The 115,343-nt window shown below is 51.1% G+C and carries 101 protein-coding genes and 1 pseudogene (1 of these 102 running past the window's edge); 20 read left to right on the plus strand and 82 right to left on the minus strand.

Annotated features, from left to right (window positions below; translation table 11 throughout):
• Positions 1 to 248: 248 nt before the first annotated feature.
• A complete protein-coding gene (locus CLFS41_RS16650; protein WP_045092925.1) occupies positions 249 to 2,540 on the minus strand; it encodes an ATP-dependent RecD-like DNA helicase in 2,292 nt (763 codons plus the stop codon).
• 211 nt (positions 2,541 to 2,751) lie between these two features.
• Positions 2,752 to 3,783: a rod shape-determining protein MreB gene (gene mreB, locus CLFS41_RS16655; protein ID WP_347468612.1), complete on the minus strand. Its 1,032-nt coding sequence runs from the start codon at positions 3,781 to 3,783 to the stop codon at positions 2,752 to 2,754.
• A gap of 760 nt (positions 3,784 to 4,543) precedes the next feature.
• On the opposite strand from mreB, the gene CLFS41_RS16660 reads away from it, so the two are divergent.
• The 7 genes from CLFS41_RS16660 (at position 4,544) to CLFS41_RS16690 (ending at position 12,981) form a co-directional block, all read left to right on the plus strand.
• Positions 4,544 to 5,380, plus strand: coding sequence for a tyrosine-type recombinase/integrase (locus CLFS41_RS16660; protein WP_007869578.1), 837 nt, complete (start codon positions 4,544 to 4,546; stop codon positions 5,378 to 5,380).
• A gap of 18 nt (positions 5,381 to 5,398) precedes the next feature.
• On the plus strand, positions 5,399 to 6,331 hold the full coding sequence (locus CLFS41_RS16665) for a tyrosine-type recombinase/integrase (protein ID WP_007869588.1): 933 nt from the start codon (positions 5,399 to 5,401) through the stop codon (positions 6,329 to 6,331).
• Positions 6,332 to 6,416: 85 nt separating this feature from the next.
• A complete protein-coding gene (locus tag CLFS41_RS16670) occupies positions 6,417 to 7,658 on the plus strand; it encodes a membrane protein (RefSeq protein WP_045092926.1) in 1,242 nt (413 codons plus the stop codon).
• A 184-nt stretch (positions 7,659 to 7,842) separates the two neighbouring features.
• Positions 7,843 to 9,702 carry an argininosuccinate lyase gene (locus tag CLFS41_RS16675; protein WP_045092927.1) on the plus strand — a complete coding sequence of 620 codons (1,860 nt, stop codon included), beginning with the start codon at positions 7,843 to 7,845 and terminating at the stop codon, positions 9,700 to 9,702.
• A gap of 147 nt (positions 9,703 to 9,849) precedes the next feature.
• Positions 9,850 to 10,812 carry a choline-binding protein gene (locus tag CLFS41_RS16680; RefSeq protein ID WP_045092928.1) on the plus strand — a complete coding sequence of 321 codons (963 nt, stop codon included), beginning with the start codon at positions 9,850 to 9,852 and terminating at the stop codon, positions 10,810 to 10,812.
• A gap of 341 nt (positions 10,813 to 11,153) precedes the next feature.
• Positions 11,154 to 12,014, plus strand: coding sequence for a tyrosine-type recombinase/integrase (locus tag CLFS41_RS16685; protein WP_007869600.1), 861 nt, complete (start codon positions 11,154 to 11,156; stop codon positions 12,012 to 12,014).
• 43 nt (positions 12,015 to 12,057) lie between these two features.
• Positions 12,058 to 12,981 (plus strand): tyrosine-type recombinase/integrase, encoded by a 924-nt coding sequence (locus CLFS41_RS16690; protein WP_007869614.1) that lies wholly within the window; start codon positions 12,058 to 12,060, stop codon positions 12,979 to 12,981.
• A gap of 88 nt (positions 12,982 to 13,069) precedes the next feature.
• On the opposite strand, the gene CLFS41_RS16695 is transcribed toward CLFS41_RS16690, so the two are convergent.
• The 25 genes from CLFS41_RS16695 to CLFS41_RS16815 all read right to left on the minus strand — a co-directional run bounded on the left by CLFS41_RS16695 (position 13,070) and on the right by CLFS41_RS16815 (position 40,499).
• Positions 13,070 to 14,806 carry a phospho-sugar mutase gene (locus CLFS41_RS16695; RefSeq protein WP_045092929.1) on the minus strand — a complete coding sequence of 579 codons (1,737 nt, stop codon included), beginning with the start codon at positions 14,804 to 14,806 and terminating at the stop codon, positions 13,070 to 13,072.
• 115 nt (positions 14,807 to 14,921) lie between these two features.
• Positions 14,922 to 16,013: a spore coat protein CotS gene (locus CLFS41_RS16700; RefSeq protein WP_045092930.1), complete on the minus strand. Its 1,092-nt coding sequence runs from the start codon at positions 16,011 to 16,013 to the stop codon at positions 14,922 to 14,924.
• Positions 16,014 to 16,185: 172 nt separating this feature from the next.
• Positions 16,186 to 17,475: a TRAP transporter large permease gene (locus CLFS41_RS16705; protein WP_045092931.1), complete on the minus strand. Its 1,290-nt coding sequence runs from the start codon at positions 17,473 to 17,475 to the stop codon at positions 16,186 to 16,188.
• Entirely contained in the window at positions 17,475 to 17,966 is a 492-nt protein-coding gene (locus CLFS41_RS16710; protein WP_242856887.1) for a TRAP transporter small permease, read from the minus strand. The genes CLFS41_RS16705 and CLFS41_RS16710 overlap by 1 nt, the downstream gene beginning before the upstream one ends.
• Before the next feature lie 19 nt (positions 17,967 to 17,985).
• Positions 17,986 to 19,086 carry a C4-dicarboxylate TRAP transporter substrate-binding protein gene (locus tag CLFS41_RS16715; protein ID WP_045092932.1) on the minus strand — a complete coding sequence of 367 codons (1,101 nt, stop codon included), beginning with the start codon at positions 19,084 to 19,086 and terminating at the stop codon, positions 17,986 to 17,988.
• A gap of 40 nt (positions 19,087 to 19,126) precedes the next feature.
• Positions 19,127 to 20,785 carry an FAD-binding protein gene (locus CLFS41_RS16720; protein WP_052665792.1) on the minus strand — a complete coding sequence of 553 codons (1,659 nt, stop codon included), beginning with the start codon at positions 20,783 to 20,785 and terminating at the stop codon, positions 19,127 to 19,129.
• A gap of 14 nt (positions 20,786 to 20,799) precedes the next feature.
• A complete protein-coding gene (locus CLFS41_RS16725; protein WP_045092934.1) occupies positions 20,800 to 21,582 on the minus strand; it encodes an enoyl-CoA hydratase-related protein in 783 nt (260 codons plus the stop codon).
• A 5-nt stretch (positions 21,583 to 21,587) separates the two neighbouring features.
• Positions 21,588 to 22,769: a CoA transferase gene (locus CLFS41_RS16730; protein WP_007869633.1), complete on the minus strand. Its 1,182-nt coding sequence runs from the start codon at positions 22,767 to 22,769 to the stop codon at positions 21,588 to 21,590.
• A gap of 184 nt (positions 22,770 to 22,953) precedes the next feature.
• Positions 22,954 to 24,498, minus strand: a complete 1,545-nt coding sequence (locus tag CLFS41_RS16735) for a CoA-transferase (RefSeq protein ID WP_045092935.1) — start codon at positions 24,496 to 24,498, stop codon at positions 22,954 to 22,956.
• A gap of 48 nt (positions 24,499 to 24,546) precedes the next feature.
• Entirely contained in the window at positions 24,547 to 25,542 is a 996-nt protein-coding gene (locus CLFS41_RS16740; RefSeq protein ID WP_007869637.1) for a LacI family DNA-binding transcriptional regulator, read from the minus strand.
• Between the two features lie 211 nt (positions 25,543 to 25,753).
• Complete coding sequence (locus CLFS41_RS16745) at positions 25,754 to 26,254, minus strand: tRNA (cytidine(34)-2'-O)-methyltransferase (protein WP_330412820.1); 501 nt, start codon at positions 26,252 to 26,254, stop codon at positions 25,754 to 25,756.
• Between the two features lie 10 nt (positions 26,255 to 26,264).
• A complete protein-coding gene (locus CLFS41_RS16750; RefSeq protein WP_007869641.1) occupies positions 26,265 to 27,437 on the minus strand; it encodes an aminotransferase class I/II-fold pyridoxal phosphate-dependent enzyme in 1,173 nt (390 codons plus the stop codon).
• Positions 27,434 to 27,916 (minus strand): Lrp/AsnC family transcriptional regulator, encoded by a 483-nt coding sequence (locus CLFS41_RS16755; protein WP_007869644.1) that lies wholly within the window; start codon positions 27,914 to 27,916, stop codon positions 27,434 to 27,436. The genes CLFS41_RS16750 and CLFS41_RS16755 overlap by 4 nt, the downstream gene beginning before the upstream one ends.
• 63 nt (positions 27,917 to 27,979) lie before the next feature.
• Positions 27,980 to 28,594, minus strand: a complete 615-nt coding sequence (locus CLFS41_RS16760; RefSeq protein ID WP_045092936.1) for an AIR synthase — start codon at positions 28,592 to 28,594, stop codon at positions 27,980 to 27,982.
• Entirely contained in the window at positions 28,591 to 30,165 is a 1,575-nt protein-coding gene (locus tag CLFS41_RS16765) for a VanW family protein (RefSeq protein ID WP_007869648.1), read from the minus strand. The genes CLFS41_RS16760 and CLFS41_RS16765 overlap by 4 nt, the downstream gene beginning before the upstream one ends.
• Positions 30,166 to 30,410: 245 nt before the next feature.
• Positions 30,411 to 31,133 (minus strand): 3'-5' exonuclease, encoded by a 723-nt coding sequence (locus CLFS41_RS16770; protein WP_045092937.1) that lies wholly within the window; start codon positions 31,131 to 31,133, stop codon positions 30,411 to 30,413.
• A 73-nt stretch (positions 31,134 to 31,206) separates the two neighbouring features.
• Complete coding sequence (nth, locus tag CLFS41_RS16775; RefSeq protein WP_007869654.1) at positions 31,207 to 31,878, minus strand: endonuclease III; 672 nt, start codon at positions 31,876 to 31,878, stop codon at positions 31,207 to 31,209.
• Positions 31,879 to 31,898: 20 nt separating this feature from the next.
• On the minus strand, positions 31,899 to 33,674 hold the full coding sequence (locus CLFS41_RS16780; RefSeq protein ID WP_045092938.1) for a B12-binding domain-containing radical SAM protein: 1,776 nt from the start codon (positions 33,672 to 33,674) through the stop codon (positions 31,899 to 31,901).
• Positions 33,675 to 33,678: 4 nt separating this feature from the next.
• On the minus strand, positions 33,679 to 34,173 hold the full coding sequence (locus CLFS41_RS16785) for a dCMP deaminase family protein (protein WP_045092939.1): 495 nt from the start codon (positions 34,171 to 34,173) through the stop codon (positions 33,679 to 33,681).
• A gap of 556 nt (positions 34,174 to 34,729) precedes the next feature.
• Positions 34,730 to 35,749, minus strand: coding sequence for a zinc-binding alcohol dehydrogenase family protein (locus CLFS41_RS16790; protein ID WP_045092940.1), 1,020 nt, complete (start codon positions 35,747 to 35,749; stop codon positions 34,730 to 34,732).
• A gap of 48 nt (positions 35,750 to 35,797) precedes the next feature.
• A complete protein-coding gene (locus CLFS41_RS16795) occupies positions 35,798 to 36,508 on the minus strand; it encodes an ABC transporter ATP-binding protein (RefSeq protein ID WP_007869744.1) in 711 nt (236 codons plus the stop codon).
• Positions 36,501 to 37,316 (minus strand): ABC transporter ATP-binding protein, encoded by an 816-nt coding sequence (locus CLFS41_RS16800; RefSeq protein WP_007869746.1) that lies wholly within the window; start codon positions 37,314 to 37,316, stop codon positions 36,501 to 36,503. Before CLFS41_RS16800 ends, CLFS41_RS16795 begins: the two co-directional genes overlap by 8 nt.
• On the minus strand, positions 37,309 to 38,277 hold the full coding sequence (locus CLFS41_RS16805) for a branched-chain amino acid ABC transporter permease (protein WP_045092941.1): 969 nt from the start codon (positions 38,275 to 38,277) through the stop codon (positions 37,309 to 37,311). Before CLFS41_RS16805 ends, CLFS41_RS16800 begins: the two co-directional genes overlap by 8 nt.
• An 11-nt stretch (positions 38,278 to 38,288) precedes the next feature.
• Positions 38,289 to 39,155, minus strand: coding sequence for a branched-chain amino acid ABC transporter permease (locus tag CLFS41_RS16810; protein WP_007869751.1), 867 nt, complete (start codon positions 39,153 to 39,155; stop codon positions 38,289 to 38,291).
• A gap of 120 nt (positions 39,156 to 39,275) precedes the next feature.
• Positions 39,276 to 40,499, minus strand: coding sequence for an ABC transporter substrate-binding protein (locus CLFS41_RS16815; RefSeq protein WP_045092942.1), 1,224 nt, complete (start codon positions 40,497 to 40,499; stop codon positions 39,276 to 39,278).
• A 384-nt stretch (positions 40,500 to 40,883) separates the two neighbouring features.
• Between CLFS41_RS16815 and CLFS41_RS16820 the strand changes: the two genes are divergently transcribed.
• Positions 40,884 to 41,567 carry a GntR family transcriptional regulator gene (locus CLFS41_RS16820; protein ID WP_007869756.1) on the plus strand — a complete coding sequence of 228 codons (684 nt, stop codon included), beginning with the start codon at positions 40,884 to 40,886 and terminating at the stop codon, positions 41,565 to 41,567.
• A gap of 163 nt (positions 41,568 to 41,730) precedes the next feature.
• Here CLFS41_RS16820 and CLFS41_RS16825 read toward each other — a convergent pair whose 3' ends face one another.
• The 8 genes from CLFS41_RS16825 to CLFS41_RS16860 all read right to left on the minus strand — a co-directional run bounded on the left by CLFS41_RS16825 (position 41,731) and on the right by CLFS41_RS16860 (position 51,018).
• A complete protein-coding gene (locus CLFS41_RS16825; protein ID WP_045092943.1) occupies positions 41,731 to 42,117 on the minus strand; it encodes a DUF1667 domain-containing protein in 387 nt (128 codons plus the stop codon).
• The gene (locus tag CLFS41_RS16830; protein ID WP_045093056.1) at positions 42,111 to 43,385 is read right to left on the minus strand and encodes an FAD-dependent oxidoreductase; all 1,275 of its coding nucleotides are present in this window, start codon (positions 43,383 to 43,385) and stop codon (positions 42,111 to 42,113) included. Before CLFS41_RS16830 ends, CLFS41_RS16825 begins: the two co-directional genes overlap by 7 nt.
• Before the next feature lie 15 nt (positions 43,386 to 43,400).
• A complete protein-coding gene (locus CLFS41_RS16835) occupies positions 43,401 to 44,861 on the minus strand; it encodes an NAD(P)/FAD-dependent oxidoreductase (protein ID WP_045092944.1) in 1,461 nt (486 codons plus the stop codon).
• A 203-nt stretch (positions 44,862 to 45,064) separates the two neighbouring features.
• Positions 45,065 to 46,468 (minus strand): M24 family metallopeptidase, encoded by a 1,404-nt coding sequence (locus CLFS41_RS16840; protein WP_082082626.1) that lies wholly within the window; start codon positions 46,466 to 46,468, stop codon positions 45,065 to 45,067.
• Between the two features lie 47 nt (positions 46,469 to 46,515).
• Positions 46,516 to 47,853, minus strand: coding sequence for an amidohydrolase (locus CLFS41_RS16845; protein WP_045092945.1), 1,338 nt, complete (start codon positions 47,851 to 47,853; stop codon positions 46,516 to 46,518).
• Between the two features lie 16 nt (positions 47,854 to 47,869).
• On the minus strand, positions 47,870 to 48,700 hold the full coding sequence (locus CLFS41_RS16850) for a carbohydrate ABC transporter permease (protein WP_007869770.1): 831 nt from the start codon (positions 48,698 to 48,700) through the stop codon (positions 47,870 to 47,872).
• A gap of 15 nt (positions 48,701 to 48,715) precedes the next feature.
• Positions 48,716 to 49,597, minus strand: coding sequence for a sugar ABC transporter permease (locus CLFS41_RS16855; RefSeq protein WP_007869773.1), 882 nt, complete (start codon positions 49,595 to 49,597; stop codon positions 48,716 to 48,718).
• Between the two features lie 38 nt (positions 49,598 to 49,635).
• The gene (locus CLFS41_RS16860; protein WP_007869778.1) at positions 49,636 to 51,018 is read right to left on the minus strand and encodes an extracellular solute-binding protein; all 1,383 of its coding nucleotides are present in this window, start codon (positions 51,016 to 51,018) and stop codon (positions 49,636 to 49,638) included.
• Between the two features lie 262 nt (positions 51,019 to 51,280).
• Between CLFS41_RS16860 and CLFS41_RS16865 the strand changes: the two genes are divergently transcribed.
• The 6 genes and pseudogenes from CLFS41_RS16865 to CLFS41_RS16890 all read left to right on the plus strand — a co-directional run bounded on the left by CLFS41_RS16865 (position 51,281) and on the right by CLFS41_RS16890 (position 59,722).
• Positions 51,281 to 53,035, plus strand: coding sequence for a sensor histidine kinase (locus tag CLFS41_RS16865; RefSeq protein ID WP_045092946.1), 1,755 nt, complete (start codon positions 51,281 to 51,283; stop codon positions 53,033 to 53,035).
• Complete coding sequence (locus CLFS41_RS16870; RefSeq protein WP_045092947.1) at positions 53,010 to 54,629, plus strand: response regulator; 1,620 nt, start codon at positions 53,010 to 53,012, stop codon at positions 54,627 to 54,629. The genes CLFS41_RS16865 and CLFS41_RS16870 overlap by 26 nt, the downstream gene beginning before the upstream one ends.
• A 1-nt stretch (position 54,630) precedes the next feature.
• Positions 54,631 to 55,578 carry a nucleoside hydrolase gene (locus CLFS41_RS16875; protein WP_045092948.1) on the plus strand — a complete coding sequence of 316 codons (948 nt, stop codon included), beginning with the start codon at positions 54,631 to 54,633 and terminating at the stop codon, positions 55,576 to 55,578.
• A 123-nt stretch (positions 55,579 to 55,701) separates the two neighbouring features.
• Positions 55,702 to 56,691, plus strand: a complete 990-nt coding sequence (locus CLFS41_RS16880; protein ID WP_045092949.1) for a LacI family DNA-binding transcriptional regulator — start codon at positions 55,702 to 55,704, stop codon at positions 56,689 to 56,691.
• A 181-nt stretch (positions 56,692 to 56,872) separates the two neighbouring features.
• Positions 56,873 to 58,272, plus strand: a pseudogene (locus tag CLFS41_RS31195) (PTS transporter subunit EIIC).
• Positions 58,273 to 58,303: 31 nt separating this feature from the next.
• Positions 58,304 to 59,722 (plus strand): glycoside hydrolase family 32 protein, encoded by a 1,419-nt coding sequence (locus CLFS41_RS16890; protein WP_045092950.1) that lies wholly within the window; start codon positions 58,304 to 58,306, stop codon positions 59,720 to 59,722.
• Here CLFS41_RS16890 and CLFS41_RS16895 read toward each other — a convergent pair.
• The 7 genes from CLFS41_RS16895 to CLFS41_RS16925 form a co-directional block, all read right to left on the minus strand.
• On the minus strand, positions 59,715 to 60,389 hold the full coding sequence (locus CLFS41_RS16895) for a FadR/GntR family transcriptional regulator (RefSeq protein WP_045093058.1): 675 nt from the start codon (positions 60,387 to 60,389) through the stop codon (positions 59,715 to 59,717). The genes CLFS41_RS16890 and CLFS41_RS16895 overlap by 8 nt on opposite strands.
• A gap of 102 nt (positions 60,390 to 60,491) precedes the next feature.
• Positions 60,492 to 61,571: an L-threonylcarbamoyladenylate synthase gene (locus CLFS41_RS16900; protein WP_007861584.1), complete on the minus strand. Its 1,080-nt coding sequence runs from the start codon at positions 61,569 to 61,571 to the stop codon at positions 60,492 to 60,494.
• Between the two features lie 90 nt (positions 61,572 to 61,661).
• The gene (locus tag CLFS41_RS16905) at positions 61,662 to 62,291 is read right to left on the minus strand and encodes a bifunctional 4-hydroxy-2-oxoglutarate aldolase/2-dehydro-3-deoxy-phosphogluconate aldolase (protein ID WP_007861585.1); all 630 of its coding nucleotides are present in this window, start codon (positions 62,289 to 62,291) and stop codon (positions 61,662 to 61,664) included.
• 126 nt (positions 62,292 to 62,417) lie between these two features.
• The gene (locus CLFS41_RS16910; RefSeq protein ID WP_045092951.1) at positions 62,418 to 63,389 is read right to left on the minus strand and encodes a sugar kinase; all 972 of its coding nucleotides are present in this window, start codon (positions 63,387 to 63,389) and stop codon (positions 62,418 to 62,420) included.
• Positions 63,390 to 63,437: 48 nt separating this feature from the next.
• Positions 63,438 to 65,051, minus strand: coding sequence for an amidohydrolase family protein (locus CLFS41_RS16915; RefSeq protein ID WP_045092952.1), 1,614 nt, complete (start codon positions 65,049 to 65,051; stop codon positions 63,438 to 63,440).
• A gap of 34 nt (positions 65,052 to 65,085) precedes the next feature.
• Positions 65,086 to 65,718, minus strand: a complete 633-nt coding sequence (locus CLFS41_RS16920; protein WP_007861589.1) for a helix-turn-helix transcriptional regulator — start codon at positions 65,716 to 65,718, stop codon at positions 65,086 to 65,088.
• Between the two features lie 22 nt (positions 65,719 to 65,740).
• Entirely contained in the window at positions 65,741 to 67,246 is a 1,506-nt protein-coding gene (locus CLFS41_RS16925; protein ID WP_007861591.1) for a sodium:solute symporter family protein, read from the minus strand.
• Between the two features lie 373 nt (positions 67,247 to 67,619).
• Between CLFS41_RS16925 and CLFS41_RS16935 the strand changes: the two genes are divergently transcribed.
• A complete protein-coding gene (locus CLFS41_RS16935) occupies positions 67,620 to 68,744 on the plus strand; it encodes a D-TA family PLP-dependent enzyme (RefSeq protein ID WP_045092954.1) in 1,125 nt (374 codons plus the stop codon).
• 43 nt (positions 68,745 to 68,787) lie between these two features.
• Positions 68,788 to 69,255 (plus strand): RidA family protein, encoded by a 468-nt coding sequence (locus CLFS41_RS16940; protein WP_007861595.1) that lies wholly within the window; start codon positions 68,788 to 68,790, stop codon positions 69,253 to 69,255.
• Between the two features lie 125 nt (positions 69,256 to 69,380).
• Here the strand turns inward: CLFS41_RS16940 and CLFS41_RS16945 are convergent, their stop codons facing one another.
• The 23 genes from CLFS41_RS16945 to CLFS41_RS17050 form a co-directional block, all read right to left on the minus strand.
• The gene (locus tag CLFS41_RS16945) at positions 69,381 to 70,202 is read right to left on the minus strand and encodes a 4Fe-4S binding protein (RefSeq protein ID WP_007861596.1); all 822 of its coding nucleotides are present in this window, start codon (positions 70,200 to 70,202) and stop codon (positions 69,381 to 69,383) included.
• A gap of 135 nt (positions 70,203 to 70,337) precedes the next feature.
• Positions 70,338 to 70,478 (minus strand): CD1871A family CXXC motif-containing protein, encoded by a 141-nt coding sequence (locus CLFS41_RS30440; RefSeq protein WP_007861597.1) that lies wholly within the window; start codon positions 70,476 to 70,478, stop codon positions 70,338 to 70,340.
• A complete protein-coding gene (locus tag CLFS41_RS16950; protein ID WP_007861598.1) occupies positions 70,475 to 71,212 on the minus strand; it encodes a TlpA disulfide reductase family protein in 738 nt (245 codons plus the stop codon). Before CLFS41_RS16950 ends, CLFS41_RS30440 begins: the two co-directional genes overlap by 4 nt.
• Before the next feature lie 281 nt (positions 71,213 to 71,493).
• Positions 71,494 to 72,177, minus strand: a complete 684-nt coding sequence (locus tag CLFS41_RS16955) for a V-type ATP synthase subunit D (RefSeq protein ID WP_007861605.1) — start codon at positions 72,175 to 72,177, stop codon at positions 71,494 to 71,496.
• 29 nt (positions 72,178 to 72,206) lie between these two features.
• Positions 72,207 to 73,580, minus strand: coding sequence for a V-type ATP synthase subunit B (locus CLFS41_RS16960; protein ID WP_007861607.1), 1,374 nt, complete (start codon positions 73,578 to 73,580; stop codon positions 72,207 to 72,209).
• Positions 73,580 to 75,355, minus strand: a complete 1,776-nt coding sequence (locus tag CLFS41_RS16965; RefSeq protein WP_007861609.1) for a V-type ATP synthase subunit A — start codon at positions 75,353 to 75,355, stop codon at positions 73,580 to 73,582. The genes CLFS41_RS16960 and CLFS41_RS16965 overlap by 1 nt, the downstream gene beginning before the upstream one ends.
• A 24-nt stretch (positions 75,356 to 75,379) precedes the next feature.
• The gene (locus CLFS41_RS16970) at positions 75,380 to 75,700 is read right to left on the minus strand and encodes a V-type ATP synthase subunit F (protein WP_007861611.1); all 321 of its coding nucleotides are present in this window, start codon (positions 75,698 to 75,700) and stop codon (positions 75,380 to 75,382) included.
• Entirely contained in the window at positions 75,693 to 76,661 is a 969-nt protein-coding gene (locus CLFS41_RS16975; RefSeq protein WP_007861613.1) for a V-type ATPase subunit, read from the minus strand. Before CLFS41_RS16975 ends, CLFS41_RS16970 begins: the two co-directional genes overlap by 8 nt.
• Before the next feature lie 17 nt (positions 76,662 to 76,678).
• Positions 76,679 to 77,272, minus strand: a complete 594-nt coding sequence (locus tag CLFS41_RS16980) for a V-type ATP synthase subunit E (protein WP_007861615.1) — start codon at positions 77,270 to 77,272, stop codon at positions 76,679 to 76,681.
• A 45-nt stretch (positions 77,273 to 77,317) separates the two neighbouring features.
• Entirely contained in the window at positions 77,318 to 77,800 is a 483-nt protein-coding gene (locus CLFS41_RS16985; RefSeq protein WP_007861617.1) for a V-type ATP synthase subunit K, read from the minus strand.
• A 2-nt stretch (positions 77,801 to 77,802) separates the two neighbouring features.
• The gene (locus CLFS41_RS16990) at positions 77,803 to 79,809 is read right to left on the minus strand and encodes a V-type ATP synthase subunit I (RefSeq protein WP_242856889.1); all 2,007 of its coding nucleotides are present in this window, start codon (positions 79,807 to 79,809) and stop codon (positions 77,803 to 77,805) included.
• 63 nt (positions 79,810 to 79,872) lie between these two features.
• Positions 79,873 to 80,181 (minus strand): hypothetical protein, encoded by a 309-nt coding sequence (locus tag CLFS41_RS16995; protein WP_045092956.1) that lies wholly within the window; start codon positions 80,179 to 80,181, stop codon positions 79,873 to 79,875.
• 675 nt (positions 80,182 to 80,856) lie between these two features.
• Complete coding sequence (locus CLFS41_RS17000; RefSeq protein WP_007861624.1) at positions 80,857 to 83,904, minus strand: efflux RND transporter permease subunit; 3,048 nt, start codon at positions 83,902 to 83,904, stop codon at positions 80,857 to 80,859.
• A 14-nt stretch (positions 83,905 to 83,918) separates the two neighbouring features.
• Entirely contained in the window at positions 83,919 to 85,046 is a 1,128-nt protein-coding gene (locus CLFS41_RS17005) for an efflux RND transporter periplasmic adaptor subunit (RefSeq protein ID WP_045093059.1), read from the minus strand.
• Positions 85,047 to 85,248: 202 nt separating this feature from the next.
• Positions 85,249 to 86,142 (minus strand): LysR family transcriptional regulator, encoded by an 894-nt coding sequence (locus tag CLFS41_RS17010; protein WP_045092957.1) that lies wholly within the window; start codon positions 86,140 to 86,142, stop codon positions 85,249 to 85,251.
• Positions 86,139 to 87,092 carry an acetamidase/formamidase family protein gene (locus CLFS41_RS17015; protein ID WP_045092958.1) on the minus strand — a complete coding sequence of 318 codons (954 nt, stop codon included), beginning with the start codon at positions 87,090 to 87,092 and terminating at the stop codon, positions 86,139 to 86,141. Before CLFS41_RS17015 ends, CLFS41_RS17010 begins: the two co-directional genes overlap by 4 nt.
• A complete protein-coding gene (locus CLFS41_RS17020) occupies positions 87,089 to 88,057 on the minus strand; it encodes an ABC transporter permease (protein WP_007861634.1) in 969 nt (322 codons plus the stop codon). The genes CLFS41_RS17015 and CLFS41_RS17020 overlap by 4 nt, the downstream gene beginning before the upstream one ends.
• A gap of 26 nt (positions 88,058 to 88,083) precedes the next feature.
• A complete protein-coding gene (locus tag CLFS41_RS17025; RefSeq protein WP_045092959.1) occupies positions 88,084 to 89,031 on the minus strand; it encodes an ABC transporter permease in 948 nt (315 codons plus the stop codon).
• Between the two features lies 1 nt (position 89,032).
• Positions 89,033 to 90,061 carry an oligopeptide/dipeptide ABC transporter ATP-binding protein gene (locus CLFS41_RS17030; RefSeq protein WP_007861639.1) on the minus strand — a complete coding sequence of 343 codons (1,029 nt, stop codon included), beginning with the start codon at positions 90,059 to 90,061 and terminating at the stop codon, positions 89,033 to 89,035.
• Positions 90,045 to 91,034 carry an ABC transporter ATP-binding protein gene (locus CLFS41_RS17035; RefSeq protein ID WP_007861641.1) on the minus strand — a complete coding sequence of 330 codons (990 nt, stop codon included), beginning with the start codon at positions 91,032 to 91,034 and terminating at the stop codon, positions 90,045 to 90,047. Before CLFS41_RS17035 ends, CLFS41_RS17030 begins: the two co-directional genes overlap by 17 nt.
• A gap of 179 nt (positions 91,035 to 91,213) precedes the next feature.
• Entirely contained in the window at positions 91,214 to 92,869 is a 1,656-nt protein-coding gene (locus CLFS41_RS17040; protein ID WP_045092960.1) for an ABC transporter substrate-binding protein, read from the minus strand.
• 305 nt (positions 92,870 to 93,174) lie between these two features.
• A complete protein-coding gene (locus CLFS41_RS17045) occupies positions 93,175 to 94,338 on the minus strand; it encodes an amidohydrolase family protein (protein ID WP_007861643.1) in 1,164 nt (387 codons plus the stop codon).
• Positions 94,339 to 94,351: 13 nt separating this feature from the next.
• Positions 94,352 to 95,665: a GntP family permease gene (locus CLFS41_RS17050; protein ID WP_045092961.1), complete on the minus strand. Its 1,314-nt coding sequence runs from the start codon at positions 95,663 to 95,665 to the stop codon at positions 94,352 to 94,354.
• A 143-nt stretch (positions 95,666 to 95,808) separates the two neighbouring features.
• Here CLFS41_RS17050 and CLFS41_RS17055 point away from each other — a divergent pair, with 143 nt between their 5' ends.
• Complete coding sequence (locus CLFS41_RS17055; RefSeq protein WP_007861645.1) at positions 95,809 to 96,783, plus strand: LysR family transcriptional regulator; 975 nt, start codon at positions 95,809 to 95,811, stop codon at positions 96,781 to 96,783.
• A gap of 71 nt (positions 96,784 to 96,854) precedes the next feature.
• Here CLFS41_RS17055 and CLFS41_RS17060 read toward each other — a convergent pair whose 3' ends face one another.
• From CLFS41_RS17060 to CLFS41_RS17090, 7 genes are all read right to left on the minus strand, one after another.
• On the minus strand, positions 96,855 to 97,505 hold the full coding sequence (locus CLFS41_RS17060; protein WP_227162028.1) for a GntR family transcriptional regulator: 651 nt from the start codon (positions 97,503 to 97,505) through the stop codon (positions 96,855 to 96,857).
• A 69-nt stretch (positions 97,506 to 97,574) separates the two neighbouring features.
• A complete protein-coding gene (locus tag CLFS41_RS17065) occupies positions 97,575 to 98,993 on the minus strand; it encodes a Sapep family Mn(2+)-dependent dipeptidase (RefSeq protein WP_045092962.1) in 1,419 nt (472 codons plus the stop codon).
• Between the two features lie 15 nt (positions 98,994 to 99,008).
• Positions 99,009 to 99,986, minus strand: a complete 978-nt coding sequence (locus CLFS41_RS17070) for a dipeptide ABC transporter ATP-binding protein (protein ID WP_007861649.1) — start codon at positions 99,984 to 99,986, stop codon at positions 99,009 to 99,011.
• Entirely contained in the window at positions 99,973 to 100,971 is a 999-nt protein-coding gene (locus tag CLFS41_RS17075; RefSeq protein ID WP_045092963.1) for an ABC transporter ATP-binding protein, read from the minus strand. The genes CLFS41_RS17070 and CLFS41_RS17075 overlap by 14 nt, the downstream gene beginning before the upstream one ends.
• 40 nt (positions 100,972 to 101,011) lie before the next feature.
• Entirely contained in the window at positions 101,012 to 102,673 is a 1,662-nt protein-coding gene (locus CLFS41_RS17080) for a peptide ABC transporter substrate-binding protein (protein WP_007861651.1), read from the minus strand.
• Between the two features lie 33 nt (positions 102,674 to 102,706).
• Positions 102,707 to 103,588 carry an ABC transporter permease gene (locus CLFS41_RS17085; RefSeq protein ID WP_007861659.1) on the minus strand — a complete coding sequence of 294 codons (882 nt, stop codon included), beginning with the start codon at positions 103,586 to 103,588 and terminating at the stop codon, positions 102,707 to 102,709.
• Positions 103,589 to 103,681: 93 nt separating this feature from the next.
• Positions 103,682 to 104,635, minus strand: a complete 954-nt coding sequence (locus CLFS41_RS17090) for an ABC transporter permease (RefSeq protein WP_007861661.1) — start codon at positions 104,633 to 104,635, stop codon at positions 103,682 to 103,684.
• Between the two features lie 318 nt (positions 104,636 to 104,953).
• On the opposite strand from CLFS41_RS17090, the gene CLFS41_RS17095 reads away from it, so the two are divergent.
• The 3 genes from CLFS41_RS17095 (at position 104,954) to allE (ending at position 107,724) form a co-directional block, all read left to right on the plus strand.
• Positions 104,954 to 105,451 (plus strand): L-2-amino-thiazoline-4-carboxylic acid hydrolase, encoded by a 498-nt coding sequence (locus CLFS41_RS17095; RefSeq protein WP_007861662.1) that lies wholly within the window; start codon positions 104,954 to 104,956, stop codon positions 105,449 to 105,451.
• A 195-nt stretch (positions 105,452 to 105,646) separates the two neighbouring features.
• Positions 105,647 to 106,879 (plus strand): peptidase T, encoded by a 1,233-nt coding sequence (gene pepT, locus CLFS41_RS17100; protein ID WP_045092964.1) that lies wholly within the window; start codon positions 105,647 to 105,649, stop codon positions 106,877 to 106,879.
• Positions 106,880 to 106,935: 56 nt separating this feature from the next.
• Positions 106,936 to 107,724 carry a (S)-ureidoglycine aminohydrolase gene (gene allE, locus CLFS41_RS17105; protein WP_045092965.1) on the plus strand — a complete coding sequence of 263 codons (789 nt, stop codon included), beginning with the start codon at positions 106,936 to 106,938 and terminating at the stop codon, positions 107,722 to 107,724.
• A gap of 59 nt (positions 107,725 to 107,783) precedes the next feature.
• Here allE and CLFS41_RS17110 read toward each other — a convergent pair whose 3' ends face one another.
• The 10 genes from CLFS41_RS17110 to CLFS41_RS17160 form a co-directional block, all read right to left on the minus strand.
• Entirely contained in the window at positions 107,784 to 108,416 is a 633-nt protein-coding gene (locus CLFS41_RS17110) for a GntR family transcriptional regulator (protein WP_045092966.1), read from the minus strand.
• Between the two features lie 27 nt (positions 108,417 to 108,443).
• Complete coding sequence (locus CLFS41_RS17115; protein ID WP_227162031.1) at positions 108,444 to 109,115, minus strand: carbohydrate ABC transporter permease; 672 nt, start codon at positions 109,113 to 109,115, stop codon at positions 108,444 to 108,446.
• A 179-nt stretch (positions 109,116 to 109,294) separates the two neighbouring features.
• On the minus strand, positions 109,295 to 110,164 hold the full coding sequence (locus CLFS41_RS17120) for a sugar ABC transporter permease (RefSeq protein WP_045092968.1): 870 nt from the start codon (positions 110,162 to 110,164) through the stop codon (positions 109,295 to 109,297).
• A gap of 64 nt (positions 110,165 to 110,228) precedes the next feature.
• Positions 110,229 to 111,653, minus strand: a complete 1,425-nt coding sequence (locus CLFS41_RS17125) for an extracellular solute-binding protein (RefSeq protein ID WP_045092969.1) — start codon at positions 111,651 to 111,653, stop codon at positions 110,229 to 110,231.
• 17 nt (positions 111,654 to 111,670) lie between these two features.
• Positions 111,671 to 112,627, minus strand: coding sequence for a uroporphyrinogen decarboxylase family protein (locus CLFS41_RS17130; RefSeq protein ID WP_045092970.1), 957 nt, complete (start codon positions 112,625 to 112,627; stop codon positions 111,671 to 111,673).
• A 402-nt stretch (positions 112,628 to 113,029) separates the two neighbouring features.
• On the minus strand, positions 113,030 to 113,299 hold the full coding sequence (gene rpsR / locus CLFS41_RS17140; RefSeq protein ID WP_002568382.1) for a 30S ribosomal protein S18: 270 nt from the start codon (positions 113,297 to 113,299) through the stop codon (positions 113,030 to 113,032).
• Between the two features lie 38 nt (positions 113,300 to 113,337).
• Positions 113,338 to 113,796, minus strand: a complete 459-nt coding sequence (locus CLFS41_RS17145; RefSeq protein WP_040415992.1) for a single-stranded DNA-binding protein — start codon at positions 113,794 to 113,796, stop codon at positions 113,338 to 113,340.
• Between the two features lie 48 nt (positions 113,797 to 113,844).
• On the minus strand, positions 113,845 to 114,132 hold the full coding sequence (gene rpsF, locus CLFS41_RS17150; RefSeq protein ID WP_007861681.1) for a 30S ribosomal protein S6: 288 nt from the start codon (positions 114,130 to 114,132) through the stop codon (positions 113,845 to 113,847).
• Positions 114,133 to 114,266: 134 nt separating this feature from the next.
• Positions 114,267 to 114,479 carry a DUF951 domain-containing protein gene (locus CLFS41_RS17155; protein ID WP_040416091.1) on the minus strand — a complete coding sequence of 71 codons (213 nt, stop codon included), beginning with the start codon at positions 114,477 to 114,479 and terminating at the stop codon, positions 114,267 to 114,269.
• Between the two features lie 39 nt (positions 114,480 to 114,518).
• Positions 114,519 to 115,343: the 3' portion of an aldo/keto reductase gene (locus tag CLFS41_RS17160; protein WP_045092972.1), read on the minus strand. 168 nt of this gene lie beyond the right edge of the window; 825 of the gene's 993 nt are visible here — the last part of the coding sequence; the start codon falls outside the window, past its right edge; its stop codon occupies positions 114,519 to 114,521.

Consider the following 115,343-nt stretch of genomic DNA (forward strand, 5'->3'; position numbering starts at 1 on the left):
GGACGGGGGAGATGGGGGGTAAATGTGGGTTATGAATGTGGGTTATAAATGTGGGTTATGAATAGGGGATATGAATGGGAGATATGAATGGGGGATATGAATAGGGGATATGAATAGGGGATATGAATGGGGGATATTTACAATACGGCAGGACCGATCCGGAAGAAAGGGGCAGGATGAATCCGGTTGTGGCTATGAGATTCTTCCAGGCACTCCCGGGGGCCCTGGTTAAGACCATGAGATTTTCCTCAACGCTGCTGCGCTCCCAGGTCCCCCTCCTCGTCCTGGTCATAGATTTCCTGTACCCGCGCCTTCAGCCCTGAGTACCGTTTCTGTTCCACGCAATTGGCCGCCATGGTATAGAAGGCATCGGGCTGGCCCACCAGGCAGACGCAGGAGCGTGCCCGGGTTACGGCAGTGTAGATCAGGTTGCGGGTCATGAGCATCCTGGGACCGTTGTACATGGGGATGATCACAGCCGGATACTCGCTTCCCTGGGACTTGTGAATGGTGATCGCATAGGCCAGCTCCAGCTCCTCCAGCTGTTTGAAGCTGTACTCTATCATCTTCCCTTCGTCAAATTCCACGGTGAGAAGTTCGGCGAATTCATTGATCTCCCGGATAATACCCACATCCCCGTTAAAAATGCCGGCGCCTTTGTCCGTGGGGATCCCATATTTGTTGCGGATTTCCCACTCCATCTGGTAGTTGTTCTTGATCTGCATCACCTTGTCGCCTGCCCGGTAAATGATGCCGCCTGCTTCCTTTTCCTTCTTGTTCTTGTCAGGGGGATTCAGGTGGTTTTGAAGGATCTGGTTCAGGCGCTCCACCCCCAGGGCTCCTTTTCTCATGGGCGTCATGACCTGGATGTCAAAGGGCTGGGCATGGACATAGCCCGGCAGCTTCTGCCGGATCAGGGTAATGGCGGCCCCTATAACCGAATCCGGGTTATCCCGCTTGATAAACAGGAAATCATTGCTGCGTTTACCCAGGTCCACGCGCTCTCCGGAATTAATTTTATGGGCATTGACCACAATGTCACTCTGGGCTGCCTGGCGGAAAATGTTAGTCAGCTTTACCACATTAAAGCAGCCGGAATCTATGATGTCCCTGAGCACATTGCCCGGCCCCACACTGGGCAGCTGGTCCACATCGCCTACAAGGATCAGGCGTGTGCCCACATTGACGGCTCTGAGCAGGGAATGCATCAGGCTGATGTCCACCATGGACATCTCATCAATGATGATCACATCTGCGTCCAGGGGATTTTCTTCATTGCGGTCAAAATGCATGCCGGCCATTGTGGTCTTTCCTGAATCCCCGTTCCCTCCCGGCACGCCTGATGGCACCAGCTCCAGCATGCGGTGGATGGTCCTGGCTTCATACCCGGTGGCCTCCGTCATACGCTTGGCCGCGCGGCCTGTGGGCGCTGCCAGAAGTATTTCCATGCCCTCCAGTTCAAAATAGCGGATGATGGTGTTGATAGTGGTGGTCTTACCTGTTCCCGGACCGCCTGTGATGACCAGCAGACCGCTGTTCACGGCCTCATGGACTGCCTTTTCCTGAAGGGAGTCCAGGCTGATGGATTCCTGCTGAAGGGCCTGGACCTTTTTCAGGTTGGCCTTGATCTCATCCTCCGGGGTATCCCCGTGGATGTTCAGGTCGTGAAGCATCCTGGCGGTATTCAGTTCCAGATAATAGTACTGTGAAGAATAAATGACCGGTCCCTGGGCCGTGTTTTTGACCACCACTTTGCGGTCGATCTGCATATCCATGAGATGTTTTCCCATGGCTGAAGGCTCCACCTTCAGGATATCGGATGCCAGGCCAAACAGCTCCTCCTGGGGCAGGTATGTATGGCCATTGGCCGTGGCCTGGAGAAGCGTGTACAGGATACCGGCCTTGATGCGGTAATCGGAATCCGTGAAAATGCCCACCCGTTCCGCTATCTCGTCCGCCATCTTAAACCCAACCCCCGGGATATCATCCGCCAGCCGGTAGGGGTTCTCCTTGATGATGCCGTAAAGGGCGGGGCCGTACTGCTGATATATCTTGGCAGCCAGATTCATGGTAATGCCGTAATTTTGAAGGAACATCATGGCCTGGCGCATGTCCTTTTTGTCCTCCACCTGTTCTGCGATGGCCATGGCCATCTTCTCACTGATCCCTTTTACCTCGGACAACCGCTCCGGTTCTTCCTCCATCACACGGAATGTGTCTGCTTTAAAATGGCGCACGATCCTTGCAGCCAAAGCGGCCCCGATGCCTTTAATGGCACCGGAGCCCAGATAACGCTCCATGGACAGCTCGTCCTGGGGCGTCTTCATTTCATATTTCTCAATCTGCAGCTGTTCGCCGTACACGGCGTGTTCCGTCATGCGGCCGCTGGCCTGGATCATGTCGCCTTCCGACACATATGCCAGATTGCCCACCATGATGACTTCCCCGCCGTCACTCTGGTCCGTCACGCTTAAAACCGTGTAACCGTTGTCTTCGTTGCGGAACTTGATCCGCTCTATAAATCCCGTGATTGTCGCCATATTTCCAACCGAAAGAACCCGGGACTCCCAGCCTGTGCCTGATCATTGCCTTGTGCCAGCTGTGTGCCGCACCTTGGGGAAAGCTTGTCCCAATGGGCAGGCGCAGCGGACTGCGTCAAATCCATTGGGTCAAATATACCGCAACGTGGGACCTGCAGATGGCGGGAAAAGGTGTTCAGACACGCTCTGGAATGGGTCCGGGTTCTGTAATTTAGTAATCTTCTCTGCTGCTTCCGCCCATGGATGCTTCCATGGCCATGTTCATACCGTGGGCAAACTCAATGAACTTGCCGGTTCCGATCGCCACTGCTGTCAGCGGGTCTTCCGCGATCATGGTGGTAATGCCTGTCTTCTCCTCGATCAGGGCATCCAGCCCGCTGAGCAGGGAGCCGCCGCCTGTCATGACAATGCCTCTGTCAAAAATATCTGCTGCCAATTCCGGAGGGGTGCGCTCCAGCACGTTGTGCACCGCATCCACGATCTGAAGGGCCGGCTCGCGCAATGCCTCCAGGGTCTCGTCCGAGGTGACTACAATGGTCTTTGGAAGGCCGGTCACCAGATTACGTCCCCTTACCTCCATGGTAAGAACTTCCGGTCTGCGGTATGCCGCTCCGATATTGATCTTGATCTCCTCGGCTGTACGTTCGCCAATGAGCAGATTGTGCTTTTTCCTCATGTAGCGCACCAGGGCCTCGTCAAAGTCATCACCTGCGATCTTGATGGATGTACTTACCACCGGACCTCCCAGGGAAATGACGGCAATATCAGCAGTTCCGCCTCCGATGTCAACGATCATATTACCGCAGGCCTTGCCAATATCAATACCTGCGCCAATGGCTGCTGCCACCGGCTCCTCGATAATGGCCACTTCACGTGCGCCTGCCTGGTAGGTGGCGTCCTCCACAGCCTTTTTCTCCACCTCGGTGGCGCCGCTGGGGATACATACACTGATCCTGGGCTTGCGCAGGGTCTTCTTACCCACTGCCTTGCTGATGAAATACTTTAACATCTTCTCTGTTATGGTGTAATCTGAAATAACGCCCTGGCGCAGGGGGCGGACCGCAACAATATTGCCGGGGGTTCGTCCGATCATAAGACGCGCTTCCTCGCCGATGGCCATGATCTTGTTGGTATCACGATCAATAGCCACTACGGACGGTTCTTTTAATACAACGCCTTTACCCTTGATATAAACAAGGATGCTGGCTGTTCCTAAGTCAATTCCAATATCATTGGACATCATCGAAAACATATAGATAATTCCTCCTCGCTATCCGCACCCATGCAGGCTTATGGAACCTGTATGGCCGGAACGGCTGCTTCTATTACTCCTAAAATGGGGTTTTTGTGCTGTTCTACTTATAGCATTGCTTCTATTATATACAATATTGTAAAGTTTTCAAAGGGTTTTTTTCTTTTTTATTTTCTTTAGGTTTTTTTTATGCTATAGACATATTTCTGTCACAATTATTGCTTATGATAATAACAAGTTCACCGAGAGGTGGACGAGGCCTTTGTTTCAAGTGATTACTTGAAATCACAAAGCTTTTTCATACTCATACCGGACGAAGCAATTCGTCCGGCCCCCCTATTAATTATACCCGCTTTGGCTTTTTCAAAGCGGTTTTTTATATGCCGGCGCTGCCTGCATCGGACTGTTTTTATTGTTTCCTAATAATTTTTATTGTTTTTTCATGAAACGTCCATACTTTTCTCACATTTACCTGAGATAATAAAACCTGTAAAGCACAAAAAGCTTTTTCATACTCATACCGGGTAAGTAAAATTATCCGGTCCCCCTATAACATTTTCTTTTTTTATATACCTACCATTCCCTCGCATGGCCGCTGACCATGCGAACCAACAAAAAGGGACGTTCACTGTGGAGGACACAGGGAGACGTTCTTTTTTGTTCTCCCTGTGCCCCCACCTCTTACATTTTCCGAAGATATAAATTACTATTAAAACTGGAAAATTTAACCACATAAGAGGAGGTATCAGCAATGACAGCAACACCTAAATTACAGCCAAACCATACCCTGGACCAGTTTCAAAAGTACCTGGTCACAAGGAACAAGTCCCCTAACACGATCTGTGTTTACCGCTATGCAGTGGAACAGTTCTACCATCTCTATCCGCAGCTCACCCCCAGAAACCTGCAGCTCTACAAGGTGTATCTCCTGGAACATTATAAGCCCCAGACCGTCAACCTGCGGATCCGGGCCCTGAACTGTTTTATGGAATACCGGCAGACATCCATCACCCCTGTTTCCATGATCAAGATACAGCAGAAAACCTACCTGGACAAGATCATCAGCCAAGGTGATTATGAATACCTGAAGCGGAAGCTGATGGAAAACGAGGAGTACACCTATTATTTCATTGTGCGGCTCATCACTGCCACCGGGGTCAGGGTCAGTGAACTGATCACATTCCAGATAGAAGACATCCACAGAGGGCACAAGGATATTTACTCTAAAGGAAATAAAATGCGGCGTATCTATATTCCCACTATTCTGAAAGGCGAATTCCAGCAATGGTTTTCGGCTGCCTGCCGCACGGTTGGCCCTCTGTTTCTCAACCGTTTCGGCTCTCCCATCTCTCCCTCCGGCATCAGATCCCAATTCAAGGTTTTCGCCATACGCTACGGCCTGGACCCGGAGGTCATGTATCCCCACAGCTTCCGGCACCGGTTTGCAAAAAATTTCATAGAGAAATGCGGGGACATTTCCCTGCTCTCCGATCTTTTGGGCCACGAGAGCATTGAGACCACCAGGATCTATCTCCGGCGCAGCAGCAGTGAACAGTACCGGATCGTCAACAAGGTTGTGGACTGGTAAGATTGGGGGTGATATGATATGAATTCCATTACAGATAAAAATGTGCATAATCCGGACATGTTCCAGGCAAACTTAGAGTATTTCCGCGACTTTCTCCAAAAGCGCGGTTCCGCTGAAAATACCATTGACTCTTATCTCACATCGGTCCGGCATTATCACTCCCTGTTCTGCGATATCACGGTGGAGCATCTTCAGGAGTATAAGGCCTGGCTGATGGAGCACTATAAACCTTGTACGGTCAACACACGCATATACGGCATCAACCAGTACGTGATCGCACTCCAGGCAGCATTTACCGAGGAGAATATGGGGCCCGCTCATGAGGAGAATCCATTTTTTGTCCTGCCTGAGACCCTTTCCCTTCTGACTCCTTATAAACTTCCGTCAGTAAGGCACCAGCAGAAGCCATTTCTCAACAATGTGATCTCCAAACGTGATTATGAGCGCTTAAAGCGCTGTCTGAAACGGGACAACAATATGTTCTGGTATTTTGTAGTGCGCTTTCTGGGGGCCACGGGAGCCAGGGTCAGCGAGCTGATACAGATCAAAGCCGAGCATGTACAGATCGGATGTATGGACCTGTACTCCAAAGGGGGGAAGGTTCGCCGTATATATTTTCCGGAAAAGCTTTGCGGGGAAATGCTGGCCTGGCTGGCCCTGCGCGGTGTGCAGACCGGCTTTATCTTTACCAACCGGCGGGGCCGCCAGATCACTCCCCGTGGGATCAGCAGCCAGCTTAAGGTGCTGGCAAAACATTACCGGATCCGTCCGGACACGGTGTATCCCCATTCCTTCAGACACAGGTTTGCCAAGAATTTTCTCACAAAGTTCAACGATATCTCATTGCTGGCAGACCTTATGGGACATGAAAGCATTGAGACCACCCGCATTTACCTGACCCGTTCCTCCGATGAGCAGAGAGTGCTGATCGACAAAATTGTTACCTGGTAGATTGGTGAATGGCCACATGCAGATTGCATTTTTCACAGAAACCCAGTATGATTAAAGCATAAAACAGAGCAAAGGATGACCTTATATGTACGAATACGCGTGGTATCAGTGGCTTACTTTTTTCTTTATATATTGTTTTTTCGGGTGGATCTTTGAATCCTCCTATGTGTCGCTGAAAAAGAAACATTTTGTGAACCGCGGGTTCCTGCGGCTTCCCATGCTCCCCCTGTACGGGACCGGGGCTGTTATGATGCTGTGGGTCTCCCTGCCGGTGAAGGACAACCTGTTCCTTGTGTACCTCTCCGGCGTGGTGGCTGCCACGATCCTGGAATATGTTACTGGCTGGGGAATGGAAAAGCTGTTTAAGATGAAATACTGGGATTACAGCAACCAGCGTCTGAACCTTAAGGGATATATCTGCCTCAGTTCCTCCATTGCCTGGGGTTTTCTCACCATTTTCCTCACCGAGGTGATCCACCGTCCCATTGAGCGGTATGTGCTGGGTCTGCCTTTGATGGTGAATATTGTCTGTGTTGTTGTGGTATCCCTGCTGTTTGCAGCCGATGCAGCCGAGTCGGTCAAGGCTGCCCTGGACCTGGCCAAGGTGCTGGATGCCATGACCAATATGCGGGCGGAGCTGGATGATATCCAGGTGCAGATGGCGCTGCTGAAGGCTGAGACGGCCCAAAAGGTGGAGGAAGTAAAGGAAGAGGCTTCCCAGAAGTTTGTAATGGTCAGATCAGAAGCAGCCCTGCGTGCAGCGTCCCTGAAGGAAGATGCGGCAGAGCGCCTGGGTGACATGATGGAAAACACCATGGAACGCATGGGCGAATTTGTGGAGGATACGGCTGAGAAGGTGGGCGGACTGGTTGGCGGGACCGCAGACAAGGTGTCCGGGACCGCAAGGAAGCTGTCTGAGTTCACCGAGGATGCGGCTGCCAGGGTGAGCGCCACTTTGAGCCAGCGTGACGGGACCAGGGCCGGGGAAATTGGATCCGGAGAAATCGTGGCTGGGGAGACCGGGGCCAGAGCCGGGAAAACCGCATCCGGGGAGACCGGAACCAAGCATGGATCTGTCGAAGTACCGGCCGGACACAGGGATCTCACCGGTGAACTTAGGGCAGCGGTCAGGGAACGCAGGGAAAAGCTGGCTGCTCTGTCCGGGAGGCTCAGCGTGCTCACGGAAAAGAGGCACCGCATATCCAGCCCCATGGGATTTTACAGGCGGAGCCTTTTAAAGGGCAATCCTTCCGCATCCTCCTCCAGGTTTGGGGAGGCCTTAAAGGAGCTGAGGGAGATCGCGGACAGAAAGAAAGAGGAACAATAAAAAGGAATATGATGCAATGGGCAGAACTGTTTGGCGGTTCTGCCCTTTTTTTGTCTTCATCTCATTTAGGAATGGAGGGGGCGTGACTATCTATACTTTTCCTTATCCGAAGTATAATCAACTCGTAATGCAATAAAGGAATTTCAAAAAGTATTTCAAAAAGAAAAAGGAGAGTGCATTAATTATGAGAAAGCAGACAAAATTAGTTGCTGTATTATCAACAGCAGCACTGCTCGCTATTGGTGCATCCATGACTTCTTTTGCAGCTACAGGATGGGCTGAGGAAGATGGTACTTGGGTATACTACAACAGAGACGGCGAGCGCGCAACCGATCAGTGGAAGAAATCCGGGAACAACTGGTATTACCTGGACAGCGATGGCGAGATGGCCATTGATACCCTGATTGAGGATGGCGATAACTACTACTATGTGGACATCAACGGTGTGATGGCTGCAAACCAGTGGGTTGCCATTGAGAACGAGGACGCAGGTGAGGATGACGAGCCGGAGCATTACTGGTACTACTTCCAGGCAAACGGCAAGGCCTTAACCAATGGCGACAATGACAAGGTTTCCTTAAAGACCATCAACGGTAAGAAATATGCGTTTGACGAAGATGGCAAGATGCTCTTTGGATGGGTTGATGATGACAGCGCAGAGCGCGTTGACGACTCAGACGGGGACGGCTTCAAGGAAGGCGTTTATTACTTCGGCGGCGAGGATGACGGTGCAATGACAGTTGGCTGGATCCAGCTGGATATCACCTATGATGAAGCAACCGAGGACGATTACAAATATACTGCTGCTGCATTTAATGATGACGAGGATCAGAGCCGCTGGTTCTACTTCAAATCCAACGGTAAGAAAGTATATGCAGAAAACGGAGACCGCACAAAAGACAAGACCATCAACGGCAGAAAGTACGCATTTGACGAGTATGGCGCAATGGTTGCAGAGTGGTCCCTGGATGAGGATGACCTTAAGAAAGAAAGCAATTACAGTGCAGGCACTACTGCTTCCGGTTCCGTGGTACAAAAAGGCACCAGCGGCGCAGGCGGCGTAGGAACACAGTCTTACGCAATTGGCGGTACGGACGGCAATGGAGACGGCATCCTTACCGGCAGCGGAAAAGACTCCCATTATACACAGGCATGGAAATACTTCAGCAGTGTGGATGACGGTGCCCGCGTAAGCAAGGGATGGTTCAAGGTAGTATCCGCTGAATATCTCAACGATGAAAAATATGATGATGATGAAGAGGCATGGTACTATGCAGACGGCAGCGGCAACCTGTATGCCGGTGAGTTCAAGACCATCAAGGGCAAAAAGTATGCATTCAGGAATGATGGACGTATGATCAACGGCCTGAAGTTCATCTATGAGGATAAGGATAACCAGAACCTGATCGTAAAAGCGGATGATGATGATTACTATCCATTTGACGATGAGGATAACTTCCTTGACAATGCAGCTGATTACTATGAGACCAACGGCTTCAAGTGCTACTACTTCGGCGGCGGCGATGACGGCTCCATGAGAACCGGCAAGACCACTGTTTCTGTTGACGGCGAGAACCACAACTTCTACTTTGAGAAGTCCGGCGGAAACAAGGGCGCTGGCGTAACAGGCGAGAAGGACGATAAGCTGTACCAGTCCGGTATGCTTCTGAGAGCAGACTCCGATGACAAGTACGTTGTAGTTAAAAAGACAACCACTACAGATTCCACCACAAATAAGAAGACTGTAACTTACAAGAAGCTGGATGACGCTGCTGACTTTATTGATGATGCAGGACTGGTAGACGCAATCGGCGACAAGACTGAAAACGAGTCTATTGATATCGGTCATGTTTCCAAGAAAGCCAAGGATCTGAAGGAAGCTTATGTACTCAGTACCGATGCGGCTGAGGAGGGTGTTGAGTACATCCTGGTTAATACTTCCGGTAAGGTAATTGACAGCAACAGCAAGAACAAGGATGGAAACGACTACTACTATGTAGTTAAGAAGGGCGGAACCATCGAAGGCGTTTATGTTGAGGACTAATTCCTGATATTGCCTTAAACCGCACTGACATGATTTAAGGGGGAGGCGTTATGGCTGATATAGCAATATGTTGGTCATAACGCCTTTTTGGCGTCAGCTGATAAATACTCTTCCTTTTGCGGAGAACAGAAATGACAGGAGGTCCATATGTTAAAGAAAAATTTGTTAGGGCTGGGTATGGCATTGATCCTGGCCATGTCATCTGCTGCATCTGTATATGCAGACCAGACTGATGCCGCCGCCACGGCCATGGAAAACTGCGGCGCCTATCTTTTTGAGTGGAGACCCATTGACTGCGGAAACGGTTATTATTTTGCGATCCTGGTGGGCGGGAATACCATTCAGGAAAGTGATGTGATCCTGAACAGGGGTTATGATTACGCGTATACCTTTGATTATACGGCGGGGAGGCCCTGGGGCCAGGCGCCGGACCTTGTAAATGCAAACGGAGTCTGGGCAATTCCGGAAAACCAGCCCTCCCTCCCGGAAGGCACACAACCTGCCCTGCGCATCACACTGGTGACAAACAATAAGGTCCTGCCCTCCAGGGAACGCTACATTGATGTGGTCAGTCTGCCGGGAGGAGTTAATCCCGGCGATCTTCCCCCGGAAGTGCGGAAATACCTGATCAATGTGGACGGGTCCGATGCCGGGGCCTATGTGGGGACCGTCACCCCCGGATGGCAGCAGGATGAGGACGGCAAATACCGTTACCTGAAGCCGGACGGCACCTATGTAAGCAATGGATGGCTGAAAGTCAGCGACCAGCAGTATTATATGGATGAAAATGGCATCATGCTGGCCGACACCATTACGCCGGACGGATATTATGTCAATTCCAGCGGTGAAAAAACCAGCTATCACCCGGGGTGGGTCCAGGATGATAAGGGATGGCGGTATGTTGGAAAGAACGGATACTATGCTGCATCCACCTGGGTCCAGGATACGGATGGGAAATGGTACTATTTTAACATCGCCGCCTATATGGAAACAGACAGCATAACGCCTGACGGCTACTATGTGGATGCAAGCGGTGTCTGGGACGGCAATCCATCCGCCAAGACGGAGCAGGATAACAAGAGCCTGGGACCGGGCGTTGTCAATCAATGACATATTGCACCCATTTTCACATCCGATGGACATCCGATGCTTCTTGGACGGCATGACCGGTCAAGAAGATACGCCGTCCTGAACAGTTACAACATATTATGATAAGTGGTATGGGGGTATTTTTATACCCCTTCACATACCACTTATATTTTTACCTGCAGGGTGACAGTTTTCCTCATATTGTCTATTTTTCCCAGCACTGTCCCGCCAGGGGGGCGAGTATCCTGGAATTTTTTTATGGAAATTTGGCAAATTGGACAGGTTTTTAACAACTGTACATTTATTTTGTTAAATATTTATGCTACTATATTCGATAAATTACAGAAGGGTCGTGTATCAGCATGCAAACGTCAGAAACCTCCGCCCATGCAGCCGCTGAAAACCAGGAGCTGAGCAAAGCCTTAGACGCATTCCAGGACTATCTGCTGCGGCAAAATATGGCTTCCAATACCATAACCGCATATGTATATGGGGTGAAACATTTTTACTCCTGTTATGACCGGTTGTCACCGGACAACATCAGCCTTTATAAGGTCTCCCTCATGGATCATTACCAACCGCAGACCGTCAACATACGCATCCGGGCATTGAATTGTTTCCTGAAATTCCTGGGGATCAGGGATTATAAGATCCGTGCCGTCCGCGTCCAGCAAAAAAGCTATCTGGACCATGTCATCAGCCAGGCTGATTATGAATACTTAAAGCGCAGGCTTTGGGAAGATGAACAGTACACATTTTACTTTATTGTCAGATTCATCACCGCCACCGGTGTCCGGGTCAGCGAACTGGTGATGTTCCAGGTAGCGGACGTGCACAGGGGATACAAGGATCTTTATTCAAAGGGAAATAAAATGAGGCGCATCTATATCCCATCTTCCCTGCAAAAGGACGCCATGGACTGGCTTAAGGCAGAGGGCAGACGCACCGGGCCCCTGTTTCTGAGCCACCTGGGAAGCTGTATATCCATCTCGGGCATACGGGCGCAGTTAAAGACCTATGCCTGCCGGTATAATTTGGACCCCAAGGTAGTTTACCCACACTCGTTCCGCCACCGCTTTGCAAAGAACTTTATTGAAAATGGCGGTGATATTGCTTTTCTCTCCAATTTACTGGGGCATGACAGCATTGAGACCACCCGCATTTACCTGAGAAGAACCAGCACCGAACAGGCGCAGATTTTTAATCAGGTGGTGAATTGGTGATCCGTAAGCCATCAGTCACTTGTTATAAAAGGTTGTGATTTTTATGTGCGCATCAAGACAGATGCCTGAAGAAGCAGAATTAAATTTTATCCATTATCTGAAAAGGCGGGACGCCTCCCCTAATACCATTAAAAGCTGTCTGGCCTCATGCCGGCTCTACTACTCCCTGTTTGATGAACTGAATACGACCAATCTGATGCTGTATAAGGATTATCTGGTGCAGCACTATACGGCTGCCACGGTCAACAACCGGATCTATGGGATCAACAGGTACCTGGACTGCATTGGAATGGCTTTGGACAACAAAGGGCCGGATTCCGATGGCAGCAGGGCTGCTTCGGACAACACTGGATTTCCCTCGGACTGCCATAGGGACAGCCGTGACGCCTTCCGTCTCCCTGTGGTGCAGACGCAGCAGGTTTCTTTTTTGGACCGCGTGATCTCCCAGGAAGATTATATGAGATTCAAAGATTCCCTGAAATCCGATGGCAACATGTACTGGTATTTTGTGGTCCGGTTCCTGGCCTGCACCGGAGCCAGGGTCAGTGAATTGATACAAATCAAGGCGGAACACCTGGAGATGGGGTATATGGACCTATGCTCAAAAGGCGGAAAGGTGCGCAGGATCTACTTTCCCGATGCCCTCTGCCAGGAAGCCCTGGACTGGGTCCATGAAAAAGGCGTTGTATCCGGCTTTCTCTTTACCAACTCCCACGGGGATCCCATCACCCCAAGAGGCATCAGCAGCCAGTTAAAGGTGCTGGCCCGCCGCTACGGCATACCTGAGGATACCGTGTATCCCCACGCCTTCCGGCACCGGTTTGCCAAAAATTTTCTTGCAAATTTTAATGACATCTCATTGCTGGCAGATCTGATGGGACATGACAGCATTGAAACCACGCGCATTTACCTTAACAAATCCACGGATGAACAGAGAGAGCTGATTGATAAAATCGTCACCTGGTAAACGCTCATGCACGGGGCGCCCTGCGCCAAAAAGGGATGCCGGACAGCTTACGCCGCCGGGCATCCCCTATAATATTCATGATATTCACTTACATCATCTGATCCACCATGGCCATCACGGCTGCTCCCAGGGCCTCTGCCTTTGCCTCCGCATCCTCCATGGAGCTTCCCTTGATCCCGTAGTAGAACTTGATCTTGGGCTCTGTTCCTGAAGGCCTTACGCAGATCCAGGCGCCGTCATTCAGGTCATAATACAGTACATTGGAGGACGGAAGTCCGGTGGGCTTCACTTCTCCGGTAGTCATGTCCTTGACGGTGTCTAACTTGTAATCCCTTGCTGAGATAACCTTGTAGCTTCCCACCGCTTCCGGCGTATTGGCCCGCAGTGTCTCCATAATGGACTGGATTTTGGCCAGTCCTTCAATGCCGGACAGGCCGATGGACTTGACCGCATCCTTATAGTAGCCGTACTTATCGTACATAGCCACCATGGCATCCCACAGGGTCATGCCTTTCTGCTTGTAGTAGGCTGCTGCCTCACACAGCGCTGCCGTGGCCGAGATCGCGTCCTTGTCCCTGGCATAGGTGCCGATGAGACAGCCATAGCTCTCTTCCATTCCAAAGAGATAGGTTCCCTGGCCTGTCTTCTCGTTCTTAAGCACCTGCTGTCCAATCCACTTAAAGCCCGTGAGCACCTCAATGAGCCGGCATCCGTATTCCTTTGCAACCGCATCGATCAGGTTGGTGGAAACTATGGACTTGATCACCTGGCCATCGGCTGGTATCTTACCTGCCGCCTGCTTCTGGCTGAGCACATACTCGCATAGCAGGGAACCGGACATGTTGCCTGTGAGAGGAATATAATTGCCGGAACGGGCATCCTTTACATATACGCCCAGACGGTCGGCATCCGGATCTGTTGCCAGAACCAGGTCCGCATCCTTTTCCCTGGCCAGCTTAAGGCCCAGGGCAAATGCTTCCTCGGCTTCCGGGTTGGGATAACTTACAGTTGGGAAATCACCGTCCGGCAGTTCCTGCTCAGGCACCACATAGACATGGGTAAAGCCGATCTCCTCCATCACTCTTCTGGCCGGGATATTACCGGTTCCGTGGAGAGGTGTATACACAATGGTGATCTGGTCCTGCATCTCGTCAATGGCCTTCTGGTTCACAACCTGGGCCTTTACCTGGGCAATATACTTGTCATCAATCTCCTTGCCGATCACCTGGTACTTGCCCGCTGCCGCTGCGGATGCCTCGTCCGTGGTCTTTACCGTGGACAGATCCTCAATGGCCAGCACCTCATCAGTAACGCCCTTGTCATGAGGCGGTGTAAACTGGGCGCCGTCCTCCCAATATACCTTATAGCCGTTGTATTCAGGCGGGTTGTGGCTGGCTGTGATGTTGATGCCGGCAATACAGCCCAGCTCCCGGACTGCAAAGGACAGCTCCGGCGTGGGGCGCAGCGACTCAAACTTGTATGCCTTAATACCGTTGGCTGCCAGGGTCATGGCCGCCTCCATGGCAAACTCCGGTGACATGTGGCGGGAATCATAGGCAATGGCAACACCCTTGTCTGCGCCGCCCTGTTTGATAATATAGTTGGCAAGGCCCTGGGTTGCACGCCTTACCACATAAATATTCATACGGTTAATGCCTGCACCGATTACGCCGCGCAGTCCGGCTGTACCGAACTCCAGATCCATATAGAAACGCTCTTTAATCTCATTCTCATCGCCCTCAATGGCGCGGAGCTCTTCTTTTGTGGCCTCATCAAAATAGGGGTTTGATAACCATTCCTGGTATATCTTCATGTAATCTTTCATAAATATACTCCCTCCTGAATGCAGTATTAGGCATAATCTGCCTGCATATTATGCTTAAGATTATACTATATCAGGCAAAAAAAAGGAAGTACAAGCCTTGATTAATTTACACTAATCAAACCCCGCAGTCAGCCTGAAGGCGTTTCAGAAAGTGATTCCTCTGCTGCTGCTGTTCCTCCAGACCATGGAGTTTATCAATGTTCCGGCCCGGTATCCATGCCTTATTGGCATTGTAATAAAAGTTCAGCTGTTTCCAGTATTTCTCAGGATACAGGAACAGATAATACAGGCAGGTCAATTCCTGACGGTCCATGGGCAGGATCCGCTCATAGGAGTCCAGCATGGATAATCCCAGGTCCACATTCCATCCGTGCTTCTCCATGACTTTACGCATGAACCGGTATAGGTCTGAGACCTGGATCCCCAGGTGCATACGGTTATACTCGATAATAGCCGTATAGTTTGGCCCCATGAGCACATGATGCTGGTCCAGGTCACCGTGGCACAGGAATGTGGGTTTTTCCCCTGTGCGGTCCGAAGGTGCGGCAGGCTGCACCGCCCCCTTTAGTCCCCTGGGGTTCTTTATCTCCGCTGCCTCCAGGGCATCATACTCGGAATCCACTGCATTCCCTGTCCACAAGCTTTTGATCCCCTGCACCGCCTCCAGGGCCTGCTCATAAAACATGTTGTAATTTCCAATGACGCAGAGCTCGAATTCGGATTTTTTCCGTTTGCCGCGTATATAGTTGCGTGTCCGCTGCATTTCCCTGTTATGACGCTCCAGTTCTTCCTCCAGGGATTCGGACAGGATGGAGCCCATGCTCCACTCCTCCTTAAATTCCACGGTTCTCAGCTGACCGTGCAGCATGGCAAGGCGCGACAAGGCCTGACGGATTTCAAAGCCGTCTTTTATGTTGCATTCCCTGTCCATAAACCAATCCTTTAGTATGTAGCGCGTTCCGTCTCCTGTCATTGTCAGGAGGCTTCCCTCTTTATTCCTGATGTACCGGTCAGCCCTAAGGCTTCCCCTGGTATCCAATATTCCCAGAACCTCGTCCTCGAATTCCAGGCGTTTAACCGTTCCACGGTATTCTTTTAAAAGCCTGCAGCCGTTCCTGGTCTCACAGATCCATGAACCGCGGCCCTTTCTCACTGATATTACATCCATCTCATACTGCTCTAAGGCTTCCACGTACTTCTCGTTCATTTTCCAACCCCTCCACACTCTATCCCATCACATTTAGTCGAAACGGGAAGCTGCCGTTTCAGCTACTTCTAGGGTATGTAAAGAATTGGATGTTTATGACAGATGAGGGCAAAGAAAACTGCCACGCAAAGCATGGCAGCCACCTTATAAAACCATTCAATTTGCCCATTGATCACATGGACGGCCCATATACCAGATTCGGAAGAAAGAGGATCAGGTCAGGCAGGAAAATGCAGATCAAAAGGGTTCCAAGGATTGCCACAAACAGGGGCCAGGAGTACTTTGTAGTCTCCTCCACCGGGCAGTCCATAATAGAGGAACAGGTGTACAGAGCCACGCCCACGGGAGGCGTGGAACAGCCCATGGTTACCGTGGTCATCATGATAATTCCAAACTGTACCGGATCAATGCCGTACTGTCTGATGACCGGCAGAAGGATGGGGGTGACGATCAGGGTAATGACCGTTGTCTCCATAAACATGCCGCACACGATCAGCATAACAATGATCAGAAACAACATGATGGTTGGATTGCTGGTCATGCCTACCAGGAAGGAGGCAACATCCTTTGGCAGCTGGTCATACACCACCCCGTAGCTGAAGATCCCGGAAAATGCCAGGACCATGGTAATAACAGAAATATCTTTTACGCTGTCGATCAGGCATTCCTTAAATTTCTCCCAGGTCAGCTCCCTGTACACAAATACCCCCACTACCAGGGCATAAAATACGGCAAATGCCCCTGATTCCGATGGCGTCATCACTCCGCCCCTGATTAAGACAATCAGGATGACCGGGAAGAGCAGTGCCCAGATACTTTCAATGCAGGCTTTTCCAATCTCCCTGAGGGAGGAGGGTTTTTCATGGTCCGGCTTATAGCCGAAATGGCGGGCTGACCAGGATGTGGCTATCATCATAAAAATACACATGATAAAGCCCGGTACAAAGCCTGCGATAAACAGACGCCCAATGGATACCTCCCCCACTGTGCCGTAGAGGATCAGGCCCATGGACGGGGGGATGGTGGCCACGATCAGTCCGGACAGGCAGTTGATGGCCGCTGACCAGCCCGGGGCATAGCCGCGCTTTGTCATCTCCGGCCCCAGGATACGGCACTCCATGGCCGCATCCGCCACAGCCGATCCCGACACGCCGCCCATAAGAGTGGACAGGACCACGGATACCTGGCCGATGGAGCCATACATGTGTCCTGTCAGAACATTGGCCAGCTTCACCAGCCTGGAGGTAATGCCCGTGTTGTTCATCAGGTTTCCGGCAAATATGAACAGTGGGATCGCCAGCATGGTAAAGGACTGGGTGGTGGACAGAGATTTCTGGACCAGGATGGTCCACGGTATCTCCGGCCTCATGAGGAAAAATATAAATCCTGATATTCCAATTGCAAATGCAACCGGCATGCCTAAAAACAAAAAAATCATAAATATTCCAATTGCATTTAACATTATGCCCTCCGCCCCCAATCCTTTGCAGGTTTTCTGATATCCCTTACAAGCATGCCCGCTACCGTTGTAAACAGAAGGAGCGCGCCCACAGGAACAGCCAAAGTGCACCATGCATAACTGAGTTTCAATGTGTTGAACATACGGCTCCAACTCTGGGATACAAGCAAAAACCCATACACGATCAAAATAAACAGGAACAGCAACATCATCATATCAAATACGATCCCAAGGAGCTTTTGCACCACCTTTGGCAGCTGATTGGTCAACATATCAATATTAATGAGCCGTCCGGATTTGGCCACCACGTCCGCGCCCAAAAAGGTCAGCCATGCAAAGGCCAGCAGCGCAATGTCCTGGGCCCAGTTAATAGGCATGCCTATGGTTCTGGCCACAGCCGAACCAAACACCAGAACCGAAATCAGGCAAAGCAGGCCGGCGGCCAGAATCTCTTCGATTTTGAGGGTAATATCTGATATTTTTTTCATTGCCATCCAAACCTTTCTGCAATCTTTAGTTGGTCTTTCCTATTTCTTTGTAAAGCTGCTCACGAAGTTCCGTATAACCCAATTTCTCATAGGCCGGCTCCACCGCTGTCTTAAATGCCTCCACGTCTGGCTCCACAATGGTCAGTCCGGCTTCCACCATCTTTTTCTCACAGTTCTCCGCTTCTGTCAAAACATCTGCTGCACTCTCCGCTCCCACTTCCCTTGCAGTGTCCACCAGGATCTTCTGCAGGTCTTCAGGCAGGCTCTTAAACCAGGATTCGCCGCACACCAGGGCCTGAAGAAGCTGGAAATGGCCTGTCTTGGTCTGGTACTTGCAAACCTCATAAATTCTGGACGGATAGGTGGATGTATTTTGCGCCTCACAGGCGTCCAGTGCCTTGGACTGAATGCCGTTGTACACCTCGCCCCACGCCATGGCAATGGGTGTTCCTCCCATGGCTTCAATGGACTCCGTACACACCTCTGCACCAATGGTCCTTACACGCAGCCCCTTTAAGTCCTCAGGCGTCTTAACTTCCTTATTGGTCATGAAATGCCTGGGCCCGTCATAAAAGTCAAATGCCAGCACCCGGATTCCGTGTTTGTCTGCAAGTTCATTCTCCCAGCCCTTAAACGTGTCTGTCTCCGTAATCTTACGGCATTCCTCATAATTATCCGCAAAATATCCCATCATCAGGATGCCCATGTCTTTTACATAGGTACCCATCCTGGCCGCATCCGTGTTCACGGCGATCCCTGCCCCCTGGATGGCCTGCTCGATTACGTCCTCGTCATTGCCCAGCTGGCTGGAGGGGAATACCTCGATTTCCAGGCGTCCGTTGGAATTTTCCTTTACCCTGTCCGCAAGCTTCATATATGCCTGGGTGATCAGGGACTGGTCGGTCTGGGAAGTGGAGATCTTCAGCGTATAAACCTTGTCGTCAGCGGCAGGCGCAGGTGTCTCTGCCTTGCTGTCGCCGGACTGTGCTTCCTCCGCCTTAGCCGCCTCTGTCTTGGCCGCTTCAGTGGCCGGCGCCTGTGTCACTCCCATACCAGGCATGGAGCTGCATGCTGTGAGCGCTGCCATGGATGCTGCCATTGCTAATGCTAATACGTGTTTCTTCATAATTTCCTTCTCCTTTGTTGGATTTATTTCAGAAAGGCACTTAGCCGTTCTTTCGTATGGTTACAGGTTTGTTAAATCTCTCGTCCTTAAAGGGATGATCCGCACGGTGATGGGATCCCCGGCTTTCTCTTCTCTCCAGGGCGCACCGGGCCATGATCCGCACGGTTGTGAGCATGTGGTAAAGATCGATATTTTCCGGGTATATCTCCTGGCAGGTATCTGCATGCACCATCTCCCCCTCCAGTTCCCCGGCCACATTTAACACCTGGGTAAGCCCATCTTCGGTCCGGGCCACCAGAAGATTGTCCTGGGCAGCCTTTCTCAGCCGGTTTAACATCCCCATGCAGTCAAGTTTCCGGTACAGCAGCGCCTTCATCTCCTCCATGTGGGGATCTCTGAGATGTTCCACATGTTCCGCATGCTGGGTCCTCAGCGCATACTCAGCCGCGCTGGTGCCTGCAATCTCCCCAAACACCTGGCAGGTCACCATCATATTGCCCCCCAGGCGGTCCGCTCCATGGGGTCCGCCCGCACACTCGCCCGCTGCGTAAAGTCCTTGTATGGAGGACATGCCCTTTGTATTGATCCGCACCCCGCCGTTGATGGCGTGTGCATAACAGGCCACTTCCACCTGGTCCAGCAGCAGATCCACGCCCCGGGATCTTAAATAATCCCTTGCAATGGGCCACATGTGGTGGATCCCGCAGTCATCCTTCAGGCTGTTCACGTATTCATCCGTAATGTGGGAAAAGTCAGCCCTGATCCCTCCCCGCTGTGTGCCGCGCCCATTCTTGACCGCGGTTTGGACAGCCACTTCCAGGTATTTTGAATCGTCACTGCTGGAAAACGGGAAATGCTTCCTGTGCTCATGCATCACCTGGTCCGGCGTAAGATTCTGAGGAAGGACCTCCTCAAAGATATCCTTTCCTTCCCGGTCGGACAGCCTTGGTTTTGTCTCCCATATGTATCCGTTGAAAATGTTCACAACGGGCCAGGAAAAACCCATTCCAATCTGCATAAACTCCATGTTCACCAGGTCTGCCCCCGCGTGGTATGCCATGGAATAACCGCCACCGGTCACATCGCTTGGATTCATATTGCGCTCAAACGCCTGACCGCATCCTCCTGAAGCCAGAATGACGGCTTTGGAGTTAATGTATACCATCTCCCGGCCCGCCAGGCCGCAGGCCCCCACACAGCAGCCATCCCTGACATACAGACCCATGATAGTGACATCATCCATCACCGTTATATTGGGCCGCGCATGGATCTGGTCCTTCATGGCTCTTACCACGGGTTCACCGTGTCCTTTGATCACATGGGTCCTGGGGTAATGTGAAAAACAGCTGCGGAACACATAATACCCCTCATTCTCATGCTCAAACTTCACTCCCCACTCTTCCAGCTGCCTTATGGTTTCCGGAGCCCTGGATGCAACAATGGCCGCCAGCTCTTCGTCCGCCATTCCCTGTCCAGCCTCGATGATATCGTTGTAATGCATCTGCACATCCATGGGAATGGAGACATCCCCTGCATTATATCCCGCCATCTCCGCCACCGGATAACTGGTGGCCCCGGACTCCCCCAAGGGCTTTTTGCTTGCCAGAAGAACCGAGGTTCCGCAGTCCGCGGCCGCTATGGCCGCCCTGCAGCCGGCGCCTCCGGCGCCGATCACTAAAATGTCGATTGTTATATTCATTTCCACTCTCCTGGTTATTTGCTGAACCGGGGCTGGCGCTTATGGATAAATGCATCCACCCCTTCTGCACAGTCAGGCGTCTTAAAAACCGTTCTGCTGAATTCCAGATTAGGGTAAAAATTCTCTTCCGTGGTCTTTTGCCACAGCTGTCTTACCCCTTTCTTTATAAGTTTGATCGCCTCAAAGGGTTTGTCCGCAATGATCCCTGCCATCTCCATGGCAGCCGCCTCCGTCTGCCCCCGGGGCACGACCCTGTTTACCAGGCCGCACTGAAGCGCCTCCCCGGCATTCAGGATAGTTCCCGTGTAAAGCATCTCATAGGCCTTTGCGATCCCCACATATCTGGCAAGCCGGAACAGCCCGCCGCTCCCCGGAAACACTCCCAGATTGATCTCCGGGAGCCCGATCCTGCCTTCCTGGCTCATGATGCGGATATCCGCGGCCATGGCAATCTCGCATCCCCCGCCCAGGGTATTGCCTTCCATGGCCGCAATAACCGGCTTGTCCAAAAGCTCAATGGCGTCAATTGCCAGGTTTTCGTTCATCAGCTTTTTCCCGATCACATCATCCCACACCTGTGGAAACTCCTTGATATCCGCTCCCACACAGAATGCCTTTTCCCCTGCCCCGCGAAGCACCACCACCCGGACCGCATCGTCCTCCTCCAGGCAGTGAAGGGTATCCCTCATCTGCGCGCTCAGCTTAAGGGTGAGTATGTTGAGCGGCGGGTGGTCGATCGTCACCAGCGCCACATAATCCTGTACCTCTACCTTCAGCAGATCATTTATATATTCCATCCCTGTCACTCCTCCATTGTAATGATGCCGTGTTCCCTGTACCTTCTGATGGTCTCCTCATCATAACCCAGGCGTTCCATCAGGCTTTTTGTGCTCTCCCCCAATTTCGGAGGCAGCTTGCGGATCTTGATATTTTCCCCATCGTAGCGGTTTGCATGCCCCACTACCCGCACATCCCCTGCAACGGGATGGTGCATGGTCAGGATATTGTCATTGTACCTGACCTGTTCGTCCTCCAGGACCTCCTGGTAATCATTCACAGGCGCGTACCAGATGCCGTTTTCATCGAAGATCTTCTTCCACTCCCCGGTGGTCTTTTTCTTCATCTCCCGGCATACCACGGCATCAAACTCCAATCTGCGCTCCATCTGGTCCCTGGAGGTATATCCGTCCAGACATCCCGGCGTAAACAGCTCCCTCAGCTTTTCCACCGGAACCAGGGAAAGGGTGATGCAGCCGTCCCCGGTCCTGTACACGCCGTAGGGAGACTGGTGGAACCTGGTGCTGAGCCCGGTGGTGGGGCGCTCTGTAAACTGTCCTCCGTTGAGATAATATCCCAGGGCTTCCTGCTGCAGATCCAATGCCGATCCCAGAAGGCTTGCCTCCACCTTATGGCCTTTCCCCGTCCTGGCCCTGTCATAAACGGAGGCCACCACCCCAAGGGCTGCCAGCACTGCCCCATGCTGGTCCACCACCGGTGTTCCCACTGGTGACGGGGCCTCGGGATCGGAGCCGGTCAGGGATACAAGGCCGCTCATGCTCTGGATCAGCAGGTCCTGCCCCGGCTTCTTCACATAGGGACCGGAAGATCCGTAGCCGGAACAGGAACAATAGATAATGCCCGGGTTGATCTTCTTTAGGTCCTCGTATCCCAGTCCCAGCTTTTCCATTACCCCTGCACGGAAATTCTCGATCACCACATCATACTCCCGTAGCAGCTTGTGGATGATCTCAACCCCTTCCTTACTTTTAAGGTCCACTGCAATGGATGTCTGGTTGCGGTTGCCCAGCAGAAAAAACATGCTGACCCCTCCCGGGTATGTATTGCATCCTGACCAGGAACGCTCGTAAGCTCCCTTTGGAGACTCCACCTTCACTACTTCCGCCCCCAGGTCGGCCAGTATCTGCGCTGCCGATGGTCCCTGGAGATAATGTGTGAAGCTTAAGACTTTAACACCTTCCAGCATAAGATTCCCTCCCGTAGTTTATTTTTTCTTTATTATTTTTTTATAGTTGCATAATATGTAAACGTTTATATGTTTTGTTAATTCTAAATATAATCGTTTACACAACAAATGTCAAGAGGTTTTTCACGTAATAAATAACCGGCCGCCCCCAGCCGGTTTTATTAAACGATACATTGATAGTGATTTATAGCTTTAATTTTACAGGGATATCCCGAAACAGCTGTGGATCCATGACTTTAAGGTATCTGCTGACAATGGGTTCAAATCCCATGACATCCAGAACGTCCTTTTGCAGATCGATCCCCGGGGCGATCTCTGTCAGTTCCACCCCTTCATCTGTCAGCCGGAACACTGCCCGTTCGGTCACAAAAAGGACCGGCTGTCCCGTCTGCCTGGCGTATGGCCCGCTGAAGCTGACCTGCTCCACTGTATCCACAAGCTTTTGCACCCTTCCCTCCTGAAGGATCTGCAGTCTTCCCTCCTTACATTCCTCTCTCAGCCCCACGGCCGTAAATGTTCCTGTAAAAACAACCCGCCCTGCGTTCTGGGAAATGTTGATGAATCCGCCCACTCCGTTGACCACATGGTTGAACTTGCTTACATTTACATTTCCCTGCCGGTCAAATTCAGCAAAGGAAAGCACGGCCACATCCAGCCCACCGCCGTCATACCAGTCAAACTGGTTTGTCTCGCAGATGATCGCCTGGGGGTTGTAAGCTATGCCAAAATCAGTGCCCGTGGCGGGAACACCGCCTATGATCCCCTGTTCCAGGGACAGGTGGATACAGGACTGGCAGCCGCTCTCCTCCAGCACCTTGCCCACTCCGGCGGGCACCCCAAATCCCAAATTGACCATATCACCTCTTTTTAGCTCCATGGCCGCCCGCTTGGCCATTACCTTACGGTTGTCCTGGGGCATATACTCGCTTTCAGGAAGTCCTCCCCGTTTCTTTCCGGACAGGGTTTCATCATATTCTGTTTTCATGGACATTCTCTGCCGGGAGTCCACCACCACGGCATCGACCAGTATACCGGGTACCGCCACACAGTCCGGTCGGATCCCGCCTCGTTCCACCATCCGTTTCACCTGGCATATGACGACCCCGCCGCAGTTTTTTACCGCCTGGGCCTGGGAAAGCGCTTCCGTCATCAGTCCCTCATCCTCAAAACTGATGTTTCCATCCTCATCCGCGGCAGATCCCCGGAACAGGGCAACGTCCAAATGGAAGCTTTTATAAAATATATAATCGTTTACATCTTTGGTAAATAAAAAAGAAAGCTCCTCTTTTGAACATTCATTCACGCGGCCGCCCTCCACTCTGGGATCCACAAAGGTATGAAGACCCGTCTTTGTGATCAGGCCCGGTCTCCCGGCCGCGATCTCCCTCACCAGCTGGGTCATGACTCCCTGCGGAAGGACATATGCCTCTATCTGGTTCTCCATGGCCAGTTTCTGCATATTCACAGACCAGGTCCAGTGGCTTCCCACTACCTTTCTCACCATGCCTTTATGGGCAAAATGGTCCGCTCCTCCCCCCTGCTTGTCTCCGATGCCGGCGCTGTGATAAAGGGTCAGCCCGGCCGGGCTTCCCGTGTCCAAGAACCGCTTTTCCAGGCCGGAGAGCAGATAACCCGGATCGTTGATCCCTCCTCCCCCTCCTGAAAGCCACAAGCTGTCCCCGTCTTTTACCAGATTTACAGCCTCCTCCAGTGACATACATTTTGACATACTTCATATCCCCCTTCTTGTTGTGTATTAATAGAACAGATCATAATCTCAACAGGGCCTTACCGAATCCCTCAGCACCAGTTTCCCTTCATAAATCGGGAACCTGTCCGCCTCTTTCCCGCTGATGCATGCGCATATATACTCCACCGCCGCCCTGGAAATCTCTTCCGCAGGCGTGTAATAGGAGGTGAGGGGAGGTATGATCTTATCGGTCATGATGATATTGTCATAACCCATGACGGACAGATCCTCCGGTATCCTGATGCCGCAGTTATACGCCGCCCTGTACACACCAAAGGCCAGCATATCATTGGATGTAAATATGGCCTGCGGCCTGTGCTTTCTTTTTAAAAGCTTCTCAATCCGCTTGTGGGAATGATCCAGATCGTCCACGTCCAAAAGTATGATATCCTTGTCCGCCTGGATTCCCCGGTCCTTTAATGCCTTGACCATTCCGGCATAACGTTCCTCATAGATCATGTTATTAAAGCTCTGGAACACGCCGCCAATGCGTGTATAGCCATTGTCCAGGAGGTAGGAGACGCAGTCATAGGCTCCCTTAAAGTTGTCCACCCGGATGCACCGCTCAACATCATCCGGGAAATTGCGGTTCAGGTACACATAGGGGATACCGAAATCATTAAGCTTTTTGATATGCTGATGCTCATTGGTACAGGGCGTAACAATGACCCCGTCAACCTTTTTCAGACTGAGGTTTTCTATGAACTTCTTTTCCCGCTCAATGTCGTTATTGGAATTGCACAGATATACCATAAAGCCCTGATCCGCGGCATATTTTTCTATGTACTTCTCCAGACGCGGATAATACATGTTCATAACATCGGGTATGATCAGCGCCAGCGTGTTGGTCCGGCCCGTCTTTAAGCTGACCGCCAGATTATTGGGCCTGTAGTCCACGGTCCGCACAGCCTCCATGATCCTCTGGCGTGTCTCCTCTTTAATATATCCCTTGCCGGCCAGGGCCCTGGACACGGTACAGACAGAAAAACCAGCCTCTTTTGCAACGTCTTTTATTGTAGCCATTCTATACACCTCATGCCTCTTGTACTTTTTTCAGTATAACAGACATGGTTCCTTCCGTCAAAGAATGTTTTATGTTTCCCAAAGCGCAAACCGCCCCAAAAATAGGATCTGTAAAGGTACGCCGCCCCAAGGAATAAGATCCGTGCCGCCATAGAAAAAGGCCGCCCCCCTGCGCAATAAACCGCAGTGTCCGCAGCCTTCCCTATATATTCTAATGATTCCAGTTCAGATGATGCAGCTGCCCTGTGAGGGCCATCTTCTCAAATCCATGCTGCCGCAGCGCCTCATACAGCACCACCGACACAGAGTTGGACAGGTTCAGGGAGCGGATGTCCCCCCACATGGGAATACGGATACAATGCTCCTCATTCTCCACCAGGATCTCCTCGGGTATCCCTGCACTCTCCTTGCCGAACATAAGATAACAGTCCGGTTCATATTCCACATTGGAGTAAACCTTATGGGCCTTGGTGGTGGCAAAATACATGCGCCCCAGGGCATCGGGGTTGCGTTCCAGGAAATCCTGATAATCACTGTACACGGTCACATCCAGTTTATCCCAGTAATCCAGTCCGGCCCTCTTAAGCGCCTTTTCGTTCAGCTTAAATCCCAGGGGTTCGATGAGATGGAGCCTGGTCTTGGTGGCAACGCAGGTCCTGCCGATATTTCCTGTATTGGAGGGCATCTCAGGCTCTAATAATACAATGTTCATCATGGTTGTGTCACGCCTTTCCATCCAGGCGGCTTACAAAGCGCTGGATGCGTCCCAGAGCTTCCTTCAGGTTATTCAGGGAATAAGCATAGGAAATCCTTACAAAACCCTCCCCGCAGTCACCAAATGCGGTTCCCGGCACAACAGCCACCTTTTCTTCCTGCAAAAGCCTGGTTGCAAACTCCTCGGATGTCATCCCAAAACGTTTAATGTTGGGAAACGTATAAAATGCGCCCAGGGGTTCAAAGCACTCGATTCCCATCTCCGCAAATGCATGGAGCAGGAAGCGGCGGCGCTGGTTGTAGGACTCCCGCATCATGGCCACGTCCGGATCCCCGTTCTTCATGGCGGAGACAGCAGCGTACTGGCTGGTGGTTGGGGCGCACATGATGGCGTACTGGTGGATCTTCAGCATTTGCTCCAAAATCACAGCCGGAGCGGCAGCATAGCCCAGGCGCCAGCCGGTCATGGCATATGCCTTGGAAAAACCGTTGATCAGAACCGTCCTCTCCTTCATCCCGGGGAAGGACGCAATGGTCACATGTTTTTCATCGCCGTATGTAAGCTCTGAGTAGATCTCATCCGATACCACAAACAGGTCTTTTTCCAGAACAATCTCCACAATTTTCTCCAGGTCATTCCGGTCCATAATCGCTCCGGTGGGGTTGTTGGGGAAAGGAAGCACCAGGATCTTCGTCTTATCCGTGATCTTCTCCAGCATCTTTTCAGGAGTCAGCCTGAACTGATCCTTTTCCTCCAGCTCAATCACCACCGGCACACCGTCCGCCAGGGTCACACAGGGCATGTAGGATACGTAGCTGGGCTGAGGGATCAGCACCTCGTCCCCCTCGTTAAGCATGGCTCGCATGGCAATGTCAATGGCCTCGCTGCCGCCCACTGTCACCAGCACCTCATGGTCGGGGTCATAAACCACGCCGCACCGGCGCTTTAAGTATTCACATATCTCCACCTTCAGGGGCTTTAATCCGGCATTGGAGGTGTAAAAGGTGCGGCCCTTTTCCAGGGAATAGATGCCCTCCTCCCTGATGTGCCACGGAGTGTCAAAGTCAGGCTCGCCCACGCCCAGGGAAATGGCGTCCTTCATCTCGCTGACAATATCAAAAAACTTGCGGATCCCGGAAGGCGGTATCTTTACGATCTTATCTGATAATGGATTTCTCATGGGGTAATCAGCATCCTTTCATCCTGCACCGGCTCACTGATCACGGTGCCATGGTCTTTGTATTTTTTCAGAACAAAATGGGTTGCGGTACTGAGCACGGACTCCATGGGCGCCAGCCTGTCAGATACAAACTGGGCCACCTGGCGCATGGTTTTTCCTTCAATGAATACAGTGAAATCATAAGCACCGCTCATCAGGTAAACAGCCTCCACCTCACTGTACTGGTAAATTCGCTCTGCGATCTTGTCAAATCCCATGCCTCTCTGAGGAGTTACCTTTACCTCGATCAGGGCCACTACTTTTTCATCGCTGGTGTTGTCCCAGTTGATCAGGGTGTGGTATCCGCAGATAATGTGTTCTTTTTCCATTGCCGCGATCTCATTGGCCACCGCGACTTCGCTTTCTCCCAACAAAACGGCCAGGTCCTTAATATCAATCCTGCTGTTCTTTTCAATGACTGCCAGAATCTTCTCTCTCATGGTTATAACATCCTCCGCTTTCTATATTTATATGCAGAACCAACGCCCTGAACAAACAGAGCGCTAGTGCTGTACTGCGTAACTATCTGTGATCTTTAACAGTTCGTCAGGCTTTGGCCGCTCCAGATAACCCACGGTCTCCTCTCCATGGCGGATCTGCCTTGCAATGCCCCCGGTCACACATCCGATCACCGCGCCGGGGATCCCCGCTGCTTTCAGGCGTCTTACCAGCTGCCCTCCCCGGTCCGATGCCATGATGACACAGTCACCGCAGAGCAGCCTGTAGGGATTCAGCTCATATAGTTCACACACTTCCACGGTCACCTGCCGGATGGGCAGCGCCCTTAGATCCACATCGATCCCAACATTAAAAATTCCGGATAAATTCCAAAGGGCAGCTAATACGCCGCCCTCTCCTGCATATTCGTGGGCTGTCACAGCACAATCCTTCTGCGACAGCTCACGTTCCATCCATTGTCTCACACAGCTTTCTTCCGCCTGTTCCAGGCAGTTTAAGAACATGGGGGAAAAATGCGCCTCAAGCTCCCCTCTCTTACGCGCTCCGATCCTGCAGGTCCCGGCAAAGCCTGTAAATCCCGCCATCACCAGATCCTGACCGGGTTTCATGAAGCCTTCCCGCTTCTCAAATCCCCCCGGTCCCTGGCCTGCGGTCCTCATCCCGCTGCCTCCGGTACAGGTGTCACAACCGGTGCCGGGTCAGGTGCCGCCTCTGTAGGCGCCGGATCTGCCTGTACCGGAGCCGGATCTGCCGGCGCCGGGTCTGGCGCCGCCTCTGTAGGCGCCGGCTGCGTCACACCCGGTCCGCCGTCCACGCCGGTCACCGGTGCGGTCTCAACCGGTGCCGTCTCCACTGGAGCGGCTGCATTGGGATCCGGCGGTACATCGGCCGGAAGAGCGGGACCTACACGGTAGATTGCCTTGGATGCATTGTAGGTATCCTTGTTGAGAAGGGTCCTCTCCTGCTCCACGCCGTCCACGGTCACCACTTTCCATAGCCTGGACCTGAGTCCTGTATGGGAGGACTGGACCTTCACCTTTGCCCCCGGCGCCAGTGTATTGTCCACGATCAGCTGGGGTTCTCCCGGACTGGTGCTTCCAAGGGTTTCGGATACATATTCCACTTTGCGGTTTTCCGGACGCGTCTCTTTTCCGTAAATGGTAAAAGTCAGCTTCCTGCCTTCGGTGTAACCCTCCACGTAAATCGGAGTGCTGTAATTGTTCTTAATCTTAATATCCTTGTATGTGCCTGCAATGGCCGCATCCCTGGATGGTTTTACATAGGTCACTATCATGGAGTGGTTCTGTCTCTGAACGATCTCCACCTCGGCCTCCAGTGATGCGTTATACAGTGTAGTGGCAAGCTGGCACACACCTCCGCCGATACTGTCCACGACCTGGCCGTTCTCATAGGCCGCCGCGGTCTTATAGCCGTTAGCTGTTGTAAATGGCTGCAGGCATTCATAACCGGATAAAACCTCCCCGGGCATAAGCAGATGGCCGTTGATCTTGGCCGCGCCTACCGCCAGGTTGGTGGAGCGTGCTGCACCGCTGCTGCTGAAATCAGTTGTATAGGTCCCCAGCACATCCTGAATGGTTGCAAGGGCCTCTGTGGTGATGGCCGGCTGCTGCTCAGCCACCTCTGCCGTCACTTTTACAGGTTCTTCCAGTCCGCCTTCCAGGGCTTCATTCAGGGCCGCTTCCGTGGCCGCTGCGTCAACCACCTTGCCCGCCACAGAATCCGTAATGACAAACTGGCCGTTCTCCCTGGTTATGGTCGCATCCTGGGGCTGGGCTGTCACTGCCTGACACTGGGTATCCACAAATGCCTTTACCTTTGCGGAATCCACTTCCGTGTCCAGTTCCAGATCCACGGGCGCGGACGCCAGATCCTTCTGGACCATATATTGTCTGATGAGGCTGCCCCCCGCATACTGGCTGGCTGCCTGGTCTACTGCATCGGTGTTGCTCCAGTGAAAGCCCAGCTCCCCTGCCGTGGTCTCAACGTCCTGTCCGTCCACGTTCAGGATCACCTTCTGGCCCGCCAGCCCATTTACATACTGTTCCACTGCGGACCTGGCCTCCTCCGCCGTCATCCCTGCCAGACTCTGGCTGCCTATGCTGATTCCCACAGGAAGCACGGGCGCGGCCCAGGCGATCACTGGAAATGCCGCAAGCAGCCCTATACTTATGACTGCCGCCAAACCGGCATTTCCTATTGCTTTTTTCATAATTTCTCCTCTTCCCGGTTACATAAATTCTTTTCCTTCACATCCTGAGTTATATATATAAGCCCAGAACGGATTTTAGTACATCAGGGCGCTGAGTGCCATGGGCACGATCATTGCCAGAACTAACACTACAACAATGATGGTTGAAATAATCTTCTTCATCTTAGGATCGCTCATATTCATCATGTACATTCACCTTCTTTAATATTAATATGCCTCGAATCTCTTCATTTATCTATCTATATTTAAGAGATTTGCCTTGGAATCCTTCCGTACTGGGAGATAATGGTGTCGATCATCCGCGATGCCTCGCTGCGGCTGATATCATCAATCTGCACAGTTATGTCTATTCTATGACATTTTACTAAATCCTGCAAGTATTCTTTTTGCCTTTTTGTGGCCGGCTGCTCCCTTTTTGCCTTGTAAATCAAGGGTTTTGAGGTGAACAGTTCCGGTCTGTCCTGGCTGTGGAGCTTTAACAGCTCCTGGTAAAGCCTGTGCGCCGCCTCCGCATCGGCCTGGGCACGGTGGGCAGCGGACTGGGATATATGATAGTAAGAGCAGGCACAGGACAGATTCCGCTTCACATCCCCGGGCATAAACGCCCGGCACAGCATCAGGGTGTCCAAACCTTCCTTTTCAAATTCCAGACGGCTGTTGACTGCCGCGTGCTTTAAAAAACTATAATCAAACATAATATTATGCCCCAAAAGGGGCAGATCGCCAAAGAATTCCACTACGTCCCCTATCACATCCTCTATGGGCGGCGCATCCTTTAACATCTCATCTGTAATCCCGGTCAGCCGCGTAATGTGCATCCCCAGCCTGCGCATAGGGTTTACAAGGGTCACAAACTGCCCGGCAACGGCTCCGTCTATGATCTTGATGGCTGCTATCTCGGTTATCTTTTCCTGTTTGGCCTCAAGTCCCGTTGTCTCCAGATCCAAGGCTATGTATGAATTCATCATTCTCTTCTTCCGTCTCCTATTTCTAGTACCTCATGGCGTAAATCACAGGAATTTACGCAATGCAGCGCTAAGGTCAGCACTCACATCCCGGGCACTCATCCCTTAAAAAGCACTCTACGCACTTGGGACGTCTTGCAATGCAGATGGTCCTTCCCAGGGTAATGATGTGGATATTCCAGAGGATCCAGTGGTCCTTCGGCAGTACCCGCATCAGGTCATACTCAATCTTTTCCGGGTCCTCTTCCTTTGTAAGCCCCAGCTTCCCGGAAATGCGCTTCACATGGGTATCTACCACGATGCTGGGTTCATTGTAAATGTTTCCCCGGATCACATTGGCGGTCTTGCGTCCCACCCCTGCCAGGGAGGTCAGTTCCTCTATGGTCTCCGGCACTTTCCCGCCGAACTTCTCCACCAGGTCCCTGCAGCAGGCAATGATATTTTTTGCCTTCATATGGTAAAACCCAATGGAATGGATGTCCTGTTCCAATTCCTTTAAATCGGCCCGGGCAAATTTTTCCAAGGTATTATATTTCTTAAACAGATCCGCTGTGACAATATTGACCCGGGCATCCGTGCACTGGGCGCTCATGATCACCGCGATCAACAGCTGCCATGGAGTCTCATGGTTCAAATAGCATCTGTACTCTGTACCGTACTCCCGGTCCAGGGCCGCCAGGATGCGCAGGATGCGGTCGGCCTGCTCTTTTTTTGTCTCGCGTTTTTTTCTGGTTGTAGTTTCCTTCATACAGTTTCCTCTCAGGATGATCAGTTTAACTCCAGGACACATGCCCTGGCATTGTAGGTCAGGGGATCCCGGTTCCTGTAATCAAACAGGACCAATGTTTTGTCCCCCATGGCTTCCACATGAGCCATCTTGCTCATCTGCCTGGAATCAAAGCCCTCGTAGCCCGCCAGATACCGGGGGTTCTTTTCCTCAGAGATGAAAAAGTCCCTGATCTTTGATTTATACGGAGCCTGATCCCTGGCAAAGGAAGGACGGCTTTTTACATTTTCCCTCAGATACAGGTCCGCTGTCAAACGGTCCCGGTAAGCTTCCACGGACGGACCGTGCAGATATTCCTCTATCATTGCAAAAAGGATCTCATATCTTGCAATGCGGCTGTGGTTCATACCTGTCAGCCCATGTTTTTGGTAGTATTCCCCCATGGCAAGGAACATTTGGTAAGGGGAGGGGAATTCTTTTTCAAGGGCCTTCAGTGTACATGTAAACTGTCTGCTGTTATAATGGACCTCCACCATGTCTTCCACTGTCTTAAGCTCCAGTATCCGGTCATAGGACAGCCACCTGGTGGAAAGCACCTCATATGGCGGAGTGGATGAATACACCAGGCCGTAGTCCGGCGCTTTCTCCTCCATGTAGGACCCCTTTAACACTTTTAAGAACCCCAGCTGCAGCTGCTCCGGCTCCATGGAATACACGTCATCAAAGGATTTCTGAAAACTCTCCATCCCCTCATAGGGCAGGCCTGCGATCAGGTCCAGGTGCTGGTGTACATTTCTGCCCGCGTTGATTCTGGAAGTGATACGGCGGATCTCATCTATGTCAGTCTTTCGGCGGATGGCCTCAAGGGCCTGCACATTGGTGGTCTGGACGCCAATCTCCAGCTGCACCAGCCCGGGACGCATACCGGCTAACAGTTCCATCTCCTCCTCCCCCAAAAGGTCGGCCGCGATCTCAAAGTGGAAGTTGGTAACCCCGTTGTCATGTTCCTGTATCCACCTCCATATGGCCATGGCGTGGCTTTTTTTACAGTTAAAGGTCCTGTCCACAAATTTCACCTGAGGCACCCCGGCATTCAGGAAAAACAGCAGTTCCTCCTTAACCAGATCCAGGTTCCTGAAACGGATCTGCTTATCTATGGAAGAAAGACAGTAACTGCAGGAAAAGGGGCATCCCCTGCTGCTCTCATAGTAGATGATCCTGTGTTCCAGTTCCTCCAGCTTGATGCAGTCATAGGAAAATGGAATACGGCTGAGATCCATAACAGGGCGAATGCCCGTGTCCGTTATGACGCCGTCCGGGCCTCGGTAGGTAAGCCCCGTAAGCCGGGACAGGCCCTGACCGCGGACTTTTCCACAGTCTGCGGGATCTTCCGTCCCGTTATCCACATAATACCGGACCAGCTGTGCAAACGTCTCCTCCCCTTCCCCCTTCATGACCCCGGTAATAAAGGGCATGTCCTGCAAAACCTTTCTCGCGTCATAGGAGACTTCCGGTCCGCCCAGCCACAGGGGGACATGGGGCAGCAGCTTTCTTATGTCGGCGGCCAGGGACCGGATACTCTCTATGTTCCAGATATAACAGGAAAACCCGATCACATCGGGCTTTCTCCTGTATAGATCCTGCAGACATGCGTCCAGCTGATGGTTGATGGTGTACTCGGCCAGTTCAATGGTGACCGGATCTTGGGTTCGCGGGGGATCGGCCTCCAGCTGCTGCCGGGCATAGGCCTTCAGGCTGTATATGCCCAGATTGGAATGAATATACTTGGCGTTGACAGCCACCAGCAATATCTTCATAGGGCTATACCTCAATCTCGATCTTCCTGCCCGTTGGCTGATACTGGTAATAGCGTACTCCGGCTGCATTGAGCATCCGCTTGGACGCCCTGACGGCCGGGGTATCGGCATACTTGTCTTCTCTGAACACAATGGTCTTGATGCCGGCCTGGATGATGGCCTTGGCACACTCGTTGCAGGGGAACAGAGTCACGTACAGCTTGCTTCCCTCCAGGCTTCCCCCTCTGTAATTAAGGATAGCATTTAATTCGCTGTGTGTGGAGTAGAAATATTTGGAATTATAGGGATCTTCCTGCTCCGTTTCCTTTCCCCATGGAAACTCATCATCTGAGCATCCCTTTGGAAATCCGTTGTAACCCATGGACAGTATCTTATTGTCCTGGCTGACGATGCAGGCTCCCACCTGGGTGCTGGGGTCCTTGGACCGCCTTCCCGACAGCAGGGCAACTCCCATAAAATACTCATCCCATGTTATATAATCTGAACGCTTTCCAGTCATTCCCAATCTCCTCCTTTTATGCGGATTATTGTTTGGAGCGTATTATATCACATATTTTCTTATTTTCCTATGGTTTTTGGACTTTATGTAGGGTGCTGGGTGTTGCCCTGGGTGTTGCCACGAGCCTTTGCCCTCTGCCCGCCCTCTGCCACCATGGCGGCAGCAAATAAAAACACCCGCCGTATGGAAAATCTGTAAGGCGGGTGTTTTACTCCGGTATCTGCTTTTAATTTGCTGTTGCTCTCCCCTGTCAATCATCATTGCAGTTTCAATACCTGTACTTTTTCAACAAGAACTACGCCGCATCTGCCTGTGGGCCAAAACCGGTGCCACGATCACCCCGGCCGCGATACCGACCGCTGCCTCGGCCGTGTTGGACAGATAGGCATGGCACTGCGTCCCTAACCCATAGGAAACAGCGGATACAGATCATATAAACATAATCTGCATCCGCTGATTTTTGTTCTTCATGCGCATGAAAGCCGATCATATAAGGGATACGCAGCTTTATGCAGGCAGAAGGAGGGGCCGGGGTATTCTGCATTCAAAAGGAGCATCAATCCAGCACTACATTCACTTTCATATAATTGCCGGGATTCTTCTCAATGTCAATGATCGTCTCCGGCGTCTCATCCATGGTCACGACCTTGGTAAGGATCTTTCTCACATCCACCTTGCCGGTATAGATCAGGTCGATCGCCTCCTCGAACTCGCTTGCGCTGGTGCGGGCGCCGCGGATGTCCACCTCCTTGCGGGTGATGGCATCGGTTGGCAGAGGAGTTTCCTTCTTGGGCCATCCGGTGAGGGTGATGCGGCCTGCGTTGGCAACAATGTCCAGGGTGGAGCGGACAGCGGCATTGGCGCCGGAGCACTCCATCACCAGCTCAGCCATACGGCCATTGGTGTATTCAGACACCTTTCCGGCCATATCCTCCCTGGCGGAGTTGATGGTATATTTAACGCCCAGCTCCCTTGCAAACTCCAGACGCTCATCCACCACATCGATCACAATGGGCTCTGCGCCGTAAGCAATGGCTGACATGGCTGCCAGCAGTCCGATGGGACCTGCGCCAATGATGGCCACGTGCTCTCCTGCGGCCAGATTTCCTCTGTGGATACCATGAAGGGCAATGGTCAAAGGCTCAGCCATGGGCGCGATATCCCAGGGCATATCCTCCGGCAGCTTCCACAGCATATCAGCCGGATGGGTCATATATTCCGCCATTCCGCCTTCCACATGCACGCCCAGCACTTTAAGGTCCGTGCAGCAGTTGGTGCGTCCGATGGAACAGGGATAGCATTTGCCGCAGTAAAGATACGGGTCCACAATCACATGGTCGCCAATCTTAATGCCGCGTCCGTTATCTTTTGGTATGGACAGCACTTCACCCACGATCTCATGACCGATGATTCTTGGAAATGACACAAGGGGATTGGTGCCTCTGAATGCCCCGATATCGCTTCCGCAAATGCCTGCCGCTCTTACCCGAACCAGCGCCCGGCCTTCTTTTGGCTCCGGCTTCTCAATATCAATACACTGAACCTTCCATGGTTCCTCAAATTTAATAGCCTTCACGGTTTATTTCCTCCTGTTTTTACACAACGTGATATCATACCGGCATCATCAGCCGCCCAGATACGCCTTCTTAATATCATCTGAATCCATCAGCACCTTGCTGTCTCCGCTGGCAACCAGGTTCCCCACCTCCAGGACATAGGTCCTGTTGGAAATGGACATGGCCATAAACGCATTCTGTTCCACAATTGCAATGGGTATATTCCTTACTTTATTAACGCGCACGATCACGTCAAACATATCGTCCACAATCACAGGAGCCAGTCCCAGGCTGGGCTCGTCCAACATCAGAAGCTCCGGGTCCGACATCAGTCCCCTGGCAATGGCCAGCATCTGCTGCTCGCCGCCTGACATGGAACCGGCCTTCTGCTTTGCACGCTCCTTAAGCCTTGGGAAAATATCATACTGCTCTTCCAGATGGCGGTCCATGTCCGGCTTGGACATTTTAACGGAATAAGCCCCCATTTCCAGGTTCTCCTGCACGGTCATGTTGGGAAATATTTCACGCCCCTCCGGCACATACACGATCTTATGGCCCACCACCTTGTGGGAAGGCAGGCCGCTGATAACCTGTCCGTTGTACTCAATGGTCCCCTTCTTCGGCTTGTTGATGCCCATGATGGATTTCATTAGGGTTGTCTTGCCTGCCCCGTTGGCTCCGATGATGGAGACGATCTCATTGTCGCCCACCTCAATGGATACGTCAAACAGAGCCTGGACCTTGCCATAATATACGTCAATTCCATTTACCTTAAGCATGTGCAGCCCCCCTTGCCATGTTCTGCTTATACCGGTCGCCCAGGTAAGCCTTGATAACCACCGGATCCTGCTGGATCTCCTCCGGCGTGCCCTCGGCGATCTTTGCGCCGAAGTTGATAACCGTAATATAATTGCTGATGTTCATAATAACATCCATGTTATGCTCGATCAGGAAAATGTCGATGCCGGAATCAAATACCTTCAGCATGATATTCACAAATTCCACGCGCTCGGACGGGTTCAGACCGGCTGCCGGCTCATCTAAAAACAACAGCTTGGGGTCTGACATCAGAGAGCGGGCCAGCTCGGTGAGCTTCTGCTTTCCATAAGGCATGTTGGCCGGAAATTCATTGGCCAGATCCTTAAGCCCGATAAACTCCAGGATGGAGTCAGCCTTTTCACTCACCAGCTTCTCCTCCTTTGCCGCTGCCCCGAAGTTGAATATGAACGGGAAGAAGCCCTGCTTCATATCCATCATGCTGCCCATCATCAGGTTCTCCTTTACGGTCATGGAACGGTACAGCTTCAGGTTCTGGAAGGTACGGCTGCAGCGTGTCTGGGCGATCTGGTGCGCGCTCATACCGCTGATCTTGGTGCCCTCATGATAGATCTCACCTTCGGTCAGGGGTAGAAGTCCGGTTATCATATTGATGGCCGTGGATTTGCCCGCGCCGTTTGGTCCGATCAGGGCGTGGATGGTGCGCTCTTTCATATCAAGGGACAGGTCATTGACCGCAACCAGTCCAGAGAAACGTTTTGTAACATTTTTTAAGGTTAAAACAGATTTTCCTTCCCTGTTATCAGACATTTGCCTGCCCTCCTTTCGCCGCTTTCTCCGCTGACCGCTTGATCCTGAACAGGGATACGATCCCGTTTGGCAGGAAGATAACGAACAGCAGGGTGATAATGGAAAATACAAGCCAGTAATAGTTCTCCATGAACCGCAGGAACTCAGGTACCAGGGTGACCAGGATCGCCCCAAGTACATTGCCGGGCACGGAACCAATACCGCCGATCACCAGCATAACTACATAGTTAATTGAAAATTCCAGGTTGTAGGCGCTAGGGTTGATAAAGCCCACATAGTGCGCATACAGGCTGCCTGCAATGGTGGCGTAGATGGCCGCCAGTGTAAAGGCCATGATCTTAATGTTGGCAATGTTGACGCCCCCTGCCTCAACCGCGTCCGGGTTGTCCTTAACAGCCAGGAAGGAACGCCCCCACTTGGAGTTAACGATCCGGTACGCATTGAATATAAGCAGCACCGCGATCACCAGGTACAGGTAATAGATCTCCTTGTTACTCTGGAACTTGAAGCCGAAGATGGAGAAGGCGGGGATGCCTGTGACGCCCAGGGCGCCTCCTGTCAGTCCTGTCAGGTTGGTCATCAGGATCCTGACAATTTCCGAAAACCCAATGGTGGTCAGGGCCAGGTATACGCCTGACACACGCAGGGACGGATATCCAAGCCCCATGCCGATCAGACATCCCATGCCAACGGCTGCAACCAGGCAGATCCAAGGATTGATCCCCAGCTTGGTGGCCAGCAGTGAGGAGGTGTAGGCGCCCATGGAAAAGATGCCTGCGGTTCCAAGGTTCATCTGGCCTGTAAGACCTGTTATAAAGTTAAGTCCCACTACAATGATGATATTGATGAGTACCTGTATCATCAGATTTAAGTGGTAGTTATTGGTTATGAACATAGGGAGAATCGCTGCCAGAGCAATCGCTGCCAATGCAATGATCATTGCTGATTTATTCTTTTTCATAGCTCTCCTCCTTATCTCCTGTTTCCTAAGATTCCTGAAGGCTTAATCAACAGGAAGATGATCAGCAGCACAAAGGACAGGCAGTCCTTATAAACAGACGGGATGATCATGCTTCCAAAGATTTCCACAACCCCCAGGAGGATGCCGCCTACAATGGCGCCCGGAAGGTATCCAAACCCGCCGATCACGCCTGATGCAAAGCCCTTCAGGCCTATCATGGATGACATCTGCAGCTCTACGTTAAAAATCGGTATAACCAGAACGCCGATAGTGGCGCAGATCAGGGCTGACAGGCCAACTGTAAATGCAATGTTCATGGGAACATTGATGCCCATAAGGGACGCGGCTGTCTTGTTCTCAGACACGCAGCGCATAGCCTTTCCCATTTTGGTGGTCTTAAAGAAGATCTGAAGGCCTGCCGTGATGATGGAACACACAACAATGATCACAATGTGTGCCTTGGACACTACGATGGGGCCCAGGTGAAAAGAGCCCCTAAGGAAGTTGTCCAGGGTAAACGGCAGCGGTCCCCAGATCAGTCGTACACATTCCGTGATGATCCTGCCAAGTATAACGGTTCCAATTACAGCAAATAAATTCGTTGATAATCTGCTCAGGGGGTTAAAGATCGCAAATGCGCTTACCATACCAAGCAGGAACATGGTAAGGACCGTGCACAGGATTGCCAGTACCGGCGGGAGCCCTAAGCTCAATACATAGGAGCCTGCAAACATATAGGCGCCAAAGAGAATGAATTTATCATGGCTGAAATTAAGGAGCCCGGTTGAATTCCATATAAGCGTGTACTCAATACCTACCAGGGCATAGATGAAGCCCATGGCAACACCGGTAATAAGCAGCTGTACAAATACCTGCATATGTAAACCTCCTTGTTATAAGCACGTAGCGGCTGTTTTTTAGCCGCTTACGTGCGATACATGTCACCGGCACTTAGCGGGGTATCCCACAAGCTTAGTGCAGCGGCCCGTTATCCCCCATTAATCAAGGGATATCTGCTGTGTTACGTTCATATTCTTCTCGCCGTCAAATTCCAGGATGTACAGGTTGGTGTTCATCTCGCCCTGGGCACTGCAGTTCAGCTTGCCGAATACGGCGTCAAAGTCCTTTGTCTCGGACAGCGCTTTCCTGATATCCTCCGGTTTGTCGGATCCGGCCCTGTCAATGGCATCTGCTGCAAGATATGCTGCTGTGTAGTACATTGCCGCGTATCTCTCCACATCCTCACCCCAGCGAGCATGGAAATCATCCAGGAATTTTTTCATAGCTTCATTGGACTCATCTGCGTAGAAGTCAGTGGATGCATAGGTGCCTTCCAGCTGCTTTGCATCACACAGGTCATAGGTCTGGGACTGTGCAAGTGCGTTTGGTCCAACGTGTGGGATATCGCCCATACCCAGCTCGTCCAGCTGACGTACGATCAGGGCCGCCTCAGCGTCATGGGAAAAATCAAACACAACATCCGGTCCCCATCCCTTGATCTTGGAAAGCTGGGAGGTCAGGTCCTTGTCGCCTGAGGTAAATCCTTCGGAATAATACTCAATGCCGTTGTCCGCACAGTACTGCTTGGTCGCTCCGTCAGCAGCCACGCCATAGTCGTCTGTATCATACAGGGCGCCGATCTTCTTTGCTCCAAACTTGTCCTTTGCAAACTCTACCATAGCTGGTCCCACTGCTCCGTCAGATACGGAAATCCGGAAAAAATATGGATTCTCAGCTTCCAGAAGCTTTGGTGATGTAGCTGCTGAGATAAAGGGAACGCCTGCTTTTCTGTAAAGTTCCTGTGTTGCAGATGCCATTGGGGAGGTGTGGGGTCCGATGGAGACAGATACGTTCTCACCCAAAATCTTGTTAACCGCGTTAACAGCTCCGGTTGGTGTCCCCGTATCATCTACCAGCACCATCTCAAGGGGTCTTCCGCCCAGCACGCCGCCGTTTGCATTGATCTCTTCAAATGCCATTGTAATGGCCTGTTTCATACGGATGCCGCCGGCTGCCATGGGTCCTGTCACCATGTTGGAAACACCTACCTTAATGGGGTCTCCGGTTGCTGTGGACTGGGCTGCCGATCCCCCTGCCGCCGACTCTCCTCCGGCCGGTGCCGCCGCCTGCTTGCCCGGTGAATTGCTGCATCCTGCCAGTGATGATACCGCCATACATGCTGCCAGTGTTACGCCTAAGATTTTTTTCATGTTTTTCTTCATGTTTGAATCCTCCTCTTCTTATCTCCCTGTCTTCTTAATACTATTATTAAGAATCTTAACGATATATTAACGTATATGTAATATATCTTTGTGCCGATAATATACTATTTTTCAGTTACAAATGCAATATTAAATATTTTTTTAACGATACTTTTGTTACATTTCACGTTTATTTGAATTTATATTTGTGTATTTTGACTGTTAAGGTTTGTTAACATCCTATTGACATACTGTATTATTATATATTATAGGCCGTTGTCTCACTTGACAGATTAACAAATACAGCGATATACTATTGGAAAGCAAAACTTAACGATTATATAACTTAATATATTACTCAAATTGTGGTATTAATATATGTATACTGCCAAAGGAGACTTGAATATGGACTATTTCACTCAAAGGCCGGGGGAAACTGCCCGTGAATACGCGCAGAGGTATCTTCTATACCAGATTATCAACCTTAATTTTGAACCGGGACAGAAGATATCAGATATGGAGATATCAAAAGAACTGAACATAAGCAGGACACCGGTGCGGGAAGCTATCCTTTCCCTTACCAATGGACAGCTGATCGAAAGCTATCCCCAGCGCGGGATTTTTGTGTCCCTGATCAATTCGGAGATCGTGGAACAGGTGTGCACCATGCGCAGGATGATCGAGGGGCCTTTGGCCGAGATGAGCTGCGGCCTTATCTCCCAAAGCAACCTGGACAATCTCTATGACACCATCACACTCCAGAAAGATTATGCTTCCGGAGGCCCCAGGGAAAATTTTGAGAAGTTCCTGTCCCTGGACATCGCCTTTCACAAGGAATTTTACGATATATGCAGCATGTCCTTTATCTATGATACCATGCAGAATGTAATGCCCCACTTTGACCGCCAGCGAAAACTAAGCTACCATATCGCAATCTCCGACCGTGTTATCAGTGAACACCTGGCTATCTGCAAAGCCCTGGAAAACCGGGATGCCAAGGAGGCAGGAAAGGCAATGGTGGAACACATATCCACAGCCCTTGTTGACCAGAACATATTAAAGAAAAAATTCCCGGACTATTTCCTGTAGGAGACAAACACATATCAATGCAGGGACCAAGACCAAGATTGCGGTCAACATAATGACCCCTATGCAAAAAGCTTCCCAGCGTATATGCCGGTACGGCATCTATGCTTTGGGAAGCTTTTGATTTCTAATATATTTAATTCGAGTAACAGTTCGATATAATATATTACTTTTCCGCAGATACAGGTATCTCCTTGGTCACGATCACGTCCGTATCATATCCCAGAAGAGTATGGATGACCACGGTTCCTGCTTCTACAGGAGCAGTGAGGGTACATTTTCTGATTTCAGCCATGGCATCAAATATACGGCATTTGGGAATAGGGGATGTCAGCCGCACGCTTGCAAGGGGCAGGATCCCTCCCTTTACAAGGACAGACGTGGCAATATTGCGCTGGGGATCCTTTAATTCCTGTTCCACATATGCGCTGCCCTTTTTACAGGCAGCCCCTTCAATGGAGAGGATCTCCACAGCCCCATTCTCTTTTTCCCCTATTTCAGCCCTGATCTCACACCCGTTAGGGCAGATGATACATGTAAATTCTCTCAGCATTCCACACACACCTCCAGATCTCCGGCCGCTGTAAGTTTATCCGGGTCAATGGTCATCTGGATCATCTCTGCCGGTATGGCCTTTTTCATTTTCTTTGCAGCAATCTCCACACCATCCTGGCGCACAACGATCCGGCATTCCTTTATGGGGCGGTTAACACGCATGGACAGCTTAAATCCGCGGGTTCCGCTGACGCGCTGGGGAACGGTATGGTTTATATTCCTGTCCGTCCTTATTTCAACCGGGCAGTCGGGAAGCGTTCCCTCCCTGATATATTCCGCTGCAGAGTCAGCCAGAGCCTCAGCCTCCATGGACACAAAATCCACCAGGTCATGGACATGGAGAACATTGCCCGCGGCAAAGATACCTTCCACATTGGTCTGGAAATATTCATCCACCAGCGCTCCCTTGGTCCTGCCATCCAGGGTTACACCTGCATCCAATGACAATTCATTTTCAGGGATCAGGCCCACTGAGAGGATCAGCGTGTCACAGCTGTATTCCTTTTCCGTGCCCGGAATGGGTTTAAAATGTTCATCCACCCGGGAGATGGTCACACCCGTAAGACGCTCATTTCCATGGATCGCAGTAACCGTATGGCTCAGGTACAGCGGAATGTTATAGTCATTCAGGCACTGTTCAATGTTGCGGGGAAGGCCGCTGGGGTATGGCTGGATCTCAAACACAGCCTGGACATGGGCTCCCTCAAGGGTCAGACGTCTGGCCATGATCATGCCGATATCACCGGAGCCTAGTATCACCACTTCCCTGGCAGGCATAATGTTATAAAGGTTGATATAGGCCTGGGCAACACCTGCGGTGAACACGCCGGCGGGGCGTTCTCCCGGGATTCCCAGCGCTCCCCTTGTCCTCTCCCTGCAGCCCATGGTGAGAATGACTGCTCCGGCCTTCCACTGTCTTAAGCCGTCACGGGTGGCCGCTGTCACCAGCTTTGTGTCCGTCACTTCCAGTACGGCGGCATCCGTAATATAGGGGATCTGAAGCTCATTTACCTCATCAATAAAACGCTTTGCGTACTCAGGCCCGCTGAGTGTTGTTTTAAACCGGGTAAGGCCAAAGCCATCATGGATGCACTGGCGCAGGATCCCGCCCAGCTGCTTTTCCCTTTCCACGATCAGGATACTGCGGATTCCCCTGTGATACAGCTGGACCGCGGCAGCCAGACCCGCGGGGCCGCCTCCCACAATAAGGACGTCCACCGACTCTGTTCTGATTTGGTTCGTGGGGGTATCTGTGTTTTTATTCATCTGCTCATCCATATCCTACACCTCCTGCCTGACTTTACCGAAAAACATCTGAGAGCCTTTTCCAGCATACTGCACTTCCGTTTCTTTTTTGCCCAGTTCTTCCTCTATCATCTGCGCGATCCGCATCTGGCAGTAGCCGCCCTGGCAGCGCCCCATCATGGAGCGTGTTCTGTACTTGATGCCTGCCATGGTGCCCACACCCAGGGGATTATGGATCGCGGCAAGGATTTCAGCCCTGGTCACCTTTTCACAACGGCAGATCACTTCGCCGTAGTCAGGGTTCTCCCGTATCAGCCGGTTCTGTTCTTCCTTTGTCAGCTCCTCAAACCTTGTGATCCCCCTGCGCACAGGCTGGAAGCCAGGGTTGGGCTCCAGCTTCTCCCGCTCCGCCATCAGTCCGATGGCATACCGCGCAATCGGCACCGCGGCGGTCAGTCCCGGGGATTCAATGCCCACCAGGTTGATGGCCCTGGGAGCAATCTCATCCCGGATCTCTATCCTGAAATCCTGTATCGCCCCATTGTCATCCACCCACTTGGGAAGGATGCCGGAATAGTTGCGGATATAGTCCTGCTTGCGGATGCAGGGCCACAGGCCGGAGGCACTCTCCGCCAGGTAATCCATATTTTCCTGGGGAACGCCATAGTATGTAAAATCAGTCACCATATCCGCATTCGGCCCGATGATCACATTGCCGTCCGTGGTATTGGTAACATGGATCCCCATATAAGTATTGCTGGGCACCGGATAAACGGGCATGGGAAGCAACGGCCCGGTCCTCTTGTCCAGTATGATATAGTCGCCTTTGGAGCCAATGATCTTATAGCCTTTGATTCCCAGCAGATCGGAAATATGGCCGCAGCCTAGTCCGGCGCTGTTCACCACCCAGCGCGTATGGAACACTCCACGGGACGTGGTAAGACCATAAATGCCGTCATCATCACGCTCAATAGCAGTTACCTGGTGGTCAAAATAGTAATCCACTCCATTGGCATGGGCGTTCTCAGCCAGGGCAATGGTGTAGTTAAAGGGGTCCACGATTCCGCTGTTATGTGAAAACATGGCAAACTCCCCCACCACTGCGGGAACCAGCTCATGAAGGCGTTCCTTATCGACCAGCTCCAGCCCGGAGGCCCCGTTTGACTCGCCCTGCTTTATGGTGCGCTTCAGGGTATCCATATCCTCCTGGGTGTTCCCTACCAATACCTTGCCGCAGCGGATGAATTTAAAATCCAGCTCCTTTGCAAGTTGTCCCATGATTTTGTTTCCTTCCACACAGAGCTTTGCTTTCAGTGAGCCTGTATCATATGCAAACCCCCCGTGGACCACGCCGGAATTGCGCCCGCTGGTCTCATAGCACACATCCAGGTTTTTCTCCAGAACGCCTATCTTCAGGTCATATCTGGACATTTCCCTGGCAATGGCACTTCCCACCACGCCGCCGCCGATAATGAGTACATCATATAGCTGTTTCATGCCGCTGTTTCCTCCTTGTTATGGCACTTTGCGTCTGTCTGTCAGAACGCTTTTAATTCATCCCATGAATATAATCTATTTTTATCATATGTATTGAGTTTAGTCAATAGGAAATTGTAATTAATCAAAATTCATGGGATGACTAGGCATCCATATCAAGAGCACTTAATCTCATCAAACAATTCCTTTCTCAGGACATACTTTCATAAAGGATGAACTGCAAATGCCTGATCTCGGTCCAGCATAAACGGCCGGTAATACCCGGTAAGGCAGGATAAGGGCAATACTTCCTGATGCAGGATGAGCCCCAATTCCGCCTTCATATAGCTCCTCCTATCCTCTATCCGTTTCCACACATCCGGATAATATTCCTTAAGCTGGTGTCTCAACTCCTCGTCCGCCAGAGCGATCCCGCTTTCGGCCCCGGCCCCTCCATAGCCCGGAACACTGGGAATAATATCTGCCTGCAGCAGCATACCGCTCTTAAGTATCTGGTTTGATCCCTTCCACACAGGAGATGAAAGCCATTCCTCATCAGCAGTCAAATGCCCCGGGTTCAGGCTCCATCCATACACCTCCTTAGGCAGTACGGTTTCTATCAGCTGGTACAGCTCCCCTCCGCTCATTCCGATCCTGATCTGTTCCAGCCATGCCGCCATAGCCCCGTAATAAGGAGCTGCCACACGTTCCAGATAATCCCTGGCCGCGGCGGGAAGCTCCTCCTTGCAGCTTACCGCATATCCGGCCCGGCTGGTAAGACCCCCCTTAAAACCCGTTGTTAAGGATATTTTGTCACCTATTTTTATCCGTTTCCTCCCCGGGTAAAGGGATGCGCCCTGGAACCGCTCACCGGTTGCGCTGATCGACACTACACTGTTTGGCTGCCCCCAGATCTTCAGGCAGTTTCCAACCTCCATTTCACTCCTTCCCGGCTCTACCTGGTTCATACCATCCAGGACACATTGACCGGAAAGAGCTGAACCGAATTCATAATGTGCGATCTCATTGCAATTGTTCACAGTGCGGACCCCATGGCCGGGATGGATAAAAATATCTGTCTTATTTATGATCTGCGTTTTTGCTCCGGCCAGCTTTTTAAGCGCGGCGATAATATAATACGGAACATCAAACATCTCCTCCTGACCGGAGCCATTTTCTTTAAACAGCTTCCATCCCACAATCCCTATCCGTTTTGCTTCAGCAACCCCTGCTTTGATAAGCCCGTCCTCGATTGAAAGCCCTTTGTCTGATGGTTGATCGGGCAGTGAAAATCCCGGTACATGGATTGCCTGGGCCGGTATCCTGGAATGACCGGACATTTTCATGTTTTCGTTTCCCAGCAGCATGAAGGCCGGATCCCTGCGGTGGATCACCAGCAGCGCCTCCTCAAATCGAGGAAGAAAACCCGTAAGATATTCAAAATTAGAGCCATGCTCTAAATCCCCATAAATCATTAGGCAGTCTATCTGTTCCCATTCCATGGCGCAGAATACGTTTTTCCGTCTCTCCGCCATGGTGGAATCAGAAAGGGGAACCGGATCCAAGCGTTCTTCATTTGGCTGCCTCACATTTTTTAACACCATATTTTTCTGATTATACCGCTCCAAACCAAATCCCCTCTCTTTACATGATGTGCAATCATACATCTTCCATCTTAAATTCCGGCCCTTTCATAGACCTTCCTCATCCTATGTCCTGCGTCCGCCAAAACGGCCTCCTCATCCAGCGTCAGCACCTGCCTGTCCTTCATGACCAGTCTTCCGTCAATTATGGAATCGCTGACATCACTGCCATAAGCCGTCTCCGCCACAGTGTAGGCCAGATTGCTGGTAGGTTCCAAATGGGGGGCATGGGTATGGATCAATATAAGATCCGCCTTTGCCCCTGCTTCTACAGCCCCCTTTACCCCCTCCATCCGCATGACGGCAGCGCCTCCCATGGTTGCCATCCTCAAAATATCGTGATTGGGCAGTGCTGTGGAGTCAAATACAGGAAGCCCCCATGCAGCAGTCAATCCGGTCCGGATGGTTTTCATTTCCTCAAATATGCTGATATCATCCCTGGCAGCCCCATCGCTTCCCAGTCCTACGGTTACCCCTCGGTTTAACAGCTGGGGAGTCTTGGGGAACCCCTGACAGCAGAAATTAGCTCTGGGACAATGGACCACCTTCATACCGCTGTCCGCCATCAAAGGTATCTCCCTGTCCGCAACAGCCACACAGTGGGCCGCGACCACGTTTTTCCCAAGGACTCCTATCTTATGCAGGTATTCCACCGGCCTTAAATGATACTGCTCCAGACAATAGACCACCTCGTCCTTATGTTCGGCCAAATGTAAATGGATCCCTGTGTTTAACTCCTTTGCCCGCGCCCCTGTCATGCGAATCAGTTCATCGGAGCAGGAAATGATCTGGCGCAGTCCAAACCAGACAGCCAGCCTGCCGTCTCCTTTCCCATTGTAATTCCTGTACAGTTCCTCTGTCCTTTGGATGCATGTTTTTGCGGAATCCTTCATGGAGGACGGTATCATGTCCCCCTTATCCATGGTGGAACGGCTTAAAGCCGCCCTCATTCCGGATTCCAGCACCACCTCAGCCACCTGTTCCATATAGGTACCGCCGGCATCCGCAAAGGATGTTGTTCCTGACTTGATCATCTGCAGGCATGCAAGCCTGGCGCTGGCCGCCACATCCTCCTCTGTAAGGCTGCTCTCAAAGGGTACCAGGAATCTGGTCCAGATCATGGGAAATTCATCGGAGATCCTGCCTCTGAGCAGCTGCTGGCACACGTGGGTGTGTCCATCCGTAAGCCCGGGCATTACAAGCTTTCCCCGCCCATCCAGCACCGTGATCCCCTGGTATCTTTCTTCCATCTCCTTTGTTTCCCCCACCTCCAGCACCATGGAGTGGTCAATGGCCACTGCCATGTGCTCAGGCGTGGAATAATCTTGTGTCATAACGGTACAATCCTTGATCAAAATATCGCATTTCATATTTGTCTCCTCCTTGCTATCCTTTCACCATGCCGCTTGCAATACTCTTTTCCACTTTTTCCTGGGCCAGAAGGTAGATGGTGACCGTGGGTACCAATGATATCATGATGGCCGCAAAGATTACTGAGTACAATACCCCAAAATCTCCTTTCAGGCTTAAAAGTGCCACGGATATAGTCCTTAAATTTTTGTCATTGATCAGGACATTGGCAATGGGCAGTTCGTTGTATGTAAACAGGAACGTGATAATCGCACAGGTTGCCATGGCGGGTTTGGCCACCGGTATGATGACCAGCATGACGATCTTGGTCAAGCTGCACCCATCGATCATCGCGGCCTCATCCAGATCCGAGGGTATTCCCTCGATATAATTCTTCATGATAAAAAATACAAGCGCCATATTTAATCCGGCATATATGATGGTCAGCGTCCACAGGTGGTTCTTCAGACCCAAACTGCTCACCATCTGCACAATGGGTACAATGGCACTTTGTATGGGGATCATAAGGGCCGCGATCAACAGGCCGGAAAACGCGGATGCAAAGGGAACCTTTTTTCTTGCCGTCACATAGCCCGCCATGGTACAAAACAGCAGCATGATCGCAATGGCGCTGATGGATACAAGAAGCGAATTGGCTGTGGCCCTCAGGATACCGGCCATTTTCTGGGCCATTACATAATTTTCAAAGACCGGCTGGAATGTGGGTACCAGAAATGCGCTGAATATCTGGCTGTTATCCTTAAAGGACGAAATAAATGTAAAATACAGCGGAAACGCCGCCGCCATGAACCATACTGACGCCGCTGACCAATACAGTATTTTTCCAGGTGTTACCTTCTTTTTCATAATCCCCATCCTTTCTCAGTCCCTCTGGCGGAACACCAGATTGACAACAAATGAAAATGCCAGGCAGATAAGAACCACCACCACCGCAATAGAATCCGCATATCCCAGGCGGCTGTACGTAAAAGCATTGTTGTAAAGCAGGGTGTTGGGAACCTCTGTGGCCCCGCCAGGCCCGCCTGATGTCAGGCCCATTACCAGGTCGAACATTTTAAATGCCCCTGTAAATACAAATACCAGCACGATCTTAAACGTGGACTTCATCATAGGGAGCGTAATATAACGCAGCTTTTGAAAACTGCTCACCCCATCAATCTGGGCCGCCTCATAGATCTCATCCGGTATAGCTGCCAGCCCAGATGAAAACACGATCATCTGAAAGCCCGCATCGCACCACATATAGATCAGGCATACTGCCGGCATGGCTGTGGAATAATTTCCCAGGATATTCACCCCACGGATGCCCAATTCTTTTAAAAGCACGGTGACAGGTCCCATCTTTGGATAGAGGATAAATGTAAACATCAGGCTGATTGCAATCCGGTTGATGACCACGGGCATGAAATAAAACGTCTTAAACAAGCGCAGTCCCCTGAACCTCTGATTGATAACCGTGGCCAGAAAAAAGGCTATGGGGATCGTCAGGATCACTCCGGTGCCTGCCAGCATAAACACATTTTTAAACGCGGTGGCTGTCTGATAATCGTGAAAAAAGGTCCTGTAATTCTCAAGCCCCACAAAGCGGTACGCCTGCTGCTTGATCCCGTTCCATTCAAAAAAAGAAGTATAAAATGTGCTGCATACCGGAAACACAATAACTGCCCCATATAGAAGAAGGGCCGGAAGGAGGAGCAGTATCCCTTCCGGCGAATATTTTTTGCCATTTATACGAAACCTCATATGGCAGCTCCTTTCCTAACGCAGTGCCCTTTAAAGAGCTACCGCCCTTCCTTTGAATACTGCTCCGCCAGGGTCTTGCACACTTCTTCAGGACTTCTGCCCACAAACAGGGACTGAAATTCCGTTCTTGTTGTGTCCACCAGACTGGCATTATTCAGATATGCCGTAAACTCATCCGTGGATGCCGATCTCTTTGAAAATTCCTCCATAAAGCTGCCTACCACATTTTTGGCCTTGGAAAGATCAAAATCAAAATCCACAGGGAATGCCCCGCCGCCGTTGCGTTCCGCATAGCCCTTGAATGTATCGGCTGAAAGCATAAATGACAGCAGTCTGCAGGCAGCATCATACTCCGGTGTCCCAGGTTTTGAGGAAATCATAAATCCTTCGCTGGCGCTGGCGATCCAAATATCCTTATTCTCAGGCTTATCACTGAAGGAAGGAAAATTCACGCACACAATATCATCTGAAAATTCCATCTGCTGGAACCGGTCAAAATGGTACGCTGCCGTATACATCATAGCCACCTGCTTTTGTTCAAACAGTGAGATGGTGTCCTGAACTTCAAATGAAACAGCGTCCGGATCCAGCACTCCCTCATCGATAAAGGTCTTAAACTGTTTTGCAATGGACATTCCTTCTTCACCGTCCCACTTAATTGCGGCGTCCGCCAATTGATCACGGAATTGTATACCGTACATCATGCAGGACAGTGCGCTTATGAACCGCCCCACCTCTGCTTTGCTCTTGGCCGCCACACCAAAGGGAACGATCCCTGCCTCATTCAATACAGGCGCCATGGCTTCAATTTCTTCCCAGGTTCTTGGTACCTGAGTGATCCCATGTTCTTTCAGCAATCCGGTATTTACAAATACCTGCCCTGTATTTAGCGCATTGGGAACACCATAGACCTTGCCGCCAAAAGTAAATGCTTCCAGCATCTCATCCGAAGACGGGCCTGTCCAATCAGGCGATTTCACCACCTCAGTCAGGTCTGCCACCAAACCGTTTTCAACCCACTGGGCCAGAGGAAACCCATTATTAGCAATAAACAGGTCCGGCAGGTCTCCTGAAGCAACTCCGGCATTAATCTTTGCCTTAAAAGCTTCCGAGTCATCACCAATGGAAATATCCTCGATCTCGATGTTTGGGTTTTCCTCACGAAACTGGTTTAACTTTTCAATGTAGTAACCGGCCCTTACCAATTCCGGGTTTACAAAACGGGATAGATACGTTATCTTTACCGTTTCATTCTTTGATTCTTCTTTTTTAGATCCCTCCTTCTTAGATTCCCCTTCTTTTGATTCCTCCTTCACTGCTTCTGTTGTGACTTTTTGCTCCTGTCCTCCAGATGCCCCGCATCCGGTTAAAAGTCCTGCCGCCAAGGCGGCTGCCATTACCAGTGATAACCCCTTTTTCATTAGCTTCTCCTCCTCGTTTTTCTATCTGAATTTATTCTATCATCTATATTCTCTATTACCATGGAGGCGCTTTCTCTATTCTTTGTATTTTTTTGCAGTTATTCTCCTTTTTTTCGCTCATTATCTTCCCCCTCCCCATTTATTCTCAATATATTTATACTTTCTTGTCTTTTTTGTATTTTTTTGTCTGGTTATCTCCAGAAAATTGACAATATTATTTTTATTATAGTATGATAGGACTGTATTAGGAAAGGAGATTTTAATGGCTCTGTTCAGAAAAACCTCATTGCGTTTCCGTCTCAATCTATTCTGTATGGCGATCAACCTTATCATTATCATCTGTATTGCTGCAGGCATAGGTTTTATCAGCAACCGGATGCTGAGACAGAAATCCGTTGCATCCCTGGAACAGCAAGCCACCTTGGCATCGGAACGGCTGGATGCACTGTTGGACCGTGTTGAGAATGCATCCCTACATTTTGTTGTCAATGAGGCATATAAGGAGACATATGAAACCCAAAAAAATTCAGATTATTATGACTCCTATCTCTATTCCACTACCATAACCAGCCATCTGCTGGAGTTTTTAAGTGTTCAAAAAGATATCTACTCCATGGCGTTTTTTACATATGACGGAAAGAGCTTTTACCGCGCCTTTAATGAAGAAAGCGGTTTAAAAACCTCTCCCGGCCAGGAAAGGCTGATTGAAACCTTTTTATCCGATGGGTATTCCCACCACTGGTATGTAATTCCCAGAGAAGGGGATCCCAGCTGTGCGGAGTTTGTATTTATCAGGAAAATGTATAATCTGGGCGGACACCTGCGCGGTATCCTGTCCCTGACCCTGGCGGAAAAAAGTGTAACCGGCCTTTTTCCCTCTGAGCTGTCCGGCGATGCCGCCTATGTCCTGCTGTTCCCCCAGGATCTCTACTCCCCCACTCCCCTGTCAGGAACCCCTGTCATACTGGATGACTCGCAGCTTATGGTCACCAAGCCCTATGACCGTCTCTCTGCCAACACTGCCACCCTGGTGTCCAAAGCTTCTGTTTACCGTGATTCCTATGTCCTTGTAACGGTTATAATATTTATTGGCATTGGAGCTTTGGTTCTGTCCTTCCTTGTATTCCATCAGGCAACCCGGTATTTTCTGGCACCGCTGGAGCTGATCGTAAGTAAGGTAAAGCTTCTATCCCAGGGAGATTACTCCACACGGATCCATGCAGCTTTTCATGATGAGCTCGGCTCCCTTGCCAATCAGATCGATCAGATGGCGGCTAATACAGAACATTTAATGGAACAGATCCGTACTTCTGAGGAACGGAAAAAAGAATATGAGGTGGCCTATCTCCAAATGCAGATGCGGCCTCATTTTCTTTATAATACATTGGAAAACCTGTGCGGCATGGTCACCATCGGCGAGAATTCCACTGCTGTTTCCATGATCCATGATATCTCACAATTCTACCGGGCAGTCTTAAACCAGGGAGATTCCATCATTTCCCTAAAGGCGGAACTGGAGATTTCAGAACATTATATGCGCATCATGGACAAGCGCTATCCCGCTATGTTCACCTGGGACATTCAGGCAGAGGATCATGTAATGGACTGCTGCCTTCCCAAGCTTACCCTACAGCCTCTTCTGGAAAACTCCATTATTCATGCTTTTGCCTCTGCCCCTGACTTTTCCTCCGGCAGTATTCCGGGAAAGATTCTTATCTCATGTGTAAGGAAATCAGATAGGATCTGTCTGACTGTTATGGACAATGGATCCGGTATGACAAAGGAACAGCTGAACTGCCTTTCAGGGGAATCAGTCTCCCGGCCGGGCATCTCCTTTGGGATCCGCAGCATTGAAGAACGGCTTCGGCTGAACCTGGGGGACTCAGTCTCCATTTCCATCGATTCGGCGCCTGGAAAGGGGACTGTGATCTGTCTGCTGTTTCCTGTGAAAATGGCTGAGGACCACAGGAAAGATGAAAGGAAGATGGCTCATGATGTATCGTTTTTTAATCGTTGATGACGAATATTACATACGCCAGCATATCCGCTGCTGTATTCCATGGGAGAACTATGACTTTCAGTATGCAGGTGAAGCCTCCAGTGTATCCCAGGCCATGGAATTTCTGGAGCACAACGGGGTAGAGCTGATCCTGCTGGACATTTCCATGCCCGGACAGAGCGGCATGGATCTTCTAAAGCTTCTGGACGCAAAAAAGCGTCCTCATGTGATCATCCTCACAGGATTTGCCACCTTTGAATATGCCAGGGAAGCGTTAAAATACGGAGTAAGTGATTATCTCCTTAAGCCCATTAAACCGGAAACACTTACGGACGCCGTCATATCCCTTAAGGAAACCCTGGACCGTGAAAACAACCGCACAAAAGCTTTGCTGCAGCTGGAATGGACCAGTGCCGTCATAGAACAGGAAACACAGCGTAATTTTTTCCGAAGCCTTTATACAGGCCATGTCCCGGCCCGTGGGGAAGAACTGTTGGAAACATACGGCATACGCCCCTCATCCCGGTACATTGTCCTGATCCTTGATACAATTTCTAAAGACAAACAGAACAAGCATAACGGCCAAAAGCAGGCTGACCGGCTGGCCATGAACAACTGTGCCGAGCAGATTCTTTCCCCTTTTGGTTTTTATCTGATCACACCGGATGGTTACGGGCGTTCCGTTATTATTTTAGAAGGTCTCCCCTCCTCCATATCAGGCCAGGAACTGACAGATCTGGTGCAGAAACTGGTTAAGGAGCGTTTCCACCTATCCCTCCTGTCAGGCTATTCCATATCCGCATCGGGAAAAGCCGGTGATATCCTTGCCGCCTATCAGAACAGCCTTCAGTTTTTCTGGCTCCGCACGATTTATGGTGAAACCATTGATGTGAGCCAGGTTTTTATGCCCTCCCTCCCGGTTTTAGACAGCCTGACTGCCTTAAACAACCGGCTCAGACTGGACCTGTCCGGGAAGCAGGATACAGCCGTGCTCCGCGTTCTGGATAAGATTTTTCTTTTGATGAAAAAACATCTGTTTCCCATTCATGCCCTTGAATCTGAAATTGTATCCCTGATGGGAATCGCGATCCACCATGCAGCGGAGAGACACCTGGATATCCTGAGCAGCGAAAACGACTGGAACTCTCTGTCCTGCACGGATCTGATCCAATCCGGGCTCAGGCTGGAGGAAATAAAGGAAACATTTGCCCGCCTTTTTTCAGCTTTCATGCGCGACCAGGAACAGGGCGACCACCATTTCATTGAGGAAGTAGTCCTACAGTCCCAAAAGATCATTGACCGGGATTTTGCCAAGGCCTGTCTCAGCCTTAATACCATAGCGTCAGAACTGCTGATCAGCCCTTCTTACCTGAGCCGCAGTTTTACGAAAATACAGGGGATTTCCCTTACTTCTTACATTACCAAATGCAGAATGGAACATGCCAGAGATCTGCTGCAGCACACGGAGATGACCATTGCCCAGATTTCAGAGCAGTCCGGCTACAGTGACCTGTTTTACTTTTCCAAGCGTTTTAAGTCTTTCTGGGGGGTATCACCTTCCAGATACCGCCTTACCGGCGCATCGGACATGGAAGTAAATAAGGAGGATTGAGATGAAATACATGATTTTAAGCGTTGATACGGGAATAGATGATGCATTGGCCATCGCCTATGCCCTGGGGCAGGATCAATACAAACTTCTGGGAATTACCGCGTCCTATGGTATGGCTCCCTTAGAAAAAACCTACCGCAATACCTGCCGCCTTTTAAACATTCTGGGACATCCGGAAATCCCTGTTTATCCGGGAAGCACCGCACCGATACAGGGCATCCGCACTTACAATGGTGATTTTCACGGAATGGACGGGGCCGCCAACCTTTTAGGGGAACCTGAACAGAATGAAAGACCACCGGAACACAGTAAAAACAGCATCACATTTATAAGGGAATCCATTGCAAAATATGGCAGGGATCTGACACTTGTCACCACAGGACCGCTTACAGACCTTGCCAAAATCCTGGATGCTTCTCCATGCCTATGCCGCGAAATCGGACGGATTGTATCCATGGGAGGTGCTCTCACCTGCCCGGGCAATTCCTCCCCGGTGGCTGAGGCCAATATAAAGGCTGACGTGTCGGCTTCAAAAGCAGTGCTTGAGGCAGGACTTCCCCTTACTCTTATCGGCCTGGATGTGACCAGAAAAACTCTGCTTACACGCAGTGAGATTGACCGTTGGAATGACCTTGGTACGGAAGCCGGACATTTTTATTGCAAGCTCCTTTCCCATTACCTGGAAGAATATAACCGCTTTTATCCCTACTTACACGGATGTGCCCTTCATGATCCCCTGGCGGTTGCCGCTGCCTGTAATCCGCAGATTTTTACCATGCTTCCCTTTCATCTGACCGTGTGTACCGAAGGTCCTCTGACCGGCAGGATTACGGAAAATCTCATGGCGGATCCTGGGGAAAAGGAAACCATGGTGGCGCTGAAGGTGGATTCCCCCTTGTTTAAGGCCATGTTCTCTGATCGGGTGGGGTCTGTTCTGGGGCGTGTTTAATATGGTCTAGCCATTCCCCCCATGATCTGATATAATATGGACAACTATCATCTCTCGCCTGCCGCCATCCAGTATGCTGGCAGCATATTCCGCGATTCAGGCGTGCAACAGGAGGAATCATCCATGGTAACCATCAATGATGTGGCAAAACTGGCCGGTGTGTCCAGAGGTACTGTGTCCAATGTCATCAACCATGTCAAGGTCAGACCCGAATACCAGGAAAAGGTGGAACAGGCCATAAAGGACCTGGGGTATGTCCCCAACGCCTATGCCAGGAGCCTTAAATCCAACAGGACCCATACCGTGGCTCTCATTCTGCCCACCGTTTGGTTTCCTTTTTTTTCCAAACTAACCAATGATATGGAACAGGAGCTGCGCCGCCGGGGCTACAAACTTCTGCTGTGCAATTCACAGAATGACTATCATCTGGAGCTGGAGTATGTTTCTATGGCAAAGGAAAACAAAGTGGATGGGATCCTGTCCATTACTTACAGCGATATTGCCCCCTATGTGGCGGATGCCAATATACCCATGGTGGCCATTGAACGCTATTTTAATGCCCACATTCCCTTTGTGAGCACCGACAATTTCCAGGGCGGCGTGATGGCTGCCCAGAAGCTCCTGGAACTGGGCTGCCGGCGGTTGGCTTTCATCGGCCGGCTTTCAGATAAAAACGGGGTCACCAAGCTGCGCCGGGATGGATTTGTAAGCTATTGCCAGGAAAATGACATCCCCTTTATAGAGTTATATTCGGAATCTGATTCCCAGGAATTCATTCTGGAGATCGACCGCTTTGTGGAGCAGGAATTTAAAAACAACACTCTATGGGACGGTGTGTTTACCGCGGCGGACCGGTATGCGGAATATATGATCGATTCCCTCCGTTCCCACAGCTGTCCGGCCGTGCCCGGCCATACCCTGCAGATCATTGGATTTGACGGTACCAAAAGTCACGCTAATGACCGGATCCGGATCTCCTCCATGCGCCAGCCTGTGGAAGACATAGCCGCCTATGCGGTGGACACCCTTTGCAGGCAGATCGCAGGCGAGGAAGTTGAATATTACAAACTGTTTCCCGTGACATTTATCCAGGGTAAGACCACTCGTATTTAGAGCGGTCTTATTTTTTTAATTTATCTCTTGACAACTTGGAACGTTCCATGTATACTAAAATCAAGAAAACTTGGAACGTTCCAAGTTGCGCGCAATTAAACAATATGAAGCACCCCAACAATCATAAACCATCTGGAACCACTCAACAAAAAGGAGGATCTTACGTATGGATTACAGGAAAATGGCTTCCCAGCTTCTTCCCCTGATCGGAGGAAAGGAAAATGTATCCAAGGCTACCCACTGCGTTACACGTCTTCGCCTGATTCTGGCAGACAATACAAAGTATGACAAAAAGGCCCTGGAAGAACTGGACGGGGTAAAAGGGGTTTTCTTTAACAGCGGACAGCTGCAGATCATCTACGGGACTAAGACCGTGGACGCGGTCTATGAAGAATTCCTCATCATGACCGGATTGGGTGAGTCCACGGTGGCGGAGGTTAAAAAGGAGGGCACCGAGGATTTAAAGCCCCTTCAGAAAGCATTTAAAATCTTCAGTGATATCTTTGTTCCCATCATTCCGGCATTTGTGGGAGCAGCCATGATCGTGGGCATAAAATCCCTGCTTACAACAGCGGGTTTATTCGGACTGGAGGGTTCTCTGGCAGACCAGAGCAAACTGGTCGCGGACTTTGCCGCATGCCTGAACATCATTGCCGCAACCTTCACCTTCCTTCCGGTGCTGATCACCTATTCCGCAGTGAAGCGCTTTGGAGGCAACCCCATTCTGGGAATTGTACTTGGCTGTATCATGATCCATCCGGGGTTGATGGATGCCAACGCGGTTGCCGCGGGCGCTGTTCCCCAGTACTGGAGCCTTCTGGGCATACAGACTCCCATTGTTGGTTTCCAGGGCGGCGTATTCTCCGCCATTCTTGTCTCCTGGTTCCTTGCCAGGACGGAAAAGGTGCTGCAAAAGCATGTTCCCCAGGTGGTTTCCTTTATCGTGGTGCCATCCGTTACCCTTCTGATCTCAGGCCTTGCACTGTTCCTGGTATTCGGCCCCTGGGCAATCTCATCGGACACGGACTGGGGATCGTCACAGATTTTCTTTATAACCGCTGCGGTATTGTGGGTGCATTTGCATTTGCCGCCCTGCTCCAGCCTCTGGTCGTTACCGGAACCCATCATGCCATCCAAGGCATTGAGGCCAGCCTGGTGGCCAACACCGGGTTTAACTACATACAGCCCCTGTGGTCCGTATCCATCATAGCACAGGGCGGGGCTTGCATCGGCATGTACCTGCTGGCTAAAAAGCGCTCCAAAGACCGCGAGATCGCCATGTCCTCCTTTTTCCCAACCCTGTTTGGAGTGTCGGAGCCGGCAATCTTTGCAGTCAACATTAAGGACTCCATGATTCCCTTTATCTGCGCCATCACCGGCGCTGGAATCGGAGGCGCTGTGATGAAACTTCTGGACGTGAAAGCGATCGGCTTTGCCCTGACCGGACTTCCGGGGCTGACCATTGTCTACCCGCCTGTGCTGGCAGGATATATCATAGGAAACCTGGCTGCATTTGCACTCCCCATTGTCTTTATCCTGGTGTGTGCAAAAGCCGGAAAGCTGGGAAATAAACAGCCGTAACCGGCGGATCAAACAGAAAGGCGGAACAATCATGGAACTGAAGAACTTTGACAAATATACGGCCATATCCAGGGAACACATCCCATATCTGCGTGACCTGGCCGCAGCAGTTTCCCAAAGCCCTTACCGGCCCGTGGTCCATATCTGCCCTCCCTGCGGCCTGTTAAATGACCCCAATGGCCTGTGCTGGTATGAAGGCTGGTACCACGTGTTCTACCAGTGGTACCCCTTTGGGGCAAGCCACGGAATGAAGCACTGGGCCCATGTGAAATCCAGGGATCTGTCTGCCTGGGAATGGTGTGATGAGATCCTGATCCCCTCACAGCCCTATGAAAAAAACGGATGCTATTCCGGAAATGCCTTTGTCAGCCCTGAGGACGGAAACTGTTACCTGTTCTATACTGCAAACTATAAAACAGAAAAAGGCCGGATCCCTAAACAGGCCGCCGCCATTATGAAACCTGACGGAACCATCTCAAAGTGCAGTAGAAATCCATTGATCGATGGCGCTCCGTCAGGCATGGGCGGTGACATCCGCGACCCCTTTGTATTTGAACAAAACGGCCGTTACTATATGATGCTGGGAGCCACGGACCAAAAAGGGAAAGGACAGCTGATCCTGTACTCAGGATCCACGCTTCTGGAGTGGGATTATCTGGGGATTGTTCGGATTACAGAAAAGGGAAAGGAACTGAACCTTGGAACCATGGTGGAATGCCCCGGATTTATAAAGGCTGATGGATATGATGTGCTGATGATCTCACTGATCGGCCTTCCCCCCCAGGGAGACAGGTATCTCAATCAGTTTACTTCCCTTGCCCTTACAGGCAGACTGGATCTGGAACACATGGAATTTCGTGCAGAGCGCACTCAGGAGACGGACTGTGGTTTTGATTTCTATGCGCCCCAGCCGTTTTATGGAAAGGATAAAACGCCCATGGTATTTGGCTGGTTGGGGTGCGGGGAGCAGAAGCTTCCCGAGGACAGATACCACTGGCGCCATGGCCTGACCCTGCCCCGCTTATTGCAGGTCAGACAGGGGCAGCTGTATACTCCTCCCTGCCCTGAAGTCCTGCCCGCATTTGGCACTCCCATCCAGGTCCCGCCCCACCCAACTCCCTATTCAAACCCAAAAATTCCGGTGTGCCTTAACTGGTCGTTTGAAGATGACGGCCTTCCCCATGTCCTGCAAGTGGGAAGCAGTGAGGATTTCTGGTCCCTCACAGTGGACATGGCCCAGCGCAGCATCACCTGGGACCGAAGCAGTCTGAAGATCCCGGTAGACCCGGCTTACGGTTCCCTGCGCCGGTGCACCTTTGCTCCCTGCAGCCCCATGGAACTCCTGATCTGCCTGGACAACACCTTTGTGGAAATCTACACAAATAACGGCGAGCGCGTCCTAAGCGGCAGGACCTACGAAGCCGGATCAGACGAAATCCCTGCTATTTGACCTCATCCTTATACCGGATATCATTAAACATCAGATGAAAATACATGGCCTGCTGGGCGTCCACGGGCCGGCGGTCACGGATGGCTTCAAATATCCTCCGGTGGGCTTCCCTGGTATTTTCATACTCTGTTTCCCGGACAGAACCTGCAAACACCTGGACTCCGTCCGTGATCACGGGAACCAGGTTGGTCATGACCAGATTATGGCTGCAGCCCGCGATCATGGCATGGAACTGGGAATCCTTTTCTGAATAATCTTCCCGTTTTTCCATGCACTCCTCCAATTCAAGCAGCACAGCTTCCAGGGCAAGAACATCCTCCGGAGTGGCATTCTGGGCAGCCAGGGCAGCTATGGGCGGCTCCAGCATGACACGGATCTGGATCAGGTCCTCGGTCAGCTTTCTTCTGTCCTCAATCATGGAAAATCCCAGGGGGTCATCCGCGACCCCATTCTTATCTGATATAAAGGTGCCGGAACCCTGGCGTATGGTGACAATATTCCTGGACATCAGGACGCGCAGGGCCTCCCGCACCGTATTCCGTCCCACTCCCAGAAGTTCCACCAGCTCCGCTTCCGTGGGCAGCTTATCTCCGGCCGTATAGCCTTTTTCCTGTATCATTCCCAGAAGTTTCTGGGCAGCGATCTCTCCCAGGGTCTGTTTTTCCATCTTGTCCTCCTTATGCTTTCCATTCACCTGATACCGGCCCTTAAGTTTCGATCCGGACATCTAAATTCCGAATCCGGCCCCTAATTTTCCTCCCAGGCCCACCTATACCCGCACGATCCTGTACCCCGCCGCTTTGGAAAGGCGGTTCATGATCGCCTGGCCCAGGTGGTCCTCCGTAAAGCTTTCGGAAAATATGAAATCCACCTTTAAATCGTCAAATTCCCTGAGAACCGCATACAGGTTATGGGCCACAGACGCCTGGCTCCTTCTGGCTCCAATGCTTCTGACCAGTCCGCGGGGGTATTCCGATGCTGATTCATCCGTACAGATAATGCCCACGCGAAAGCCAAGGGAACATTTTTCTTCCGCCAGCTTCCTGACCGTTTCCACCATACGCATCACCTGGTCCTGATCCATGGCCATGCCCTCCGGCTCCACCAGCGTAAGATCCGCCTTGGGCGCATAGTGCTTATATTTCATGCCCGGAGCCTTGGGGCGCACCCCCGGCGACATGGGGCCCAGGATAGCCGGGTCAATGGTTACCTCTCCCAGCACTTCCCTGAGCATCTCCATGGTGATGGCGCCCGGGCGCAGTACAGCAGGCACCGGTGACGACACATCCACGATAGTGGACTCCACCCCGATCCCCACAGGCCCGCCGTCAATGATCATTTCAATCCGCCCGTTCATGTCCTGCCACACATGATCCGCCGTGGTGGGGCTGGGACGCCCTGATGTATTTGCGCTGGGAGCTGCTATGGGAACCCCGGCCAGGGCTATGAGCCGGTTGGCGATGGGGTCATCGGGCATTCGCACAGCCACGGTATCCAGACCTCCCGTTGTTCCATAGGGAACCTTGCTGCTCTTTGGAAAGATCATGGTAAGAGGGCCGGGCCAGAATGCTTCCATCAGCCTCCTTCCCGCTTCAGGGATCTCCTTTACCAGGGGTTCCAGTTCCTCTGCACACGAAATATGGGCGATCAATGGATTGTCACATGGCCGCCCCTTTGCAGCATAGATCTTCTTTGCAGCGTCCTCATCCAGGGCATTGCCCCCCAGTCCATACACGGTCTCCGTGGGAAATGCCACAAGGCCGCCCTCCCGAAGGACCTGCGCCGCCGCTGACAGTTCCTCATCTTTTATATTCTCTCTATCCTTGATTATGATCCGTTTTGTCTCCATCACTTACCTCAGTATCCCATCTGTCTCTTTTTAGGCACAAAAACGCCGGTGCTCAATTTATTTTAGCACCGGCAGCTTTGAATGTAAAGTTCAGACATCAGAACCATTCACACGTCTTACGATCTCCCCAACATATTGGGATGCCTGTTCCCACTGGTTATTCTTCACGTACTCTTTTGGCATCAGGTTGCTTCCGATCCCCACTCCTATGAACCCATTGTTTAGAAAGCATTCAATATTGTCCGCGGTCACGCCCCCAACAGCCACATACTCCGTGCCGTCAAACGGCCCCTTCAGGCTCTTGATATAGGAGGACGGCATATCCCCTGCGGGAAACAGCTTCATAATAGGGTATCCATATTCCAGGCACACGGCCACATCCGTTGGGGTGAGTACCCCCGGCAAAAGCGGGATATCGTACTTGCGGCAGAATTCCATGGTTCCCACCGTGGCGGAGGGCGTAAGGAAGAACTGGGCCCCTGCCTCCCATGCCATTCGGCAGCGCTCCGGCGTTGTCACTGTGCCGGCTCCCACATAGACCTGACCGCCGAACCGCTCTCTCATAATCTCGATCTGGCGGACTGCGCTGTCTGAATTCATGGCCACCTCAAACATGCGGACGCCTCCGCGGTACACTGCCTCCGCGTAATCCAGCGTTTTTTCCAAGGGTATGTTCCTCATAATCGCACAGATCTTATTATGTTCCAATATTTTCTTCATCTCCTGCTCCTTTCCCTGCAGCCCCCTGCCCTCAGTGGACAAGGGGACACACGGTTTTGCCCTTGTCCACTGAGGGTATGAATATTTTATGTTTCTATCCAAAAGACATTCCGCTGCCGGTCCGTCTTACCTGTAGACCATGGTGTTCCCCTTGACCGCCGCCTCCATCTGTTCCTGGGAGGGATACCCTTCCGTATCCCCATAGGTCTCAGTGGCAAGGGCCCCTGCCACGGCTCCCATACTGCCGCATTCCCTTATATCGTTTCCTTCCAGAATACCGCACAGGAATGCGGCATTAAACGCATCTCCGGCTCCCACCGGGTCAACACAGCTGCATGGAAAGGCCGGGATCCGGATCAGGCCATCGCGGTCCCTCCGGGTGTTCTCAAGACTTCCCACATACGCTCCCTTTGCTCCGTCCTTTACAGCCACATATTCAGCCAGCCCCTTGTCAAACAGATGATCCATGATCTCTGACGGTTCTGCGGTGCCAAGGAGCGCCTGGGCCTCATCCGCACCCAGAAGCACGATCTGTGCTTTCATCATCATATCCCGGAGCATTGGCACAAAGTCCTTATCGCCCCACAGCTTCCTGCGGATATTGGGGTCAAAACTGATCATCTGTCCATGCTTTACAGCCAGGTCCATGGCTGCCTCCACCATCTCCCGGCAGTTTGTTCCAAGGACCGGGGTGATCCCCGTGAGATGAAGGATCCTGGCACTGGACAGATATGATTCATCCAGCAGATCCGGGCCCATGAAACTAGCTGCGGAATGTTCCCTGTAATAAAACACAGAGGTTTCTGAAGCATTTCTCACCTGCTTAAACATGATACCGGTTCTGTGTTCCGGGTCAAATACCACTCTGCTGGTATCCACACCCTCCGCCCTTATGCTGTTTCTCACAAACTCACCGAACTCATCTTTTCCAAGACTGCTGACCCAGCCCGCGCTGTGCCCCAGTTTGCAGACGCCGATGGCCAGGTTGCTCTCCGCGCCGGCGATCCGCATCCGGTAATTGCTGACATACCGCAAAAATCCCGTGGACTCAGGCGTAAATGCAGCCATGGTCTCGCCAATTGTAATAATCTCCGGCATATGTCTCTCCTTGTCTGATAATATAAAGATTCCCATCTCATATGGATGTTACCCCCTGGTGATACGAAGGTTCCTTCCGCAAAATTCTCCCAGGGGCTTTCCATCCCGCAGCACCACGTTTCCATTTACCATGCACACCGCCAGCCCCTCCGCCATCCTGGCCGGCTGGAAGAAGGTGGCATTGTCGCGGAAATGCTCCGGGTCAAACACATTGATATCAGCAAAGCAGCCTTCCTCCAGGCGGCCTCTTCCCTCAAGCTTCATCCGCCTCGCAGGCATGGAGGTCATTTTCATCACCGCCTCCTCCATGGTGTAGATCCCCCGCTCCCTCACGTATTCCCTGATGATCTTTGGAAATGCTCCATACATCCTGGGATGGGGCGTGTTGGTATCCGCGTAAATGGAATCCGATATAACTACAGAATAGGGCAGCTTTGCCACTGTGTCAATATCTTCCTGGCACATACTCATATTAATAATGGCCGTTCTTCCGTCCTCATCATGCATCAGGTATGCCGCGCAGTCCGCCGGATCCTCAAATCCAAAGTCCCGGGCCGCCTCCGTCACTGTTTTGCCGAGAAATTTTTCATTGTGCTTCCTTACCACTCCGGATATCAGGATCCTGTCCCACCCCAAGGTAATGGCAAAATTATCCCAGTCATCATAGGGCACGCTGCAGGCATCCCTGAACTCCCTTATGCCCTCCGGCGTTCCCATGCGCTTTAAGGCATTTCCCATGTCTCCCTTTACATACACCGGGGGAACCATGGTGGTCAGGGCTGTGGATCCTCCCTCGTAGGGATAAAAGTCGCAGGTCACATCCTGTCCCGCTGCCCTGGCTTCCTCTATGAGAGCAATAGCCCTGTGGATCTCCCTCTTCCAGTTGGCCATGCCGCAGGATTTAAAATGGCTGATCTCCACCGCGCATCCGGCCTTTTTCCCAATCTCTATGATCTCCCTGACACTGTCCACCATGCTGTCGCCCTCTCCGCGGATATGGGCGGTGACAACACCTCCATAGCGCCCAACGGGTTCCAGCAGCCCGGCAAACTCATCCGCTGTACTGTAACACTCAGGCAGGTACATAATACCCACGGATACACCGGCCGCCCCCTCTTTCATGGCGTCCTCCACCAATGCCCTGGCCGCCTCCATCTCCTCCCGGGTATAGGGGGTGTCTGCAAACCCCTTGACCGTTATCTTCACCGCACCGGTGCCGATCATGGAGGCAAAGTTGACAGGAAGCTTTATGTGATCCAGGGCTTCCATGTAATCATGGTAGGTGTGTATCCGGTTATCTGTAATAGGCCCCAGCACAGGCTCGTCAAACTCGTACATCTCCCTGGCCCGGTCGGGGTCAGAGCTGGCAGGCGTCATGGAAATGCCGCAGTTTCCCACCACGGTGGTTGTGATTCCCTGGGACAGGAGCACATCCCCAAACTCCCTGCTGTTAAACGGTTTTGCATCACAGTGCCTGTGTATATCAATGAACCCTGGAGTTACCGCCATGCCCTTTGCATCGATCACCTGGTCCGCACGCTCTTCCTCCATATGGGGTCCTATTTTCCTTATCCTGTCATTCTCTATATATAAATCTGTCCTGGCCGGTGTATTTCCCAGTCCGTCATATACCAGCCCGTCTTTGATCAAAACAGATCCCATTCTCTGTTTCCCCGCTTTCTTTTGCCCCTTTTGGCTATTGGGGCTCGTTCAGATAATTGTAAACAGTAAAACGGGAGATACCAAGGAAGTCCGCAACCTTCTCAGCCGACTTCTTAATAAGGAAGGCGCCTTTCTCATCCAGATAGCGGACCACCGCTACCTTGTCCTCCTTTGTCAGCATGGACAGCTGCTTTCCGGTACTCTGCACTGCATCCTGCATCATCAGATCCAGCAGCTCGTCCACATTGCTGGTAAATACCTCCTTGGTGTTGGTCTCAGCCCCATGGCCGCTGAGGGCCCTCATGGCTGCTTCCCCTATCAAAAGGCCTGTAATATCGAGGTTGATGCAAAGGCTTCCCTCCACCCTGCCGTCCTCGCCCCTGAAATACTTGCTGGAGGTACGCAGAGTCCTTCCGTCCTTGGTATAGTTGATATAACCATACTGGTCCTCAGGCATGGCTGTGCCCCGCAGGATTTCCAGACCTGCATTGGTTCCTCCCCCGCCGATCTCCCGCCCTGTCACATGGCCGTTGTAGATTGCCACAATGGTCTGGTCATACGGCAGAGTAAGGTCGTGAAGCACCACCTCGCAGTTAGGTCCGAACTGACAGGATATACACCTTGCAATACTGTCAAGCACCTCAAAATTATCTTTTACAAACCCCATGAATCGGTCTCCCTTCAAGCCCTTATTTTTCAGCTCCTCTTGATTCAAATACAAGAGCAAGTCTTTCTTCTTCGGACATTTCTTCTTTCTTTGTGCACAAAGAGACAATCACTTCCGCTGCCAGGGCAACTAAGGTTGCAGGAATAGCAGGTCCTGTGAAAATACCTGCCACCGCACTGGAAAATGCAGGTACCGCCAGATACAGGACACCGAATACGGTCCCGACTCCCACTGATGCCAGTCCGCCCTGCCAGGTGGAGCGTTTCCAGCACGCGCCCAGAAGCATGGCGATGGATACGCCGGGAATAATGGAGCCGATCACATTGCTGATATAACTCATAACATCCTTGGCAAACAGCGTTGCAAAAAAGGCTAACAGCAGGGTGGCCACGGTTGCGATTCTGGACCACCGGCCCACCTTTTCATCATCCAGCTGCTTTCCGGTTATGATGGGATAAATGTCCTGGATCAGGATCGTAACCCCGGCAATGGCATCGGAGTCACCGGATGACATGGTTGCAGAAAGTCCGGAAATCATGAACATCAGGCCCAGCATGGGTCCCAGCACCACGGTAGCGATATAAGTAAATGCAAAGTCCGGCTTTTCAAGCACTGCCTGGGCTCCTGTATTGGTTGCGATTGTAAATGCCGCCATACCAATAATAGCAGGAAGCAGTGAGAAAATCAACAGCAGCCAGCCGGAAAGGCTCAATGCCCGAATGGCGGTCTTATCATCCTTGGCCGTATAGATACGCATACGGTAAGTGGGTGTTCCCAGACAGGGGATGGCAATGGAAAACATCAGTGAGAACAGCGCCATGGCTCCCATGGAGTCGATTCCATAAAAGCTTAAATTCCCTGCCTTTCCCGCAGCTGTAATGGTGTCCGTGATAGTCCCCCAGCCGCCCGCCATGGGAATGGAAATAGCCGTGATCGCTATGAACCCGAAAACCAGTATGGTCAGCTGTATCAGATCCGTCCACACCACGGCCAGATAACCGCCGATGATAACATAGATTCCAAATGCCAGCACGGCCACCATCTTGGAGGTGGTCAGGTCCATTCCGGTTACATAGCTCAGGTAAGTGGCGCCGCCGTTGATATGGTTGCCAAGCCATACCACCTCAATAATGTACATCATAAAGCTCATGACAGCCTTTACCATCCTGTTTCCATTGTAATGGAACTGAGCCTCCTCCGCCATGGTCATCAGGTTCTTGGCCCTGAGCTTGGACTTCTTGGCCACCAGTACCAATGCCAGGATGCCCAGGGCAGCGCCCATCCCATAGGCGGAACCGCCAAAACCGTTCTTAAATCCGTTGGCCGTTGCGCCAATGGACGAACCTGTTCCGATCAGGGTCGCGCCCATGGTTGCAAAGATCAGGTACATGGGCATCTTGCCTCCGCCTGTGAGGTAATCCTTTCCTTTGGATTTGCCTCTGCTGCAGATAATGCCTACCACGATCATTAAAAGCACATACAGCATGAATCCAACAATAAAAAATGTAGCATGGGTCTTTGTTAACATACTCTTCCTCCTTAAGTTAAATGATGAGTAACATCCAGTGCCTGAAGGCACCTAAAACATTGTTGAACCCGTCTCTGAATTCTGCCAAAATTTTGAACAGTTCAACAATTTGTTTAATTTTATTGTAATGAGTATTCAACAAATTGTCAATATGATTTTTTATTTTTTTGTGCATATTTATCTCTATTTCATTATACTTCAAATTTTTGTTGATATTTTTTGCAAATATTGTGTTGCGAATTTCAACAGTTTGTGTTATAACCATAATGAACAGTGTTTCTGATTCTGCCGCAATCCGTGTGCCTCAACCGACAGTGACTCGTCTGATTCGTCTAAATCGTCTGATGGCCGCGAGCAAATAAAGGAGGTTGTTATGGAGCAAAAATATCTGTTTGAAGAATCCAAAGATGTGATCACGCCGGCTCTTGTCTACTACCTGGATATCATCAGGGAGAATATCAAAAAAGCAGTCAGCCTGGCTGGCGGCCCTGAGAACTTGTGGCCCCATGTAAAAACACATAAGATGGCGCAGATGGTCCGCCTGCAGATGAGCGCGGGCATTACACGTTTTAAGTGTGCAACCATAGCGGAGGCCGAAATGGCCGCCAGCTGCGGGGCCGGTGATGTGCTGGTGTCCTACCCGTTGGTTGGTCCCAATATCAGACGTTTTCTTAACTTAACCATGGCATATCCCCAGGTACGGTTTTGGGCCGTGGGAGATGACGCCGGACAGGTTCATGCCCTGGGACAGGTATTTAAGGAATCCGGCTCCGTGGCGCGTCTTCTGGTGGATGTGAACCTGGGAATGAACCGCACCGGGGTAGCCATCCCTGACACAGAAGAATTTTTCACCCGGTGCGCTTCTATGGAGGGCATTTCCATGATGGGCCTCCACTGCTACGATGGCCACCGCACCGAGCAGGAGTTTAACCTGCGCAAACAGCATGCGGATGTAAGCGCCTCACAGATCCGTGAAGTATGCGCCCATATAAGCGACAGGGGATACTCCTGCCATACTCTGGTGCTGGGCGGATCCCCCTCCATGCCTTGCTATGCGGACTTTCCCAAGTCACCATATCATGCCTATTTTTCACCCGGCACCTATTTTATCAATGATTATGGATATAGTAAGAAATATCCCGACCTGCCCTTTACTCCGGGAGCGGCCGTGCTCACAAGAGTTGTCAGCTGCCCTGTGAAAGGCCATTTTACCCTGGATCTGGGATACAAAGGGATTGCCTCCGACCCGGAAGGAACCCGGGGCATCATCGCAGGTATGGATCATGTCCAGGAATTATTCCAGAGCGAGGAACACTGGGCCTTTGCCATGGAACCCGGCTATGAGGACCAGTGCCCCCAGGTAGGAGATGAGTTTTTTGTGGTGCCCACCCATATCTGTCCCACCAGCGCCCTATACCCGTCTGTTCCCGTGGTTGAAAATGGACATATGACCGATACATGGGAAGTCACGGCAAGAAACCGCAAGATCACTTATTAACATGTGTTTGAGAAAAATTTAAGATAAGAAAGGAATTACGATCATGGCAAACGTATATGATAAAATAAAAGAAAAAGGCATCACCCTTCCTGCGCCTCCTCCAAAAGGCGGAGTCTACACACCTGTCCGCGAATTTGGAACCAACTTATTATACTGTTCAGGCTGCGGTCCTGATCTAGGCGGCAGCACGGTCATTGGCAAATTAGGCAGGGACCTGACCGTGGAAGAAGGACAAAAAGCAGCTTACAACTGTGCGCTGAACCTTCTGGCTAATATTGAAGCAAAGATCGGCGACCTGAACAAGATCAAGCGCTTTGTCAAAGTCCTGGCTTTTGTAAACAGCGCAGATGACTTTGTCCAGCAGCCCCAGGTTGTGAACGGTGCTTCCAGCCTGCTGGTAGAGCTCTTTGGCGAGGAGATCGGCTGCCCCGCACGTTCCGCCATCGGGACCAATGCACTGCCGGGCGGCATTGCCTGCGAGATCGAGGTGCTGCTGGAGGTTGAGGCATAGAGTGTATTTCATCCGATAACAGAATATAATATCTTTGGAACTTTATCCTTGTAATGTGTATTGGATTTCAACAAAAAAGCCTTTGGCCGTACATGTTCATTAAATGTTATATTATGCAAACACCGCTACCTCCCAAAGGGCTTCTTCCAATGAATGGCATCCACCCCGCATTCCTTCATGCATTCCCCGCACTGGATGCATTCCATGTCCCCCACATGCCTGACATCCATCTTACAGGTGTGCACGCACAGTTTGCAGTCCGTACACACGTCATGGTCCACCTTCACTCCCAGCAGGGCTACCGGGGCAAAGAGGGAATAGACCGCGCCCAGGGGACATAGGAACCGGCAAAAGCTCCTGTACAGGAAACAGGCGCTGAGCAAGATCACAGCCAACACCAGCACCTTCCAGGAAAACAGGGCGCCGGCCAGGCTGCCCAGGGATTCATCCAGAAGGACCAGGGGGATGCCGCCTTCCAGTGTCCCTGCAGGACATATGTATTTACAAAATGCAGGGACCGGAACCCTGGTCGCCGCTTTTAGGGCAATGGGCAGCACGATCACAAACACAGCCAGGACCGCATATTTAACCTTGGACAGCGCCATGGTAAACCTGTTCTTCTTTATCTTGGGCAGAGGGATCTTATAAAGCAGTTCCTGCAAAAACCCAAAGGGACACAAAAAGCCGCAGATGGTCCTGCCCAGCGTGACGCCAAAAAGCAGCAGGGTTCCCAGAATATAAAAGGGCAGCTTCCTGTCCATGGCTGCCAGAGAATTCTGAAGGGTCCCCAGGGGACAGGAGCCAATAGCCCCCGGACATGAGTAGCAGTTCAGCCCCGGAACGCACAGGCCCTTCCGTTTACCTTTATAGATCGATACCTCAGCAAATCCCCTGAGGTTCAGATTATATATCAGTGCCGCACATAACTGTATGAGACGCCGTTTCATCTTTCCCTCCGATCCAGACCCCCACCTCTTCTGGTAGTGAATCATAATATGTTTTTCTTGGCAGGGGTCCTACATCTCCTTCCAATATAAAGCCTCCGGCGGACTGCAGAGGCGTACTTCAAATCACTCATTCCCTCACCCGATCCCGATACATTCCAGGCACACCCGGACCGCTTTCTGAAAAGCGTCACGGTAACCTCCCTGGGCCACCCCTATACACAGGAATACCACTCCCAGGATGAGGAGAGCTGCGGCGGCCTTATTCTGTCTTGTCATAACCCCAGGGCCTCCTTATAGCGCTCATACATGGTATCCGCATCCACTGCCCCTGAGGAGACATGGGTCACCTTTCCATTCCCATTGATCACCACCGTGTAGGGGATCGAGTTGGTGGGATAAAGCATGGATACCTGGTATTCTTCATCCAGTGCAATGGGAAAGGTATAGCCATTGGCATCGGCAAAATCCTTGATCGTATCAGCATCCTCCCCGCAGTTCACTGCAAGGATGCCGATCTCATCCCCGTAATTCTCCTTCAGGCGCTCGAAGGCAGGCATTTCCTTGACACAGGGACCGCACCAGGTAGCCCAGAAGTTGATGATCACAGGCTTTCCCTTAAAATCGGAAAGGGTGACCGTGGAACCGTCAATGAGTTCAGCAGTAAAATCAGGGGCTTTATTACCGGATTTTAAGGGTTTCCCCGGCTGTGGCTCGATTCCGGCATCCCCTTCTCCCGCTGCCTGGTCATCCGCCTGTGACGTCCCTATGCCATCCCCAGCCTGTGACGCCCCAGCCTCAGCTACTGTCTGGGCATCTGTCTGCGCTCCTGTCTGGGCATCTGTCTGCGCCTTTGTCTCTGTCCCCTCCGCCGTGGTCTGCGCCTTTGTCTCCTGAACAGAGCCTGACGGACTGCAGCCCGCGGTCTGAAGGGCCAGGCACAGGATGAGCCCTATGGCGGCACCTGTCCTGATCACGGATCTTTTATGTACTGTAAAATGTTGTAATCTCATTCTGATTCCTCCCATCTGGTTGAACGTACGCTCGTCCCCTCCCCGTCCCCATCTCTCCAGAAGATCTGATGAGCGGAAGAGTCCGGGAGTACACTTGACAAAAGAGTCCGGCATGCCGGGCTCTCCCACAGTTAACGAATAATCCCAGGACGAGGCATATCTGCCACTTCCTGGGATTAACTCTAACATAATTATTATCTTCTGTCCACCCGGGCCGGAGGGCATTTCCATAAAAGTTTCATAAACCGATCACACAGATGGTCCGGCCGCCCCATCCGGTCTTACACCTCATCCACCACAGGAACCACTTCCCTCTCGCTGTAGTGGTGGGCTTCTTCAAGCATCATATCCTTAACCTTCATAAGCCTTGTCTGGGAACTGCGCTCATTTTCATCCAGCTTCATTGTGATATAGCGGATGTTCTGCTGGGTCTCGGGAATCATTACATGTTCCAGAGCATTTACACGGCGGCGGGTCTTCTCGATCTCCGCTGCCATGAGCTGGCAGGATTTCTCACACTCAGCCAGGCGCAGCATATCCGGCAAAAGATCTGCCAGGCTCTTTACCGCATCATCCAGATCACTGGAGGTAAAGGCAAATCCATAGGAGTAGATGTCATTGGGGTCTGACGTCCTGGTCTTATATTTAAACACCGGGATCTCCACACTCATGACGTTCCTTGTCTCAGATTCCAGATAAACCTCCTGCTTGGGGGCCATCAGGGCCACATTCAGGGCTTCATCCGTCATACCGGAGCGGGCCAGCACAAAATTCTGGTTGGCCGCAGCGATCCCTGCCTCCACCTTTTCACGAAGAGCTTTGTTCTCACGCACCAGGTCCAGGAACTGACGCATCAATTCATCCCGCTTATCCTTTAAGAGCTTATGTCCCCTGATGGCTGTGGCCAGCTTTTTCTTGAGACGGGTAAGCTCCATACGGGTGGGATTCACATGTTTTGCACCCATGTTATGTCAACTTCCTTTCTGACTGCTGGTTATTTTGCATCATAGTAAAGGTCAAGGAATTTGTCCTTAATACGTTTCAGCTCGCTCCTTGGAAGGATGCGCAGCAGCTTCCAGCCGATCTCCATGGTCTCTTCGATCTCACGGTCCGCATAGTAGCCCTGGGATACATACTCCTTCTCAAACTCATCTGCAAACTTGGCGTACAGCTTATCCATATCAGTCAGAGCCGCCTCGCCCAGGATTACCATCAGTTCCTTGGCATCCTTACCACGGGCATAGGCTGCAAACAGCTGGTTCATAACATCGGCATGGTCTGCCCTTGTCTTGCCCTCGCCGATACCCTTATCCTTCAGACGGGACAGGGACGGAAGCACATCGATGGGCGGTGTCACGTTCTTGCGGTACAGTTCACGGCTAAGGATGATCTGGCCCTCGGTGATATAACCTGTAAGGTCAGGGATCGGGTGGGTCTTGTCATCCTCAGGCATGGTCAGGATCGGGATCATGGTGATGGAACCGGTCTTGCCCTTCTGGCGTCCTGCTCTCTCATAAAGGGAAGCCAGGTCGGTATACATATATCCGGGATAACCGCGGCGTCCGGGAACTTCCTTACGGGCTGCGGAGATCTCACGGAGTGAGTCTGCGTAGTTTGTAATATCGGTGAGAATGACAAGCACGTGCATGTTCTTCTCAAATGCCAGGTACTCTGCAGCTGTCAGGGCCATACGCGGTGTTGCGATACGCTCTACGGCAGGGTCATTGGCCAGGTTGATGAACATGACGCTTCGGTCAATCGCACCTGTCTCACGGAAGCTCTCCATGAAGAAGTTTGCCTCCTCAAAGGTGATGCCCATGGCGGCGAACACAACGGCAAATGGCTCATCAGTGCCGCGCACCTTTGCCTGACGTGCGATCTGAGCCGCCAGGTTGGCATGGGGAAGACCGGATGCAGAGAAAATGGGCAGTTTCTGTCCACGTACCAGGGTGTTCAGCCCATCGATGGCGGAAACGCCGGTCTGGATAAACTCCTCAGGATAGCTTCTGGCTGCCGGGTTCATGGGCAGACCGTTGATATCCATACGCTTTTCGGGCAGGATGTCGGGACCGCCGTCAATGGGCTTGCCCATGCCGTCAAACATACGGCTTAACATATCCTCGGACACACCCAGCTCCATGGTACGTCCTAAGAAACGCACCTTACTTGAATCCAGGTTGATACCCGTGGCTGCCTCATACAGCTGTACCATGGCATTGCCGCCATCGATCTCCAGAACCTTGCAGCGGCGTCTTTCGCCGTTAGCCAGTTCGATCTCTCCCATCTCATCGTAGGTTACTCCCTGTACGCCGCGGACCAGCATAATAGGACCTGCTACCTCTTCTATTGTTCTATATTCCTTGGGCATTAGAAGTCCTCCTTTCTGCTCAGCTCATCGTTGATCTCATTCTCCAGGGTCTTGATGACATCTGCGTAAACCTTATCCAGATCCGGTTCCTCGGTGTATTTGAAACGGCCGATCGCCTCACGGACAGGAAGGCTTACCAGGCGCTCGATATTCACGCCCTTGCCCAGAGCATCCTGAGACTGGTCATAATAAGCCATCATCAGCTTCATCATCATATGCTGCTTCTTTAAGGATGTAAATGTATCAATCTCATGGAAGGCATTCTGATGCAGGAAGTCCTCACGGATGGAACGGGCTGCTTCCAGTTTCAGACGGTCCGGGGCGGACAGTGCGTCCATACCAACCAGCTGCACGATCTCGTTCAATTCCGACTCCTCCTGGAGCAGACGCATCAGACGTGAGCGCAGTTCGGTCCAGTCGCTCTCCACCTCTGCATTAAACCATTTTTCCATGGTGTCCACATACAGGGAGTAGCTGGTAAGCCAGTTAATGGCCGGGAAATGTCTCTTGTATGCCAGGTCGGCATCCAGGGACCAGAATACTTTTACAATACGCAGGGTTGCCTGAGTAACAGGCTCGGAAATATCGCCGCCTGCAGGGGATACGGCACCGATTACGGAAAGGGCGCCTTCTCTGTTGTCACTGCCCAGGGAGATCACCCGGCCGGCACGCTCGTAGAACTGCGCCAGACGTGAACCCAGGTATGCAGGGTAACCTTCCTCACCGGGCATTTCCTCCAGACGTCCTGACATCTCACGGAGAGCCTCGGCCCAACGTGATGTGGAGTCTGCCATCAGGGCCACGGAATAGCCCATGTCACGGAAATACTCGGCAATGGTGATACCTGTATAAATAGATGCCTCACGTGCCGCAACGGGCATATCCGAGGTATTTGCGATCAGAACGGTACGCTCCATCAGAGACTTTCCGGTCTTTGGATCCTTCAGCTCCGGGAACTCGTTCAGAACATCGGTCATCTCGTTGCCGCGCTCGCCGCAGCCGATATAGACCACGATGTCAGCGTCAGCCCACTTAGCCAGCTGATGCTGAACCACTGTCTTACCTGAACCGAATGGTCCGGGAACAGCCGCAACACCGCCCTTGGCAATGGGGAAAAGGCAGTCGATAACCCTCTGCCCTGTTACAAGAGGCATATCAGGAGACAGCTTTCTCTGGTAAGGACGGCCCTTACGTACAGGCCACTTCTGCATCAGGGTCACCGGATGCTCCTGTCCCTTTTCATCAGTCACAACCGCCACCGTGTCGGTTACGGTGAACTCGCCGCCGCTTATATAGGTCAGAGTTCCCTGGATCCCCACAGGGATCATGATCTTCTGCACCACTACATCGGTTTCCTGTACCGTACCGATGATATCGCCGCCGCCCACCTTGTCACCCTGGGCCACGGTTGGCTCAAAGGTCCATTTTTTCTCGCGCTTCAGGGAAGGTACCTCGACACCGCGGTTCAGCAGGTTTCCCCCTGTCTTTTCCATAATGGCGTCCAGAGGACGCTGGATACCGTCATATATACTTCCGATCAGGCCAGGCCCAAGCTCCACGCTCATGGGCACGCCTGTGGATTCCACCGGCTCACCAGGTCCAAGTCCGGAGGTTTCTTCGTAAACCTGAACGGAAGCCTTATCGCCATGAATCTCTATGATTTCACCAATCAAACGCTGGTCGCTAACGCGAACAACATCGAACATGTTGGCGTCGCGCATGCCCTCTGCAATAACCAGAGGACCGGCTACTTTTTTAATTACGCCTTTGCTCATCTTTTACCTCCTCAGTTATGAGCACTACTGCCCATTAAATATAATGTCAGAGCCAACTGCCTGCTCCACTGACTTTTTAACTGCCATGATCCCCTTGCCCGTATTGCCGGACACGCCGGGAATCAGTATAATGGCCGGAAGGTCAGCTTCACGGAAGCGGTCAATCTCCGGTTCAACCTGGGCTGCCAGGGCTTCTGTGATGTAGATCACCGCATATCCGCTCTCTGCCAGATCCCTTATCTTCTTTCCTGCCTCCACCGGGTCTGTGAGGGGAAATGGTTCCAGACCCAGAGCGGCGAATCCGTAGATACTGTCACGGTCGCCCATTACTGCAATCTTATACATACATCTCCCTTACCCTTTCCCGGATGGACTCTTCGGGAAGGTGGTTGAGTTTCCCGGAAAGTACGATCCGAACTGATTTTATTTCGTTCTCTCGTGCCAGAATATAAGCTGCCAGCGGTCCAAGTCCGAATGGGCTGTACTGCTGCGGCTTAATCTTACGGATCATCAGATTGTCGCACCACCGTTCAAAAGCTGAAGGTGAGCGGCGCAACTCCTCTACCGCATCTGCATAGGTGGTGGATTCCAGGTAAATGCCGATGGCATCCACTCCCTCTATGGCCGCCTGGGTCAGGCGGACCGTGTCCAAGGTATCACAAGGCGCCAGCGCCTGTTCCAAAAATGCCCTGTCCTTACCGGTACGGGATGCCCGCACCGCTGTCTTTATATCTGCTGCCGCAACTGTCAGCTCCGCATAAAGCTTTAAGAACTCATTGCCTGAGGATTTACCGGCATGGTAAATAGCTTCCAGCGCCGCCCTGTCAATGATGATATCGCAGAGCTGGCCGTCCTGTGTGTGCAGAAGAGCCTTGTAGGCTTCCTCCGCAGGCACCCTCATGGGCTCCGGAAGATTCTGGAATTCTCTGTTCTCAATTGCATCGTGTATCAGCTTTACATCCACGGTTCCCTGGTCAATGTAGATCCCGGGGTACTCATGGCCCATGCGGACCTCCTTGATGGCTGCCTTCAGATTATGGTAATCGTTGGCGTACAGGAACACATCAAATACGGACATGTCCTCCACCAGCTCTGAAATCAGCCCCCAGGTCTTCCTCCGCTCAGCGGCCAGGATGGCTTCAGCATCCTTGGTGCTGTCGTCTCCCCAGCCCTTTTCAGTGAGAAGCTGGATACACTCATCATAGCTTTTTGCAGCTGTCAGCTGCTCTAAAAATGCACCGGATAGCAGGGACAATTCTTTGGAACGGATACGGGCTACTGCATAAACATATTGTTTGTCTGCCATTTAAAATGTTCCTCCGTTCATGAAAAAAGAATTTCCTGCACCTTATCCTGTAATGTCTCATGGGCTGAATCAAAGAGCGCATCAATGGAACAGTTCTCCTCAATCCCTCCATAAGTAAGCACAAATCCTCCGTCAATATCCCTTGTGGCATTGGAAATGCGCAGCGCTGCGCCCTTGTCAGTCAGGGCCGCATTCAGTTTATCCTCAAATCCCTGGGGCATCCGGGCCAAATCCTTATCTGATAACAGAAGTTCGCCCTTGCCCGCCTGGGCGGATTTTACCGCCAGCTTCAGAATCATCTCAAAATAGGCATCCGTGTCCATATCCTTAAGCTCGGCTTTGGCCCTGGCAATGGTCTCGCCAATGAGTCTCTGCTTCTCGGCCAGGATACTTCCCCTCTTCCTAAGATCAGCGGCTGACTGCCCCCTTTCCAGGATGTTGGCAACGGACTGGCGTGAACGCCTGTCAATATCGGCGCACTCCCGCTCCGCTTCCTTACGGGCTGCTGCCAGGATCTGATCCGCCTCGCTGCGGGCTGCCGCTATGGTACGTGCCGCCGCTTCCTGGGACTCCTCTTTAATCTGGCTGATGATCTTATCTAATCCCGCCATGCGATGTTCTCCTTTCCTGATGTCTCCTGATATTTGGCCTGCCGATTATACGTTAACGCCGGCAATACCAAAGATAGCAAGAATGGAGATCAGCAGTGCCAGGATGGCGTAGGTCTCAACCATGGCCGGGAAGATCATAGCTTTACCAAACTGGTCAGGTTTCTTGGCAACCAGGCCGATACTTGCAACAGCGGCCTTACCCTGCTTAATAGCGGAAAACCAGCCGACAAATGCCATAGGAAGGCATGCAGCCAGATATAAGAAGCCCTTAGCCAAAGAGATATCAGCGCTTCCACCCATGATACCGATCTGTGTCAGGGTGATGAAACCGATCAGCAGTCCGTAGATACCCTGTGTACCGGGAAGCAGCTGTAATACCAGTACTTTACTGAACTTGTTTGGATCCTCTGTTACAACTCCTGCTGCTGCCTCACCTGCAATACCAACACCAACGGCTGAACCGATTCCTGCAAAAAGTGCTGCAAGCACTGCTCCTGTTAACGCTAAAACAACTCCCATATTCTCCATAACTAAATGTCCTCCTTGACTTTATAATATTTGGTGTGAATGGCGAAGGGTTCAAATTTCCTTCCGCCTCCCTCATAAAACTTTCCAAAAAACTCCACATAGTGCAGACGGTTTGTGTGGACATAGGCGCCCAGGGCGTTGATCGCCAGGTTCAGGCTGTGTCCGATGAGGAATACCAGGATAAATACAATGGCTCCTGCAATATTGCCCCCTACCATGCTGCCCATCTTGTTAAATACGGTGGAGATAACGCTGGTAGCAAGTCCCAGTGCCAGCAGACGGGAGTAGGAAAGGATATCACTCAGATAAGAGGTGATCCCATATGCCCCGTACAGGCCCTTAAGGATGCGCTTAAACCAGCTCTTTGATTCACGCCCGCTGGTAAGTACGATTCCAATGAGTCCGATCACCGCCAGCACTGCTGCCACTGTCCCAGCGATTGGCGGGAGTGTGAAGGTAAGTCCCAGCATATCGGTAAACATGGACATGGTAAGCAGGTAAACGATACCGCCTCCCACCAGCATATACCAGAAAATCGCATCGTAGATGCCGTCTGCCAGGTTTCCGCTCCGCACACAGGAATAGAATTTGATCCCCAGTCCTGTAAACAGATGGATGATACCTAACACGAACGCAAACACCAGCATTTTCATAGGCAGGCTGACCGGCTCAAACCAGATGGGAGCCAGCCTGATGTCAGGCCTGTTAAAGAATGTGGTTGCGATCACGTTCACCGCATCTCCGAAAAAGCTGCCGAACATAAAGCCCCAGAACGCAGTGGAAATGCCGCAGTACATGAACATTTTCATGAATTTCTTCATACCGTCTTCCATGTTCTTAAACTTGGTAAGGCAGTATGCAGTGCCGGCCACCATGATCAGGCCATAGGCCGCATCGGAAAGCATGAGCCCGAACAGCACATAATAAAAGGTTGCCACTACCATGGACGGGTCGATCTCACCCTTTCCAGGAAGGCTGTAGCTCTCAATGACGCCTTCCACCGGCTCGGCGAATTTGTTATTGTGAAGAATAACCGGAACATCATCCTTTTCCTCCGGTTCGGAAAACTCGACCACTACTTCGTATTTTTCCTGAAGCAGCTTTTCAAGCCTGGGAGCTGTTTCCACTGAAACATACCCGGTAATAAGGAATACTCGTTTGGACTGCACCAGACCGTTTAACACTCCGTACTTTTCAGCACGCATGGTATAGTAGTCCATTACAAACTTGAGGGCTTCCCTGTCAGGCGCCATATCCGCGATCGCCTTCTCGGCTCCCGCGATCTCGGCACGCACCTTGGAAAGCTCTTCCTCCAGCTGCTGCTGCCGCTTGGCCGGCACCTGTGAGCTGAGGGGAGGTTTTACAAAATTCAGCTTCTTTAACCCATCCTCAACTGCCTCCGCATCCTTTTTTGCACAGACGATGAATAAACAGGTCTGCTCCTTGGATGCACTGACAATATTTACATCAATGGTATCTGCCTGGGGCACAAGCTCACCAAGCCTTTCTGTGATCTGTTCCAGGGAAATCTCTTCCTGTATGGAACCGATGAATGCCACGGATTTCTTTGTTCCCTTAAAGTCCAAAGGCAGATCAAAGCTTTTCCATGGCGCCAGTGCCTCCATCTGCTGTTCCAGCTTCGGAATCATGGCACTGTGTTCGCCGATCTGTTTTGCCAGATCCTGCAGGCGGTAGGCTTTTTTCATGGTCTCATCATGGTTTACCGCGTTAGCCTCGTACTCTTCCACTGACAGGAGTTCCCTGCCTGCAAATGAGGATAACATGCCTTTGTCCTCAGGAGCATACTTGCTCAGGACCATGATCGCCTGCTCCGCTATGGCGGCGTTTCGTTCAAATACGGTTTTGGAAGACGTTACGTCCATCTTCTGGAACATATCATCTTCCTGCAGCACATTGCTGATTTCCAGTACCCCTTGGCGCTGCAGAAGCTCAAGGGTGCCCTTGCGGTCCTTTTTCAGGCCGCAGATCAGCACTTTTTTCATAGGCACTACTGCCAACCTTAAGCGCCTCCCTTCCTGACCTTTCCGCGATTGTTTGATCGTGGACGTTCCTTACAGCAGTTCCGATAAAATGACCTTGACTGCCTGCTGTTGTTTCTCGGCTACGGCACTGCGCAGGGCTTCCAGTTCTTTTACTTCCTCTGCACCTGCTGCGTGCATCATCTGCTCACCCTGAGCCTTTGCGTCTTCTTCGGCCCGCATTGCAGCTTCTCTGGCAGCGCTTGTCATGTCTGCCTTTAACTGCACACCCTGGGCCTTTGCCTCCGCCACAATTGCTTCCGCCTGTTTTACTGCATCTTTTTCCGCTGACTCGGCAGCTGCCTCTGCCTGGCGAATTGCATCAATTGTCTCCTGGGCCAATCCAAATCCCCCTTTCTTTCCCGGACATCCCACAGGACATCTGCGTGGAGTATGTACCTAGTTTACGCAGATAAGCCCGCAGGAATACTATGGCAAATACTTTTCTACTGCAAAATGACAAGTTATCTAGTATTTGTCCATATCTTTCCTATTATTTTTGTACAATATGAATAGATTATAACCCATGACTAAAAATTTAGCAATCCACTTTCTAACTTTTTCATCAAAAAGTTTTAGTAATTCTAAAAATTTTTGTATATCATACAAAAACTTCTATAAATCTACTCATATCGGGATTGTTATAATAATAACAATCTTCTGTATCAAAATAGGCTGCAGAGCCAAGGTGCAATCTCCTCCCCCTTTGCTGCAGCCACATTTGTTTTTATGATACCATCATTTTTCAATTTTGAAAACAGTAATTTTTTAACATTTTTTTAACAGGTCTAGGGCTGCCAGTGAAAAAAGGCGTAGGATGTCACAAATGAACCGACTCCCATCATAGCGATCCCCAATGCTGCTGTTATTTTATACTTTCTCATAAGCACCTCCTGAATTTACCGCTTTTACCGGCCATCCCTTCATTAATATGGTATAGATCATCACCGAGGCAATGATTCCAACGCTGCAAAAAAAGACATGAGCTGATCCTCCAGCCCATGTCTTTTTTATTAGTTAATCTGAAATAATCACACGCTTCTTTCCGCCTCCGTTCATGAGACTGTAATATGCAGGAAGCATAAGCAGTGACAGAATGGTGGACGCGGTCAGACCGCCGATATTAACAAGTGCAAGGCCCTGGGTGGTGCTTCCGCTGTCTCCAAGGGCCATAGCCATTGGAACCATGGAAACAACCGTGGTCAGGGTGGTCATGAGGATCGGCCTTAAACGGGTGGCGCCCGCCTCGATCAGGGCAGTATTCAGATCCATATCCCGCCGGTATTGGTTTACGGTATCCACATAGAGGATACCATTGTTGACAACCGTACCAACCAGCATAAGGAAGCCCAACAGGGACGTCATACTGATGGCGCTGTCCGCGATCCACAAAAGCCCGAAGGCACCTATAAGGCAGAAGGGGATGGTGGTCATAACCATGATGGAGAACTTGGGTGACTCAAACTGCGCTGCCATGACCACAAATACCAGGAAGATCGCCAGTGCAATGGCCTGGAACAGGGCGGCGAACTCGGTTGCCATGGACTCCTCCTGGGAGTTCTGGGCAATACTTACGGTTCCGCTCACATTGGGCATCACCACATCTGTCAGGAGCTGTCCTTTTGTCTCCTTGGTTGAATTCTCCGTATAAATACCGCTGATGGTCACACGGTACTGTTTATCCTGTCTGGTGATGGATGCCGGGCTGTCCGCAAAGCGGATATCAGCCACATCCGTCAGTGCCACGGATTTGCCTGAGGATGTCTGCAGAGTGATGCTCTCCACCTGATCCAGGGTCTTATAACGGTCCTTTGGATACTCCACCTTTACATCCACATCATCACCATTGATATTCATGGTGGTAGGGGTCACGCCGCTGAGCATATTGTTAAGGGTCCCGCCGATCTGCGCCGGAGTCAGCCCCGCTGCCCTGGCTTTGATGGGGTTTACAGTAACCTTGACAACTGACGCTGCATTTTCCAGGGATGAGTGCACTTTTGTCAGTTCAGGCCTGTCGCTGAGCTGGGCGGCGATCTTATCGCTGACTGCCTTTAAATCATCATAATTGGTACTCTGGAGCTCTACCGTATAATCATTGTCAGAACCCATCATGGCGCTCACCTGCGAGTAAGCCTCCACTGTTATATTGGTATCCGGTATCCCTGCCAGCTGCTGCTTCCAGAGTTTTACCACCTCATCCGTTTCCATATGTCTGTTTTTTTTCAGATAAACAGAAATATTGGGGTCGGAACTCATGCTCAGTCCGGAGCTTCCCGCCATGGTGAAATAGGATTCCACATCAGGATGCTGGGATACGATCCCTTCGATCTCTTTCATGATCTGGTCTATCTTAGCAATCTTCATACCGGGTTTTACTTCCGCGGTTATGGTGATCTGACCCTGGTCGTCCTCTGCCATAAGCTCTGTATCCAGGTTCTTGGCAAGAAGGAATGAGAATGCCAGCAGCAGTACGGACGCCAGCATAATGAGGCCGCGCTTCTTTAATATCTTTTTCATGATATTCCTGTAAGCTGCCTGCATTTTTTCCACAGGCCTTGAGAACGGCGCTGAACTTCTCTCAATGGGTTTATAGATCATGTAGCACAGCGGAACCACCGTGATAGCTGATATAAGGGAAGCCGTCATACAGAACACAATGGTAAAGCCCAGAGGCCGGAACATCATGCCTGTCATTCCTCCAAGCATAGCCAATGGAAGGAATACCACGCAGGTGGTCAGTGTGGAACCGATAACCGACTGATACACAACCCCGGTTCCTGTTAAGGCAGCCTTGGAATATTCCTTAAAGCCAGTGTCGTCCGTGGCCCTGAAACAGCTCTCCAGCACAACCGTGGAGTTATCCACCATCATACCAACACCCAGCACCAGGGCGCTTAGGGTGATAACGTTCAGGCTAAAGCCCATAAGCTGCATCAATATTAGGGACGCCAGAATAGACACAGGTATGGAACTTCCTACGATCAGCGAAGCCTTCAGATCCCCGAAGAACAACCAGATAATGACCATGGATATAATGATGGCCAGGATCATGGTTTCAATAACGGAACTCAGTGATGACATGATGGAATCCTTATCATCATTGACTACCGTAATCTGGAGATTTGGATCCAGCTTGGTGACCTGCTCCACTACCTTGCTCACATCTTTGGATACGGTAAGGGTGGCTGCGTCCTGCTGCTTGCTGACCGTAAGTGCCACGATGTCCTCGGGCACCCCGTTCTCAGCCTTATAACGCGCAATACTTTCCATATCGTCCGCGCCCATATAGATCTCAGCCACATCCCCCAGGTACACGATATTCCCGCCCGAAACAGTAAGGGGAATATCCTTCAGGCTCTCCATAGTCTCAAAGGGCTGCTCTGTGGAAACCGCCAGTTTCTGGTCTCCAACCTCGGTATCGCCCGCAGGGTATGTAAGGTCAGCGCCTGTGATGTCGCCTGCAATGGAGTTCATGGTCACCCCATACTGCTTCAGCTTTTCAGGCATCAGCACGACCTTGATATGTTTCTGGGCGCCTCCCACAAGGGATACCTCAGCCACGGAAGACAATTTTTCAAATTCAGGAACCAGGTTATTATTTACATAGTTATATAGGTCATCATCCTCGCCATGGCTGACTGCCATGATCACATTGGGCATGATGCTGGTATTCAGTTCCAGCATTATGGGATCATCAGCATCGTCCGGCAGTTCCGCCTTGGCAAGATCCATCTGCTTTTTCAGGTCGTCATAAGCATCATTCATATCTGTTCCATAGTCATATTTGAGCATGACGATGGACATATTTTCCTTGGACTGGGAAGAAATGGTATCCAGACCGCTAAGGGTACTGGCCCTGTCCTCTATGGGTTTTGTAACCAGCTCATTGACATCATCAGGGCTGGCTCCGGCATAGACAGTCATAACAATCATCATGGACATGTTCATATCCGGCATTAACTCCAAAGGTGACTTCATCACCGAGGATAAACCGAACACAATCAGGCACAGGATTGCAAGAACCGTACTGACCGGTCTTTTTAAGACAAGTTTCGTTAAGCCCATTTTGCTGCCTCCTTCTACTGTGCTGCGCTTGTGTCTGCGGCTGGACTTTCAGCTTCATCCGTCTGTCCGGCATCTTCGCCGGCTCCCGTGTCCAGGGTTACCTTTGTTCCCTCCTTTAATTCGGAGGTCCATGTGGTAAGCACCATATCATCCAGGGTAAGCCCTGAAAGCACAGAGATATTCTCGCTGTCAAATATGCCCACTTCCACCGGCACTTCATGGATCACGCCCTCTGCCTGGTCATATGTATAGACATACGCATCCCCTGACTTGTAATAAACGCAGTGGTTGGGAATGAGCATCACATTCCTGGCGGAAGCAGATGGAACCTGGATCTCCACACTGGTTCCCGGAGCCATGGTCTCCTGATCATCCACCGATGCCTTTACCTTAAAAAGGCCCACGGATGCCTCGGCCATATTGTTGATCTCAACAACAGAGCCGCCATATTGATTTCCTTCCTTTGTCACGGTAACAGGAGCACCCAGGCTCAGATTGTTTTTCACCTTCTCCGTCACATAAAAGGTCACATTATTGCCGCTTTCCCCGGCAATGACACACATCTGCATGGAGGACCCCACCGTATCGTGAAGCTCTACATTCAGCTGTTCCACCCGGCCGTTAATAGGGGATGTTACATGGCTGAATTCCATCTGTGTCTCATATCCGATCTTAGCTGATTCATACTGAAGGCGCTTTGCCTCTGCGGCTGTCTGGTATCCCTCAAATTCTTTGTCAGATACAAACCCGGAAGCGTGAAGGGGCGCCATGCGGTTTAATGTGGACACGGCATCATCCCAGGCTACCTTGGCGGTATCCATGGCATTCTTGGACGTGGCCACCTGCTTGGTATCGATCTCAACCAGCACCTGTCCGGCTGCCACTGTATCCCCTGCCTTTACGTTGACGGCGGTAACGTCACCACCTGCCTTTGGATATATGTAGACAATATCCGCCGGTTCAATAGTACCTACCAGATTGGTCGTCAACTCTATATTGCCCATAGCCGGCGGCTGTACCATGACCACTGGGTCAGGGGTGGGGGCAACAGGTTCTTCTTTCCTGAAAATGCGGACAATCAGAAATGCAGCGATGGCCACAATAATGATTCCCCAGATAATACGCGTCTTTGCCTTTTTCATTTTCTCCTCTTTCCTTTCATAACCTTTATTATTTTTAGATTCATTCATAGCATGAGATAAAAAACAGGGGAAATGGGCTGCTACAGCTACCACCTTTCCCCGACCATAAATTCCTTTTATCAAACCAACCATCTAGTATTTTAGACAGTGACACCCTCTTTTGTCTAACATCAAAATGCGGATAATTAACAACCATATGTTGTTAATTATAAAGTTTTTTCAAATATTTAATAAAATTTTCAAACCTCTTCTCGTTTTCCTTCCGCCACACCATAAGCACACTGGCACTCACCTGGTTCTCGGCATCGGGAAGGGGGAACAGCTTCAGGCGGTCCCCATAATTGTGATAAAACTCCTTAAAACTAATGTGGATCCCTTCATTTGCGATCAAAGCCAGTTCCAGGCTGTTGACATTCTCATAAAAACGGGCTTTTTGCAGCACATGCTCCTGTTTTGACAGCAGTTCAAACAGATGCATCTCCGCGCCTGCGAAAAAGTTCTTGTACAGGCAGAGCATGGTCTCCCCCCTAAAATCCTCTATGGATACCTCCTCCTTGTCTGCCAGGGGATTTTTCCTGGATACCACATAGTACAGGGGAAGTTTTCCTATGCACAGCACACCGTATTTCTCCCTCAGCTGCTCATGGGTGGGCAGGAAGCTGACCGTCATCATAAGATCCGGGTTTCCGGTTGTCATATCCTTGATGCTGGTAAACTCACTGATCTCAAATTCCGTGTCAGGGTCAACGGCCATGTAGTCGGCCAGCAGATTGCCCGCTTTTTCTATGATCCCGTTCATTCCCACCACTGCCACATTGATCCTGCTCTTGGCCCGCTCCCCTTCTTCCCTGGCCATGTCCACGGAGTCGCTTATCTCCTTTGGTATATCCTTCCAGCGCCATAAAAGCAGCTCCCCGCTCCTTGTAAGGCGCACATCCCTAGTGGTCCTGTCAAACAGGCGCAGTTCCAGCTCCTTTTCCAGCGAGGCGATCTGGCGGCTGAGCCCCTGCTGGGAAATGTAAAGCCGGCTGGCCGCCTCTGTAAAGTTAAGGGTCTTGGCCGCTTCCAGAAAGCATTCCATCTGGTGAATGGTCATGGACGGACCTCCTGTTCTCCCTTTAAGCTCCGGGTAATGGATTCCTGATCAGCAAATCCATAAAACCCCAGCTTTTCCAAGGGCCATTTGGGCATTTCCAGGCGCACTGTCTTTTGGGGATTTACGATCTGGCACACCACCAGGTTTCCCAGCATGTCAATAAGCATTCCCGCATCCAGCTTAGAAAGCCCTGCTTCAACAGTCAGGAACGTAAACATCTGGTCCACGGCCTTTTGGCATGCCTCATCCACGTTTTCCCGGGAGGCAATGACGATCCAGCGATCCCCTGTCTCCACCAGCGGCCATGGGATGGGATGGTTTTTTACCACATCCACCTGGACCGTGACCCGGCCGCCGGTCTCCACGCCGCAGTTCCCGCACTCCCCGTCACCCATCACCGCATGCAGGTCTCCCATTGCCAGAAGGGCGCCGGGCACCCGGACCGGAAGGTACAGTACCGCGCCGGGCCCAATGCTGGTGCAGTCCATGTTGCCTCCATGGTCCCCGGGCGCCAGTGTGCTCACCGCATGCCCTTTGGGGGCGGTGCCGATAACGCCAATCATAGGGCGGACCGGGATCTGAAGATGTCCGTAATGGACCATGCCGTCCTTTACAGGAAGCCGTCTGATGATATATTCGGGGAAATGCTCCTTCAGCGCCCCTGCCGTGGGTCCCTTGTCCAGGATCCCCACCTGGTCCAACTCTATATTCCTGATTGCCAGGCGCAGTATATCCTGAGGACAGGCCCCTTCTATATATACCGGTCCGGTGGCCGGGTTGGCCAGGCTTTTGTCCATATGGTCAAAGTCAGACCCTTCCCTCAGAAGCTGCCCCATATGGCAGTCATATGTCTCAAATATAAGGGTTTCCCCGGGTCTGGCGCTTGCAGCAGGCACATGGTCCGGGGAAAATGTATGGATAACGTGTTTCTTCTCTATATACCGGTTCATTCTGCAATCTCTCCTTTTTCCCGGGTGGATGCTGATTTACCACTGGAGCTTGATCCGCCGGCGGACGCCGGTCTGCGGATGGTCATGACCGCGGATGGGTCCAGGGCGTCCCGGAGCGCATCCCCCACAAAGTTGATGGCCACCACAAGGATCACGATTAAAAGCCCCGGAGGGATCCAGAGCCATGGCTGTCTGGTCAGCACCGTAAGGGACTGGGCGCTGTTTAACATATTGCCCAGGCTGGCTGCCGGGGGTTGTACGCCCATGCCGAGAAAGCTTAGGGACGCCTCGTCCAGCATGGACAGGGCCATAACAGAGGTGGCGTATACCAGGATGGGAGCCACTGTGTTGGGCAGAATCTCGGAGAACAGGATATGCCGCGTGGGCATCCCCGCCACAATGCTGCCTTTTACAAAATTGGTCTCCCGAAGGCTCAGCACATTGCCCCTCACCAGGCGGGCGATGCCGGGCCAGTCCACAAATCCCAGGATCAGGATAATGCTCCAAAGGCCAGGCTCAAAGATGGCGGCCGCCACCAGCACCAGAAGGATATAGGGGAAGGACATCACCATGTCCGTAAAGCGCATGATGGCAATGTCCAGCCATCCCCCAAAGTATCCGCCCAGCAGTCCCAGTATGACTCCGATGGCCGTTGATATGGCAGTGGCCAGCACGCCTACCAGAAGGGAGATCCTGGTGGCGTACAAAAGGCGGCTGAACATATCCCGCCCGATCTGATCCGTGCCAAGGATAAACTTAAGGCTGGGAGCAGCGCCGAAAGGCCCTGCGATCTCCTCAGGGTCATAGGGTGCTATGATCGGGGCCAGCACGGCCGCGGTGCAGATAACAGCCAGGACAGCCAGGCTGAAACAGGCCAGCCGGTGGTGGCGGAACCTGCGCCATACGGTCTGCCAGTAATTTTCTCTTCCAATTTCATCATTTAATGTAACTTTATCTTTTTTCATTCTATCTGTTTAACTCCTGTTAACCACTACTCGTACTGGATGGCCGGATTCACAATGGCATACACAATGTCCGTTACCAGATTTGCCACAAGCACTACCACGGCAGACAGCAGGCATACACCCATGATCACGGGATAGTCCCTGTTAAGGATGGCGCTCATGGTCATCAGCCCAAGACCGGGCCAGGAAAAGAGCTGCTCCACGATCACGGCCCCTCCGAACAGGACGGGGATCTGCATTCCGATCACTGTCACAATCGGCACCAGGGCATTGCGCAGGGCGTGCTTGTATATGACCCTTGGCCTTCCAATCCCTTTGGCCCTGGCTGTCCGGAGATAGTCCTGCTGGAGGATCTCCAGCACCGCGCTGCGGATATACCGTATGTTGGTCCCTGCCATGGACACGGAGAGCACCAGCACGGGCATCACCATATGGGCCGCCACATCCGCGGCCCCCCCGGAGGTTCCCAGGGTGACCATGCCTCCTGATGGCAGTATACCCAGGTTTACAGTGAAAATATAGACCAGCAGCAGGGATAGGAAAAAGCCGGGTATGCTGCTTCCGAAAAAAGAAGCGGTCACCACAGCATAGTCCCCCTTGGAATACTGGTGGATGGCGCTGTATATTCCGGCCGGAACCGACATGATCAGGCTTACGGTCAGGGACACGCCCATGAGAAGCAGGGTTGGCCCCAGGTGGCTTCCTATCATGGCGCTGACCGCCTCATAGGATTTAATGGAGTATCCCATGTTTCCCTGGAGCAGCTGTCCCAGCCATACGAGATACTGGATATAAAAGGGCTGGTCCAGCCCCAGCGCAGCCTCCTTGGCCGCCACGGCCGCCTGGGAGATACGGGCGCCCTGCATCATCTCAAGGGGGCTTCCCGCAAAGCACATGATGGCGTAGTCAATGATGGTGATGCCGATCAGGGTGGGCAGAGCGATCAAAAGGCGCTTTATAATGTATTTTGTCATATCAGCTCACTCCTCCCTGGATTACACGGCCCCCGCCCCCAATTGTATGGATACATGATACAAGATGCCTGCTTCCCACGGGTGCGGACTGAAGAACCATGTCCGCATCCGCGCACTCTCCGGTGCGGCGCGGACATCTGGGATAAAAGGGACATCCGTCCGCCGGTCCTGTCTCGGACTCCGCCTCCCCCTCAATAATGCCTTTTCCACGCCTCTTTCTGGTTCTTGGATCAGCCAGGGGCACCGCATCAAACAGCGCCTTGGAATATGGATGCTGGGGATGCTCAAACAGTTCCCGGCTGTCCGCCAGTTCCACGATCTGCCCCAGGTACATGACTGCGATACGGTCACTCACATAGTTGACCGCACCCAGTCCATGGCCGATAAAAATGCAGGTCAGGTTCAGTTCCTGCTGCAGCTCCTTAAGAAGGTTCAGGATCTGGGCCTGGATGGACACGTCCAGGGCGCTCACCGGCTCATCGCAGATCAGCAGCTGTGGTTTTAATGAAAGGGCTTTGGCAATGCCGATCCTCTGCCTTTGGCCGCCTGAAAATTCATGGGGGTAACGGCCAAGGGCATTCTGGGGAAGTCCCACCATGTCCAGCAGCCGTTCCACCTCCCTGTGTATGGTGCTCTTATCTGCAAGTCCATGGTACAGCATGGGCTCTGACAGGATTTCATATATATGCTTCCTGGGGTTCAGGGATGAGTAGGAGTCCTGGAACACCATCTGCAGCTGTGTGCGTATGGACCGCATCTGGCCGGCGCTTATATTGGCCAGATCCTTTCCCTGATACAGGACCCTGCCTCCGGTGGGGCGCTCCAGCCCCACGATCTGGCGGCCCAGGGTGGACTTGCCGCAGCCGGATTCTCCAACCAGCCCCAGGGTCTCGCCTTTATACAGGGAAAAGGACACTCCGTCCACTGCCCTGATCTCCCCCGAACTGCGGGAAAACATCCCGCTTTTGGCGGAATAATATTTTTTCAGATTCTCTACCTGCAAAAGAGGCACTTCATGATTCAGCGGCATTTTCCTCAACCTCCTTTACGCGGCAGCATCTCACCCGATGCCCGGCCCTGATCTCCTCCGCTGTCTGAGGATACCGGCAGATATCCTGTCTGTATGGACACCGGTCCGCAAATCTGCATCCCATAATGGAATCATACTGTTCCGGCACAATGCCCTCAATGGATTCCAGGACCCGTTCCTTTCCGTCCCGGATCTCCGGCACTGAGCGCAGAAGCGCCCTGGTATAGGGGTGGGCCGGATGGTCAAACAATTCCAGCACAGGGGCCTGCTCGATCATCTGTCCCGCATACATTACCAGCACGCGGTCAGCCATCTGGGCAACCAGCCCCATGTCATGGGTGATCAAAAGCACGCTCATCCCCAATTCTTCCCTCAATTCCAGGATAAGATCCATGATCTGGGCCTGGATGGTCACATCCAGGGCAGTGGTTGGTTCATCCGCGATGAGAAGGGATGGATTGCAGGACAGCGCCATGGCGATCATTACTCTCTGCCTCATACCGCCCGAAAGGAGATGGGGGTACCGCTTCATCACGGAGTCGGCGCCTGGAAGGCCCACCCTTTTCAGCAGCATCAGTGCCCGTGCTTTTGCCTCCTCTTTGCCAAGACCCATGTGGATGCGGATGCTCTCCGTCATCTGGTTTCCTATTGTAAACACAGGGTTCAGGGAAGTCAGGGGATCCTGGAATATCATAGTGAGCCTGTCCCCTCTGACCTGGTCCAGCTCCTTCTCAGTCAGTTCCAGAAGGTTCCTTCCTTCAAACATCACCCTGCCGGACGTAACCTTGCCGCCACGTCCCAAAAGCCCCATAACGGACAGGGAGGTGACACTTTTCCCACAGCCGGATTCCCCCACGATACAGACCACCTCACCTGGATCCACATAGAAATCCACATGGTCTACGCTGATATTTTTTCCTCCATCCCCGGAAAATGTAACTTCCAGATCCGAGACTTCCAGGATATGCGACATAATATTTCCTCATTTCTACTGCGTACTGTAAATTTTCTCCTGCCGGCACCGGGTATTCCTCTTCCGTCTGCCGGGTATTCCCTTATGGGCACCGGATATTCCTCCTCCGTCCATCTGAATCAAGAATACCCAGAGAGCGTAACGCCCCCCGGGATTCAGTCATAAGCGATTCAATTGGCTTACTGGGCTATATCCCACTGCTCCACATGGTTCAGGAACCCGTATACGCTGGGCTCCGCACCTGTGAGGCGCTTATTAACAGCCGCCATGGTTTTGATGATATAGGCCGAGAACATGGGTACATCCTCCTGTACCTGCTTATCTATAATGGAGTACAGCCCCTTCAGCTCACCGATATCGCTGGAAAGCTGCACCTTGGACAGTGCCTCATTCACCTTATCATTGCTGTATTCCGTCCAGCTGCCCTCACCGCCCAGAAGCCATGCAACATCTGCGTAGGGATCTACCGGCGGGTAGGTGTACTGCACTGCCATCACGTCAAAATCTCCTTTGTTAGCATTGCCAAGGAGTGTGTTTATATCCATGGTCTGGATATCCGCCTTGATCCCCACGGCCGCCCACTGCGCCGCAATGACAGAAGCGGCGTTGACAAAAGTGCTGTCACCTGAATCAATGCAGAACTTAATGGTCTTATTTTTGTCCCAGCCACTCTCCTCCAAAAGGGTCTTTGCCTTCTCCGGATCATAGGTCACAGGAGTGATGGACTCATCAAAGTAGGGGCTGGCAGAGGACAGGAATCCTTCCGATACCTCCCCATTGCCCTTTAACAGCTGGTCCAGGATCTGCCGGCGGTCAATGGCGTACAGCATGGCCTGGCGGACCTTTGCATCCGGTATGTTGGATGTGCGGATAAATACGGACTGGTTGGTGATAGGATCGCCAAAGGACACATTCACATTCTCCAGGGACTGGACGCTCTCATAATCCTCCAGGGGAATGGAGCTCATGGTATTCTGGGTCACATCGATCTCCCCTGACTTAAGGCCTGCATAGAGCTGGCTTCCCTCCACGATCTTAATGTTCAGACGGTCGATCTTAGGCGCTCCCTTCCAGTAATCCTTATTAGCCTCATAGGCCACATAGTGATCCCGGTCAAATTCAGTTACCCTGTAAGGTCCGCTGACCACATCCGGCTTGTTGAACCAGGGGTCTGACATAAGATTTTCCTCGCTGATATTCTCGATCACATGCTTTGGAAGGGGCATGAGATACCGGGCATAGGATGCTTTAAATGTGATCAGGGACATGGGTGCCTTGGTGGTAAAGCGCACGGTCTTGTCATCCACTTTGGTGATGCCCTCCACATGGTCGGCTCCCGCCTCCACAAATCCGTCATCGCCCACGCCCTCAAATACATAGTACATCATGGCCACATTCCCAATAACAGGGCTGCAGATACGCAGGGCCGTATAAATCACATCATCTGCGGTCACCGGGGTTCCATCGGACCAGACAGCCTGATCATCAATATGCACCAGGAAGTTGCTGCCATCCTCCGCCGTGATGGAGTCAGCCAGCATTCCCTCAAAATTCATATCCTTATCCAGGTCCATCAGCGGAAGGAACATAAGGCCTGTGGCGTATTTGTTCATCTCCACCCCGTCCATCAAAAGAGGATTCAGGGTATTCAGGGAGCTTGTCACACCAATGTTTACGATCTTCTCCCCCGCCGCCCCTGTCTGGGCTGGCGCCGAACCGCCCTCTGCCTGTATACCTTCATTTGCCTTTCCCTTACAGCCGGCCAGGGACAATGCCATAACCGCGGCCAATGCCAGGGAAACACACCGCTTTGCCACTCCTGTTGTATTCTTCATAATTCGTCCTCCCGATCAAGCACACTATTCATAGTAATTTAGTATGGTTTTATTTATATCATCACAGTCTCCAAATGTCAATAGCTCTGGTATTACAATTGACCAGCGTACCTTCTATTTTATCATAGGTAAAATTAAATGGAAAGACGAATCTGTAACAAGGGGGGATATAGTTTCATAAAAGACCGGGCTGTTTTTATGCCTTTTAGACAATTTCATGCCTTTCAGACAAATACAGCCCGGTCTTTTTGTATGATCTTTGTAACTGTTACTTAGTTTCTATCTTTTCCAGAAAGCTCCTATAATTATAGGAAGAAATCCGACTGGCAGAAGTTGATCTCCCCTGCGCACATGGTCATCTGGGGAACCAGGAGCTCATGGCTTGTCAGTTCCTCATCCCGGAAATCCTTTTGAGTAAAGCTCAGATCCTTCTGCTTCAGGATAACAATATCCGCATCCGCTCCCGGCTTTAACGTACCGATCTTACCCTCCATCCCCATGATCCTGGCAGGCACCGCGGTCACTGCCCTGAGGATATCCATCAGTTCCATGCCCAAGGTCCTGTATTTTGCCATGACAAAAAGGAGGTTTTTGGCATAGGGCGGTATATTAAACTTATCCAGGGTCAGGTCGGAGCTGATGATGTCGGGAAGGAACCCGGCTGCCAGAGCCCGTCTGGCTGTATCCACCCCAAAGTTCCCCCTGCCATTGGCGGCATCGAAGATCACTCCCCGCTTCCTTGCTTCCAGCACAAGGGGTGATATCCCTCCGTCCTCCGTGACAATGGTATTGCCCGCGCCCTGGTAGCAGTGGCAGAAAATATCCCCCGGACGCAGGCACTGAGCCAGTTCGCCGGCTGTAATGGGTGCGTTGGTGGTGTGGACGCAGACCCTGAGGGAGGTCCCCAGCTTATTGTCCAGTTCCTCCGCAAGGTCTACGATCCGCTTCAGGTATTCAAGCCCCTTATCATCAGGCACCACGCCCTTTGACAGACGGATCTTAAGTCCCAGGATATTGTCCCGGTATTTGTCAATGACCCGCTCCATCCTGGGAAGGTTGATCAGGCAGGGATCAAAATCTTCGCACAGCTTAAAATCCAGCTGTCCTCCTGAAAATGTGGTCAGGAAGCTTTTTATCCTGACCGTGGACTGGGCGATCACGGATTTATAAAATGCCTCATAGGTAACCGTTCCTGCGGTTCCTGCGTCCACGGCAGCCGTGGTCCCCTGGGAGATCATGAAATCAGGGCGCAGGCAGGTGCCGCTTCCCTCATAGAAAATATGGGTATGGAAGTCAATAAGGCCCGGAGCCACAATACAGCCTGATGCATCGATCACATGGTCACATTCCACCATTTCCCCCTGGGGGTCTATAATTCTTGTATTTGAGACAACTACGTCCCGAATCTGGTCGGTGGCCGTGACAGGGTCCATGACCCTGCCGCCCCGAATGATAAAATCAGCTTTCATAATGTCACCTCTGTCAGATAATTCCCATGGTGCCGAGGACGCAGGCCAGGATGGCACAGCAGAACGGCATGATCGCACAGGTAATGAACACATGCTTATATGTATCCTTCTGGGAAGTCCTGGCGATCTGGTTGCACACCACCATGCCGGAGGCATGGGGCATTGCGTCAAAGCCCGAGGAGGCAATACATACCACCCGGTGAAGCATGGCTGTGTTCAGTCCGGTGGAAGCCAGATATCCGCCCATGCTGGAAAGGAAAATATTCAGTCCGCCTGCGGACGAACCTGTGATGGCCGCGATCACGTTGATGGAAATAAGAGCCGTGGCCAGAGGCCCGATGTTCATGTTCACCAGAGCGTCCGTGACGATCCCGTAAGCCGGTGAAGCGGATACCACGCTTCCAAATCCCATGATGGAGGAGGTGGCGATCAGTGCGCCCAGGCCGCCTGAGGCGCCGTCATTGATGGCTGACTGGATATCCAGCTTATCCTTATAAAGGATGCATCCGATCACAATGGCCAAGATCATGGCGCATGACACCGCGTATGTGGAGGGCATCGCGGTCAGCTTCTGGAAACCGAACATGGCGGCCAGGAGGACAACGATGGGAACATAGCATTTCCACACCTCAGGCGTCTTTCCCTGCTCCACGGACTGCAGATCCATGATGTTTTCCCCCGGGCTTGCCACAAAGTGTTCATTGTTTGCCTTTGCGGCCTTGATCTGCCAGTTCAGGTAAAGATAAGCTGCCGCAAACATGAGCACGGAGCAGATAATGCCGATCTTGGCTCCCGCGTAAGCCGTTGTGTTAAAATATGTAGTGGGCAGCAGATTCTGCGTGGACGGTGAACCTGGAAGCATGGCCATACACACGGTCACCGGACACACCATGATGGTTGCCACGATCAGTTTCTTCGGTATATCCGCCTTCTGGAACAGGGCGACTGCAATGGGATACACGGAAAATGCAATGATAAAAGTTCCGATTCCTCCATAGGACAGCACTAATCCGGTAATCATAATGACCAGGACCACTGACTTATCCCCCAAAAGCTTTAATAAACTGCCCGCTATCCCCACGGATGCGCCGCTTTCCCCCATTACCTTGCCGAATATGGATCCCAGCATGAACAGCAGGAACCAGCTCCCGGCAAACCCGCTCATCCCGGTCATAAAATTCTCAGTGATGGCGGACACGGGATTCATTCCATTAAATACGATCACAATAATAGCGCCCACTAAAGACACAATGGCCATGTGCCAGTTTTTCCAGATCAGGAAAATAACGGCCACGACAGCACAGACCAGCCCTACAATACCTAACATATTATACCCCTTTTCTTTTGATTTGTACATTTTCATGAAATAGTACTGACTTTTTGATATGTTTTTATTATAATAGCAGAGTAGTAAGAAGTGAACTTAAGAGTAATTATATCGGATAGTAGTAAAAGTGCGAAGGAGTTTTTATGGAATTAAGACAGCTGGAATATATGATCGCAATTGCAGACCACGGCAGCATTTCCAAGGCAGCGGAATCCCTTTTCATCACACAGTCCGGCCTGAATCAGCAGCTGATCAAGCTGGAACAGGAACTGGGGATCCAGCTGTTCTACAGGGATAAGCACCATCTGCAGGTGACCGCGGCAGGCAGGATCTACGTGGAAAATGCCCGTGAGATCATGAAGATCAAAAAGAATACCTACAATATCCTGTCTGATATGAAAAACAACACCGTGGGCGAGATCACCTTAGGGCTGACCCTGGAACACGGTATTGACCTGTTCACCTTTGTTTTTCCCAAATTCAACCGGCAGTATCCGGGCATTAACTTTCATCTGCTGGAGCGCTATGTGGCTGAGCAGCACAGCATGATCGCCGCAGGCAAGCTGGATTTTGGCCTGGTCATGCTGGGTGAGCAGGACAAGGTCAATCTGGAATACATCCCCCTGTACCAGGAGGAGATGATCCTGGGAGTGCCAAAAACCCATCCCTGTGCCGGTCAGTGCGCCGCCCCAGGGGAACCCATGCCCTTTATGGATCTAAAGCTCTTTAAGGAGGATACCTTTGCCCTGATGTTCCCCAATTCCACCATGCGCGGCATCATTGACCCGGCCTTTGCCGCGGCCGGATACCAGCCCAAGATATTGATCGAGACAGGCATGAACCACGCCCTGGTAAAGCTGGCTGCCACCGGCCTGTGCTGTACCGTCCTGCCCTTTTCCAGAGCCCTGTGCAGCCCGGACCGTGATGCTGTGTCCTGGTTCCGTCTCTCCCCTCCCATCAGCTGGACCACCTACATCACTTACCGCAAGAATACCCATTTAAACGAGGCATCCCGGTATTTTATACAGCTGGCTAAGGAGTATGGGGCGGAACTGGCCATGCAGATGAGACGGCCATTTCCCTGTTCAGAGGCCCCAGGCAGGGCGGCAGGTTTATAACGGATCCATAATAGGATGATTTTATAACCAAAAGGGCCATGGAGAAATTTCTCCATGGCTTGGATCAGACATTACATATACATATGACTTCCATAGTTTGGATATAAAATATCGAGAAATGACACAATATCCCGGCGCAGTTCATCCACCGCCCGTTCCAGATCCTTGTCCATCAGATAATCGATCACCTTCAGGTGGTTCTCACAGCCCATGCGGATGGAGATGGTTCCCCATTTCTCCCAGTGCCTCTGGGCATAGGCCCTTGTCATGATTCCAATGCTTTTTTGCAGCATACTGTAGCAGTACTCATTCCCGCTGTAGGAAAGCAGGCGGAGATGGAATTTGCTGTTGTTGTCCCAGTGCTTCAGGATGGTCAGGTCCTTATCCTTGTCAGAACACTCAGTCAGGGTGAACTCACGCAGCTCCATAATATCACCCCTGGTCATGATGGAGGCGGCATCCCTGAGACATCCTGTCTCAACCATGATCCGGAAATTTACTATATCCCGTATCTCCTTTTCATTGATCCTGACCACTTCATATCCATACCTGGGATGGCTGATCAGCACTCCTTCATTACACAGCTCGATCAGGGCGTCCCTGATCGGGGATTTGCTCACCCCATACTTTTCAATCAACTGTTTTTCATTGATGATCTCATTCTGCTTGTAGTTGCCCTCTATTATGTCTTTCAGAATAGAATCATATATTTCAGTCTTCAAAGACGATGGCTTCCCGCTTCCCATATACATTCCCTCCCACTTTTTTCCAACATGCCTTAAAGCATTTCCTTATAGCATACGATCCAGCTCCATAAGGGATATTATATATGTTTTCAAACCTTTTAGCAACATTTGTAAGGGAACACATTCATCGGGCTGGTGCCCCTGTCCGTGGCCGTTCTCAAAGGGATTGGGCGCATCCGGCACACCCGGCCCGAATCCGATGGCACAGGGAAGATGCCTGGAGTAGGTTCCTCCCCCCATGGTGTAAGGCTCATAATGCCTGCCCTGGACATGATCGCAGATCTCACTTAACACAGGAATGTAGGGATTATCAAGAGGTACATAGGCCGGTGCCGACAGCTCGCCGATGGTAACCCCAAATCCCAGGGATTCCGCCTGTTTTCTAAAACCTTCCGCCACCTCCCGGCCATCCACGGTCACCGGATACCTGGTGTCAAAGGACACATTGATCCTTCCCTTCTCCCCATGGGCAACACTGCCCACACAGGTAAGCTTTCCGGATTCACTGTCCTCAAAGGGAATGCCGCATGCCACCCCATAATAATCAGATGTCATGGATTCCACTGCCCGCATTGCATCTTCGGCACTGCCCCTGACCAGTCCGCTCTTTGCCAGAGCGCCTGCCAGAACATGGACCGCATTCACGGACCCCTCCGGAAATGCCGCATGGCGGGATATGCCCCGGGCTGAAACCTTTATATCCGCCCCGTCCTGCTCCACGCTGATCCCGTCTATTCCCTTCAGTTTTTCCACGGCTTCTTTAAGGTCCACCCCTGAAAGCACGGCTTCGGCCTTTGCCGGAATCACGTTGACCACGCTGCCGCCATGGAAGGATACCAGGTTTCCGTCCATTTCCCGCTCAATATCAGCCCTCATCAGACCCTTTTCCCCATAACATACAGGGAAATTAGTGTCCACCACCAGATTGAAATCCGGGACCTGCTGGGTACGGCAAAAATACTCAATGTCCTGCATTCCCGTTTCCTCTGACAAGCCAAAATAAAGAAGCACGTCATTTTTCAGGGCAATGCCATGCTCCTTTAAATACCGCAGGGCGTATAGGGCGCAGATACCCGGCCCCTTGTTGTCCCCCACGCCCCGGCCGATCAAGAATCCGTCTTTCAGCGTGCACTTAAGAGGCGGATTATGCCACCCTTCCCCCAGTGGAACCACATCCAGATGGGCATACATGCCGATCCGCTTCGGTTCCTTTGCCGTCCCCTTTACCAGGAGGCTGCCGCAGTAATACTCATGATTCTCCACATGGAATCCATACCCTGCGGCCAGGGAAACCGCCTCATCCAGCACATCCCCGCAATTTTTTCCAAAGGGATATTTCTCATCCCCCTGAACCGATATGCTGGGAATGGCCACTAATCTGTCCAGGTCCTTTACAAATGCCTGGCTGTTTTTTTCGATCCACTGATCGATCTCCTGCATAAAACTGCTGTCAGGTTTAAACATCTTGATTTTCCTTCCTTATTCGCACAGATGACATGATACCATATGACCGCCGCCCACATCATGAAGCTTCGGACATTCCTGAGAGCACCGTCCGGCAGCGTATTTACACCTGGTGTGGAAATAACAGCCCCGGGGAGGATTCAGCGGACTGGGCACATCCCCCGTAAGGATCTCCCTCTTCATCTTATTGTCCACATCAGGGATGGGGATCGCTGACAGCAGGGCCTTGGTGTAAGGGTGCTGCGGGTTGTTATAAAGCTCATCCTTTTCTGCAATCTCCACAATCCTCCCAAGATACATTACAGCAATACGGTCAGACACGTACTTAACCACACTCAGGTCATGGGAAATGAACAGATAGGTGAGTTTTTTTGTTTTCTGAAGGTCCTGGATCAGGTTCAGCACCTGGGCGCGGACCGACACATCCAGAGCGGACACCGGCTCGTCACAGACCACGAATTCAGGGTCCAGCACAAGGGCCCTTGCGATGACAATGCGCTGTCTCTGTCCTCCTGAGAACTCATGGGGATAACGGTTCATCATGTTCTCCGGCATACCCACCAGTTCCATGATCTCCTTTACCTTCTGTATGCGCTCCTCATTGCTACCCATTCCAAAGGCGTCCAGGGGAGCCTTGATCAGCTCCAGCACAGTCATACGGGGATTTAAGGAGGCATACGGATCCTGGAAGATCAGCTGCATTTTCTTGCGCATCTGGCGCATCTGCTCTTTGTTGTACTTTGTGATATCATCACCCTTATAGAGGACCTGGCCTGAGGTAGGATCGATCAGCCGCAGGATGGACCGCCCCAGCGTGGACTTTCCGCATCCCGATTCACCCACCACCCCAATGGTCTCCCCCTCATAGATGGAAAGGTTGATCCGGTCCACGGCATGGACGATCTTTAACGGTTTTCCGGTCATGGTTTTGGCTGTGATAAACTCTTTTTTTACATTCTTTAGTTCAACCAATATGTTTTTATTCGACCTCATGTTCCCAGCCTCCCTCCGGCGCATATTTCCAGCAGCGAACTTTCTGTCCCCCTATATCATAGAGCCCCGGTTCCTGTTCATGGCATTTGCTCTGTGCCTGCGTACACCGGGTACAGAACCGGCATCCCTTTGGCATTTCGCTCAGATCCGGGACCGACCCCGGGATATTAAAGAGGCGCTCCGCGCTGTTCTGGTCCAGACGGGGGATGGACTTAAGCAGCCCCTGGGTATACGGATGGAGCGGATGCTTAAAAATACTCTTCACATCCCCGTACTCCATCTCCTTGCCCGCATACATGACCATTACCTCGTCCGCCATCTCCGCAACCACACCCATGTCATGGGTGATGAGCATGATCGACTTGTTTTCCTTTTCTTTTAATTCCCTCATAAGCTCCAGGATCTGGGCCTGAATGGTAACATCCAGGGCAGTGGTGGGTTCATCCGCTATGAACAGGGATGCATTGCAGGAAAGGGCCATGGCTATCATCACACGCTGCCTCATGCCGCCGGAAAGCTGGTGGGGATACTCCTTAAGGCGCTGGGCCGGGGAGGGGATGCCCACTTTCATGAGCATCTCCTCGGCGCGTTTCCATGCCTGTTTTTTATCCATCTTACTATGCGCGGTTATTGTTTCTACAAGCTGTTTTCCGATGGTCATAACCGGATTCAGCCCTGTCATGGAGTCCTGAAATATCATGGCGATCTCGTTACCACGGATCTGGCGTATTTCCTTCTGGTTAAGCCTGGTCAGGTCTTTTCCCTTAAACAGGATCTCTCCAGATGCGATCTTACCGGACTGGGGAGGAATCAGCCTCAAAATTGACATGCTCGTCACTGATTTGCCGCAGCCTGACTCTCCCACGATTCCCAGGGTCTCTCCCTTTTTTATATGAAAGGATACGCCGTCCACAGCAGTAACCGTTCCGTTCTTTCCGGAAAACTGGGTTACGAGTTTTTTTACTTCAATCAAATTTTCAGACATTTAAGTACCTCGCTTTTCGTATGGAACATGCTGATCCCGATTACTTATTCACCTTCCAGGCCCATACATTCTTGTTCACATTGTAATCAATGGCGCCTACCCGCACATTCTCCAGCTTCTCGCTGTATCCAAAGAGGTCATTGGTAAAATACAGGAATGCCATTGGCATCTGCTTAAACAGTTCCTGCTGATATTTGTCATAAGCCTCTTTACGTGCCTCAAATGTGATCTCCTTGGCTCCGGCCTCGCCCAAAAGGCCCAAAGTCGGGTCGGACAGCTGTGTAAAGTTATTCATGTAGCCTGCCGTCACGTTAGGTACGGATTCGGATGGATCAACGGAACCGGCGGAGCCGATAAAGCACAGGTCATACTCACCGTTGCGCGCATTGGACAGCAGGGTGGGGAAATCAAGTGTCTGGATCCTTGTCTTGATGCCGATCTTCTGAAGATCCTGCTGGATCAGGATCGCTGATTTTTCCCTCACTTCATTGCCAGTGGAAACCAGTACTTCCAGTTCGCGGTTTGCATCCCAGCCCGCTGCCTCGATCATTTCCTTTGCCTTCTCAGGATCGTATTCAACCTTCAGGCTTGTGTCATAGTACTTGTGGTCTTCAGGAAGGGGGCCGATGGCAACGCGTCCCTGGCCCTGAAGGAGCTGGTCCACGATCACCTGGCGGTTGATGGCAAGGCTGATTGCATGGCGGATGTCCTCTGTCAGGTAATCCCTGGAAGTATTCATGGCCATGTACTGGTACGCAAAGGTGGGTACGGACTTTGCGGCAACACCCGGGGTGTTGTTGGCGGCATCCCAGTCAGCCAGAGGGATCTGCGTATTTCCGGAAAGGGCATCGATCTCGCCGCTCATCAGGCCGGAAAGGATATTGGAGGACTGTACTTTTTTGAACACCAGCCTGTCAAAATCAGGTGCGCCCAGGTAGTAGTCCTTATTTGCCTTAAACTCTATGGACACGCCGGACTCGGTGCTGTCAAAGATACATGGGCCGGAGCCAATGGGCTTCTGCCAGAACGCATCATTTACCAGGTCCCCATCGGAGATCCCGGACAGCAGGTGCTTTGGAATGATAAAAAAGTCACGGTTTACAAGAGCATAGACAATGGAGGGATCCATGGGTGTCTTTAAGGTAAATTCTACCGTATGGTCATCCACGGCCTTTACTTCCACACTGTCAGTCCCTGTCTCACATCCGGTGTCATCGGTACCCGCAAAGTACTGCATACGGATGCGGCGCAGGTAGTTATATTCAGAGGAAGATGCAACCTGTGCGGAGTAGACCACGTCCTCTGCGGTTACAGGTTCCCCGTCATGCCATTTCGCGTTCTCGTTCAGGTGATATGTAATCTTGTCCCGGGCCTCATTGGTCTCCCAGGAATCAGCCAGCCTGGGTTCAAACGTGCCGTCCGTGTTAATGGTCATCAAACGGTCAAACATAAGCTCATTTACATTGTCGGCGCCTGCATTGGTGGTATTCATCACCATGAACGTATCCCAGTCCCCAGACTGTGCAATGGTAACGATCTTCTCGCCGGTGCTGCTTCCCCCAGCCTTTGGCGCTTCTGTCTGGGCCGTTCCCCCTGCATTGGCCGCCGTGCCGGATGTTCCCCGGGAAGACCCGCCGCACGCTGAAAGCAGCATGGTACATGCCATGGAAGCTGCAATTACTCTTACAAAATTACGTCTCATAATGTTCCTCCTTTAAATTTGTATGTGTTTGTTTTATTTCTTTTTAATCTTTGTCTTTGAATCCAGGGCGTCCCTGATGCCGTCCCCTACAAAATTGATGCTGGTAACCGTAAGCACCAGCAAAATGCCCGGCGGCACCCAGAGCCACGGCCTGGATGAAAGCACGGTGATGGACTGCGCCGCGTACAGGATATTTCCCCAGGAAGCCTGGGGCGGCTGAACGCCCATGCCCAGGAAGCTGAGTGCGGATTCCTGGATAATGGCCTGGGCGGTACGGAACGTAAAGTTGATCAATATGGGGGCAAACGCATTGGGCACCACATATTTCATCAAAAGGGGCAGGTCCTTGGTCCCCACGGCCTTTGCAGATTCCACGTACTCCTTTTCCCTGACCGACAATACATTGCCGTAGATCAGCTTGGCAAAGTCCGTCCATCCCAGCACGCCGATCACCAGCGTAACGGTCCAGACAGAGGGTCCGATCACGGCAACCAATACCAGCACCAGTATCATGGATGGGAATGACATGAAAATGTCCGCGGCCCTCATGACAATGGTTTCCCATATCCCCTTGTAATAACCGGCGATCAGCCCCAGGGGGACGCCGATGCAAAGGCTTATGATGGCGGAAAGCAGACCCACCAGAAGGGATACGCGGCCGCCGTACACCAGCCTTGCGAACACATCCCTTCCCGTGTCATCTGTTCCCAGTAAATGGCCGGGACCGGGCTTTGCGCTGAAGGCCAGTATATCCGATGTGTATGGATCCAGTTTCAGGATGATGGGAAGAAATACCACCAGGAATACTTCCAATGCAATAATTGCAACGCCGATCATGGCCAGCTTGTGGGCCGTGAACTTTTTCAGCACGTCCCGATAATATGAGTCCTTTTTTATGACGATTGTCTCTGACATCCTCTTACCTCCTTTGTTACAGCTGTTCTCCGGCCGTTTATGTACAATACATGCGGCCCACCTGGTGAGGTTGTCCACGAACCAGTGAGGCGGCTAACGGCTCTCCCTTATCTTTGGGTCAAGCAGACTGTAAGCAATATCCGTAAGGACATTGCCCACCAGAACGGCTGCTGCAATTACTACGGTGATCCCCATTATCATGGGGTAATCTCTTGCATTAATGGACTGGACCATAAGGCTTCCCAGCCCCGGCCAGCTGAATACCTGCTCCGCCACCACAGCGCCTCCGAACATAAACGGAATCATGGTGCTGAGAACAGTTACCACAGGGATCAGAGCGTTCCTGAGGCCATGGACAATGACAACCCTTGGTTCTACAAGGCCTTTGGCCCTGGCTGTCCTGATATAGTCTTCGCTGAACACTTCCATCATGCTGCCCCGGGTCTGCCTCAGTATGCTGCCTATATTAAATATGGTCAGAACCAGACAGGGCAGGATCAGATGGTTGACTGCCGAGCCGACCGTATGTACCCCGGCATCGTACATTCCTCCCATGGGCAGTACCCGAAGCTTGACTGCAAACAGATAGATCATCACTAGACCTGTAAAAAAGGTAGGGGTGGATGCCCCTACAAATGCAAATCCGGATGAGGCGTAATCCCATGCGGAATAGGGCTTATACGCTGACATGATGCCAAGGGGCACTGCGATCAGAACTGATAGCGCAGTAGATGACAGTGTAAGTATCAGTGTGGGTCCCAATTTTTCCAGTACCTGTCCCAGTACAGGAAGGCTGTTCCGGTATGAAATCCCCAGATTTCCCTGGAGCATGGCTCCAAGCCACCGGAAATACTGTATGATCGCCGGGTCATTTAACCCCATCTGTGTTTTCAGCGCTTCCATACTCTCCTTGGTTGCCATGGGATCTGCCATGAGCATCTCCAGGGGACTTCCGGGAGCCATTGCCGAAATCAGATATACAAGAACAGTTATTCCGAAAAAGGTGGGAATCGCTACCAACAGACGTTTTACAATGTACTTAAACATGTTGTTTATCGACCTCCGTATTTCCGTGATACTTCTTAATGGGTAGCTGCGTGCCTGAACACTAAGAATATCATTGTTATATCACTGATAATATCAGATATAACGTAAATGTCAACCTTGCGAACTGTTTTTTAATTATTTTTGTTTAATATGCACACTTTTTTTCTTTTTTATTGGCATAATCGACAAAAATATATTTAAGTCTTTGAAAGTATTGACTAGATTACATTTGCATGTTTAAATAAATAACAGTTATTTCTGCGTGCCTGGATAAAATCGGAATATCAAAAACTGATTTTATTGAAGGAGGATTTTAAGATGTCTGTTAAACACAATGAACCTAAATTTACCGATCCCGCAACCATGGCCTGCCGCGGTGCCGTGGAGCACAGAGCCACATGGATGGCACTTCTCTATGAACAGGCTAAGGAGCAGGGCGCTGACGCTGAGAAGATGTGCCGCGAAGCCATCCGCAAGTGCGGCCATATCCATGGCGACAACATGTATAAGCCCCTTTGTGAGGACCCGGACAGCGCCGCTGATTTTGGCAGGGCATTCTTTAGCGGACAGGGCGCAAAAAACATGGAGATCGATGTGCTCGAGTCCTCCCATGACAGCCTGGTGGCAGAATTCCGCCAGTGTCCCCTTGTTCAGGCCTGGGAAAAACTAGGTTATAAGGGCAAGGAACTGGAACTGCTGTGCGATATGGCCATGGACGGGGACCGCGGTATTGCCGACCAGATGGGGCTGACACTGGATATCACAAAGACCATTGCTGCCGGAGACGGATGCTGCCACCTGCATTTCCATAAATAATTCGTATCAGTTCAAATACTTTACAGGGAACCTGCCACATGGCTCTCAGGCTGTCATTTTCATATGGCGGCCTTTTGTGATTCCGGGGAGTATCTGCATAATACCTCTGGTATTCCGGCATCATAACCTGTATAATATTTTGTAATATGAGCACCGGAGCCCGATCAGAGACTCCAACGCTTTAAGGAGGTCTACATGAATGTAAGAGGCAGAAATGTAAAAGACAGATTTCTCACCTATGTGGGGTTCGACACCCAGTCCGATATTGACAGCGGCAAGGTGCCTTCCACTCCCAAACAGCTGAAGCTGGCCGGTTATCTGGCGGATGAACTGAAGGAATTGGGAGTGGAGGATGCGGAAGTGGACCGGTACGGCTGCGTCTACGGGCACATACCGCCCTCCAGCGGCTGCGCCAAGCCTGGTCTGGCCCTGATCGCGCATATGGATACGGCCATGGATATGTCGGGAGCCAACATTAAGCCCCGTATTGTGTCCGATTATGACGGAGGTGATATTGTACTGAATCAGGAGAAGAATATTGTCACCAGAGTCAGTGAATATCCTGTGCTTGAGCGCTTTGTGGGCCAGGACCTGATCGTCACGGACGGCACCACCCTTCTGGGCGCGGATGACAAGGCCGGTGTGGCGGAGATCATGACACTGGTGCAGTTTCTGGCAGAACATCCCCAGCATCCCCATCCCGGACTCAGCATCCTGTTTACCCCGGATGAGGAGATCGGCCGGGGAGCGGACCATGTGGATATAAAGAAGCTGGACGCTGCCTATGGATACACTGTGGACGGAGGGCTTCTGGGGGAATTTTCCTATGAAAATTTCAATGCTGCAAGCGCCTTTGTCACCGTGCATGGCGTCACGGCCCATACCGGGTATGCTAAAGGCGTGCTGAAAAACGCCATCCTCATAGCCATGGAATACCAGAGTCTGCTCCCTGCCTATGAGACGCCCGGGTGCACGGAGGGACGCGAGGGTTTCTACCACCTGGACCGTCTGGAGGGGTGCACGGAAACGGCCAAGATGAAATTCCTCATAAGGGACCACGATCATGGTAAATTTCTAAGGCGTCAGGAACTGATGGAAGAAGCCTGCAGGTATCTGAATAATAAATACGGCCAGGGCACTGTGGAAATCCAGATCCAGGAAAGCTATCTGAACATGTATGAAAAGGTGAAGGACCATAAGGAACTGATCAGCCATGTATTTGAGGCCATGGAAAAGGCCCAGGTCACCCCCATTGTGGATCCTATCCGCGGCGGAACCGATGGCTCCCGCCTGTCCTACATGGGCCTGCCCTGCCCCAACCTTTGCACCGGGGGCCAGAACGGCCATGGACGCCATGAATTTGTGTCTGTCCAATCCATGGAAAAAGTGGTTGAGATCCTCAAATATTTGGTGGAACTGTATAGTTAGCCCTTTTTATAAAATAAAGCCTGCAAATAAACAAGATACACATAGGAGAAAATGATATGGGATATATTAACCAGGTAACCGGCTACAGAAACGATCTGCTTTGTAACAGATCCATTATTAAAAAAGGTATGTATGCACAGTTGGAACCGGACGGTCTGGTAAAGAATGTGATTCCCAGCTTTCAGGAATGTGAGATCACCATACTCTCATCCCCAAAGCTGGGAGCATCCTTTGTGGACTACCTGTTGTCCGTCAGCCCGGGAGGATATAACCGGGCCGGATTTGGCGGCGAGGGCATCGAAACTTTTCTCTATCTGTTTGGGGGATCCTTAAAGGTATGGAATGAAGACGAGACGGCTGTCTTAACAAAAGGCGGATACATATTCTGTCCGGAAGGCAGACTGCTGCATTTTGAAAACCTCGGGGGAAACGCAAGAGCATTTCTCTATAAAAGAAAATATGTAAAGCAAGAAGGCTGTCAGGCACACACAGTCATTGCCAATATCAATGATGTGGACTGGATGGAATATGAGGACATGGCCGATGTGCGCATGAAGGACTTTCTGCCAGCAAAAGATGATCCGGGTTTTGACATGAACTTCCATATCCTTTCCTTTAAGCCAGGAGCCAGCCACGGTTACGCGGAAACCCATGTGCAGGAACACGGAGCTTATATTTACTCCGGGCAGGGCATGTATCTTTTGGATCATGACTGGATCCCTGTAAAAAAGGGAGATTATCTGTTCATGGGTGCCTACTGTCCCCAGGCCGCCTACGGAGTGGGACGGGATGAAGAATTTGCTTATATTTACTCAAAAGATTGTAACCGGGACGCATTTTTATAAAGCTAAAAGGCAGAAAAGGATATTTCTATCCTCTCTGCCTTTTATTCTCATCAAACTTATTATAATATTTCATTTTTAAATGCTTCCACATCATCTGCCAGTATTTCTTTGGCCTGCTCCAAGTTCCCCTCTTCCATTGCCTCCACCAGACGTATATGGTTCCTTCCGTCTGAAACCTGACTGTTATTCCAGATTTGGATAAAATATTGATTGGAAATCCTGGTACATATATTTAGCGCATCGGACAAGGACCTTTGGATAAAGGTGTTATTGCAGAAACTGCACAAAGTTTTGTGGAACTGTATGTTGGTTTCCCAATGGATACGCGAGTCCTTTGTATAGGTGATTTTCCCAGCATCTTCATTCAATGCCTTTAACTGGTCGAAGTTTTCCCGGGTCAAATGGGGGAAACTCATCTCCAGGGCCCCTAACTCGATGATTTTCCTGTATTCAACTATTTCGATGATCTGGCTTGGAAGTATCACTGTCAGCTGGTATCCAAATCTTGGAATATTGTTAAGGACGCCCTCACCGCAAAGCTGGACCAGCGCCTCTCTTACGGGAGTTTTACTGACACCGTACTTTTCCATTAATGTCTTTTCGTTAATAATATCATTGGCTTTGTAAGTCCCATCCAATATATCCTTCATAATTCCGTCATGTACCTGACTTTTTATCGATTGCCCCTGCATTGTATATCCCCTTTATTTAATATGAGTTTAGCCTTTTACAGCTCCGGCCATCATCCCTGATTTCTGGAATGTTTGTAATATTAAATATAACACAATAATTGGAATAATTACAAGGGTTGTGCCCGCAAGAATTACAGGCCACGGTGTTGAGAGCCCCTCGCTTACGGGAAGCAGGGAAATTGTGACCATCAATGTGTATTTTGCCTGTTTGCGTAGGTACAGAAGAGGCCAGAAGAAATCGTTCCACCTGGCGATCAGGGTGACTGCTGCCCAGGATGCCAATGCCGGCTTGATAATGGGCAGGATGATCCTGTAAAATATCCCAAAATCTCTGCAGCCATCAATTCTGGCAGCCTCTATCAGTTCATCAGGAACATCGCTGATATACTGATGCATGTAGAAAATACCCACCGCAGTGGCAATCCTGGGGACGATCAGTGACCACAGACTATTGATCAGCCCTATTTTTTTCATGATCACAAACAGCGGAACCGCCCCAACCTCCGGAGGCACCAGCATTGTTGCGATCACAAAATAGAACAGAAAATCCCTTCCCGGAAATTTGTATTTGGCAAATGCAAATCCTGCCAGTGAGCAGAAGAACAGGGAAGTGGCTGTTCCCATTAGAGTGGTAAATACGCTGTTGAACGTATTCAGTCCCACCGGTATCATGTCAAATAATTTTCTGAAGTTATCCAAAGTGGGCTCTGCAACCCATATGGACTGAAACCCACTGATACTTTCTGATGTTGGTTTGATTGAAATCAGGCACATCCACAATATAGGAAGAATACATATTAATGATATAATGATCAACAATGCGTGTACTGCAAAGCTTGCCCAGATTTTTTTGCCCTTATACCCCATCTATTTCCCCCCTATAATTCTCCCTGTTTCCGCTTCACCACCATCTGCATCACAGACAGCACTGCCAGAATCAGGATTAGAATAACTCCAATAGCGGAGGCGTATCCCATATTAAAGATGTTAAAGCCTGATTCATACATATACTGGAACAATGATGTATTGGATGTACTGGGACCAGGTAAAATATATGACTCATTAAAAAGCTTCCAGCTGTCTACCGTCAGTGTTATGGAACAGAAGAAAAGAATATTTCCAAGAGACGGAAGTGTTATGTATATAAACTGCTTCCACTTATTGGCACCGTCTACCGTGGCCGCCTCATAATAATCCCGGGAAATATTTAACAGGCCGGAAAATACGATCATGGTAAACCACGGTGTATTTCTCCACACATTCAGCATAATTACCGGAATCTTAGAATACTGGGTGCTGGTAAGCCAAGGGACCTTCCCCAGCCCCATCCATGATAAAAACTCATTGAAAAGACCTACGTTCTCGTCAAAAAGCATTCTGAATATTAAACCCATTGCAATAGCTGCACAGATATTGGGAAGGAACGTAACCGTTCTAAAAAGCGCCTTTCCCTTTAACATATCCGAGTTAAGCAGGCTTGCAATCAGCACTGAGAGAATCAATATGAATACAAGGCCCGTGATCCAATATACCATGGTATTCTTCAATGCGTCCCAGAACATATTGTCGATCAGCAATTTTCTATAGTTATTGATCCCGCAGAACTCCGGTGCTCCAATCCCCTTCCAGTTTGTAAGGCTGATGTAAAATGTCCATATAGTGGGAATCAGCTGAAATGCGAGAAACAGAAGAAAAAACGGCAGTATGAACAGATAGGGAGCCTTATATTTTTTAAATATCTTCAGCATACTATAACTCCTTAAATTTTAAAGCATGGGGGAAGACCGTGCCTTCCCCCAGACAAAGTGCATATTACTTTATGATTTCTGCCTGCCCGATTTTTGCTTTCAGATTTTTATCCATGTTGGCAATGGCCTGTTCCATGGTCTGATTGCCTGCCACATAATTCTCCAGCTCAGAAGAAATGATCTCATCGGCCTCCGCATCCTGTGGCGTTACTACCATATTTGTTGCTCCATTTTCAAGGCACTTGCCCTCCATCTCACGGAATGACATGCCGCCATAAAAATCAGATGGCTCTTTCCAGAAATCATCCTGCAGCATCTCCAGGGATATAGGGTTGGCATATGGAGCGTTTTGGGATTCCATGGATTTTACCCATGTATTTCTGGACTCCGTATCAAATGTGAAATCTTTCCATAGCTGTTCCAACAGCCCTGCATACACATTATCCCCTTTATTCACAATACAGAAGTAGGAGGATACAGGCGCTCCGGCCTTGCCTACACCCTCGAATTCAGGCGAAGGCATAACCTCCCACTGCCCCGCTGTCTGCTGGCAGTTCTTTCTCATAAACTCATCCCAGAAGGCGCCGATGTAAAATGTTGCCACCTTCTGTTCATTAATTGCATCATATAATGCAGGTTCCATAATCTCCGACTTTAATAACATGCCCTCTGAATATAAGGTATCCAGTGTTCCAAGGGCCATCTTTGTACCTTCGTCCTCTCCTATTACAATTGCTCCGTTTTCATCCCAGATCCTTGCATTGGCCTGAGGCATTAGGCCTCTTCTTCCCCAATATCTCCAGGTCTTGCTGCTTGGGCTGATGTAGGACAGATATACTTCACCATTGCTCTTTTCCTTTAACTGGCGTCCCGCCTCAATATATCCCTCCATGGTCTTCATCATGGACGGGTCAATGTCATACGTTTCAAAGATATCCTTGTTGTAAAACAGTACATTAGGACGCACCGATTCCGGAAGTCCATAGATTTTTCCGCTTATGGTGGCATCTGCCGCAGCGCCGTCCACCATCTTCTCTATGTAAGGCTGGAGGAATTCAGTCTCATCCTTTAAGATTCCCGCCTGGGAAAGATCCATAATATTAACCGGATCCAGGTATGTGGCATCCGGAAGATCCTCATCCGCACCGGCCAATGCTGTCATGGTGATCTTCTCGCGGCTCTGGGCGTGACCCTCTGTCTGCACGATCTCAATCTTCACATCCGGTGCTATATCCCTGTGGGCATCCAGCCATGCGTCATAGTACTCCTGAAGATACTGGGGCTGTCCTGTGCCATAGATAGTAATGGTCCCCGCAGGATATACAGTCTTATCTGACTCCTGGCTGCCGCTGCCGTCTGCCACCTGAGCGCCGCCTGCCGCCTGCGTGCTGCCGGAAGACGATGCCTTGCCGGTGTCTGAACCTCCACAGCCAGTTATCATGCCTGCCGTCATCACTGCTGCTAATAGTCCTGCTACTGTTCTCTTCATAAAAAAACCTCCCTTTATTATTCTCTTACCGCCTCTGCAATTGCCCGGATCCTGTCATATGGAATCTCAGTCGGCAATGTACAGTCCGCGCCAAGGATAAATCCTGTCTTTCCATAATCACGAATCACCTTTTTTGCCGCTTCCTTCAGCTCCTCCACCGTGCCCTCTACCATAACACCGCTTCTGTTAGCAAGTCCTCCCATGATCGTTGTGCCCGGAAACAGTTTTCTTCCATCTTCCAGGCTGAAGCCGGTTTCATAAACTCCCCAGTTAACCACATCGGTCAGCGCCTCATAGGACTTATACCGTTTCACATTCAGATGGTCCTTGCACATATGCAGGAAGTTATATGCACCAGCCTCTTTGGACGCTCTTAATATCTCCTTGTCAAACGGCTCGATGATTTCCGAAAACTCCTCATCTGTGAAATAATGCTGTTCCCCGCCTAGGGCCGCATAGTAGATACCATCCAAGCCCAGTTCTTTATATCTTACAGCCAGCTGGCACATACCGTCAGTAATCCGCTTAAAGGCTTCCACCACCGGCTGCTTATTCTCCCTGATATGGGCGCAGAACATCTCCCTCACATGTTCATAGCCATATCTTGCTTCAATGGGATGGATGGCAGAAGCACAGATCCCGTGAAGGGTTCCCAGAGAAAAGGCATCCTCTTCTGCCTGGTCCAGAATCCTTTTAACCATCTCGATCTGATCCTTCATGAACCCGTCATTCATGGAATATGACGGTATCTTATCCCAATCCCCCGGTGTCTTTATCTCACCCACATCCGGAACCAGGTTCTCATTCATCACCTTAATAATATCTGTATCGGTCCGGCGGAAAAACTCCAGATGGGACTTAACTCCCTGCTCTCCTTTTTCTTTCCCTGACGGAAAATGAAGTGAAAAACCAACCGGCACATAATCCACCTCTCTACCCTCAATTGCTGCAATAACCCGCTCTTTTTTTGTCATCTTCTCTTTCCTCCAATAGCTGAACAGTTCTGTATTTATACCACTGATAATATCATTGTTACTATTAGCTGTCAAGAATATTTTTAGCTAATTTATATATATTCTCATAATATTTTTATATTTTTTGTATATTTTTTAACTATCTATTTCACCGCCGTCCCCCATGGTCCTTATTCATCACCCCGCATGACATATGAAAAGCCGTATAATTCCCACGTTCTGGCCAATAATTTTTACCACAAAAAAAGCCCCAGGGCCCACCGGCCTCGGGACTTTTAATATACAATTATTGTAACTGTTCAGGAAATCCCATGTGAAAATGGGTGGAAAAACGGACTTATAAGCAAGCTTAACGCCCGCTTTGGCACCCATTTTCCCGCCGTCCTGATCTGTTACCAATTATTAATCACAGGTATAAGGCATAAGAGCGATGTGACGTGCGCGCTTGATCGCTACAGTCAGAGCTCTCTGATGCTTAGCACAGTTGCCGGTGATACGGCGGGGAAGGATCTTGCCTCTCTCGGATACGTATCTCTTTAACTTGTTAACATCCTTGTAATCAATTGTGCCGTTCTTATCGCCACAGAATACACATACTTTTTTTCTTCTGCGCATTCCGCCTGGTCTTCTCATCTTAGCGCCATCTGGTCTATCTGTTTTATTAAATGCCATTGGTGTTGTCCTCCTTTATTATTCAACCATAGAACATTCTAGTTAAATGGAAGTCCTTCGTCCTCTACTCCATCCGGAATGTTCATAAACCCATCACCAATCGCACTGGTAGGAGCCGGTCTCTGAGAAGGAGCTGACTGCGTATAGCCGCCCATTTCAGAAGCTGCGCCCTTACTGTCTGCGAATTCCTGGTCATCAAGGATGACCTCGGTGGTGTATACTTTCTGACCTTCCTTATTTACATAGCTACCTGTTTGAAGTCTGCCGGAAACAAGGACACGCATACCCTGACGGAAATACTTTTCTGCAAATTCTCCTGCGCGGTCAAATGCCACACAGTTGATAAAATCTGCGGTCTGGTCTCCGCCTTCCTGGCCTCTGCGTCCTCTCCTGTCCACTGCAAGGGTGTACCTGGCAATCGCCATGGAGCGCTCTCCCTGTGAATACCTGATTTCCGGATCTCTTGTTAATCTTCCCATTAGGATAACTCTGTTCATACGGTCACTCTTCCTTTTTCTTTCCCGCTTACACGGGCTGGGTATGTCTTATGCTTCTACTTTAACGCATAAGTATCTGATAACTGGTTCCATAATACGAATGTGTGCTTCTACTTCATTCGGGCATACAGAATCGGACTCAAACTGGATGAAGTAGTAGAAAGCTTCATGCATCTTCTGGATCTCATATGCAAGTCTCTTCTTTCCCCATTCATCTACATTGGTCACGGTGCCACCGAAACGTGTGATGTAACCTTTCACCTTTTCCAGTGCTGCTGCACGCTGATCGTCTTCAAGCTTCACATTCAGAACAACGGTTAATTCATACTTGTTCATCTTGCTTTACCTCCTTGTGGTCTCTGGCCCCTGCTTTCAGTAACAGGAGCAAGGATATGATATGTCACGGAGTATTATTTTATCAAATTCCCGTGACAATTGCAAGATGTTTTTTAATATTTTTATAACTTTCATCACTGCAGCTCCTGTGGATTCGCCCCTTTTTTGGTCAATCCCCTGGTATTCTTCTCCACCAGCCTGCGGGCCACCATGATCTGGTGTCCGCATCCCATGCATTTCAGCCGGAAGTCGGCTCCCACTCTAAGGATTTCCCATTCATTGCTGCCGCATGGATGCGGTTTTTTCAGCTTTACCACATCGCCCACTTCGTAATTCAGCTTTTCCATCATCTTATTACTCCACTTCTATATGTAAATACAGCCCCTCTATCTGTTCAGGACGGACTCGATCTTCTCAAGTTCATCCGGTTCAAATGCCAGATGGTCCAGAGCCGCCACATTGTCTTCCAGCTGTGCGGTGCTGCTTGCCCCTATGAGCACACTTGTCACCTCATTGCGCCGCAGGACCCATGCAAGTGCCATCTGGGCCAGGGTCTGTCCCCTTGAGGCGGCGATCTGGTTAAGTTCCCTGATCTTAACAAGGCTCTCCTCAGACAGATACCGTCCGCCTATGGTGTTCCCCTCCCTGGATGCCCGTGATCCCTCCGGCACGCCGGAAAGATACTTGTCTGTCAGCGCTCCCTGGGCCAATGGGCTGAAGCAGATGCACCCCACGCCTTCCCTGTCAAGAAGCTCCAGCAGGCCGTCCTCCACCCACCGCTCCAGCATATTGTAACGCGGCTGGTGCAGCAGACATGGCGTGCCGTTGGCGCGGAGCATGGCAATTGCCTTTTCTGCTTCCGGGGCCTGATAATTGGATATGGCCACATACAGGGCTTTCCCCTGCCTCACCGCATCGGACAGCGCACCCATAGTCTCCTCCAGCGGCGTCTCCGGATCCGGGCGGTGATGGTAAAATACATCTACATAATCCAGTCCCATGCGCTTTAAGCTGGAATCCAGGCTTGCCATCAGGTATTTCCTGGAACCCCAGTTTCCATAGGGCCCCGGCCAGAAGTCATATCCCGCTTTGGTGGAAATGAACAGTTCATCTCTGTATCTTCCAAGATCCGATTTAAGGATGGCTCCAAAATTTTCTTCCGCCATTCCCCTGGCAGGGTGGCCGTAATTATTAGCCAGGTCAAAGTGGGT

It is taken from the genome of Clostridium sp. FS41 (assembly GCF_000954015.1).
In the GTDB taxonomy this organism is placed as follows: Bacteria; Bacillota; Clostridia; order Lachnospirales; family Lachnospiraceae; genus Enterocloster; species Enterocloster citroniae.

Bases quoted from the DNA above. Each gene is read 5' to 3' on its own strand.
- CLFS41_RS16710 (WP_242856887.1), bottom strand. From the start codon at position 17,966: ATGGCAATGAAAAAAATATCAGATATTACCCTCAAAATCGAAGAGATT.
- CLFS41_RS17005 (WP_045093059.1), bottom strand. From the start codon at position 85,046: ATGAAAAAGGCAAAGACGCGTATTATCTGGGGAATCATTATTGTGGCC.
- CLFS41_RS16725 (WP_045092934.1), bottom strand. From the start codon at position 21,582: ATGGAATATATAAATGATCTGCTGAAGGTAGAGGTACAGGATTATGTG.
- CLFS41_RS16740 (WP_007869637.1), bottom strand. From the start codon at position 25,542: ATGGCTACAATAAAAGACGTTGCAAAAGAGGCTGGTTTTTCTGTCTGT.
- CLFS41_RS16715 (WP_045092932.1), bottom strand. From the start codon at position 19,086: ATGAAGAAACACGTATTAGCATTAGCAATGGCAGCATCCATGGCAGCG.
- CLFS41_RS16925 (WP_007861591.1), bottom strand. From the start codon at position 67,246: ATGTTAACAAAGACCCATGCTACATTTTTTATTGTTGGATTCATGCTG.
- CLFS41_RS16835 (WP_045092944.1), bottom strand. From the start codon at position 44,861: ATGAAACAGCTATATGATGTACTCATTATCGGCGGCGGCGTGGTGGGA.
- CLFS41_RS16960 (WP_007861607.1), bottom strand. From the start codon at position 73,580: ATGCCCAAGGAATATAGAACAATAGAAGAGGTAGCAGGTCCTATTATG.
- CLFS41_RS17075 (WP_045092963.1), bottom strand. From the start codon at position 100,971: ATGTCTGAAAATTTGATTGAAGTAAAAAAACTCGTAACCCAGTTTTCC.
- CLFS41_RS16810 (WP_007869751.1), bottom strand. From the start codon at position 39,155: ATGCAGGTATTTGTACAGCTGCTTATTACCGGTGTTGCCATGGGCTTC.
- CLFS41_RS16750 (WP_007869641.1), bottom strand. From the start codon at position 27,437: ATGAGAAATCCATTATCAGATAAGATCGTAAAGATACCGCCTTCCGGG.
- CLFS41_RS16660 (WP_007869578.1), top strand. From the start codon at position 4,544: ATGACAGCAACACCTAAATTACAGCCAAACCATACCCTGGACCAGTTT.
- CLFS41_RS16770 (WP_045092937.1), bottom strand. From the start codon at position 31,133: ATGATGAATTCATACATAGCCTTGGATCTGGAGACAACGGGACTTGAG.
- CLFS41_RS17110 (WP_045092966.1), bottom strand. From the start codon at position 108,416: ATGCAGGGGCAATCGATAAAAAGTCAGGTACATGACGGAATTATGAAG.
- CLFS41_RS17000 (WP_007861624.1), bottom strand. From the start codon at position 83,904: ATGGGCTTAACGAAACTTGTCTTAAAAAGACCGGTCAGTACGGTTCTT.
- CLFS41_RS17055 (WP_007861645.1), top strand. From the start codon at position 95,809: ATGGAATTAAGACAGCTGGAATATATGATCGCAATTGCAGACCACGGC.
- CLFS41_RS17020 (WP_007861634.1), bottom strand. From the start codon at position 88,057: ATGAAAAAAGATAAAGTTACATTAAATGATGAAATTGGAAGAGAAAAT.
- CLFS41_RS16785 (WP_045092939.1), bottom strand. From the start codon at position 34,173: ATGACTGGAAAGCGTTCAGATTATATAACATGGGATGAGTATTTTATG.
- CLFS41_RS16690 (WP_007869614.1), top strand. From the start codon at position 12,058: ATGTGCGCATCAAGACAGATGCCTGAAGAAGCAGAATTAAATTTTATC.
- CLFS41_RS16945 (WP_007861596.1), bottom strand. From the start codon at position 70,202: ATGAAACGGCGTCTCATACAGTTATGTGCGGCACTGATATATAATCTG.
- CLFS41_RS16890 (WP_045092950.1), top strand. From the start codon at position 58,304: ATGGAACTGAAGAACTTTGACAAATATACGGCCATATCCAGGGAACAC.
- CLFS41_RS16685 (WP_007869600.1), top strand. From the start codon at position 11,154: ATGCAAACGTCAGAAACCTCCGCCCATGCAGCCGCTGAAAACCAGGAG.
- CLFS41_RS17070 (WP_007861649.1), bottom strand. From the start codon at position 99,986: ATGAGGTCGAATAAAAACATATTGGTTGAACTAAAGAATGTAAAAAAA.
- CLFS41_RS16705 (WP_045092931.1), bottom strand. From the start codon at position 17,475: ATGTTAAATGCAATTGGAATATTTATGATTTTTTTGTTTTTAGGCATG.
- CLFS41_RS16720 (WP_052665792.1), bottom strand. From the start codon at position 20,785: ATGAATATAACAATCGACATTTTAGTGATCGGCGCCGGAGGCGCCGGC.
- CLFS41_RS16800 (WP_007869746.1), bottom strand. From the start codon at position 37,316: ATGTCTGATAACAGGGAAGGAAAATCTGTTTTAACCTTAAAAAATGTT.
- CLFS41_RS16975 (WP_007861613.1), bottom strand. From the start codon at position 76,661: ATGGCAGACAAACAATATGTTTATGCAGTAGCCCGTATCCGTTCCAAA.
- allE (WP_045092965.1), top strand. From the start codon at position 106,936: ATGGGATATATTAACCAGGTAACCGGCTACAGAAACGATCTGCTTTGT.
- CLFS41_RS16850 (WP_007869770.1), bottom strand. From the start codon at position 48,700: ATGAAAAAGAAGGTAACACCTGGAAAAATACTGTATTGGTCAGCGGCG.
- CLFS41_RS16955 (WP_007861605.1), bottom strand. From the start codon at position 72,177: ATGGGTGCAAAACATGTGAATCCCACCCGTATGGAGCTTACCCGTCTC.
- CLFS41_RS16935 (WP_045092954.1), top strand. From the start codon at position 67,620: ATGGAGCAAAAATATCTGTTTGAAGAATCCAAAGATGTGATCACGCCG.
- CLFS41_RS16880 (WP_045092949.1), top strand. From the start codon at position 55,702: ATGGTAACCATCAATGATGTGGCAAAACTGGCCGGTGTGTCCAGAGGT.
- CLFS41_RS16915 (WP_045092952.1), bottom strand. From the start codon at position 65,051: ATGGGATCTGTTTTGATCAAAGACGGGCTGGTATATGACGGACTGGGA.
- CLFS41_RS16940 (WP_007861595.1), top strand. From the start codon at position 68,788: ATGGCAAACGTATATGATAAAATAAAAGAAAAAGGCATCACCCTTCCT.
- CLFS41_RS16760 (WP_045092936.1), bottom strand. From the start codon at position 28,594: ATGAGGACCGCAGGCCAGGGACCGGGGGGATTTGAGAAGCGGGAAGGC.
- rpsR (WP_002568382.1), bottom strand. From the start codon at position 113,299: ATGGCATTTAATAAAACAGATAGACCAGATGGCGCTAAGATGAGAAGA.
- CLFS41_RS17130 (WP_045092970.1), bottom strand. From the start codon at position 112,627: ATGACAAAAAAAGAGCGGGTTATTGCAGCAATTGAGGGTAGAGAGGTG.
- CLFS41_RS16865 (WP_045092946.1), top strand. From the start codon at position 51,281: ATGGCTCTGTTCAGAAAAACCTCATTGCGTTTCCGTCTCAATCTATTC.
- CLFS41_RS16895 (WP_045093058.1), bottom strand. From the start codon at position 60,389: ATGGAAAAACAGACCCTGGGAGAGATCGCTGCCCAGAAACTTCTGGGA.
- CLFS41_RS17045 (WP_007861643.1), bottom strand. From the start codon at position 94,338: ATGAAAGCTGATTTTATCATTCGGGGCGGCAGGGTCATGGACCCTGTC.
- CLFS41_RS16910 (WP_045092951.1), bottom strand. From the start codon at position 63,389: ATGCCGGAGATTATTACAATTGGCGAGACCATGGCTGCATTTACGCCT.
- CLFS41_RS16900 (WP_007861584.1), bottom strand. From the start codon at position 61,571: ATGGAGACAAAACGGATCATAATCAAGGATAGAGAGAATATAAAAGAT.
- CLFS41_RS16735 (WP_045092935.1), bottom strand. From the start codon at position 24,498: ATGTCAAAATGTATGTCACTGGAGGAGGCTGTAAATCTGGTAAAAGAC.
- CLFS41_RS17125 (WP_045092969.1), bottom strand. From the start codon at position 111,653: ATGAAGAGAACAGTAGCAGGACTATTAGCAGCAGTGATGACGGCAGGC.
- CLFS41_RS17155 (WP_040416091.1), bottom strand. From the start codon at position 114,479: ATGGAAAAGCTGAATTACGAAGTGGGCGATGTGGTAAAGCTGAAAAAA.
- nth (WP_007869654.1), bottom strand. From the start codon at position 31,878: ATGAAGGAAACTACAACCAGAAAAAAACGCGAGACAAAAAAAGAGCAG.
- CLFS41_RS17090 (WP_007861661.1), bottom strand. From the start codon at position 104,635: ATGTTTAAGTACATTGTAAAACGTCTGTTGGTAGCGATTCCCACCTTT.
- CLFS41_RS17025 (WP_045092959.1), bottom strand. From the start codon at position 89,031: ATGACAAAATACATTATAAAGCGCCTTTTGATCGCTCTGCCCACCCTG.
- CLFS41_RS17065 (WP_045092962.1), bottom strand. From the start codon at position 98,993: ATGTTTAAACCTGACAGCAGTTTTATGCAGGAGATCGATCAGTGGATC.
- rpsF (WP_007861681.1), bottom strand. From the start codon at position 114,132: ATGAACAAGTATGAATTAACCGTTGTTCTGAATGTGAAGCTTGAAGAC.
- CLFS41_RS16680 (WP_045092928.1), top strand. From the start codon at position 9,850: ATGTTAAAGAAAAATTTGTTAGGGCTGGGTATGGCATTGATCCTGGCC.
- CLFS41_RS16815 (WP_045092942.1), bottom strand. From the start codon at position 40,499: ATGAAGAAAAACATGAAAAAAATCTTAGGCGTAACACTGGCAGCATGT.
- CLFS41_RS16820 (WP_007869756.1), top strand. From the start codon at position 40,884: ATGGACTATTTCACTCAAAGGCCGGGGGAAACTGCCCGTGAATACGCG.
- CLFS41_RS16745 (WP_330412820.1), bottom strand. From the start codon at position 26,254: ATGAACATTGTATTATTAGAGCCTGAGATGCCCTCCAATACAGGAAAT.
- CLFS41_RS16970 (WP_007861611.1), bottom strand. From the start codon at position 75,700: ATGTATAAGATTGCAGTAATGGGCGACCGTGACAGTATCTACGGATTC.
- CLFS41_RS16755 (WP_007869644.1), bottom strand. From the start codon at position 27,916: ATGAGAGAGAAGATTCTGGCAGTCATTGAAAAGAACAGCAGGATTGAT.
- CLFS41_RS17050 (WP_045092961.1), bottom strand. From the start codon at position 95,665: ATGTTAGGTATTGTAGGGCTGGTCTGTGCTGTCGTGGCCGTTATTTTC.
- CLFS41_RS16665 (WP_007869588.1), top strand. From the start codon at position 5,399: ATGAATTCCATTACAGATAAAAATGTGCATAATCCGGACATGTTCCAG.
- CLFS41_RS16825 (WP_045092943.1), bottom strand. From the start codon at position 42,117: ATGCTGAGAGAATTTACATGTATCATCTGCCCTAACGGGTGTGAGATC.
- CLFS41_RS16695 (WP_045092929.1), bottom strand. From the start codon at position 14,806: ATGAAAGATTACATGAAGATATACCAGGAATGGTTATCAAACCCCTAT.
- CLFS41_RS17035 (WP_007861641.1), bottom strand. From the start codon at position 91,034: ATGTCGCATATCCTGGAAGTCTCGGATCTGGAAGTTACATTTTCCGGG.
- CLFS41_RS16670 (WP_045092926.1), top strand. From the start codon at position 6,417: ATGTACGAATACGCGTGGTATCAGTGGCTTACTTTTTTCTTTATATAT.
- CLFS41_RS16675 (WP_045092927.1), top strand. From the start codon at position 7,843: ATGAGAAAGCAGACAAAATTAGTTGCTGTATTATCAACAGCAGCACTG.
- pepT (WP_045092964.1), top strand. From the start codon at position 105,647: ATGAATGTAAGAGGCAGAAATGTAAAAGACAGATTTCTCACCTATGTG.
- CLFS41_RS17040 (WP_045092960.1), bottom strand. From the start codon at position 92,869: ATGAAGAATACAACAGGAGTGGCAAAGCGGTGTGTTTCCCTGGCATTG.
- CLFS41_RS16730 (WP_007869633.1), bottom strand. From the start codon at position 22,769: ATGCTGGAAGGTGTTAAAGTCTTAAGCTTCACACATTATCTCCAGGGA.
- CLFS41_RS16780 (WP_045092938.1), bottom strand. From the start codon at position 33,674: ATGAAGATATTGCTGGTGGCTGTCAACGCCAAGTATATTCATTCCAAT.
- CLFS41_RS16795 (WP_007869744.1), bottom strand. From the start codon at position 36,508: ATGCTTAAGGTAAATGGAATTGACGTATATTATGGCAAGGTCCAGGCT.
- CLFS41_RS16965 (WP_007861609.1), bottom strand. From the start codon at position 75,355: ATGAGCAAAGGCGTAATTAAAAAAGTAGCCGGTCCTCTGGTTATTGCA.
- CLFS41_RS16875 (WP_045092948.1), top strand. From the start codon at position 54,631: ATGAAATACATGATTTTAAGCGTTGATACGGGAATAGATGATGCATTG.
- CLFS41_RS17010 (WP_045092957.1), bottom strand. From the start codon at position 86,142: ATGACCATTCACCAGATGGAATGCTTTCTGGAAGCGGCCAAGACCCTT.
- CLFS41_RS16950 (WP_007861598.1), bottom strand. From the start codon at position 71,212: ATGAGATTACAACATTTTACAGTACATAAAAGATCCGTGATCAGGACA.
- CLFS41_RS17145 (WP_040415992.1), bottom strand. From the start codon at position 113,796: ATGAACAGAGTTATCCTAATGGGAAGATTAACAAGAGATCCGGAAATC.
- CLFS41_RS16805 (WP_045092941.1), bottom strand. From the start codon at position 38,277: ATGAAAAAGAATAAATCAGCAATGATCATTGCATTGGCAGCGATTGCT.
- CLFS41_RS17120 (WP_045092968.1), bottom strand. From the start codon at position 110,164: ATGCTGAAGATATTTAAAAAATATAAGGCTCCCTATCTGTTCATACTG.
- CLFS41_RS16870 (WP_045092947.1), top strand. From the start codon at position 53,010: ATGATGTATCGTTTTTTAATCGTTGATGACGAATATTACATACGCCAG.
- CLFS41_RS16920 (WP_007861589.1), bottom strand. From the start codon at position 65,718: ATGGGGTTTGTAAAAGATAATTTTGAGGTGCTTGACAGTATTGCAAGG.
- CLFS41_RS16905 (WP_007861585.1), bottom strand. From the start codon at position 62,291: ATGAAGAAAATATTGGAACATAATAAGATCTGTGCGATTATGAGGAAC.
- CLFS41_RS16700 (WP_045092930.1), bottom strand. From the start codon at position 16,013: ATGAACGAGAAGTACGTGGAAGCCTTAGAGCAGTATGAGATGGATGTA.
- mreB (WP_347468612.1), bottom strand. From the start codon at position 3,783: ATGATGTCCAATGATATTGGAATTGACTTAGGAACAGCCAGCATCCTT.
- CLFS41_RS16980 (WP_007861615.1), bottom strand. From the start codon at position 77,272: ATGGCGGGATTAGATAAGATCATCAGCCAGATTAAAGAGGAGTCCCAG.
- CLFS41_RS16845 (WP_045092945.1), bottom strand. From the start codon at position 47,853: ATGAAATGCGATATTTTGATCAAGGATTGTACCGTTATGACACAAGAT.
- CLFS41_RS16855 (WP_007869773.1), bottom strand. From the start codon at position 49,597: ATGAGGTTTCGTATAAATGGCAAAAAATATTCGCCGGAAGGGATACTG.
- CLFS41_RS16985 (WP_007861617.1), bottom strand. From the start codon at position 77,800: ATGGAGAATATGGGAGTTGTTTTAGCGTTAACAGGAGCAGTGCTTGCA.
- CLFS41_RS17030 (WP_007861639.1), bottom strand. From the start codon at position 90,061: ATGCCGCTGAATCATGAAGTGCCTCTTTTGCAGGTAGAGAATCTGAAA.
- CLFS41_RS17080 (WP_007861651.1), bottom strand. From the start codon at position 102,673: ATGAGACGTAATTTTGTAAGAGTAATTGCAGCTTCCATGGCATGTACC.
- CLFS41_RS16765 (WP_007869648.1), bottom strand. From the start codon at position 30,165: ATGAAAAAAGCAATAGGAAATGCCGGTTTGGCGGCAGTCATAAGTATA.
- CLFS41_RS16650 (WP_045092925.1), bottom strand. From the start codon at position 2,540: ATGGCGACAATCACGGGATTTATAGAGCGGATCAAGTTCCGCAACGAA.
- CLFS41_RS17095 (WP_007861662.1), top strand. From the start codon at position 104,954: ATGTCTGTTAAACACAATGAACCTAAATTTACCGATCCCGCAACCATG.
- CLFS41_RS16830 (WP_045093056.1), bottom strand. From the start codon at position 43,385: ATGAATAAAAACACAGATACCCCCACGAACCAAATCAGAACAGAGTCG.
- CLFS41_RS17085 (WP_007861659.1), bottom strand. From the start codon at position 103,588: ATGTCAGAGACAATCGTCATAAAAAAGGACTCATATTATCGGGACGTG.
- CLFS41_RS30440 (WP_007861597.1), bottom strand. From the start codon at position 70,478: ATGACAAGACAGAATAAGGCCGCCGCAGCTCTCCTCATCCTGGGAGTG.
- CLFS41_RS17015 (WP_045092958.1), bottom strand. From the start codon at position 87,092: ATGAACCGGTATATAGAGAAGAAACACGTTATCCATACATTTTCCCCG.
- CLFS41_RS16860 (WP_007869778.1), bottom strand. From the start codon at position 51,018: ATGAAAAAGGGGTTATCACTGGTAATGGCAGCCGCCTTGGCGGCAGGA.